The sequence below is a fragment of the Exiguobacterium sp. SL-9 genome, assembly GCF_004336985.1.
Classification (GTDB): domain Bacteria; phylum Bacillota; class Bacilli; order Exiguobacteriales; family Exiguobacteriaceae; genus Exiguobacterium.
In genome coordinates this window covers 169,935-285,277 of the sequence record NZ_SJUO01000002.1, presented here as the reverse complement: position 1 = coordinate 285,277, position 115,343 = coordinate 169,935, and the positions used below count along the sequence as shown (strand labels likewise).

118 protein-coding genes and 2 tRNA genes (2 of these 120 cut by a window edge) are annotated in these 115,343 nt (G+C 51.7%); 103 read left to right on the top strand and 17 right to left on the bottom strand.

The window, feature by feature from the left end; all coding sequences use genetic code 11:
* Together thrS and EVJ34_RS05965 are read left to right on the top strand one after the other, a co-directional pair.
* On the top strand, positions 1 to 296 hold the end of the coding sequence (gene thrS, locus EVJ34_RS05970; RefSeq protein ID WP_131484953.1) for a threonine--tRNA ligase. Its footprint begins 1,642 nt before the window's first position; the window shows 296 of its 1,938 coding nt (coding positions 1,643–1,938); its start codon lies off the left edge, out of view; the stop codon is at positions 294 to 296.
* 104 nt (positions 297 to 400) lie between these two features.
* Positions 401 to 1,273: a DUF1002 domain-containing protein gene (locus EVJ34_RS05965; protein ID WP_236636653.1), complete on the top strand. Its 873-nt coding sequence runs from the start codon at positions 401 to 403 to the stop codon at positions 1,271 to 1,273.
* A gap of 53 nt (positions 1,274 to 1,326) precedes the next feature.
* Here the strand turns inward: EVJ34_RS05965 and EVJ34_RS05960 are convergent, their stop codons facing one another.
* A complete protein-coding gene (locus EVJ34_RS05960; RefSeq protein WP_021065639.1) occupies positions 1,327 to 1,536 on the bottom strand; it encodes a hypothetical protein in 210 nt (69 codons plus the stop codon).
* A 338-nt stretch (positions 1,537 to 1,874) separates the two neighbouring features.
* On the opposite strand from EVJ34_RS05960, the gene infC reads away from it, so the two are divergent.
* From infC to pheT, 9 genes are all read left to right on the top strand, one after another.
* Entirely contained in the window at positions 1,875 to 2,405 is a 531-nt protein-coding gene (infC, locus tag EVJ34_RS05955) for a translation initiation factor IF-3 (protein ID WP_021065640.1), read from the top strand.
* Positions 2,406 to 2,435: 30 nt separating this feature from the next.
* The gene (gene rpmI, locus EVJ34_RS05950; RefSeq protein ID WP_021065641.1) at positions 2,436 to 2,630 is read left to right on the top strand and encodes a 50S ribosomal protein L35; all 195 of its coding nucleotides are present in this window, start codon (positions 2,436 to 2,438) and stop codon (positions 2,628 to 2,630) included.
* A gap of 28 nt (positions 2,631 to 2,658) precedes the next feature.
* A complete protein-coding gene (gene rplT / locus EVJ34_RS05945; protein ID WP_021065642.1) occupies positions 2,659 to 3,018 on the top strand; it encodes a 50S ribosomal protein L20 in 360 nt (119 codons plus the stop codon).
* Between the two features lie 86 nt (positions 3,019 to 3,104).
* Positions 3,105 to 3,359 (top strand): hypothetical protein, encoded by a 255-nt coding sequence (locus EVJ34_RS05940; RefSeq protein ID WP_034778195.1) that lies wholly within the window; start codon positions 3,105 to 3,107, stop codon positions 3,357 to 3,359.
* A 23-nt stretch (positions 3,360 to 3,382) separates the two neighbouring features.
* A complete protein-coding gene (locus tag EVJ34_RS05935) occupies positions 3,383 to 3,865 on the top strand; it encodes a dUTP diphosphatase (protein WP_029595195.1) in 483 nt (160 codons plus the stop codon).
* A 23-nt stretch (positions 3,866 to 3,888) separates the two neighbouring features.
* A complete protein-coding gene (locus EVJ34_RS05930; protein ID WP_131484952.1) occupies positions 3,889 to 4,968 on the top strand; it encodes a M42 family metallopeptidase in 1,080 nt (359 codons plus the stop codon).
* Between the two features lies 1 nt (position 4,969).
* Positions 4,970 to 5,716, top strand: a complete 747-nt coding sequence (locus EVJ34_RS05925) for a TrmH family RNA methyltransferase (protein ID WP_131437396.1) — start codon at positions 4,970 to 4,972, stop codon at positions 5,714 to 5,716.
* Between the two features lie 301 nt (positions 5,717 to 6,017).
* Entirely contained in the window at positions 6,018 to 7,040 is a 1,023-nt protein-coding gene (gene pheS / locus EVJ34_RS05920) for a phenylalanine--tRNA ligase subunit alpha (RefSeq protein ID WP_131437398.1), read from the top strand.
* Between the two features lie 12 nt (positions 7,041 to 7,052).
* Positions 7,053 to 9,428: a phenylalanine--tRNA ligase subunit beta gene (gene pheT / locus EVJ34_RS05915; RefSeq protein WP_131484951.1), complete on the top strand. Its 2,376-nt coding sequence runs from the start codon at positions 7,053 to 7,055 to the stop codon at positions 9,426 to 9,428.
* Between the two features lie 45 nt (positions 9,429 to 9,473).
* Here pheT and EVJ34_RS05910 read toward each other — a convergent pair whose 3' ends face one another.
* The 3 genes from EVJ34_RS05910 to rnhC all read right to left on the bottom strand — a co-directional run bounded on the left by EVJ34_RS05910 (position 9,474) and on the right by rnhC (position 12,621).
* On the bottom strand, positions 9,474 to 10,496 hold the full coding sequence (locus tag EVJ34_RS05910) for a PTS sugar transporter subunit IIC (RefSeq protein ID WP_131485295.1): 1,023 nt from the start codon (positions 10,494 to 10,496) through the stop codon (positions 9,474 to 9,476).
* A 328-nt stretch (positions 10,497 to 10,824) separates the two neighbouring features.
* Positions 10,825 to 11,637 (bottom strand): alpha/beta fold hydrolase, encoded by an 813-nt coding sequence (locus tag EVJ34_RS05905; RefSeq protein WP_131484950.1) that lies wholly within the window; start codon positions 11,635 to 11,637, stop codon positions 10,825 to 10,827.
* Between the two features lie 72 nt (positions 11,638 to 11,709).
* Positions 11,710 to 12,621 (bottom strand): ribonuclease HIII, encoded by a 912-nt coding sequence (gene rnhC, locus EVJ34_RS05900; RefSeq protein ID WP_131484949.1) that lies wholly within the window; start codon positions 12,619 to 12,621, stop codon positions 11,710 to 11,712.
* Between the two features lie 123 nt (positions 12,622 to 12,744).
* Between rnhC and EVJ34_RS05895 the strand changes: the two genes are divergently transcribed.
* From EVJ34_RS05895 to EVJ34_RS05865, 7 genes are all read left to right on the top strand, one after another.
* Entirely contained in the window at positions 12,745 to 13,146 is a 402-nt protein-coding gene (locus EVJ34_RS05895; protein ID WP_131437406.1) for a hypothetical protein, read from the top strand.
* Entirely contained in the window at positions 13,146 to 13,667 is a 522-nt protein-coding gene (locus tag EVJ34_RS05890) for an NfeD family protein (protein ID WP_131437408.1), read from the top strand. The genes EVJ34_RS05895 and EVJ34_RS05890 overlap by 1 nt, the downstream gene beginning before the upstream one ends.
* Before the next feature lie 3 nt (positions 13,668 to 13,670).
* Positions 13,671 to 15,185 carry a flotillin lipid rafts scaffold protein FloT gene (locus EVJ34_RS05885; RefSeq protein WP_131437410.1) on the top strand — a complete coding sequence of 505 codons (1,515 nt, stop codon included), beginning with the start codon at positions 13,671 to 13,673 and terminating at the stop codon, positions 15,183 to 15,185.
* 142 nt (positions 15,186 to 15,327) lie between these two features.
* The gene (locus EVJ34_RS05880) at positions 15,328 to 16,299 is read left to right on the top strand and encodes a BMP family lipoprotein (RefSeq protein ID WP_131437412.1); all 972 of its coding nucleotides are present in this window, start codon (positions 15,328 to 15,330) and stop codon (positions 16,297 to 16,299) included.
* The gene (locus EVJ34_RS05875; RefSeq protein ID WP_131484948.1) at positions 16,296 to 17,939 is read left to right on the top strand and encodes a methyl-accepting chemotaxis protein; all 1,644 of its coding nucleotides are present in this window, start codon (positions 16,296 to 16,298) and stop codon (positions 17,937 to 17,939) included. Before EVJ34_RS05880 ends, EVJ34_RS05875 begins: the two co-directional genes overlap by 4 nt.
* Before the next feature lie 156 nt (positions 17,940 to 18,095).
* Positions 18,096 to 18,665, top strand: coding sequence for a helix-hairpin-helix domain-containing protein (locus tag EVJ34_RS05870; protein WP_131437416.1), 570 nt, complete (start codon positions 18,096 to 18,098; stop codon positions 18,663 to 18,665).
* Between the two features lies 1 nt (position 18,666).
* On the top strand, positions 18,667 to 20,799 hold the full coding sequence (locus EVJ34_RS05865; protein WP_131484947.1) for a ComEC/Rec2 family competence protein: 2,133 nt from the start codon (positions 18,667 to 18,669) through the stop codon (positions 20,797 to 20,799).
* Positions 20,800 to 20,857: 58 nt separating this feature from the next.
* Here the strand turns inward: EVJ34_RS05865 and EVJ34_RS05860 are convergent, their stop codons facing one another.
* Positions 20,858 to 21,022: a YqzM family protein gene (locus EVJ34_RS05860; protein WP_016508105.1), complete on the bottom strand. Its 165-nt coding sequence runs from the start codon at positions 21,020 to 21,022 to the stop codon at positions 20,858 to 20,860.
* 90 nt (positions 21,023 to 21,112) lie between these two features.
* Between EVJ34_RS05860 and holA the strand changes: the two genes are divergently transcribed.
* Together holA and EVJ34_RS05850 are read left to right on the top strand one after the other, a co-directional pair.
* Positions 21,113 to 22,123, top strand: a complete 1,011-nt coding sequence (holA, locus tag EVJ34_RS05855) for a DNA polymerase III subunit delta (protein WP_236634615.1) — start codon at positions 21,113 to 21,115, stop codon at positions 22,121 to 22,123.
* 9 nt (positions 22,124 to 22,132) lie between these two features.
* The gene (locus EVJ34_RS05850) at positions 22,133 to 22,567 is read left to right on the top strand and encodes a GNAT family N-acetyltransferase (protein ID WP_131484946.1); all 435 of its coding nucleotides are present in this window, start codon (positions 22,133 to 22,135) and stop codon (positions 22,565 to 22,567) included.
* Positions 22,568 to 22,597: 30 nt separating this feature from the next.
* Here EVJ34_RS05850 and rpsT read toward each other — a convergent pair whose 3' ends face one another.
* Positions 22,598 to 22,858: a 30S ribosomal protein S20 gene (gene rpsT / locus EVJ34_RS05845; RefSeq protein ID WP_034778152.1), complete on the bottom strand. Its 261-nt coding sequence runs from the start codon at positions 22,856 to 22,858 to the stop codon at positions 22,598 to 22,600.
* A 219-nt stretch (positions 22,859 to 23,077) separates the two neighbouring features.
* Between rpsT and lepA the strand changes: the two genes are divergently transcribed.
* The 5 genes from lepA to hemW all read left to right on the top strand — a co-directional run bounded on the left by lepA (position 23,078) and on the right by hemW (position 29,660).
* Positions 23,078 to 24,901 (top strand): translation elongation factor 4, encoded by a 1,824-nt coding sequence (gene lepA, locus EVJ34_RS05840; RefSeq protein WP_131437423.1) that lies wholly within the window; start codon positions 23,078 to 23,080, stop codon positions 24,899 to 24,901.
* Positions 24,902 to 25,013: 112 nt separating this feature from the next.
* Positions 25,014 to 26,087, top strand: coding sequence for a 3-phosphoserine/phosphohydroxythreonine transaminase (gene serC / locus EVJ34_RS05835; protein WP_131484945.1), 1,074 nt, complete (start codon positions 25,014 to 25,016; stop codon positions 26,085 to 26,087).
* Positions 26,065 to 27,228 (top strand): 3-phosphoglycerate dehydrogenase family protein, encoded by a 1,164-nt coding sequence (locus EVJ34_RS05830; protein ID WP_131484944.1) that lies wholly within the window; start codon positions 26,065 to 26,067, stop codon positions 27,226 to 27,228. Before serC ends, EVJ34_RS05830 begins: the two co-directional genes overlap by 23 nt.
* A gap of 12 nt (positions 27,229 to 27,240) precedes the next feature.
* Positions 27,241 to 28,425: a DUF1015 family protein gene (locus tag EVJ34_RS05825; protein WP_131484943.1), complete on the top strand. Its 1,185-nt coding sequence runs from the start codon at positions 27,241 to 27,243 to the stop codon at positions 28,423 to 28,425.
* A gap of 65 nt (positions 28,426 to 28,490) precedes the next feature.
* A complete protein-coding gene (gene hemW / locus EVJ34_RS05820; RefSeq protein ID WP_131437428.1) occupies positions 28,491 to 29,660 on the top strand; it encodes a radical SAM family heme chaperone HemW in 1,170 nt (389 codons plus the stop codon).
* A gap of 40 nt (positions 29,661 to 29,700) precedes the next feature.
* Here the strand turns inward: hemW and EVJ34_RS05815 are convergent, their stop codons facing one another.
* Positions 29,701 to 30,306 carry a DUF1054 domain-containing protein gene (locus tag EVJ34_RS05815; protein ID WP_131437430.1) on the bottom strand — a complete coding sequence of 202 codons (606 nt, stop codon included), beginning with the start codon at positions 30,304 to 30,306 and terminating at the stop codon, positions 29,701 to 29,703.
* 191 nt (positions 30,307 to 30,497) lie between these two features.
* Here EVJ34_RS05815 and hrcA point away from each other — a divergent pair, with 191 nt between their 5' ends.
* The 6 genes from hrcA (at position 30,498) to EVJ34_RS05785 (ending at position 36,886) form a co-directional block, all read left to right on the top strand.
* Positions 30,498 to 31,520 (top strand): heat-inducible transcriptional repressor HrcA, encoded by a 1,023-nt coding sequence (gene hrcA / locus EVJ34_RS05810; protein WP_131437432.1) that lies wholly within the window; start codon positions 30,498 to 30,500, stop codon positions 31,518 to 31,520.
* 17 nt (positions 31,521 to 31,537) lie between these two features.
* Entirely contained in the window at positions 31,538 to 32,110 is a 573-nt protein-coding gene (grpE, locus tag EVJ34_RS05805) for a nucleotide exchange factor GrpE (RefSeq protein WP_131437434.1), read from the top strand.
* Between the two features lie 29 nt (positions 32,111 to 32,139).
* Positions 32,140 to 33,963, top strand: a complete 1,824-nt coding sequence (dnaK, locus tag EVJ34_RS05800) for a molecular chaperone DnaK (RefSeq protein WP_131437436.1) — start codon at positions 32,140 to 32,142, stop codon at positions 33,961 to 33,963.
* A 109-nt stretch (positions 33,964 to 34,072) separates the two neighbouring features.
* Positions 34,073 to 35,179 (top strand): molecular chaperone DnaJ, encoded by a 1,107-nt coding sequence (gene dnaJ / locus EVJ34_RS05795; RefSeq protein ID WP_131437438.1) that lies wholly within the window; start codon positions 34,073 to 34,075, stop codon positions 35,177 to 35,179.
* An 18-nt stretch (positions 35,180 to 35,197) separates the two neighbouring features.
* Positions 35,198 to 36,136: a 50S ribosomal protein L11 methyltransferase gene (gene prmA, locus EVJ34_RS05790; RefSeq protein WP_131437440.1), complete on the top strand. Its 939-nt coding sequence runs from the start codon at positions 35,198 to 35,200 to the stop codon at positions 36,134 to 36,136.
* 3 nt (positions 36,137 to 36,139) lie between these two features.
* Positions 36,140 to 36,886: a 16S rRNA (uracil(1498)-N(3))-methyltransferase gene (locus EVJ34_RS05785; RefSeq protein WP_131484942.1), complete on the top strand. Its 747-nt coding sequence runs from the start codon at positions 36,140 to 36,142 to the stop codon at positions 36,884 to 36,886.
* A gap of 88 nt (positions 36,887 to 36,974) precedes the next feature.
* On the opposite strand, the gene EVJ34_RS05780 is transcribed toward EVJ34_RS05785, so the two are convergent.
* The gene (locus EVJ34_RS05780; RefSeq protein WP_131484941.1) at positions 36,975 to 40,634 is read right to left on the bottom strand and encodes a S8 family serine peptidase; all 3,660 of its coding nucleotides are present in this window, start codon (positions 40,632 to 40,634) and stop codon (positions 36,975 to 36,977) included.
* Between the two features lie 328 nt (positions 40,635 to 40,962).
* On the opposite strand from EVJ34_RS05780, the gene EVJ34_RS05775 reads away from it, so the two are divergent.
* The 26 genes from EVJ34_RS05775 to EVJ34_RS05650 all read left to right on the top strand — a co-directional run bounded on the left by EVJ34_RS05775 (position 40,963) and on the right by EVJ34_RS05650 (position 64,586).
* Positions 40,963 to 41,607, top strand: a complete 645-nt coding sequence (locus EVJ34_RS05775; RefSeq protein ID WP_131484940.1) for a class I SAM-dependent methyltransferase — start codon at positions 40,963 to 40,965, stop codon at positions 41,605 to 41,607.
* Positions 41,604 to 42,071: an S-ribosylhomocysteine lyase gene (locus EVJ34_RS05770; protein ID WP_021065678.1), complete on the top strand. Its 468-nt coding sequence runs from the start codon at positions 41,604 to 41,606 to the stop codon at positions 42,069 to 42,071. Before EVJ34_RS05775 ends, EVJ34_RS05770 begins: the two co-directional genes overlap by 4 nt.
* On the top strand, positions 42,072 to 43,010 hold the full coding sequence (locus EVJ34_RS05765) for a PLP-dependent cysteine synthase family protein (protein ID WP_131484939.1): 939 nt from the start codon (positions 42,072 to 42,074) through the stop codon (positions 43,008 to 43,010). It begins immediately after the preceding gene.
* Positions 42,976 to 44,133 (top strand): bifunctional cystathionine gamma-lyase/homocysteine desulfhydrase, encoded by a 1,158-nt coding sequence (locus tag EVJ34_RS05760; RefSeq protein WP_131484938.1) that lies wholly within the window; start codon positions 42,976 to 42,978, stop codon positions 44,131 to 44,133. The genes EVJ34_RS05765 and EVJ34_RS05760 overlap by 35 nt, the downstream gene beginning before the upstream one ends.
* A gap of 133 nt (positions 44,134 to 44,266) precedes the next feature.
* The gene (rarD, locus tag EVJ34_RS05755; protein WP_131484937.1) at positions 44,267 to 45,145 is read left to right on the top strand and encodes an EamA family transporter RarD; all 879 of its coding nucleotides are present in this window, start codon (positions 44,267 to 44,269) and stop codon (positions 45,143 to 45,145) included.
* Positions 45,146 to 45,236: 91 nt separating this feature from the next.
* The gene (gene deoC / locus EVJ34_RS05750; RefSeq protein WP_021065682.1) at positions 45,237 to 45,902 is read left to right on the top strand and encodes a deoxyribose-phosphate aldolase; all 666 of its coding nucleotides are present in this window, start codon (positions 45,237 to 45,239) and stop codon (positions 45,900 to 45,902) included.
* A 77-nt stretch (positions 45,903 to 45,979) separates the two neighbouring features.
* The gene (gene rpsU, locus EVJ34_RS05745; RefSeq protein WP_029334745.1) at positions 45,980 to 46,174 is read left to right on the top strand and encodes a 30S ribosomal protein S21; all 195 of its coding nucleotides are present in this window, start codon (positions 45,980 to 45,982) and stop codon (positions 46,172 to 46,174) included.
* A 33-nt stretch (positions 46,175 to 46,207) separates the two neighbouring features.
* The gene (locus tag EVJ34_RS05740) at positions 46,208 to 46,657 is read left to right on the top strand and encodes a GatB/YqeY domain-containing protein (protein WP_021065683.1); all 450 of its coding nucleotides are present in this window, start codon (positions 46,208 to 46,210) and stop codon (positions 46,655 to 46,657) included.
* A gap of 136 nt (positions 46,658 to 46,793) precedes the next feature.
* A complete protein-coding gene (locus tag EVJ34_RS05735; RefSeq protein WP_131437454.1) occupies positions 46,794 to 47,306 on the top strand; it encodes an NfeD family protein in 513 nt (170 codons plus the stop codon).
* A complete protein-coding gene (gene floA / locus EVJ34_RS05730; protein WP_131437457.1) occupies positions 47,303 to 48,283 on the top strand; it encodes a flotillin-like protein FloA in 981 nt (326 codons plus the stop codon). Before EVJ34_RS05735 ends, floA begins: the two co-directional genes overlap by 4 nt.
* Before the next feature lie 5 nt (positions 48,284 to 48,288).
* Positions 48,289 to 48,729: a hypothetical protein gene (locus EVJ34_RS05725; RefSeq protein WP_131437459.1), complete on the top strand. Its 441-nt coding sequence runs from the start codon at positions 48,289 to 48,291 to the stop codon at positions 48,727 to 48,729.
* A 134-nt stretch (positions 48,730 to 48,863) separates the two neighbouring features.
* Positions 48,864 to 49,820: a PhoH family protein gene (locus tag EVJ34_RS05720; protein WP_131485294.1), complete on the top strand. Its 957-nt coding sequence runs from the start codon at positions 48,864 to 48,866 to the stop codon at positions 49,818 to 49,820.
* A gap of 18 nt (positions 49,821 to 49,838) precedes the next feature.
* Positions 49,839 to 51,920, top strand: coding sequence for an HD family phosphohydrolase (locus EVJ34_RS05715; protein ID WP_131437461.1), 2,082 nt, complete (start codon positions 49,839 to 49,841; stop codon positions 51,918 to 51,920).
* A complete protein-coding gene (gene ybeY / locus EVJ34_RS05710; RefSeq protein WP_131437463.1) occupies positions 51,898 to 52,374 on the top strand; it encodes an rRNA maturation RNase YbeY in 477 nt (158 codons plus the stop codon). The genes EVJ34_RS05715 and ybeY overlap by 23 nt, the downstream gene beginning before the upstream one ends.
* Entirely contained in the window at positions 52,371 to 52,721 is a 351-nt protein-coding gene (locus EVJ34_RS05705) for a diacylglycerol kinase family protein (RefSeq protein ID WP_131437465.1), read from the top strand. Before ybeY ends, EVJ34_RS05705 begins: the two co-directional genes overlap by 4 nt.
* A gap of 35 nt (positions 52,722 to 52,756) precedes the next feature.
* Positions 52,757 to 53,665, top strand: coding sequence for a GTPase Era (gene era / locus EVJ34_RS05700; RefSeq protein WP_131484936.1), 909 nt, complete (start codon positions 52,757 to 52,759; stop codon positions 53,663 to 53,665).
* A 3-nt stretch (positions 53,666 to 53,668) separates the two neighbouring features.
* Positions 53,669 to 54,418: a DNA repair protein RecO gene (gene recO, locus EVJ34_RS05695; RefSeq protein WP_131437469.1), complete on the top strand. Its 750-nt coding sequence runs from the start codon at positions 53,669 to 53,671 to the stop codon at positions 54,416 to 54,418.
* A 287-nt stretch (positions 54,419 to 54,705) separates the two neighbouring features.
* Positions 54,706 to 55,599: a glycine--tRNA ligase subunit alpha gene (gene glyQ, locus EVJ34_RS05690; RefSeq protein WP_370447070.1), complete on the top strand. Its 894-nt coding sequence runs from the start codon at positions 54,706 to 54,708 to the stop codon at positions 55,597 to 55,599.
* A complete protein-coding gene (gene glyS / locus EVJ34_RS05685) occupies positions 55,592 to 57,646 on the top strand; it encodes a glycine--tRNA ligase subunit beta (RefSeq protein ID WP_131484935.1) in 2,055 nt (684 codons plus the stop codon). Before glyQ ends, glyS begins: the two co-directional genes overlap by 8 nt.
* A 21-nt stretch (positions 57,647 to 57,667) precedes the next feature.
* Positions 57,668 to 58,297, top strand: a complete 630-nt coding sequence (ccpN, locus tag EVJ34_RS05680; RefSeq protein WP_034778102.1) for a transcriptional regulator CcpN — start codon at positions 57,668 to 57,670, stop codon at positions 58,295 to 58,297.
* Complete coding sequence (locus EVJ34_RS05675; RefSeq protein ID WP_131437473.1) at positions 58,284 to 59,132, top strand: pyruvate, water dikinase regulatory protein; 849 nt, start codon at positions 58,284 to 58,286, stop codon at positions 59,130 to 59,132. Before ccpN ends, EVJ34_RS05675 begins: the two co-directional genes overlap by 14 nt.
* A 107-nt stretch (positions 59,133 to 59,239) precedes the next feature.
* Positions 59,240 to 61,060, top strand: a complete 1,821-nt coding sequence (gene dnaG, locus EVJ34_RS05670) for a DNA primase (RefSeq protein ID WP_236636652.1) — start codon at positions 59,240 to 59,242, stop codon at positions 61,058 to 61,060.
* Positions 61,061 to 61,095: 35 nt separating this feature from the next.
* On the top strand, positions 61,096 to 62,190 hold the full coding sequence (gene rpoD / locus EVJ34_RS05665; RefSeq protein WP_114166127.1) for an RNA polymerase sigma factor RpoD: 1,095 nt from the start codon (positions 61,096 to 61,098) through the stop codon (positions 62,188 to 62,190).
* Positions 62,191 to 62,322: 132 nt separating this feature from the next.
* The gene (gene cccA, locus EVJ34_RS05660) at positions 62,323 to 62,661 is read left to right on the top strand and encodes a cytochrome c550 (RefSeq protein WP_131437476.1); all 339 of its coding nucleotides are present in this window, start codon (positions 62,323 to 62,325) and stop codon (positions 62,659 to 62,661) included.
* 96 nt (positions 62,662 to 62,757) lie between these two features.
* A complete protein-coding gene (locus EVJ34_RS05655) occupies positions 62,758 to 63,474 on the top strand; it encodes a tRNA (adenine(22)-N(1))-methyltransferase (RefSeq protein WP_131484933.1) in 717 nt (238 codons plus the stop codon).
* The gene (locus EVJ34_RS05650) at positions 63,474 to 64,586 is read left to right on the top strand and encodes a Nif3-like dinuclear metal center hexameric protein (RefSeq protein WP_131484932.1); all 1,113 of its coding nucleotides are present in this window, start codon (positions 63,474 to 63,476) and stop codon (positions 64,584 to 64,586) included. The genes EVJ34_RS05655 and EVJ34_RS05650 overlap by 1 nt, the downstream gene beginning before the upstream one ends.
* Before the next feature lie 45 nt (positions 64,587 to 64,631).
* On the opposite strand, the gene EVJ34_RS05645 is transcribed toward EVJ34_RS05650, so the two are convergent.
* A complete protein-coding gene (locus tag EVJ34_RS05645) occupies positions 64,632 to 65,585 on the bottom strand; it encodes a 4-hydroxy-3-methylbut-2-enyl diphosphate reductase (protein WP_131437481.1) in 954 nt (317 codons plus the stop codon).
* Positions 65,586 to 65,705: 120 nt separating this feature from the next.
* Here EVJ34_RS05645 and EVJ34_RS05640 point away from each other — a divergent pair, with 120 nt between their 5' ends.
* The 5 genes from EVJ34_RS05640 to EVJ34_RS05620 all read left to right on the top strand — a co-directional run bounded on the left by EVJ34_RS05640 (position 65,706) and on the right by EVJ34_RS05620 (position 71,358).
* Positions 65,706 to 67,469, top strand: coding sequence for a sensor histidine kinase (locus EVJ34_RS05640; RefSeq protein WP_131484931.1), 1,764 nt, complete (start codon positions 65,706 to 65,708; stop codon positions 67,467 to 67,469).
* Entirely contained in the window at positions 67,466 to 68,404 is a 939-nt protein-coding gene (locus tag EVJ34_RS05635) for a sugar ABC transporter substrate-binding protein (protein WP_131484930.1), read from the top strand. Before EVJ34_RS05640 ends, EVJ34_RS05635 begins: the two co-directional genes overlap by 4 nt.
* A gap of 52 nt (positions 68,405 to 68,456) precedes the next feature.
* Positions 68,457 to 69,809 carry a DEAD/DEAH box helicase gene (locus EVJ34_RS05630; RefSeq protein ID WP_330857571.1) on the top strand — a complete coding sequence of 451 codons (1,353 nt, stop codon included), beginning with the start codon at positions 68,457 to 68,459 and terminating at the stop codon, positions 69,807 to 69,809.
* An 81-nt stretch (positions 69,810 to 69,890) separates the two neighbouring features.
* A complete protein-coding gene (locus EVJ34_RS05625; protein ID WP_131484929.1) occupies positions 69,891 to 70,793 on the top strand; it encodes a deoxyribonuclease IV in 903 nt (300 codons plus the stop codon).
* Entirely contained in the window at positions 70,765 to 71,358 is a 594-nt protein-coding gene (locus EVJ34_RS05620; RefSeq protein ID WP_236636651.1) for a hypothetical protein, read from the top strand. The genes EVJ34_RS05625 and EVJ34_RS05620 overlap by 29 nt, the downstream gene beginning before the upstream one ends.
* A 34-nt stretch (positions 71,359 to 71,392) precedes the next feature.
* Here EVJ34_RS05620 and EVJ34_RS05615 read toward each other — a convergent pair whose 3' ends face one another.
* From EVJ34_RS05615 to EVJ34_RS05605, 3 genes are all read right to left on the bottom strand, one after another.
* Positions 71,393 to 71,563: a DUF1427 family protein gene (locus tag EVJ34_RS05615; protein WP_021065708.1), complete on the bottom strand. Its 171-nt coding sequence runs from the start codon at positions 71,561 to 71,563 to the stop codon at positions 71,393 to 71,395.
* 92 nt (positions 71,564 to 71,655) lie between these two features.
* Positions 71,656 to 73,821, bottom strand: a complete 2,166-nt coding sequence (locus tag EVJ34_RS05610; protein WP_131436687.1) for an RNA degradosome polyphosphate kinase — start codon at positions 73,819 to 73,821, stop codon at positions 71,656 to 71,658.
* Positions 73,818 to 75,350, bottom strand: coding sequence for a Ppx/GppA family phosphatase (locus EVJ34_RS05605; protein ID WP_131484928.1), 1,533 nt, complete (start codon positions 75,348 to 75,350; stop codon positions 73,818 to 73,820). Before EVJ34_RS05605 ends, EVJ34_RS05610 begins: the two co-directional genes overlap by 4 nt.
* Positions 75,351 to 75,539: 189 nt before the next feature.
* Between EVJ34_RS05605 and EVJ34_RS05600 the strand changes: the two genes are divergently transcribed.
* The 4 genes from EVJ34_RS05600 to EVJ34_RS05585 are packed head-to-tail and all read left to right on the top strand — an operon-like array spanning position 75,540 to position 79,008.
* Complete coding sequence (locus EVJ34_RS05600) at positions 75,540 to 76,298, top strand: metal ABC transporter ATP-binding protein (protein WP_131436683.1); 759 nt, start codon at positions 75,540 to 75,542, stop codon at positions 76,296 to 76,298.
* Entirely contained in the window at positions 76,295 to 77,158 is an 864-nt protein-coding gene (locus EVJ34_RS05595) for a metal ABC transporter permease (RefSeq protein WP_131484927.1), read from the top strand. The genes EVJ34_RS05600 and EVJ34_RS05595 overlap by 4 nt, the downstream gene beginning before the upstream one ends.
* Positions 77,145 to 77,555: a Fur family transcriptional regulator gene (locus EVJ34_RS05590; protein WP_131436679.1), complete on the top strand. Its 411-nt coding sequence runs from the start codon at positions 77,145 to 77,147 to the stop codon at positions 77,553 to 77,555. Before EVJ34_RS05595 ends, EVJ34_RS05590 begins: the two co-directional genes overlap by 14 nt.
* Positions 77,556 to 77,610: 55 nt before the next feature.
* Positions 77,611 to 79,008: an NAD(P)H-hydrate dehydratase gene (locus EVJ34_RS05585; protein ID WP_131484926.1), complete on the top strand. Its 1,398-nt coding sequence runs from the start codon at positions 77,611 to 77,613 to the stop codon at positions 79,006 to 79,008.
* A gap of 31 nt (positions 79,009 to 79,039) precedes the next feature.
* Here EVJ34_RS05585 and EVJ34_RS05580 read toward each other — a convergent pair whose 3' ends face one another.
* Both EVJ34_RS05580 and ispG read right to left on the bottom strand, forming a co-directional pair.
* Positions 79,040 to 79,621, bottom strand: a complete 582-nt coding sequence (locus tag EVJ34_RS05580; RefSeq protein WP_131436675.1) for a 5' nucleotidase, NT5C type — start codon at positions 79,619 to 79,621, stop codon at positions 79,040 to 79,042.
* 71 nt (positions 79,622 to 79,692) lie between these two features.
* Positions 79,693 to 80,814: a flavodoxin-dependent (E)-4-hydroxy-3-methylbut-2-enyl-diphosphate synthase gene (gene ispG / locus EVJ34_RS05575; RefSeq protein ID WP_021065716.1), complete on the bottom strand. Its 1,122-nt coding sequence runs from the start codon at positions 80,812 to 80,814 to the stop codon at positions 79,693 to 79,695.
* Positions 80,815 to 81,085: 271 nt separating this feature from the next.
* Here ispG and EVJ34_RS05570 point away from each other — a divergent pair, with 271 nt between their 5' ends.
* A complete protein-coding gene (locus EVJ34_RS05570) occupies positions 81,086 to 82,717 on the top strand; it encodes a methyl-accepting chemotaxis protein (protein ID WP_236634593.1) in 1,632 nt (543 codons plus the stop codon).
* 12 nt (positions 82,718 to 82,729) lie between these two features.
* Here the strand turns inward: EVJ34_RS05570 and EVJ34_RS05565 are convergent, their stop codons facing one another.
* Positions 82,730 to 83,206 (bottom strand): hypothetical protein, encoded by a 477-nt coding sequence (locus tag EVJ34_RS05565; protein ID WP_236634592.1) that lies wholly within the window; start codon positions 83,204 to 83,206, stop codon positions 82,730 to 82,732.
* A 182-nt stretch (positions 83,207 to 83,388) separates the two neighbouring features.
* Here EVJ34_RS05565 and EVJ34_RS05560 point away from each other — a divergent pair, with 182 nt between their 5' ends.
* The 22 genes from EVJ34_RS05560 (at position 83,389) to EVJ34_RS05455 (ending at position 105,866) form a co-directional block, all read left to right on the top strand.
* Positions 83,389 to 85,032, top strand: a complete 1,644-nt coding sequence (locus tag EVJ34_RS05560) for a Na/Pi cotransporter family protein (protein ID WP_131484925.1) — start codon at positions 83,389 to 83,391, stop codon at positions 85,030 to 85,032.
* Positions 85,033 to 85,140: 108 nt separating this feature from the next.
* Positions 85,141 to 85,217: transfer RNA gene (locus EVJ34_RS05555), tRNA-Met, on the top strand.
* 4 nt (positions 85,218 to 85,221) lie between these two features.
* Positions 85,222 to 85,295: transfer RNA gene (locus EVJ34_RS05550), tRNA-Ile, on the top strand.
* 125 nt (positions 85,296 to 85,420) lie between these two features.
* Positions 85,421 to 86,890 (top strand): alpha-amylase, encoded by a 1,470-nt coding sequence (locus tag EVJ34_RS05545; protein WP_131484924.1) that lies wholly within the window; start codon positions 85,421 to 85,423, stop codon positions 86,888 to 86,890.
* A gap of 84 nt (positions 86,891 to 86,974) precedes the next feature.
* Positions 86,975 to 87,583 carry a superoxide dismutase gene (locus tag EVJ34_RS05540; protein WP_128122266.1) on the top strand — a complete coding sequence of 203 codons (609 nt, stop codon included), beginning with the start codon at positions 86,975 to 86,977 and terminating at the stop codon, positions 87,581 to 87,583.
* A gap of 165 nt (positions 87,584 to 87,748) precedes the next feature.
* Positions 87,749 to 89,806 (top strand): peptidoglycan D,D-transpeptidase FtsI family protein, encoded by a 2,058-nt coding sequence (locus EVJ34_RS05535; RefSeq protein WP_201739921.1) that lies wholly within the window; start codon positions 87,749 to 87,751, stop codon positions 89,804 to 89,806.
* A gap of 153 nt (positions 89,807 to 89,959) precedes the next feature.
* A complete protein-coding gene (locus EVJ34_RS05530; protein WP_131436667.1) occupies positions 89,960 to 90,898 on the top strand; it encodes a PstS family phosphate ABC transporter substrate-binding protein in 939 nt (312 codons plus the stop codon).
* A gap of 84 nt (positions 90,899 to 90,982) precedes the next feature.
* Entirely contained in the window at positions 90,983 to 91,927 is a 945-nt protein-coding gene (gene pstC / locus EVJ34_RS05525) for a phosphate ABC transporter permease subunit PstC (protein WP_131436665.1), read from the top strand.
* Position 91,928: 1 nt separating this feature from the next.
* A complete protein-coding gene (gene pstA, locus EVJ34_RS05520) occupies positions 91,929 to 92,840 on the top strand; it encodes a phosphate ABC transporter permease PstA (protein ID WP_131436663.1) in 912 nt (303 codons plus the stop codon).
* Positions 92,841 to 92,943: 103 nt separating this feature from the next.
* Positions 92,944 to 93,705 (top strand): phosphate ABC transporter ATP-binding protein PstB, encoded by a 762-nt coding sequence (gene pstB / locus EVJ34_RS05515; RefSeq protein ID WP_236634595.1) that lies wholly within the window; start codon positions 92,944 to 92,946, stop codon positions 93,703 to 93,705.
* Between the two features lie 15 nt (positions 93,706 to 93,720).
* Positions 93,721 to 94,383 carry a phosphate signaling complex protein PhoU gene (gene phoU / locus EVJ34_RS05510; protein WP_131436659.1) on the top strand — a complete coding sequence of 221 codons (663 nt, stop codon included), beginning with the start codon at positions 93,721 to 93,723 and terminating at the stop codon, positions 94,381 to 94,383.
* Between the two features lie 117 nt (positions 94,384 to 94,500).
* Entirely contained in the window at positions 94,501 to 95,268 is a 768-nt protein-coding gene (locus tag EVJ34_RS05505; RefSeq protein ID WP_131484923.1) for a DUF4912 domain-containing protein, read from the top strand.
* 14 nt (positions 95,269 to 95,282) lie between these two features.
* Positions 95,283 to 97,484 (top strand): glycoside hydrolase family 57 protein, encoded by a 2,202-nt coding sequence (locus tag EVJ34_RS05500; RefSeq protein ID WP_131436655.1) that lies wholly within the window; start codon positions 95,283 to 95,285, stop codon positions 97,482 to 97,484.
* Positions 97,485 to 97,568: 84 nt separating this feature from the next.
* Positions 97,569 to 97,733 (top strand): 50S ribosomal protein L33, encoded by a 165-nt coding sequence (rpmG, locus tag EVJ34_RS05495; RefSeq protein ID WP_255313299.1) that lies wholly within the window; start codon positions 97,569 to 97,571, stop codon positions 97,731 to 97,733.
* Between the two features lie 55 nt (positions 97,734 to 97,788).
* Positions 97,789 to 98,343, top strand: coding sequence for a 5-formyltetrahydrofolate cyclo-ligase (locus EVJ34_RS05490; protein WP_161568880.1), 555 nt, complete (start codon positions 97,789 to 97,791; stop codon positions 98,341 to 98,343).
* Positions 98,322 to 99,092 carry a DUF92 domain-containing protein gene (locus EVJ34_RS05485; protein ID WP_131436651.1) on the top strand — a complete coding sequence of 257 codons (771 nt, stop codon included), beginning with the start codon at positions 98,322 to 98,324 and terminating at the stop codon, positions 99,090 to 99,092. The genes EVJ34_RS05490 and EVJ34_RS05485 overlap by 22 nt, the downstream gene beginning before the upstream one ends.
* Positions 99,093 to 99,261: 169 nt before the next feature.
* Entirely contained in the window at positions 99,262 to 100,218 is a 957-nt protein-coding gene (locus EVJ34_RS05480; protein ID WP_131436649.1) for an L-lactate dehydrogenase, read from the top strand.
* A gap of 152 nt (positions 100,219 to 100,370) precedes the next feature.
* Entirely contained in the window at positions 100,371 to 101,423 is a 1,053-nt protein-coding gene (locus tag EVJ34_RS05475) for a rhomboid family intramembrane serine protease (RefSeq protein WP_131436647.1), read from the top strand.
* A 15-nt stretch (positions 101,424 to 101,438) separates the two neighbouring features.
* Complete coding sequence (locus EVJ34_RS05470) at positions 101,439 to 102,461, top strand: M42 family metallopeptidase (protein ID WP_131436646.1); 1,023 nt, start codon at positions 101,439 to 101,441, stop codon at positions 102,459 to 102,461.
* Positions 102,458 to 102,652 carry a YqgQ family protein gene (locus tag EVJ34_RS05465; RefSeq protein WP_034778034.1) on the top strand — a complete coding sequence of 65 codons (195 nt, stop codon included), beginning with the start codon at positions 102,458 to 102,460 and terminating at the stop codon, positions 102,650 to 102,652. The genes EVJ34_RS05470 and EVJ34_RS05465 overlap by 4 nt, the downstream gene beginning before the upstream one ends.
* Before the next feature lie 93 nt (positions 102,653 to 102,745).
* Entirely contained in the window at positions 102,746 to 103,708 is a 963-nt protein-coding gene (locus tag EVJ34_RS05460) for an ROK family glucokinase (protein WP_131436644.1), read from the top strand.
* 241 nt (positions 103,709 to 103,949) lie between these two features.
* Entirely contained in the window at positions 103,950 to 105,866 is a 1,917-nt protein-coding gene (locus EVJ34_RS05455; protein ID WP_131484921.1) for an LTA synthase family protein, read from the top strand.
* Positions 105,867 to 105,951: 85 nt separating this feature from the next.
* On the opposite strand, the gene EVJ34_RS05450 is transcribed toward EVJ34_RS05455, so the two are convergent.
* On the bottom strand, positions 105,952 to 106,131 hold the full coding sequence (locus EVJ34_RS05450; RefSeq protein WP_131436640.1) for a DUF2759 domain-containing protein: 180 nt from the start codon (positions 106,129 to 106,131) through the stop codon (positions 105,952 to 105,954).
* A gap of 157 nt (positions 106,132 to 106,288) precedes the next feature.
* Here EVJ34_RS05450 and EVJ34_RS05445 point away from each other — a divergent pair, with 157 nt between their 5' ends.
* A complete protein-coding gene (locus tag EVJ34_RS05445; RefSeq protein WP_131484920.1) occupies positions 106,289 to 106,909 on the top strand; it encodes an MBL fold metallo-hydrolase in 621 nt (206 codons plus the stop codon).
* 36 nt (positions 106,910 to 106,945) lie between these two features.
* Here EVJ34_RS05445 and EVJ34_RS05440 read toward each other — a convergent pair whose 3' ends face one another.
* Entirely contained in the window at positions 106,946 to 107,209 is a 264-nt protein-coding gene (locus EVJ34_RS05440; protein ID WP_021067727.1) for a DUF2626 domain-containing protein, read from the bottom strand.
* A 249-nt stretch (positions 107,210 to 107,458) separates the two neighbouring features.
* Between EVJ34_RS05440 and EVJ34_RS05435 the strand changes: the two genes are divergently transcribed.
* The 13 genes from EVJ34_RS05435 to gcvPB form a co-directional block, all read left to right on the top strand.
* The gene (locus tag EVJ34_RS05435; protein ID WP_131436636.1) at positions 107,459 to 107,845 is read left to right on the top strand and encodes a Spx/MgsR family RNA polymerase-binding regulatory protein; all 387 of its coding nucleotides are present in this window, start codon (positions 107,459 to 107,461) and stop codon (positions 107,843 to 107,845) included.
* A gap of 58 nt (positions 107,846 to 107,903) precedes the next feature.
* Entirely contained in the window at positions 107,904 to 108,710 is an 807-nt protein-coding gene (locus EVJ34_RS05430; RefSeq protein ID WP_131436635.1) for an ATPase, T2SS/T4P/T4SS family, read from the top strand.
* The gene (locus tag EVJ34_RS05425) at positions 108,692 to 109,669 is read left to right on the top strand and encodes a type II secretion system F family protein (RefSeq protein WP_131484919.1); all 978 of its coding nucleotides are present in this window, start codon (positions 108,692 to 108,694) and stop codon (positions 109,667 to 109,669) included. The genes EVJ34_RS05430 and EVJ34_RS05425 overlap by 19 nt, the downstream gene beginning before the upstream one ends.
* A 17-nt stretch (positions 109,670 to 109,686) precedes the next feature.
* Positions 109,687 to 109,998 carry a prepilin-type N-terminal cleavage/methylation domain-containing protein gene (locus tag EVJ34_RS05420; protein ID WP_131436631.1) on the top strand — a complete coding sequence of 104 codons (312 nt, stop codon included), beginning with the start codon at positions 109,687 to 109,689 and terminating at the stop codon, positions 109,996 to 109,998.
* Complete coding sequence (locus EVJ34_RS05415; RefSeq protein ID WP_131484918.1) at positions 109,995 to 110,432, top strand: prepilin-type cleavage/methylation domain-containing protein; 438 nt, start codon at positions 109,995 to 109,997, stop codon at positions 110,430 to 110,432. Before EVJ34_RS05420 ends, EVJ34_RS05415 begins: the two co-directional genes overlap by 4 nt.
* Positions 110,419 to 110,655, top strand: a complete 237-nt coding sequence (locus tag EVJ34_RS05410) for a hypothetical protein (protein ID WP_131485291.1) — start codon at positions 110,419 to 110,421, stop codon at positions 110,653 to 110,655. The genes EVJ34_RS05415 and EVJ34_RS05410 overlap by 14 nt, the downstream gene beginning before the upstream one ends.
* Positions 110,591 to 111,073 carry a prepilin-type N-terminal cleavage/methylation domain-containing protein gene (locus EVJ34_RS05405; protein ID WP_161566926.1) on the top strand — a complete coding sequence of 161 codons (483 nt, stop codon included), beginning with the start codon at positions 110,591 to 110,593 and terminating at the stop codon, positions 111,071 to 111,073. The genes EVJ34_RS05410 and EVJ34_RS05405 overlap by 65 nt, the downstream gene beginning before the upstream one ends.
* Entirely contained in the window at positions 111,070 to 111,351 is a 282-nt protein-coding gene (locus EVJ34_RS05400; protein WP_131436625.1) for a hypothetical protein, read from the top strand. Before EVJ34_RS05405 ends, EVJ34_RS05400 begins: the two co-directional genes overlap by 4 nt.
* Positions 111,344 to 111,829, top strand: coding sequence for a shikimate kinase (locus EVJ34_RS05395; RefSeq protein WP_236636650.1), 486 nt, complete (start codon positions 111,344 to 111,346; stop codon positions 111,827 to 111,829). Before EVJ34_RS05400 ends, EVJ34_RS05395 begins: the two co-directional genes overlap by 8 nt.
* A complete protein-coding gene (locus tag EVJ34_RS05390; RefSeq protein WP_131484917.1) occupies positions 111,826 to 112,164 on the top strand; it encodes a hypothetical protein in 339 nt (112 codons plus the stop codon). Before EVJ34_RS05395 ends, EVJ34_RS05390 begins: the two co-directional genes overlap by 4 nt.
* Positions 112,165 to 112,311: 147 nt before the next feature.
* The gene (gcvT, locus tag EVJ34_RS05385; protein ID WP_131484916.1) at positions 112,312 to 113,385 is read left to right on the top strand and encodes a glycine cleavage system aminomethyltransferase GcvT; all 1,074 of its coding nucleotides are present in this window, start codon (positions 112,312 to 112,314) and stop codon (positions 113,383 to 113,385) included.
* Between the two features lie 25 nt (positions 113,386 to 113,410).
* The gene (gcvPA, locus tag EVJ34_RS05380) at positions 113,411 to 114,748 is read left to right on the top strand and encodes an aminomethyl-transferring glycine dehydrogenase subunit GcvPA (protein WP_131485289.1); all 1,338 of its coding nucleotides are present in this window, start codon (positions 113,411 to 113,413) and stop codon (positions 114,746 to 114,748) included.
* Positions 114,748 to 115,343, top strand: the start of a protein-coding gene (gcvPB, locus tag EVJ34_RS05375) for an aminomethyl-transferring glycine dehydrogenase subunit GcvPB (protein WP_131484915.1). It continues 880 nt past the right edge of the window; the window shows 596 of its 1,476 coding nt (coding positions 1–596); its start codon is at positions 114,748 to 114,750; the stop codon falls past the right edge of the window. Before gcvPA ends, gcvPB begins: the two co-directional genes overlap by 1 nt.

Sequence of the window (115,343 nt, the reverse complement as noted above, 5' to 3'; positions counted from 1 at the left end):
TCCAAGTCAAATTGATTCCTGTCTCGCACGTTCACGACGAATATGTCGCAGAAGTGAAGGCAGAGCTCGTCAAGCGCGGTGTCCGTGTCGAAACGGACCTCCGTGACGAGAAGCTTGGCTATAAGATCCGAGAAGCCCAGATGAAGAAAATCCCGATGACACTCGTCCTCGGTGATAAAGAGCGCGATGAGCGTGCGGTCAACATCCGCCGCTACGGACAGCAAGAACAAGTATCGGCCACACTCGATGCGTTCTTGGCATCCCTCACAGAAGAAATCGCGAACCGTTCACGTTAATATGTCGACCATCCTTCGCCGGAAGGGTGGTCGTTTTTTTCGGTCTCAAGACGGATGCGGAACGGATGATGGAAACGTAAGGTAGAAGAAAGGAGTGATTCATTATGAATTATATGAAACCATTAGTGGCGTTGACGATCGGTTCGGTCGTCGCGACAAGCATGATTCCAAAAGTAAACGCAGAAGCCATCGTCGATGATACGATTGTCACACTCGGCGAATCATTATCAGCCAGCCAACGGGATTGGGTGCTCGAACGAGTTGAGGCACCGGCTGGAATTGAACCGATCATCACGACTGCGGCCGATGAAGATAAGTACTTAGGGGATGCCGTCCCACAAGCACAGCGCGGCGGGGGTATGTATTCATCAGCCCGCATCAAATTGACTGACGGGACTGGACTCGATATCAAAACGGAAAACGTGACGTGGGTCACCGAAGATATGTATGCGAATGCGCTCGTGACCGCTGGTGTCACCGATGCCGACATATACATCACATCTCCGATTCGTGTCACCGGGACGTCGGCGTTGACGGGCATCATGAAAGCGTACGATCAGACAGCGGAAGAGACAGGCATCCAATTGTCCGAAGAGCGGAAAGACTTGGCGCAGGAAGAACTGGCTGTCACGTCTGAAATCGGGAAGACAGTCGGTCAAGAAGATGTGGCCGGTCTCATGAACGAGATCAAAGCCGAGATTGCGAACCAGGCACCTGAGACGAACATCGAGATTCGCGACATCGTCATCCAAGTGTTGAATCAAAACAACGTCCAATTGTCTGATTCGCAGTTGACGCAATTGACGACGCTGTTCGAGAACATGCAGCAGGCGAACCTGGACTGGGGAGCGATCAGCAACGGGCTACAAGGGGCCGGACAAGACGTCCAGGCGTTCCTCGAGACCGAGGAAGTCCAAGGCTTCTTCGCCCGCTTGTTCGAAGCACTCAGCAATTTCTTCAAGTCATTAACGAATTGATCGACGTTGACCACGTGACAAATGGTATTGAAAAAAGGGCGAGCGCCCTTTTTTCAATACCATCGTTTATGGATATAGTCGCGAGCGGACTCATGGTCGTCGACAATCTTCAATGTGATTCGGTTCATTTCTTCTAATAAGTCCGTCAAAATCGCTTCGAGCTTGGCATCACTCACCTCATGGTGGCGCATCGTCTCTTGAACGATGTGTTTGATTTGGTCGTGATAATCATGGTCGTCTTTCACTTGCTTTCTCCAAGACACGGTCCATCCCTCCTTTTTTATTTTATTCCCTTGGAAAAGGTATTGCGAAACAGCGAAATGACTGTTATCATCATAAAAGTGTGAGCTACCAATTATTCATGCGCGAATTCTTGACATCTTAATCCTATTGGTGTTAAGATGACATAGTGATTAAATACAACAAAGCAGAAGCGCCCGCTTCTCACCTCGTCCGAACAGATTCGGTCAGGTCCATCATGTACGTGAAGCAGTCGAGCCTTGGTCTCTGCTGTCTCCGAAATGATGTGTGGGCGGGAAACTGCCGACGCTTTTTTTATTGCCATGTTGTCTTATCAATCTAAAACTCGTGCAACCGCACGATGGAGGTGCTAACCATTAGCAAAGAGCTCTTTATCAACGAAAACATTCGTGCCCGTGAAGTTCGCTTAATTGGAGCGGACGGTGCACAACTCGGTGTGCAATCGCGTAATGAAGCATTACGTTTAGCAGAAGAGGCTGAACTCGATCTCGTCTTGGTCGCCGACAAAGCTAACCCACCGGTCGCTAAAATCATGGACTACGGGAAATACCGTTTCGAACTCCAGAAAAAGGAGAAAGAAGCGCGTAAAAACCAAAAAGTCATCCAATTGAAAGAAGTGCGCCTCAGCCCGACAATCGAGGAAAACGATTTCCAAACGAAATTGCGTAACGCTCGCAAATTCCTTGAAAATGGTAACAAAGTGAAAGCGTCGATCCGTTTCCGCGGACGCGCCATCACACACTCGGAAATCGGCCGACGCGTCATGGAAAAATTGGCGGCGGAATGTGCCGACTTGGCAACAGTTGAGCAAAAGCCGAAGATGGAAGGACGCAGCATGTTCTTAGTGCTGGCTCCGAAGAAAGAAGATTAATCATCGAGTCATAGTGGGGAGGAAATACTCATGCCGAAAATGAAATCGCACCGTGGTGCTTCTAAACGTTTCAAACGTACTGCATCAGGTAAACTCAAGCGTTCACACGCTTACACAAGTCACTTGTTTGGTAACAAATCGACTAAAGCGAAACGTAAGCTCCGTAAAGGTGCTATCGTCTCAGCTGGAGACTTCAAACGCATTCGCAACATGATCGCGAAGTAATACAGAAAGAATTTAGGAGGGAAACCATATGCCACGCGTAAAAGGCGGTTATACGACTCGTCAACGTCGTAAAAAGCAAATCAAGCTTGCCAAAGGTTATTTTGGCTCGAAACACATTCTATTTAAAGTAGCAAAACAACAAGTCATGAAGTCACTCATGTACGCTTACCGTGACCGTCGTCAAAAGAAACGTGATTTCCGTCGTCTTTGGATCACACGTATCAATGCGGCAGCACGCACAAACGGTCTTTCATACAGCCGTATGATGCACGGCCTCAAGCTCGCAGGGATCGACATCAACCGTAAGATGCTTGCTGAGCTTGCTGTGACAGATGCACAAGCATTCGCGTCACTTGCTGATACAGCTAAATCAAAATTGAACGCGTAATCGTTCAATCGACAGCGCCGAGACCTTATCTCGGCGCTTTCTTTTTTCTGATAAATTCCTTAGACTTAAGATAAGGAGGACGTCCCATGGATCAATCAGTCTTAGCCATTGTCGCGCTGGCACTCATCGTCTTGAACGTCTATACCTATTTGCAGGCGAAACGCTACACGCTCGGAGAAGGTGATTTCAACGTCTTGTATGCTTATGCCGGCGGTGCCATCGGTGCTTTGTTCGGGCTTCATTTGACGCGTAAAAAGGCGGTTCATGCCCCAAAACGTGTTCAAATACAAGTATTGATTTTGGCAGTCGGCTGGTCTTTAATGATTTTAGTACTGCTTTGAATGGAGAATAGGAGGAGCAACCGGTGAACTGGACAACATTGTTTGATCGGCAACGTGAATTAGATGAGCGGATCAAAGAAGAACATCAACTATCCGGGAACCAATTTGATGAGCGTTTGCTTGCTTTGCTCGTCGAGCTTGGTGAACTCGCCAATGAGACCCGTAGTTTTAAATTTTGGTCAACGAAGGGCCCGTCGCCTCAAGACGTGATCTTAGAAGAGTATGTCGACGGCATTCATTTCTTATTGTCGCTCGGTCTTGCCCTCGGGTATGAACGTGATTCGTTCCCGGCTGGTAGCTCGTATCTTGACGCGACTGACGCTTTTTTAGACGTGTTCCGCAAAGTGACGAACTTTGGTTTGTCGAAGACGGAACCGATGTACGAGACGCTGATGGCGGCTTATCTCGAACTTGGCTATACGCTCGGCATCAATGAAGAGTTGATGGTCATGGCGTATATGGCGAAAAATGAAAAGAACCATGAGCGACAAAATCAAGGTTACTAATCGAAGTGAAGGAGCGATGCCCCATGAACGAATCATTACATATGTTGAAACGCTTGACGGATGCCACAGGTGTCCCTGGAAATGAAGGAGAAGTCCGCTCACTCATGCGTGAGTATTTAGAACCACACGTCGAAGCGTTCGAACAAGACGGACTAGGCAGTCTGTTCGGACGAGTGACGGGCAAGGCAGACGGCCCACGTGTCATGATTGCTGGCCATATGGATGAAGTCGGCTTCATGGTGACACGAATCGAAGAAGGTGGCTTCTTACGTTTCCAAGCGCTCGGTGGCTGGTGGAACCAAGTATTGCTCGCGCAACGCATGGACGTCGTCACACGCTCAGGCGAAAAAATCCCTGGTGTCATCGGAGCGAAACCGCCGCACGTGCTTCCGCTCGAGGCGCGCAAGAAACCTGTCGAGATTAAAGATATGTTCCTCGATATTGGTGCGACGTCGAAAGATCAAGTCGCGGAGTGGGGCATTCGCCCGGGCGATACGGTCGTCCCGCACTGTGAATTCACAATCATGAAAAATGAAGATTTCTTGATGGCGAAAGCGTGGGATAACCGAATCGGTTGTGCCATAGCCATCGAAGCGGCAAAACGCTTGAAAGACGATGCCGCACCAGGAGTCGTCTTCACAGGTGCGACAGTTCAAGAGGAAGTCGGGTTACGCGGTGCCGTCACGGCCGCTAACTTGATCAAACCGGACGTCGCCATCGCCGTCGATACAGGTATTCCTGGAGATACACCAGGGATGACACCGGCAGAAGGATTGTCGAAACTCGGGGAAGGCGTTCAAGTCATCTTCTTCGATGCGACGACCATCACGAACCCACGCCTCATCGATTTAATCGTCGAAGTGGCGAAAGAGAACGACATCAAGTACCAATTGGATTTGACGCCGGGCGGCGGAACGGACGCAGGCCGCTTCCATTTGTCTGGAGTCGGGATGCCGGCCGTCGCACTCACGGTACCGGTCCGTTATTTGCATACGAATGTCTCAATCATTCACAAAGCAGATTATGAAGCAGCCGTCGATTTGGTCGTAGCGCTCACGAAACGACTTGACCATGAAACGGTTCAATGGTTGAAAGAGGGATAATATGACGAAAATCACGTCTACGAAAAGTGAGACGATCAAACGCTTAAAGCGATTGATGACGAAAAAAGGCAGACAAGAGTCCGGACAATTTTTAGTCGAAGGCGAGCATTTGGTCGATGAGGCGATTCGCGCCGGACGACTCGTTCAGCTGATTATGGGCGAATCGTATTCTCCGAAAGGTTCGTGGCGTCTCGATGAGATGCCTGTCCTCGAACTATCGGACCATGTGGCCGACCTGTTATCTGAAACGGAGAAGACGCAAGGTGTCTTCGCGGTCGTCAAGATGGCTCCCGTTGAACGGAAGATGAAGCATGTGCTTGTCCTCGACCGGATTCAAGACCCGGGTAACCTTGGAACGATGATTCGCACGGCGGACGCGGCCGGATTTGACACGGTCCTCCTCGGCAAAGGGACGGTCGACCCGTTCAATGCCAAAGTCGTCCGAGCGACACAAGGTTCGCTCTTCCACGTGAACGTGCGCGCGGTCGACTTGCTCGAGACGTTGCCGGAATTGAAGAGCGAAGGGTTCCATGTGTATGGAACCGCGCTCGCAAAAGCGACGTCATACGAACAAGTCGATTTTAAGGATAAAGTCGCGCTCGTCATCGGCAACGAGGCCCAAGGCGTCCACAACGACGTGCTCGACCTATGCGACACCCGTGTCCATATCCCGGTTCTCGGCGATGCTGAATCGTTGAACGCAGCTGTCGCGGCCGGCATCCTCATGTATCGGATCGCATTACAATAATCTTGTCAGCCCCGCTGAATCGTGATAGGTTTATAACATCGAACAACATATCGAATAGACGTTGAAAGAGCATAGTACGCGAACTACCGAACGAGTACAGGGAGCATGGGCCGAGACTGCGAGCCGATGCCTTGGTCGGCGCCGAATTCACTCTCGAGTCGTGTTGGAGACAACACCGGGGTAGCATCCCGATACCGATGCTCTCAAGTGGGCCGATTTCGGCCAAGTAGGGTGGTACCGCGATTATTCGTCCCTTCAGTCATCGACTGGAGGGACTTTTTTTGTAGAGGAGGAAATAAGGATGAAAGAACAGTTAGAACAATTACAGCAAGAGGCGCTGCAGGAGATTCAAGCGGCGTCGTCACAAAAAGAGTTGAACGATGTCCGCATCAAATATTTAGGGAAAAAGGGGCCGATGACCGAGGTGCTTCGTGGGATGGGGAAACTGTCTCCTGAAGAACGACCAGTCGTGGGTGAACTCGTCAACACGGTCCGGACGACAATCCAAGACACGTTAGAGGCACGGATCGAGGAAGTGAAGGCAGTCGAGCTCGAAGCGAAGCTCGCGGCTGAGACGATTGATGTCACGCTCCCAGGTCGGACGTCACTGCCAGGTCATACCCACTTGCTCCAACAAATCGTCGATGAGATGGAAGATTTGTTCGTCGGTCTAGGCTATACGATTGCTGAAGGTCCGGAAGTCGAGACAGACCTCTACAATTTTGAGATGCTCAATTTACCGAAAGACCATCCGGCACGTGACATGCAAGACTCGTTCTATATCACAGACGAGACGCTTCTTCGGACACACACGTCGCCGGTTCAGGCGCGGACGATGCTCCAAGCAGACGGTAAGCCGATTCGTATCATCTGCCCGGGGAAAGTGTACCGCCGCGACGAGGATGACGCGACGCACTCGCATCAGTTCATGCAAATCGAAGGCCTCGTCGTCGATGAGCATATCTCGATGGCCGACTTGAAAGGTACGCTCGAAGTGTTCGTTAAACAATTGTTCGGTGAGACGCGCGAAATTCGTCTTCGTCCGAGTTTCTTCCCATTCACGGAACCATCCGTCGAAGTCGATATCTCTTGTTTCAAATGCGGCGGTAAAGGCTGCAACGTTTGTAAAGGGACGGGCTGGATTGAGATTCTCGGAGGCGGGATGGTCCATCCACGTGTTCTTGAGATGGCTGGCTATGATTCGACGAAAATGTCTGGTTTCGCGTTCGGGATTGGTGTCGAACGGATGGCGATGTTAAAACATGGGGTGGATGATATTCGCCACTTCTATACAAACGATCTACGTTTCATCGAGCAATTCTAAGGGGGATCACATATGTTATTATCGAAAAAATGGTTGAATCAATATATTGATGTATCGGATTTGAGCGGGCAAGTGCTCGGTGACTTGATTACGAAAAATGGAATCGAAGTCGAGAGCGTCGTCAGCCGCGCCGAAGGGATGTCGGGACTCGTCGTCGGCCATGTCCTCTCGTGCGAGAAACATCCGGAGGCAGACAAGTTAAACGTGACGACAGTCGATATTGGTGCCGAGAGTCCAGTCCAAATCGTTTGTGGCGCACCGAATGTCGCTGCCGGTCAACACGTCATCGTGGCGACGGTAGGTGCTCGTCTCCCCGGACTCAAAATCAAGAAAGCAAAACTTCGTGGTGTCGAGTCGCAAGGGATGATTTGTTCCCTCGAAGAACTTGGTTTCGAGAAGAAACAAATTCGTGAAGATGAACAGGACGGGATTCACACGTTCCGCGAATCGGTCGAGGTCGGTGCGGACGTCATCAGCTTACTCGATCTTGACGACGAAGTCATCGAGCTCGGATTGACGCCGAACCGCTCGGATTGCTTGAGCCTCTATGGAATCATCCATGAAGTCGCGGCGATTCTCGAGCGGCCGTATACGTTACCGACGGCAGATGTGACAACAGATGTACCGAACACGGTCAGCGTTCGTCTCGAGACAGACAACTGTCCATACTATGCGACACGGCGCATCGATAATGTGACGATTCAAGACTCGCCGCAATGGTTAAAGAACGTCTTGATTGCTGAAGGTGTACGTCCAATCAACAACGTCGTCGACGTGACGAACTACGTCATGCTCGAGCTCGGCCAGCCGCTCCACGCGTTTGATACGGTGAAACTCGGGACGACAATCGCCGTCCGTCAAGCACATGACGGCGAAGAGATTGTTACGCTCGACGATGCGACGCGTACGCTCGATACCTCGATGATGGTCATCACGGACGGCGAGCATCCTGTCGCCATCGCTGGCGTCATGGGTGGAGCGAACACCGAAGTCGATGCGACGACGTCGAGTATCATCCTCGAGTCGGCCTACTTCGCACCGGCATCGGTCCGTAAGACGAGCCGTACGCTCGGTTTACGCTCGGATTCGAGTGCCCGCTTTGAAAAAGGGGTCGACCCGGAACGGTTGCAATTGGCCCTCGACCGTGCCGCCGAACTCATCGTCGAAGTGAGCGGTGGCACAATTAGCGACATCGTCGTCGCTGGGGACAAAGAGTCAGCAGCCCGGACGATTGACGTCTCGGTCGCTTATATCAACCATCGACTCGGAATGGACCTCGAGCAAGAGACGATTGTCCGCATTTTAGAGCGTCTCGGTCTCGAGGTGACTGGAGACGAGGCATTGACGGTTCACGTACCGTCACGCCGTCCTGACTTGGAGTTACCAGCCGATATCACGGAAGAAGTGGCACGCCTCTATGGCTATGACAGTCTTCCTTCGAGCCTTCCAGCATCATATTCGAAAGGGTACCTCCCGAAAGAAAACGTGTTGCGCCGTCGTGTCCGTCGTGTCCTTCAAGGCGCAGGATTGTCGCAAGCGATCACGTATTCGCTCACGAGCGTCGGGAACGCCTCACGCTTCAGTGGAGAAGGTTCGGGTCGAGTCAACTTAGCGATGCCGATGAGCGAAGAGCGCTCAGTGCTCCGAACGTCACTTGTCCCAGGTCTCTTAGAAGCGGCACGATACAACACGTCCCGCCAACAAGCGAACGTGCGATTGTATGAGACAGGACGCGTCTATGTGGAGCAAGGAGAGACGTTGCCACGTGAAACAGAACGTGTCGCCGGCGTGTTGACGGGGCTTTGGTATGACCATCGTTCACAAGGCACACGTGTCCCGGTCGACTACTTCGTCGCCAAAGGAGCCGTTGAGACGCTCTTGTCTGCGCTACGTGTCGAAGCGACGTATGAGGCGGCGACGATTGCGGATATGCATCCGGGCCGGACTGCGAACGTCCTCGTGGACGGACGTGTCATCGGTTACGTCGGACAAGTCCATCCGGGCGTGTCAAAAGAAACGTACGGTTTGAAAGAAGTGTACGTATTCGAGCTCGACTTGGACGTGTTGCAACAGTCAGCCGAGCTTATCTATGAAGACGTGCCACGTTTCCCGTCGATTTCACGCGACTTGGCGCTCGTGTTGAAGCGGGGCATCCCGGCCGGTCAAGTCGAAGCGACGATCAAACAGGCGGCCGGACCGCTTTTGATCGATCTCGCCTTGTTCGATGTGTATGTCGGCGAAAACGTAGGAGACGATGAAAAGTCAATCGCCTTCTCGCTCAAGTATCAAGACCCGACCCGTACGCTTCAAGATGAAGAAGTGACGGCGTCCTATGAAGCGATTCTCACTGCCGTTCAAGCGGCGCACGGTGCGGAAGTTCGCGCATAACTTAAAAAGCGGTGTCCCTTTTACGTGGACACCGCTTTTTTGTGATTACTGGACTTCGAGTGCCAAGTCGCCGAACTTTGTCCAACCGACAAGGCAAGTCACTTTATACAAGACAAGCGTGATGACGGCCGGAAGGAGGACTCCTGTTCCGACGAAGATGAGGAACGCGTCCATTCCTTGCGCGGCAAGGATGTTGAGCGGCGCAATCAACGAGTTGAGCCCGAGTCCCGCAATCTCGTATGGGACTTCGAGAGAGAAGACGAGTGTTGCAATCGGTGCGCTAACCATCGCCGCGATGAACGGTGGCATAAGGACTCGAGGGTTTTTGACGACGTTCGGGAACTGCACTTTCGGTGTGACGAAGAACGAGGCGACCAAACCGCCCGGATCCGTTTGACGATACGCCATGAGTGTGAAGCCGACGAACTGGGCCGTACATCCGATCAATGCAGCGGCACTGGCGACCGGGTCGAGCTGAAGTGCGATGGCGAGTGCGGCCGATGAAGCCGGTGACATGAGCATGACGCTGAACACGAGGGCGATGACAAGTGATGTCGCAATCGGTGACGTATTGACCGAGGCGGTGATGCTCGCACTGATCGAGTTGATGAGCGGCGTCGTGACGGCGGCTGCGCCGACTCCGACGATGCCGCCGCCGAGAACGGCCGTGACCGGGACGACCATCATGTCAAATTTCGTCTTGCCGAGGACACGTTTGCCTAACCATACCGCAGCCGCAGCTGCAATCAAGGCGCTAATCGGTTGACCGGGTACGAGCACGAGTCCGCTCTCGGTCGCTTGGAGCGCCGCACCACCGACGGTTGCCGCAATCATCGAGCTGAACAAAATAAGCGTATTGCCGCCGAGCTGGTAAGCGACACCGGCACCGAGTGCCGGGGCGAGTAATGACTTCGCGACTTGCCCGATCAAGACGAGTGTCTCGATCCCGGCCATCTTCCCAATCGTTTCAATCAAGAGTCCGACCCCGAGCGTGACGAGGACGGCGCTTGCCATTCCTGCTGATATTTTGATCATTCGATCCATTGCGTACTGTTTCACTTCCATCATCTCCTCTATGTGTGTCAATCCAATAAAAAAACCTATCCAGATTGGATAGGCGCGTCGGTCAAATCATGAGCGCCTCGTCCGAAACCATCGAAACAAGGGCCCAAAAATTCGTCTCGGTTATCGAGTCGATTTTCAGTCCCTCAGTCGAATAATAATCAGTAGGCCGTGTTGTGCATGGGTTTTCATCAGTGCCAGCTCCTCCGCTTGTTAAGATTTGTCTAAGAGTAACACGATAATTTTCAATAATCAATATTTTCTGAAAATTCATTTGAAAAAAATTGAAAACCGGTAAAAAAAGAAAGACGGCCCGATAAAGGGACGTCTTCGATTAAGATGTGCTGGCCGCGAGCGAGCCGACTTGTTGATCGATGAACGCCATCGAGATCGAATTGAAGTGATCGGGTTGGTCGACATTGACGACGTGACCTGAGTCCGAGACGACCTGGACCCGAGCGGTCGGTTGATGTTTCGCGGTCCGTTCGACGGCTTCGAGGAACATGTAGTCCTCATCACCCATAATATAGAGGATCGGTACGTTCGTCTCAATTGACGAGAAGTGACGAAGCAACGGATTCATATTTTCGGTCATTTTGAACCAGCGGATAAACTCGCGCTGGCAAAGGTTGGCCGCGTCGCGGACGAACATCATACGTGATTTTTTATGACGCTTCTTCGGTAACAAAATCCATGCGAACAGCTGATATAGCCACATGTACGGCACGAAGCTTTGTACGAGACTACCGAGGCGAATCAACAACGTCGAGCGGACGTTGAATTTGACGATGGCTCCACCGAGAACGACGGAAGCGATTCGCTCCGGATGATGCTCGAACATCGCCTGAATGACGATCGTCCCGAGCGACAAGCCGACCATATGTCCTTTTTCGATGTTCAAGTGGTCCATGACCTCGACGACGTCTTCGACGACAACGTCGAGCGTATACGCGTTCAGCGGTTGGTTCAACGACTGTTCGGCGTCGTATGAGCCGCCGTGTCCGCGAAGGTCGAGCAAGAGCACGTTATATTTTTTTTTGAACGGCCGAATTTGACGATACCAATGCGACAGACTGCCACCTGCGCCATGGATGAAGATGACCCAAGGGTGGTCGTCGCTTAATGTGTACGTTTTATAATGCAACATGAACGCTATCCCCCAAAAATTTTTAAGTTCATTAAACCCTAAAAATAATATACCATATCTTCGAAGTGAGGACTATCGTTTCAGCTCACTCAACCGGATTGCTTTTTTCGTATTGGCGAAGTGCACTTTCGCCACCTCATTCAAACGTTCCTGACCATGGCGGATAATCAACTCAGCAGCGACTTGATCGACTTTGGCGCCGGCGCCTTTCGGTAACGTGACCCCGAGTGTTGCGCTTAACTTGTCCATTTCTTTTAAGAACAAGGCGCGAGCGAGAATCGAGGCGGCGGCCACGGCGACATGCAGTCCTTCCGCTTTCGTCGAGAAATAGACGTCGTCTTTGACGACCGCCTTTTCAGATCGTAAATGGTTATAATAGACGCTTTTTTCAGCGAATTGATCGATTAAAATCGCGTCCGGCGTCGCGTCAAGTTTTTGTAACAAGGCGGATAAGGCGGCGTTATGCGCAATCGCTGTCATTTTACCTTGGGTCATCGTCCGTTGCATCTTATTATACGCCGGATTGTGTAACGTTGCCTTCTGATACGTGATGGTGACGTGCAGATCTTTTGCGATGCGGACGATTTCTGTGTCCGATAACAATTTTGAGTCTTTCACCCCGAGCTCTTTGACGAGGGCGATTTTTTCTTTTGGTACATATGCGGCAACGACGACGAGCGGTCCGAAATAGTCCCCTTTTCCGACTTCATCGCTCCCGATGACGGACCAGTCCGAGAAACCGTCCGGTAACACGTTTTTTGGCGTGCTCGGTTCTTTTTTAATACTCGTTCCCCATTTGGCGGCCTCGCTTTCAGCATCGCGACCTTGGAACATGACTTTACCCGAATTATAGACCGTAATCACACACTGAGGTGTCTTGGCGCTAAACCGCGCGTGTGGCGGAGGATTGACCGCATGCGCCCGGTAACTCGCAATGAGTTGTTCTTGGGCCGCGGTCGACAATTTGATGACTTGATTGCCCAACGTGAGCACTTCCTTTCTAACTCTAGCAAATCCATCTTACATTTTTTTTAGATATTTTGAAACCAAAGTTTCGCTCTAAACGTATAGAGGAGTGAGTAAAGAAAGAAGTGAGGTGAGTCGGAGATGTGGTGGCGCGATGACACGGATGAAGATGAGGCGGAATCTCTCTATAAACATATTCTCGAGCTAGAGGCCAGGATTGCTAAGCTGATCGCCCATCAAGTCAGGGTGCGTCGCCTGCTGATGCAAGAATCGTCGGTCGCGGCGACCGAACAAATCATTGCGCTACAAGCGGAAGTCGATCATTATTTATCGCTATTGCGACAAGAACGTTCGGAAGCGGTCGATCGCTACGATCGCTTACGTCTCGAACAGACGTTAGGACGTGTGCGACAATCGGTCGAGCAACCGACCCGGCCTTTGTCAGAATGGGACACGATCGAGCAAGCACTCGCACTCGAAGTCGAACATTTGCGCCGTGTTCTTTCCTATGAACGACAGCGTCGCGCCGAGGAGGAGTGGTAATGGAATCGTTAGATCAGCTGTATTGGTGGGTACTCATCATTGCCGGTCTCGGTACATTTTTGTACATGTTATTTTCAGATGCATTCGATTTATTCGACGGGTGGTTCAATCCCGCCGTTATCCTGTCATTTTTAGCGCTTGGTGCGGGTATCGGTCTCATTTTGAACGCGCTCGCCCATGTATCCCCGATGATTGGACTCGCCGTCGCCCTTGTCGGTTCATTCGCACTCACGACGCTCCTGTATTTATTCGTCCTGTTGCCGTTATCGAACGCCGAAGAATCGATCGGCATGACCGATGAGTCGCTCGTCGGACTCGTCGGACGGTTGACCGTCCCGGTTCCTGAAGGCGGATACGGCGAAGTGCTCGTCGAATCGGTCATCGGTTCGATTTTAAAGACCGCTCAAAGTGTGGACGGCAAGGCGATCCCGAGTGATCGACGTGTCATCATCATCGAAGTCGAACGAAACATTGCGGTCGTCATGGAATATGACGAGCCGACAATCCGAAAGGGGTTTTAACTTATGAGCACAGCCATTTTAGCCAGTATTATCGTCGGGGTGATTTTACTCGCCTTGATTTTCGTGTTCGTCTTGAAATATCGTACGGTCGGCCCGGATGAGGCGCTCATCGTCACAGGTAGCTATTTGGGTAAAAAGAACGTCCATAGCGATGCATCAGGCAATCGCGTAAAAATCATTCGCGGGGGCGGGACGTTCGTCTTACCTGTATTCCAGCAAGCGGAACCGCTCAGTCTTCTCTCAAGCAAACTTGAAGTGACGACGCCGGAAGTGTATACGGAGCAAGGTGTACCGGTCATGGCAGACGGGACGGCCATCATCAAAATCGGTGGCTCAATCAGCGAGATCGCCACGGCGGCCGAGCAGTTCCTCGGTAAGCCGAAAATCGAACGCGAGAACGAGGCGAAGGAAGTACTCGAAGGTCACCTCCGTTCGATTCTCGGTTCGATGACGGTCGAAGAGATTTATAAGAACCGCGACAAGTTCTCACAAGAAGTCCAACGCGTCGCTTCGCAAGACTTGGCCAAGATGGGTCTCGTCATCGTGTCATTCACAATCAAAGACGTTCGCGACAAAAACGGCTACCTCGAATCGCTCGGGAAGCCGCGCATCGCGCAAGTGAAACGGGATGCTGATATCGCGACGGCTGAAGCGGACAAAGAAACACGGATCAAACAAGCGGAAGCGATGAAAGACGCGAAGAAAGCAGAACTCGAGCGGGCTTCAGAAATCGCAGAAGCCGAGAAAGAGAACCAGCTCCGCATCGCCGCTTATCGTCGCGAGCAAGACGTCGCCAAAGCCCGGGCCGACCAAGCGTATGAACTTGAAGAAGCCCGTGCCAAGCAAGAAGTCACCGAGCAACAGATGCAAGTCCAAATCATCGAGCGTCAAAAGCAAATCGAACTCGAAGAGAAAGAGATTATGCGTCGTGAGAAACAGTATGATTCTGAAGTGAAGAAGAAAGCCGACGCCGACCGTTATGCGATCGAGCAGTCAGCCGAAGCAGACAAGGCACGTCAAATCGCTTCAGCCGACGCTGAGAAGTACCGCATCGAAGCGGAAGCAAAAGCCGACGCCGAACGCGTCCGTCTCGCCGGTGTGGCCGAAGCCGACTCGGAACGAGCAAAAGGGGAAGCCGAAGCCGAGATTATCCGCTTAACGGGTCTCGCCGAAGCCGAAGCGAAACAAAAGATTGCCGAAGCGTTCGAGCAGTATGGTCAAGCCGCCATTCTCGACATGGTCGTCAAGATGCTTCCGGATTACGCGAAGCAGATAGCGGCACCGCTTGGCAATATCGACAAGATCACGGTCGTCGATACGGGTAGCGGCAAAGACGGTGGAGCCGGCAAAGTCACGGGTTACGCCACAGACTTGATGGCTTCACTCCAACAGACGCTCAAAGCGTCGTCAGGAATCGACATGAAAGACTTACTCGACAACTTTGCCGGAAAAGGCAATGCTCAGCCGAATACGAATCGCGAATTAAGCGAGTCGACGTTCGCTGCTACGGAAGAATAAGTTTGGAGCCGCAGACAATCGTCGTCTGTGGCTTTTTTTGTTTCTTACGGATTCCCCTAAATTTAAAATCAAAGACTTCAAACTCGAGTGATTTCTGACGATAAGGGAGATGTCAGACCATTAGAGAGAGGAAGTAGCTATTATGAAGAAATCACTCATCATCGGCTTGTTGGCCGCCTGTGTGACTTGGTTGCCGGGTTGTCAGTCTGTCATCGATCAACCGGAACAAACCGTTGAAGCACGCCAATCAATGGGCGTCGTCTTGTCCGATGTTGGTCTCGGGGACCAATCATTCAGCGACGCGGCAATGCGCGGTATGGGGCAACTACGTGAGACGGGGAAATGGTTCGTCGACTATCGTGAACTTGCAGAGACGGAGACATATAAAGAGGGGTTCGAACAGCTCGTTGCGGACGGACATGATGTCATCATCGGTCTCGGGTTCGCCTGTCAGACGGACTTGGAAGCGGTAGCGGCCGAACACCCGGAACAACAGTTCGCATTGATTGACGCAGTCTCGACGTTACCAAACGTTATGTCGGTGACGTTCCAAGAGGCGGAAGGCAGTGCGCTCGCCGGGGCAGTAGCGGGTCTTGAGACGGAATCGGACAAAATCGGTTTTATCGGGGGTGTCGACAACGAACTGATTCAAAAATTCGAGACCGGCTTCGAACTCGGAGCGAAGAGCGTAAATGAAGACGTGACGATGCTCGTCGATTACGCCAATGACTTCGCTTCACCTGAAATTGGACGCGAATTGGCGGAAAAGCAGATTGAAGCCGGAGCGGACGTCTTGTACGCGGCTGCAGGACTGACTGGTGTCGGTGTCTTAGAGACGGCTGAACGGAATGGGGTCAAGGCGATCGGTGTCGACAGCGACCAATCGATGATCGCGCCAGACGCCGTCATCACGTCGATGTTGAAACAAGTCGATTTGGCGATCGTCGAGATTGCGGACCGGGTCGAAGAAAAGGCGTTCAACGCCCACGTCGAACTCGGTATCGATCAAGGCGGTGTCGGATTAGCCGCTCTTCGTCGTGTCCAGTGGGATGACGAAGAGACGAATCGATTCGAGGCGTTTCAGAAACAGTTGATGGAGGGGACGCTGAAATGAGTTTACGGAAACGGTTTATCTTTTCGACCGTGTTCACGGTCTTGTTGATTGTCTTGATGATGAGTTATGTTTTATCGACGTTAAATCGTCTGCAGACATATAACGAGCAATACGGCACGCAAATGATCGAATTGTCTCAGCTCGAGACGTCGCTCTTGCAGGAACAGTCGCTTTGGACATCGCTCGGTGAGCAGATGAGCCAATCGACGCTCACACAGCTCGAGCGGATTCGGACGACGAATACGGAAACGTTCACGACATTGAAGCAAACATATCTCATCCCTGAGTTTGCCAATCATCTTGAGCGCGCGACGATGAAGTATGAGCGGATCGAAGCCGAGGTTGAGACGGCCGAGGCCGGCGGGATCGGCGCACGGATTCAAGCGGCGAAGCTTGAAGGGGTATTGAACGATGTGAACACGCTCCTCTTGAAAAATGGAACATTCTACGAGGCGCTACAAGCCGAGGCGGCGAGCGAGACGAATCGTCTTCTGCTCGTATCGGTACTGTTGACGGTCTTCGTCATCGTCGCACTCAGTATATACAATTTCTTCTTTGCCCGCTCGATTACCCATCCGCTCGAACGGAATGTCGAGGCGGCGGAAGCAATCGCAGCCGGACGATTGATCACGTTACCGGATTCGACGCGACGTGATGAAATCGGACGGTTAGAACGAGCGATGCGCGAGATGACGATGTCGCTGCAAACGGTCATCGGTTCAATTCGTGTCACGTCAATGAAAGTGAACGATATGACAGAGACGGCCGCCGCAGAGAACGAGGCCGTGGTCAGCACGACATCAAACATCACGAACGCGGTCGATGAGATGGCAAATGGGGCCCAGTCGATTGCGACCGAATTACAAGAGACGCTCGAATCGGTCGGCCTCATGGCGACCTCATTCGAAACGAGTTTGAACCAGACGAAACAGACGACCGAACAGACGTCTGAGATGACACGCGAAGTCGCGGCCGGCATCGAGACGTTGACGGACCAAGAAGCGATTTTAGCACGTTCGAGCGAGCGCAACGCATCGCTCGTCAACCGGATGGATGATTTCGCCCGCAAGACGGAAGAAATCGAAAAGATGGCGAAACTCGTAGAAGATGTCGCCGCCCAGACGAACTTGCTCGCCTTGAATGCTGCCATCGAGGCCGCACGGGCAGGGGAGGCTGGACGAGGTTTTGCAGTCGTCGCCAGTGAAGTGAAGAAATTGGCCGAGGAGAGTAACGTGGCGACACGCTCCATCTTTGGTGTCGTCCAGACGATTCGGGACGAGGTCGTCCGCTTGACGGACATGGTAGAAGAGTCGAGTCGAGAACAGACGGCACAGCTCGAGGCATTCGGAATGACGAAACAAGCGTTCAACCGGATCCATGACCGTACGGACCACGTCGCCTCGTTCGTCAGCACGATCGAACGTGAGATGGTCGCGTCCAGTTCGGAAGTGACGAACGTCTTGAAACGGGTCGAGGAAGTAAGCGGCGTGACCGAAGAACTTGCGGCGGGGAACGAAGAAGTCGCAGCCTCGATGAAAGAACAACAAGCGAGCTTCGATCAGATTTTCGCCTTGATGCAAGAGTTAGAAGGGCAAGCCGCGGCACTCGCGAGCCAAGTTCAACATTTTGAAGAGCACTGAGACAAGTTTCGGCTTGTCTCTTTTTTGTCGTCTTACTGTTTACCGGAAGCGCATGCCTTCGTCCGATAGGCGCGTGTATAATGACGTATTCGGCCTCGGGCACATGCGCCAACGTTTCTTCATACTATAGAAAAGACTCGCTCGAGGAGGGGACGTATGGAAAAGGGGAAACGGTATATCGTCGTGCTGCTGATCGGACTGTTTATTGGGGTGGGCTATATGTTTTATTCGAAAGAACCGGAGACGCCGATGGTCGATCAGTTCGTCGTGACGCCTGAAGCGGAAGTCGAACCAAACGTTGTGACGGAAATCGTCGTCTACGTGACCGGTGCGGTCGAGGTACCGGATATGTACACGATGCCGCAAGGGGCCCGTGTCGGAGACGTATTGTCACTCGCCGTCTTGACGGATGAGGCCGATCCTGAACAATTGAACTTGGCTCAATTGCTCGTCGACGGGACGAAAGTGACGGTCCCGAAAAAAGGCGAGACGCTCGTGAGTCAACCGGATGAGGACACGTCCAGTGGGACGAACGGAGTCCATGTCAACAGTGCGACGAAAGAAGAGCTGATGACCGTACCGGGGATTGGTCCGGCCAAAGCGGAAGCCATCCTCAATCACTTGAAACAGAACGGGCCATTCGAGTCATACGAAGCTATCGGTGACGTTAAAGGGTTCGGAGAGAAGACGTTAGAGAGCATGAAAGGTTATTTATTGGTCCCGTGACATGCCACTCTATCCATTGTTGCCCATCAGCCTTCTAATCGCATGGATGAACGGTGCAGTCGCCCTGTGCATCTTGATCGCCGTGGGGATTGCTTTGACATGGCGTGGTCAATCCGTCTATGCACATGTCGGTGTCCTCCTACTCGTCCTATGGGGATTCATGCATCCTGAAGCTGAACCGTTGCCGGCGGACGGACCATATACGTTCGCCATCGAGAGTCGGAGGGACAACGGCCAATCGGTACGGCTGTATGGACAAATCGACGAAAGGAAAGGTGTGTTGACCGGTCGTGACCTCGCGCTCGGTCGTCCCGGAGAGACGTGCCTCGTCACGTTCACGCATACCCCGTTCGCACCGCTGCGTAATACGGGCGGATTCAATGAGACGGCGTGGGCGCTAGGAGCCGGTCTGACCTTCAAAGGGAGTGACGTCGCCATCGAGGCGTGTCGTCCGAGTGACAACGTGAGCGGGCATATGCTCCGCTGGAAAGAACGGCAGCTTGCGAGAATCGAGGCAACATACAGAGCGGACGTCGCACTCTATATGGAGGCGCTCCTATTCGGGGAAAGCCGCTTGCTCGACGAGGAGACGTCATTCTCTTACCGGGTCACTGGTCTGCTCCATCTGCTCGTCATCTCCGGGTCACATATCGCGCTCCTCGTTTTGGCGTTCCGTTGGCTGATGCGCGGTTTGCCGTTTCGTCGGGAGACGAAGATACAACTCATCATCACCGCAATTACGCTGTTCGGCTGGATGACCGGGTTTTCGCCGCCGGTCGCACGAGCCGTACTCGTTGCCGATTTGTTGCTCGGATTGTTGCTGTTCGGAATTTACGTCCGTGACCCGATTCGATTACTTAGCTGGTGTGGCGCGATGTTGCTCGCGATGCAACCGTACTTGTTATGGAACTTGGGATTCCAATTGACGATCGTGATGACGTTGTTCTTGCTCGTGACCCGGTCGATTTGGAATGGACCGTTCGGATTGGCCGTTTATGCGCAATGGTTCGGTCTCATTTTCCTATGGCCTGTGCAATCGATTCTATCCATATGGGCACCAGTCTATAACGTGCTCGTCGGGCTGTTGATCGCCTGGGTCATCATCCCGCTCGCATTTCTCATATACATCGTTCCAGGTGCGGAACCGCTCATGCATCCGGTCCTTGATGGCTTGAATGGTACGTTCCAACTGCATCATGATTGGCAACCATGGTTCCCGTTGCACGAATTCACGTTATGGCACGCTGTGGCGCTCGCTATCGTATTATGGGGCGGATTAATTTTACTCGAATGGAAGCGGTGGACGGGGTGGGCGTTGGCGCTCGGCTCCCTTTTGCTTCTGCACATCGCGTTAGAATGGACCGAGCAGCCCCGTGTCACATTTTTAGATGTGGGACAAGGCGATGCCATCGTCGTCGAGTATGGCGAGGTGACCGGGGTCATCGATGTCGGTGGGGTGTACCAAGACCCGAATGAACAAAAACGTTCCACATACGACCCGGGAGCAGACGTCGTCGCCCCGTATATATGGAAGCGCGGGGAACGCCGTCTCGATTTTTTGCTGCTCACCCATGCCGACCATGATCATATTGGGGGACTGACCGGGTTACTCGAGGCGATGCCCGTCGAGGAAGTATGGCTCTCGGCGGAAGTGGCTGACCGTGACAAGCGGGACGAGTTGTTGGCCGTCCTGGACGAATTTGACGTACCGGTTCGTCTCTTGTCAGCCGGAGATCGGCCGTATCCATGGATGTGGGTCGTCGCACCGGACGAGTCGAGTGATGATGAGAATGCGAACTCGGTGTCGCTGTTCATGAACGTCGGGGCGCTATCGTATTTATTGACCGGAGATTTACCGGACACGAGGGAAGGAAGCATTCCGACTGTCGACGTCGATGTGTTTAAGCTCGGACATCACGGGGCGGAATCGTCTTCGAGTCGTGAGTTGATTGAGCGAGTCGATCCGGAATGGATTGTCGTCAGTGTCGGGGCGAACAATCGATACGGGCACCCCCACCCTGACACGCTAAATCGGATCGAGGGTAGACGGTTATTGCGGACGGACGAAGACGGGATGGTCGTTTGTGAAGGGAATCGCTGTCGTGGGATTGTAACGAAAGGGGTCACTCCATGAAATCTATGATAAACTAAAAAAGCGATTGCTCCCCCGGGGCAATCGCTTTCTGACTGACTTATAAGCTCAAGAACTTGATGAGGACACCGATCGCGAAGATGGTGAAGAAAAAGCCGAACGGGACGATGAAGCCGATTGCTGAATCGATGGCATCGTTACGTTTGCATTGCACGTCGTTCTCGAACGGGTTTTCGCTTTGTGGGCGAACAGAGTTAATATGCATAGTGAGTCCCTCCTTGAAATGGTTCCGTCCTAAGTATAGCGAATCACCGGAGGATAATCTATGTTTAGATAAGAATAAATTGTGAAAGTGGTGTGTGTTTTGAATGAACCGTGGCTGCATAACGGAAAGTTGTCAAACGTATATGTCCTATTCGGGACAGAAAAATATTTACTAGAGACGTGGGAACGGGCAATCATCAAAGCCGCCAACCCGTCTGGTGACCAATTTGATGTCATGCAGCTCGACTTGCACGAGACGTCACTCGACACGGCGCTTGATGAAGCGGAGACGGTACCGTTTTTCAGTGAGTATCGGACCGTCATCGTCAAACATGCCCAGTTCTTGACGGGGGCGAAAGAAAAGCAGAAACAAAATGTCGAGCGCTTGACGGATTATGCGTTACAACCGGCGCCTTACTCCGTGCTCGTCTTTGTCATCGAAGCGGAAAAACTCGATGAACGAAAAAAAGTCGTCAAACGACTGAAAGAACGGGCCATCGTGCTCGAAGCGAAAAAACCGAGCCAATCCGAACTGATGCGTTACGTCGGCGACGAATTGAATCGTCGCGGCCAAAAGATGGAGCGGGCGACCGTCGAGCGCCTGTTGTTCCTCTGTCAGGACGATTGGGGCAAACTCGTGCGAGAACTTGAGAAGTTACAACTTTATGCGAGTGACGGAGCCGACATCCCGATTGAAATCGTCAACGACTTGGTTCCACGCACGCTCGAGGATAACGTGTTCCAGCTGTCTGAATTTTTAGTTGCCCGACGTGCGGATGCTGCGCTTCGGTTGGTGCGGGATTTAGAGAAACAAGGGCAAGAATTAATTGGTTTATTGTCGCTCCTCGCGCGGCAGTATCGGAATATGTATCTGGCCAAGCAGTTGACCGAGAAAGGGTATGGCGAGAAGCAAATCGCTTCGAAAATCGGCGCACACCCATATACAGTGAAACTGGCCTCACAAGCGAGCCGGAATTTTTCGGAGGCCCAACTCGGTCGGGCGCTGACGTTGATCGCCGACGCTGATGAAGCGATGAAGACAGGACGGGGCGACAAGCAAATCGTTTTCGATACGCTCGTCTGCCAATTGACATTACTGTGAGGTGAAGACATGGGATTACAGGAAGTGAGGCTCGTTGACGTGATTTCGCTCCGGCATGAAGTGCTACGTCCGGGACAGGCGGTCGAGACATGTTATTTTGAAGGGGATGACGCCGAGACGACACGCCACTATGCATGGGTCGAAGACGGTCGTGTCGTGTCGATTGCGACCGTGATGGAAGTGGGACGTGACTTCGACGGTCAGACGGTGCCGTATCAGCTAAGAGGGATGGCAACGGACCCGGCATTTTCTGGCCGAGGAATTGGCTCGTCCTTTTTACAGGCGTTGCATGAAGCGGTCAATAATTCGTGGTGGTGCAACGCCAGAGCCATCGCTGTCCGATTTTATGAACGGAACGGCCTAGTGACGGTTGGTGACGCGTTCGACATTCCGGGGATTGGACCCCATTATGTGATGAGAACCAAAAAAACAGCCGGCTCCTAATGGAGGCGGCTGTTTCGTTTTAGTCTCTAATTAGAGAGCTGCGATGCGAGCTGCGAGACGTGATTTGTCACGACCTGCTTTGTTTTGGTGGATTAGACCTTTTGCTGCAGCCTTGTCGATTTTCTTCGTAGCGAGGACGAAAGCTTCTTGAGCAGCTTCTTTGTTACCTTCTACAACGAGAGTATCAACACGTTTTACTGCTGTACGCATTGCTGCTTTCTCTTGCGAGTTCGCTACGCGACGCTTTTCAGAAGTTTTTGCACGTTTGATTGCTGATTTGATATTTGCCATGTTATTTCACCTCCTGAAACAAGAAAGTGTATGTTCTCATTACTTCAAGTAATCATTCAACAGAACAAGCACAATTGTAGCAAACGGTTATTCGAAAAGCAACCACTTGATGATTATTCTGAAAACTATATGTGGTATTGTTGTAGTAGGTCGTACACATTAACTTAGGATTTTGATATAATGACACGGTATGCATGAGAAGGATAGGTGAACCCATATATGAACAAACAAGAATTAGAGAATCGTCAGAAGAGAATACGGAACTTTTCCATCATCGCCCACATCGACCATGGGAAGTCGACACTCGCTGATCGGATTCTTGAAAAGACCGGTGCGCTCACAGCGCGTGAAATGAAAGAACAGACGCTTGATGCGATGGATCTTGAACGGGAACGCGGGATCACAATCAAGTTGAATGCTGTTAAATTGAACTATACCGCAAAAGATGGCGAAGAGTACATCCTTCACTTGATCGATACACCGGGACACGTCGACTTCACGTACGAAGTGTCACGTTCGCTCGCAGCATGTGAAGGGGCCGTCCTCGTCGTCGATGCGGCTCAAGGGATTGAAGCCCAGACACTCGCGAACGTGTATCTCGCACTCGACAACGACCTCGAAATCATTCCGGTCATCAATAAGATCGATTTGCCATCGGCTGACGTCGAACGCGTTCGTCAAGAAATTGAGGACGTGATCGGGCTTGACGCGAGTGATGCTGTACCGGCTTCTGCCAAGGCAGGGATCGGGATTGAAGAGATCCTCGAGCAAGTCGTCGAACTCGTTCCACCGCCGACAGGTGACCCGTCGGCACCGCTTCAGGCACTGATCTTCGACTCGTATTATGACGCGTATCGCGGCGTCGTCGCCTCGATTCGAATCGTCAACGGTTCGGTCAAAGTCGGGGACAAGGTCCAAATGATGTCGACCGGCAAATCATTCGACGTGACGGACCTTGGCGTCTCGACACCGAAACCGGTCTCGGTCAAGGAGTTGAACGTCGGAGATGTCGGTACGCTATCAGCATCGATCAAGACAGTCGGTGACGTCCGTGTCGGTGATACGATCACGCTCGCGAAAAACCCGTCGACAGAACAGCTCCCGGGTTACCGGAAAATGAACCCGATGGTGTACTGTGGCCTGTACCCGATCGACGCCGCCAAATATAACGATTTGCGTGAAGCGCTCGAACGGCTCCAGTTATCGGATGCGGCCCTTGAATTCGAACCAGAGACGTCACAAGCACTCGGCTTTGGCTTCCGCAGTGGTTTCCTCGGTATGCTTCACATGGAAATCATTCAAGAGCGAATCGAGCGTGAGTTCGGGATCGACTTGATCACGACGGCGCCATCGGTCATCTATCACGTCACGACGACGGCAGGCGAGGTCGTCCATGTTGATAACCCGTCAAAAATGCCGGAACAACAAAAAGTCGAGTCGATTGAAGAGCCTTACGTCAAGGCGGCCATCATGACACCGAACGACTATGTCGGCGCCATCATGGAGCTCTGCCAGAAGAAGCGCGGCAGTTTCATCGATATGCAATATATTGATACGACGCGTGTCAAAATCACGTACGACATCCCGCTCAGTGAAATCGTCTACGACTTCTTCGATCAGTTGAAGTCGAGCACGAAAGGGTATGCATCACTTGATTATGATTTGATTGGGTATCGCCCGTCACGCCTCGTCAAGATGGACATTCTCCTCAACAACGAACTTGTCGATGCCTTGAGCTTCATCGTGCACCGAGATTTCGCTTACGAACGTGGGAAAGTCATCGTCGAGAAATTGAAGGCGCTCATTCCGCGGATGCAGTTCGAAGTGCCGATCCAAGCAGCGGTCGGGACGAAAATCGTGGCCCGCTCGACAATCAAGGCGCTCCGTAAAAATGTCCTCGCCAAGTGTTACGGTGGTGACATCTCACGGAAACGTAAATTACTCGAGAAACAAAAAGAAGGTAAAAAACGCATGAAGATGGTCGGTTCCGTCGAAGTGCCGCAAGAAGCGTTCATGTCCGTCTTGTCGATGGACGAAGAATAAACGGTCGCCCTTATCTCCGGATAAGGGCGATTTTTGTCATTTGGCAGGATTCGGCACGTCATGTACGGAATAGTACCCACTTACAGATAAACAGAGGAGGAGTGAAGTGGCGGTGCCGATTTATAATTTTTCAGCAGGACCGGGTGTCTTGCCGGAACCTGTCTTACGAGAAGTGCAAGCCGAGTTTCTGTCTTATAAACAAGGGGTGTCCATCGTTGAGATGAGTCACCGCTCCCATACGTTCGCGACAATCGTCGAGCAGCTCGAGACGAGACTGCGGCGATTGATGCATATTTCTGACGACTACGCTGTCCTGTTTCTGCAAGGGGGAGCGACGCTTCAATTTTCGATGATACCGATGAATCTTTGCGAATCGGGTCGCTTCGCCTATCTCGACAGCGGAACGTGGTCAAAAAAAGCGATTGCCGATGCGAAGCACTTCGGTGACGTCGTCGTCGCCGGCAGTTCGGCAGCGGTCAATTATCGTGAACTTCCCACATGGCCTGATACGATTTCAGACGTCGACTATCTTCATGTGACGTTGAATAACACGATTGAAGGGACGCGCTATACGGAGTTCCCAGACATGGACGTCCCGCTCGTCGCTGACATCTCGTCGAACATTTTGGCGGAAGCGATCGATGTCAAGCGCTATGGATTGCTTTACGCCGGTGCCCAAAAAAATATCGGACCGGCCGGATTGACGCTCGTCATCATCCGCCGCGATTTGATTGTCGACCGTGAGTTGCCGTCATACCTCGCCTACAGCAAGCACGTCGACACGCTCCTCAACACCCCATCGACGTTTAGCCTATACGTCGCCGAGCGTGTGCTCGCCTGGGTCGAGGCCGAAGGTGGGGTCGAGGAGATGGAAAGTCGTAACGAAATGAAGAGCAAGCTGTTATATGACGCATTGGATACGTCATCATTGTTTCATGCACTCGTTTCCGGAAAGGAGCGGTCGCTGACGAACATCCCGTTCACGTCCGGGAATGACACGACGGATGAAGCGTTCCGACAGTTCGCCGAGACGCGCGGGTTGATTGAACTCGGGGGACATCGATCGGTCGGAGGTCTTCGTGCGAGCCTTTATAACGCCATGCCACTCGAAGGCGTGAACCGTCTCATCGACATGATGCATGAGTTTGAACAGGAGGGACAAGATGTTTCATATAAAAACGTATAACCAAATTGCCAAGGACGGACTAAGACGTTTCGAACCAAGCGAATATGCCGTCAATGACGCGGAGCAAGCCGACGCCTGGGTCATTCGGAGTCATGACGTTCACGACGCGGACATCCCGCCTTACTTATTGGCCATCGCCCGGGCCGGCGCCGGCGTGAACAACATCCCGCTCGAACGACTGGCGCGTCAGGGGGTCGTCGTCTTCCATACGCCGGGCGCGAACGCTAACGCCGTCAAGGAACTCGTGCTCGCCAGCATGTTGCTATCGGTTCGACCGATTTTAGAAGGGGCGAACTGGGTCAATACTCATGTATTTTCCGATCAGGCGTCGCTCGAGCAGGCGATGGAAGACGAGAAACGGCGCTTCGTCGGTTCTGAGCTAAGGGGCAAACGAGTCGGGATTGTCGGTCTCGGTGCGATCGGCGCGTCGCTCGCGAACGATTTGCTCCACCTCGGCATCGATGTCATCGGCTATGACCCGCATTTATCGGTCGACGCCGCATGGAATATTTCGCAACAAGTGAAGCGGGCCAAGCAGTTGAGCGAATTGCTCGCCGACGTCGATCTCCTGTCGATTCATATGCCATTAACCGACGATACGCGCCACATGATTGACGCGACGTGGTTCAACCAAATGAAACCGGGCGTCACCATCTTGAATTTTGCCCGCGGTGAACTGGTGAACGATTCTGATTTGCTCGAGGCGCTCGATGAGAACGTCGCGACGTATATCACCGACTTCCCAAAGCAGGCGCTATTCGGTCATCCTCAAGTCGTCGCCTTCCCACATCTCGGAGCGTCGACGCACGAGTCTGAGGTGAACTGTGCGATTCAAGCCGTCGATACGCTCAAACTGTACTTAGAGACCGGTAACATTCGTAACTCGGCCAATTTCCCGAACACAGAACTCCCGTTTGTCGGGAAGCGACGTTTGGCGGTACTCCATTTGAACGTCCCGAACATGGTCGGTCAAATCGCGAGCCGGCTCGCCGAGAACGGCATCAATATCGATAATATGGTCAACCGGAGCCGTAACGATGTGGCCTATACATTGATTGACATCGATAATCATAAACATGAGACACTATCCGTGCACACCCTATATGACATCGAGGGCGTCATGCGCGTCCGCGAATTTTAAGGAGGAATGACCATGGTCGTATTCAAACCGTTTGCCCCATATATGCCAAAACACCCTGAGGCGGTCGCCGCCGACCCGTACGATATCGTCAGTGTCGAACAGGCACGTCAGGACGTCGAACAGCGTCCCGACTCGTTCCTTGCGGTCGATAAACCCGAACTGTTCACGGCGGATATGTCGCTCGAGGCGTGGGGACGCCGGGCCCGTCATGAGCTCGAACGGCTTTATGAGAGCGAGTTGACCGAGCGGACCCACGGATTTTACGTGTACCGTCTCACCGATCACGGACATGTTCAGACCGGACTCGTCGCGACGTTCTCAGTCGCCGATTATGAGGCAGGTCGGATCAAAATTCATGAACACACACGTGAGGTGAAAGAGCGTGAACGGGTCGAGCACGTATCGGCGACGAAAGCGCACACGGGTCCCATTTTGATGAGTCACGCCCCGGCCGAAGGGTTACGCCGCATTTTGCACGACGCGACGACAGGAGAGGCGTTGTTCGCCTTTAAGGACAGCCAAGGTGTGCTTCATGAAGGCTTTGCCGTTCCATCCAAGCATCAGGCGCGCGTCATCATGATCGGGGCCAGCATTCCGGCCATCTATATCGCCGACGGGCATCACCGGGCTAAAGCCGCTGCCGTCGTCGCCCGGAGTCCGATTCATGAAGGGGAATCGAAACAAGAGCGGGACCACTTTCTCGGCGTCTTGTTCCCGAGCGATGAGCTGACAATTTTGCCGTACCATCGCATCCTGAACGATGTGGCGCCAGAAGAAGTCAGAGCGTTGCTTGACGGTTTGACGTTCTCATATGAGATCGAATCGGTGCCTGCCTTACACGTCCCGAACGAGCGGGGCACGTTCGGTTTGTCTTACCGAGGCGAACACCACGTGCTCAAAAAACGGCAAGTGACAGCGGCGCTCGATGTCGCGACGTTGCAACGCGATGTGCTCGAGCCGTATTTCCATGTCAAAGACGTACGGACGGACAAACGAATCGATTTCATCGGCGGCAAGGATGCCCCGGCGCGCCTCGCCGACTTGGCTGAACGTGATGACGTCGTCGTGTTGACGTGCCACGCCACGGCGATGGAAGAACTGATGCGTGTCGCCGATGAGAGCGGTCAAATGCCGCCAAAATCGACATGGTTCGAACCGAAATTGAAGAGCGGTCTGTTCATTCATCGGTTCGATTGAACGTGCAGAGTGGCGTCACGGCGTGAAAAGCGTTATAAATGGAAGAGAAGAAAGGGGTGGCCGCCATGGCTAAAGCCGTATATCTTCACATTCCATTTTGTGAACATATTTGTTATTACTGCGATTTCAACAAGGTGTTCTTAAAGAACCAACCGGTTGATGACTATTTAGATGCACTTGAACGGGAAATCAAACTCTCGCTCGAACAATACCCGACCGATACGATCGAGACGATTTTTATCGGCGGCGGGACACCGACGGCGCTCAATGAGGCGCAGATGAAACGACTTATGGATATGGTCGCGCATCATCTGCTCCCGCTTGCGTCCCCGAATTTAGAATACTCGGTCGAGGCGAATCCGAACTTCGTCAGTGCGGAAAAACTCGACACGATGAAACAAGGAGGGGTCAACCGCGTCAGTTTCGGCGTCCAGACGTTCGATGACGGCGGACTCGAGCGCATCGGCCGGACACACCGAGCTGATGACGTGTTCGCGACCGTGACGGAGGCCGCGAAGCGATTCGACAACATCTCGATCGACTTGATGTTCGGCTTGCCGGAACAGACGCTCGAGCAAATCGAGCGCGACCTCGATTTGGCGTTCCAGCTTCCGATTCAACACGTGTCTTCCTATTCGCTCATTCTCGAGCCGCATACCGTGTTCGCGATTCAGGAGCGAAAAGGGAAGCTGCGCCTTCCGGGTGAAGACATCGAAGTCGCGATGTATTTAAAAGTGATGGAGACGCTCGAACGGCGTGGCTTGAAACAGTATGAGATTTCAAACTATAGCCTCGAAGGACGGGAGAGCCGTCACAACCAAGTGTACTGGCGCAATGAAGAGTATTATGGCTTCGGCGCCGGCGCGCACAGTTATTTGAACGGTGAACGTCGGGCGAATATCGCCCCGATTCCGCACTATATTAAAGCGGAAGGGTTGCCGGTGCGCAATACGACGACGCTAGAGACGTTCGAGAAGATGGAAGAGGAACTGTTCCTCGGACTCCGGATGCGTCAAGGTGTGTCGTTTGCGACGTTCGAGTCGAAGTATGGTGTGTCGATGCGTTCAGTATTCGGGCACGTCTTGTCGGAACTCGAAGCCAAACGGTTGATCGAGACGACGGAGACGCACGTCCGCTTGACCGAGTCAGGGCTACCGCTCGCCAACGAGGCGTTCGCCGCCTTCATCGGCGAGGCACGAGTGAGCGACTCATCCGAACAGGCATCGATGTCATAAACAGAAGGGCGGACCCGAGATGGGTCCGCCCTTGTTTTGGTTATAAGACTAAGTCGCGGTAAATCGGCATGAGCCGGCTGAACGTGTCCTCGACGAGCGCGAGGAACGCGGCTTCGTTTTGGAGGATTGACGCATCGGCCGGAAGTTGACGGCCAATCAAGAAGTCCGCTTTCTTCACGGTCGCGAATCGTTCCGTTATCGTCTCGATTGACTCACGCGACGTGTCCTCGATTAAGAATGCGTCTTTTTTCATATGGTCTCCGGCGACGTGGAAGTCGGGGAAGTCCGATTTGAAGTCGATTGTCATGAGTCGTTTGCCGATGGCTTCTTTGTTCGGCATCTCATAGATGAAGGCGAGCCAGATAAAGACGCGATCATCGAACAGGCCGACTTGAAAATGGGGATGTTTTTTATAGCCACGTTTATCATGGCAGATGGCCATCCACGTATCTTTCGGTGGATTGACCGTCCGACGTGCATGCTTGGCGACGTGCAGATAGAGCGGGACGCCGACATCGGCTTCAAGCTGAGGACCGACCTCGTCGTAGATGCGATGGAATAGCGGCTGGATCTCAGAGCGAATCCCTGTCATGCGGGCATCGAGTCCGTCTTGCGTGAATACGTTAAATTGTTGTGTTGTAAACATCTAATCACCTCAATTCGTATCATACCGAAACTTGAAGAAACATGCATACTGGAAGGCTCTATGTGACTGGAAAAAATGATGCGAATGAATTGACAAATATGGAGAACATGATAATATTTGAAGTGTGATTAGCACTCAGTAAATATGAGTGCTAATAAAGCGAGGCCAATCCTTCAGAGAGGAGTGATGTTGTGCTGACAGAGAGACAATTGCTCATTTTACGAGCGATCATTGATGATTATATCCAAACGGCCCAACCCGTCGGTTCTCGAACGTTATCGAAACGGGATGACTTGTCATTCAGTTCGGCGACGATTCGAAACGATATGGCCGATTTAGAAGATTTGGGTTTGATTGAGAAGCCGCATACGTCGGCCGGACGAATCCCGTCTGAAATCGGCTATCGTTATTATGTCGACCACCTCGTCGAGACGAAAATCATCGACGAGCGGGAGACGTATCACCTCGGCGAACGACTGCGTGCCTCGGCTCAAGAGTCGGAAGTGCTCATCCGTCAAGCCGCTGACCTACTCTCTGATTTGACCAATTATACGACGGTGGCACTCGGTCCGAACAGTCAAATGAATCGACTGGCCCGGATCGATTTGATGCCGCTTGACGAACGGCGAGGTGTCGTCTTGATCGTGACCGATCAAGGCCATGTCGAACATCGGACGGTCGTGTTCGAATCCCCGATGGCGCCGGACCTGGTCGAACAGACGATCCGCTTCTTGAATGACCGTCTGAAAGGAACTCCACTCGGTCAGCTGAAGTTCCGGATCGGAGAAGAAGTATCCAACCTTCGACTCGCGCATCAGGAACAATTTGAGTTCATGATGCAACTCATTCAATCGACCGTCGGCGTCCAACATCCTGCTTCGCTTTACCTAGGCGGGAAGAAGAATATCTTCAACCAACCTGAGTTTCAGACGCTTGATACGCTGCGTCCGTTCCTTGAATGGATTGATGAACAGGAGCGGTTGACCGACTGGCTCGAATCGTTGCCAAACCGCGAGATTTATGTGAGCATTGGAAGCGAGAATGGCATCGTCGCGCTTCAAAATTGTAGCGTCATCACGTCCGATTATACACTCGACGGTCAGACGTTCGGCACGATTGCGATGATCGGACCGACCCGGATGGATTATCGACACGGGGTTCAGATGATGGGACAAATCATTGAGGCGCTCAGGCGAACGAAATTAGAAGAGTGATGGAAAGGAGCCTCATTATGACAACTGACAAACAAAATGGGCCAGAGCCAGAAGAAGTGCTCGAAGAAAAAGATTTTGATCCGAAACAGACGGAGACTGTCGAAGCTGAAGAGGTTTCAAATGTTGAGTTTGTGGAAGAAACTTCTGAGGGGACGGATTTACAAAAAGAAATCGACGCGCTCAAAGCGAGCGAGCTTCGCATCCGTGCGGATTTTGACAACTTCCGACGCCGCACGAACGAAGAGAACGCGAAACGCGTGAAATTCGCTTCACAGACGGTCGTCGAGAAATTGATTCCACTCATCGATAACTTTGAGCGTGCGCTCCAAGTCGAAGCGACTTCGGACGACGCCAAACAGATTCAAGCCGGCGTTGACATGATTCACCGTCAGTTGCTCGACGTCTTGAACGGTGAGAATGTCGAAGTGATTGAAGCGGTCGGACAGCCGTTCGACCCGAACTATCATCAAGCGGTCATGCAAGAGCCGAGTGATGAGTTCGAATCGGGAATCGTGACGATGGAGCTTCAAAAAGGGTACACGATGCACGGACGTGTCATTCGTCCGAGCATGGTAAAAGTCTCAGAATAACATTACTTAATTAGATGGAGGAATAGACAATGGGTAAAATTATCGGAATTGACTTAGGTACAACGAACTCATGTGTGGCAGTGATGGAAGGTGGCGAAGCGGTCGTCATCTCGAACGCGGAAGGGAACCGTACGACACCATCTGTCGTCGCCTTCAAAGGGGAAGAACGTCAAGTTGGTGAAGTCGCGAAACGTCAAGCGATCACAAACCCGAACACAATCCAATCGATCAAACGTCACATGGGTACGGCTCATACTGTAGAAGTCGATGACAAGAAATTCACACCACAAGAGATTTCAGCGATCATCTTACAGAAATTGAAAAAAGATGCGGAAGACTACCTCGGCGAGTCAGTGACAGAAGCGGTCATCACCGTTCCTGCTTACTTTAACGACGCAGAGCGTCAAGCGACGAAAGACGCAGGGAAAATCGCTGGACTTGATGTCAAACGAATCATCAACGAGCCGACAGCGGCAGCACTCGCTTACGGTCTTGACAAAGGTGAAGACCACACCATCTTGATCTATGACCTTGGTGGCGGTACGTTCGACGTGTCGATCCTCGAACTTGGCGATGGTGTCTTCGAAGTTGTGGCAACTGCAGGGGACAACCGTCTCGGTGGTGACGACTTTGACCAAAAAGTCATCGACTACCTCGTATCTGAATTCAAAAAAGAGAACGGCATCGACCTCGGACAAGACAAGATGGCGCTCCAACGTCTAAAAGATGCAGCTGAAAAAGCGAAGAAAGACCTTTCAGGCGTGACAAGCGCACACATCAGCCTTCCGTTCATCACGGCCGGAGCTGCTGGTCCGCTTCACCTTGAAACGACACTCACGCGTGCAAAATTTGATGAATTGACAGCCGACCTTGTCGAGCGCACGATGGAGCCGACACGCCGCGCCTTGAAAGATTCTGGTCTTACACCATCTGACCTCGATAAAATCATTCTCGTCGGTGGTTCGACACGTATCCCTGCGGTCCAAAAAGCGATTCACGACTTCACGAAAAAAGAGCCGTTTAAAGGTGTCAACCCGGATGAAGTTGTTGCCCTCGGTGCAGCCATCCAAGGTGGCGTCCTTGCTGGTGACGTCAAAGACGTCGTCCTCCTCGACGTGACTCCGCTTTCACTCGGTATCGAGACGATGGGCGGTGTGATGACGAAGTTGATCGACCGCAACACGACGATCCCGACATCGAAATCACAAGTCTTCTCGACAGCAGCTGACAACCAGCCAGCCGTAGACATTCACGTCCTCCAAGGGGAGCGTCCAATGGCACCGGACAACAAGACGCTTGGCCGCTTCCAATTGACGGACATCCCGCCGGCACCACGCGGTGTGCCGCAAATCGAAGTCAAGTTCGATATCGATGCGAACGGTATCGTTCACGTATCGGCGAAAGACCTCGGCACGAACAAAGAGCAGTCGATCACGATCCAATCGTCTTCAGGTATCGATGAGTCTGAAATCGAGCGCATGGTAAAAGAAGCGGAAGCGAACGCAGAAGCGGACAAACAGCGTAAAGAAGAAGCCGAGCTCCGCAACGAGACGGACCAGCTCGTCTTCGCGACAGATAAAGCGATCAAAGACCTGGGCGACAAAGTCGACGCGGCGGACAAAGAGCGTGCTGAAGCGGCGAAAGAAAAAGCCAAATCAGCACTCGAAGGCACAGACCTCGAAGCAATCCGTACGGCGAAAGACGAATTGTCAAACGTCGTTCAAGAATTGACGCAAAAAGTATATGCGAACATGGCTGAAGAGCAAGGTGCTGAAGGTGCCGAGACACAGACGGAAGCGAAAGACGACAATGTCGTCGACGCGGAGTTTGAAGACCTCGACGATCGTAAATAAGGCAACCGATAGATGGGAGAGCGCCAAAGCAGGTTTCTGCTTTGGCTCTTTCCATGTTAAGGTAGATTCGGTAGAATCTTAGTTTAGACAGTGTAGAGGAGAGAGTAACGTGGCGAAACGAGATTATTATGAAGTGCTTGGCCTAGATAAATCGGCCTCGGCACAAGATATCAAGCGGGCATATCGGAAGCTCGCACGACAATATCACCCAGACATTAACCAAGAGCCGGATGCGGCCGATAAATTCAAAGAGCTCGGAGAAGCGTATGAAGTGCTGTCAGACGAGCAGAAACGGGCCCAGTATGACCGTTTCGGTTTTGAAGGAGCCAGCCAGTTCGGTGGCGGTGGCGACTTCCAAGGAGGCTTCGGTGACATCTTTGACATGTTCTTCGGTGGCGGCGGACGTCGTCAAGACCCGAACGCCCCACGTCGCGGTGAAGATTATCAATACGTCGTCGATCTCGATTTCATGGAGAGCGTGACCGGTAAGACGGAAACGATCGATCTCGAGATCGAAGTCGAATGTGACACGTGCATGGGCAACGGCGCCAAACCAGGCACGAAACCAGAGACGTGCGGCCGTTGTGGTGGCAGTGGTGTCGAGACGGTCGAACAGAACACGATTCTCGGGCGGATGGTCAATCAACGGACATGTAGCCAATGTCACGGTAGCGGCAAGACGATTAAAGAAAAATGTGAGACGTGCCATGGTTCTGGCCACGTCAAGAAACAGAAGCAAGTCGAAGTCAAGATTCCAGCCGGGATTGACAACGGCCAACAGATTCGTCTCTCCGGCAAAGGCGGCCCAGGTTATAACGGCGGGCCAGCTGGAGACCTATATATCGTCGTCCGCGTCCGGGCCCACGAGATCTTTGAGCGGGTCGACCAGCACATCACGATGGAGATGCCGGTCACGTACGCACAAGCCGCACTTGGTGCCGAGCTAGAGGTTCCGACCGTCCATGGCAAGGTGAGCTTGAAAGTACCGGCCGGCACACAGACCGGATCGAAATTCCGATTGCGCGGCAAAGGGATGCCGAGCGTACGCGGCGGCGGCAATGGCGACCAGTACGTCAATATCGTCGTCATGACACCGACGAACATGACCGACCGTCAAAAAGAGTTGCTCCGTGAGTTCGAGGAGATCAGCGGAGAAGCAGGCGTCGAAGAACAGCACGGCCTGTTCCAAAAGATGAAGAAGTTTTTTAGCCAGTAAAAGGAGCGTGTTCAAACGATGAAATGGTCTGAAATTTGTGTCCACACGACACAGCAGGCAGTCGAAGCCGTATCGAATTTATTACATGAAGTGGGGGCACAAGGGGTCGTCATCGAGGATGTTGAGGATTACGACCAGATGATGGCCGAAGACCATTTCGGAGAGATTTGGGACGTTTCCGGACGTGAATCGTATCCGACGTCAGGCGTCTACGTGAAAGCGTACGTCCCGGCGTCTGGTGATTTCCAAGACACCCTTGCCGCGTTCAAAAAAGAAGTGGAAGGGTTGCGTCATATGCTCGATATCGGCACCGGTGACGTGACTGTCGTCGAGATGGATGAAGAGGACTGGGCCCATTCGTGGAAACAGTACTACAAGCCCGTCAAAATCTCACAACATCTCACGATTGTCCCGCTCTGGGAAGATTATGAGCCGCAACCTGAGGAGAACGTCATCTTGCTCGATCCGGGCATGGCGTTCGGCACAGGGACGCATCCGACGACGATGCTCTGCATCCAAGCAATCGAGAACTATATTCAGCCGGGTGACCGGTTGATTGATGTCGGTACCGGGTCAGGTGTGCTCGCTATCGCTGCGGCGAAACTTGGGGCAAAACGCATCGAAGCGCTTGATTTAGATGCGGTCGCCGTCGAATCAGCACGTCAAAACGTCGAGACGAACGATGTCCAGGACGTCGTCGATGTGAAGACGGGAGATTTGTTGAAAGGGATGACGGGTGAGTACGATCTCGTCGTCGCCAACATTTTGGCCGACGTCATCATGCTCTTCATCGATGACGCTTACGCACGCGTCAAGCCAGGCGGGTACTTCATCACGTCGGGCATCATCGGACAGAAGCGGGCCGAAGTGACGGAAGCGCTCAAGGCGTCCGGGTTCGCGATTGAAGAGACAAGGGTCATGGAAGACTGGGTCGCGATCATCGCGAAGAAAGGGTAAGCCATGCAACGTTACTTTTTACCGCGTGAATCTTTTGTCAATGACACGGTAACGTTACCGGCCAACGTCGTCCATCATATCGGGACAGTGCTCCGGGAGACTCCAGGTTATCGCATGGTGCTCTTAGACGGGACCGGTCTTGAATATGAGGCCGAGGTCATGATGCTCGAGAAGAAGACGGGGACGGCTCGTGTTCTCGAACGTCGTCAAGCGACGACCGAACTGCCGATCGACGTGACGCTCGCCTATGCGCTCCCGAAAGGGGATAAAGTCGAACTCGTCGCCCAAAAAGGGACCGAGCTCGGCATGCATCACTTTTGGGTGTTCGAGTCGAAGCGTTCGGTCGCCAAATGGGACACCAAAAAAGCACTGAAAAAAATTGAACGACTCCAGAAAATCATGCAGGAAGCGGCTGAACAGTCTTACCGTGCCGTCGTTCCGATGTGTCAACATATCACACCTCGGGAACTGGCGGACCGGATCGATGCGTTCGATGCCGTCGTCATCGCGTATGAGGAAGAAGCGAAACAAGGGGAGAAGGCCGCGTTTGCGACCGTACTGCAAGCACTTCAACCCGGATCCAAATTACTCCTCATCGTCGGGCCAGAAGGCGGCTTTGATGATCAGGAAGTGAACGAGTGGACCGAACGGGGGGCCAAGCCTTGTGCGTTCGGACCACGCATCTTGCGTTCTGAGACGGCTCCACTCTATGCGCTCGCAGCCGTATCCTATGCGCTCGAATTGAATTAACACATCAAACGGCTCTCGCGGATGCGGGAGCCGTTTTTTTATCTAGCAAAAACAGGCTCGCGATTTGGGCGCGAGCCTGTCGGGTTCATTATTTGACGAGTGTGATCGTCTTCGTCGTCACGTTGCCGGCGAGGTCAGTCACCTCGAACGTGAACGTGTTCTCACCTGACGTCACAGGAAGCGTGACCGTCTGTGTTTTTGCGAATGAACGCATCTCATACGGTGCTTTCAGCGCTTGGCTGAATTTCAAATCACCGTTGACGACGAGCTTCACTTCGTCGAAGTTGTCTTTCACCGTCACAGCGACGTCGACCGACGTTTGTTTTTTACCGATCTTCTTCGGTAGTTTTCCGAGTTCAATCACGGCTGGTGTCGTATCTACGAAAATCGCACGTTGGAAGTTGGCGACGTTTCCGGCCGCATCCTCGGCGACAAACCGTAACTTATGGACACCGTCCGCGAACGTCCGCGTCGTGTTGAAGACGTGTTCTTTCTTCGCATCGTCCCATGTGAGTGGCACGTCAACACCGTCGACTTGGAACGATTGGATCGCCGAGGCGTCTTGAATCGTTCCAGCGACCGGGACGACCGATGTCGCGTATGGCGTCAAAGCGAGTGGGGCGTTCACGAACACGCCCGGCTTATCCGCGTCTGTCGAGTAAGCGACCGTCTTCGTCGTGCTGTTACCGGCGTGGTCTGTGACACGAACGCTGACTTGATCGGCGTCGCTGACGCCTGTGAATGTGTAGGCCTTGCCGTCCGCTTGCTTGGCGACGGATTTGCCGTTCAAGAAATATTCGACCGAATGGATTCCTGAGAATTCATCTTTCGCTTGGACCGCCAAGCTGTCCCCTTGCCATTTCGTCGTGAACGTCGGGTCCGTGTAATCGACTTTGACCGGGAAACGTAGCGTCTGGGCTTGTTTCTTCATGTAGTCGATACTTCCTTCAATCTCATAGAAGTACTTGCCGGCCGGGGCCGGTTTGCCGTTCAACTGGCCATCCCATGTGTAAGCAGCCGAGTAGTAGTAAGGGGTGTTGGCACCGCCGTCAAAGTAGTTTTTACGGAGCTCTTCGTCTTGGAACAGCGTCCGGACGACATTGCCCGACTCGTCGACGATGCGGTATTTGACGTCTTTGGCGTTACGGAGCAACGAGAACACCGGTACGGCGACATCTTTTGAGCCATCTTTGTCTGGTGAGAAGGCGATGGCATCGGCAGAGACTGATTGGTCGAGGTTCGAACCGAGATAATTCCCTGTCTGATCGACCATACCTGCCACTTCGTAGAATGAGCCATCTTCATAGATGGACGCATCGAAGATTGGCGCCTTGCCCCAGTCTCCTTCGAAACCGACGAACGGCACGACGAGTGACGGGTTGCCCTCAGGACCGTTGACGTCCGTCAAACGGACGAATCCGTCGACGAAGTATCCGTTCTCAAAGACGTCTTTCGCCGGCACAAGGCCGTCGAGCGTTTTTGGATTGAGCACTTTTGCTTTTGAGACGTCGAGGGCGACTTTAAGCTCTACTTTTGCGTTCGGTTTTACTTTGACCGTACGAACTTTCTTGCCGTTGACCGTCACTTTGGCATTCTCAAGCGCTTGTGCTTCCATCGCGTTCTGGACGAGGCCGGCCGTCTTTTCGATGGCGAGGTCGGTCTGGAGTGACGAGGACACGTTATACGACACGGCTTTATCCGACAAGTTCTCGACGACAAGCGTGAACGTCGCCTTGCTGCGGTTCAATTCCTTGAGCGCGACTTTCGCTTCTTTCGTCTTCTTCTCGTACGCGATCGCCGGTGTCGAGACGGCAGCATGCAATTGCATCAAACCAGCGCCTCCGCGGCGTGGCGTGTACGGCAAGTTCTGTTTCAACTGTTTGTTGAGCGGTCCGATATCCTTGACAGCTTTTGACGTGTTGATGAGCAAGTTTTTCGCCATCGTGACACGTGCTGTGCCCGTCAAATTGAAGTCGCGGTCAACGCGCTCGAGGACGAGGGCGGCTCCGCCGGCAACGTGTGGGGCGGCCATCGATGTACCGCTCATCAAGCCGTATTGGTTATCGTTCAACGTCGAGAAGATTTGACCGCCTGGTGCCGAGATTTCCGGCTTGAAGTCGAGGTTTGGCGTCATGCCCCACGATGTGAAGTTCGAAAGTTGACCGGCCGCGCCGTTGACGACGCTGAGGCGATCGCCGGCAAAGCCGATCGTCATCTGTTCACCAGCGAGGAGGCGTTGTTGCAACGTGTTCCCGTCTTTGATACTGAGCGAGGCCATCGGGATTTTCGGGTTCGACAGCGCCATGCTCACATAATCGCCGTGCCCGACGGCGCCGCGAATGATGACACCGGCCGCGCCATTCGCTTCGGCCGTCTGCTGGATGTTCGAGTAGAAGTAACTGCCGTCACGGACCGCGAGGACGATTTTTCCTTTGACGTCTTTACCGACGTATTGGCTCGGTTGGCCGTCGCCGACGTAAACGAGGTCATAGTTACCTTGTGTGAAGGCCGGACCGTCTTGTTTTTTCCAACCGATTTTGTCCGTAGCGTCACCTGACTTGATGGAGAACGCGTCCAATTGGATTTGATCGTTTTCAAGTGAAGCGACTGATGTCGACGCTGAGCTGACACTTGGGGCACCGACGACGCCTGTGTCCGGGTTATCGGCGTACGGAAGGTCATACCCGTTCCCGAAGTAAGCCGAGTTTCCAGCCGAGATTGACATGAAAACACCGTTATCGACGGCACGTTGGACGGCTTGTTGTTCCGGTGAGTCGGCATCGACAAATCCGGCCGTTGAGCCGAGACTCATGTTGATGACGTCCGCATCGAGCTTAATGGCGTCATCAATCGCTTTGATGTAGATATCCCCATATGTCGAAGCATAGTTTGGATCGTTACTGAATACTTTGAGGCCGAGCACTTGCGCCTCAGGGGCGACACCTTTCAAACCGCCGGCCGCTTCATCACCGTTGGCAGCGACCGTACCCGATACGTGCATGCCGTGCATCGAGGCACCAGGTGAATCGTCACGGATATCATCGTTCTCATCATAATAGTTATACGCGTATGGGACTTTTTCATTTATGTAAGCTCCAGGCATGCCGAACGTACTGACCGCCGTCTCGACTTCTGTTTGAGATAATTCGGCTTTTGAGTCATCTGTGAGACGGAAGTCGCGGTGATCGGCATCGACACCTGTATCGATGACAGCGACGATTGTTCCTTCACCTGTGAAACCGTAATCGCCCCACGTCTGTTGTGATTGAACCATGCCATTACTCGTCACCATGTCGGGTTTCACTTCTGGACGTTCGTATTCGTTGACGACATGAACACTTGCGACTTCAGGCAACGCCTCGACTTTTTTGACATCGTTCGCTGTGAGCATCGTACTGAAACCGTTGAAGACGGTCGTGAATTCTTCGAGCGTCACGGCCTTGACTCCCTTTTTCGAGATGGCAGCTTTTGCTTTCTTCTGTTCGGCCTTGACGAGTTTTTGAGCACCGTCTTTTTCGGTCTTCGTCAACTCATTGAACTTCTTACCTTTCTTTTTCGCTTGCTCGATTGCCGGGGCACCCACGAGTTCAACGACGACACGTAATTTCTCATGCTTGTCGGTCGAGCTCACGCTCTGTTTGACGGATGGCTTGGCCAAGACCGGTTCTGCACTGAGGCCGAGCAAGCCAGGGGTCAATGCGAGGCAAGTCGCGAGGGAGACGTTCAAATAAAATTTTGGTTGTGGCAATTTAGTATCCTCCAATCGTTTTTTAAAAAAATAAATCCATTTGTGGAAAATGATAGCGGATAAACGATGGAAATACCTTTTATTTTTTAAACGTAAGGGTAATGAATTTGCACAAATTAAAAGATTCTGACAATTACTTTGGACCTATATGCCTAGATTGGTGGATAGGTCTTTTTTCATTTTTACGATCTTGCAGGGCGAAAAAATAAATCAGGTAATTGAAGCGAACAATATACTTGAGATTTTTGCTAGAAGTTGATACAGTCTGTAGTAGATAAATCATATAAAACTTATCGATATAGTCGGAATAAAATGATGAGGTGACAGCATGGGATTACAATTCATGGACATATTTAAAGAATGGGCGTCGGATTATGACGCGACTGTGACCGGACACGATGAACAGTATCGCGAAGTGTTCGCCGGATATGAGACGATGCTCAGCGAGGTCGTCGACCAGTTAGAAGGCCGGGTCATGGAGTTCGGGAGTGGAACGGGAAACTTGAGTGCGAAAATTTTGGAGCGTCACGAATTGATTCCAGTCGAACCGTCTCCAGAAATGCGGGCCATCGCAGCCGAGAAATTACAGCTCGATATCGTCGATGGTGATTTCCTCAACTATCCGACGGATCAATCGATTGATACGATTGTGTCGTCCTATGCATTCCACCATTTAACGGATGATGAGAAACGAACGGCGATTCGAAGTTACGTCGAACGTCTCGACGCACCGCGGTTCGTCTTGCTTGATACGATGTTCGCCTCGCAATCGGCGAAACGGGACATCTTGGACTGGGCCGAAACGAACGGCTATACCGACTTACTAGAGGATTTGAATCGAGAGTTTTATCCATATACTCAAACGATTCAAGCGATGCTCGAAGCAAACGGCTATACCGTTACCCTTACACAAAAGAATAAATTCGTCTGGCTCGTCGTGGCCACAAAACAATCAGGAGGAACTCAATCATGAAAAGCTATAAAGTCGAAAGCTTTAATTTAGACCATACAAAAGTACAAGCGCCTTACGTCCGTTTAGCCGGAGTGAAGAAAGGGACAGCCGATACGATTTATAAATATGACATTCGCTTCATTCAACCGAACGAAGGGCTTATGCCGATGCGCGCCGTCCATTCGCTCGAGCACTTGATTGCCGAGAACAGCCGCAGCCACTCGAATCAAATCATCGACGTATCGCCGATGGGTTGCCAGACAGGCTTCTATTGGACGATGTTGAACGATGGAGATTACGAAGCGATGCTCGACCTCGTCGAAGCGACACTCCGTGACGCAGCAAACGCGACGGAATTGCCGGCACAAAACCCGATTCAGTGCGGAAGCGCGAACCATCATGATTTCGAGGGCGCGAAGAAGCTTGCGGCCGATATGCTTGCCAAGCGCGACGAATGGCACATCATCTTCAAGGACGAAGCGTAAATGATTGTCCAAAGCGTCTATGAATTGATTGGTGAGACGCCTCTGCTTGAGTTACGGACGTTGCCTGTACCTGCGGGCGTCAAAGTATACGGCAAGCTCGAGATGATGAATCCGGGCGGTAGCGTCAAAGATCGTCTCGGTTTGCAGTTGATTGAACGGGCGCTTGAACGCGGACAACTCGAACCAGGCGGAACGGTCGTCGAACCGACGGCCGGGAATACGGGAATCGGGCTCGCACTCGCCTGTCAACGTCATGGCATCAATTTGATGACCGTCACCCCGGAGAAGTTCAGTCAAGAGAAGCAAGCGCTTATGGCGCTTCTCGGGGCGACCGTCGTCAACACGCCGACCGAACTCGGGATGAAAGGCGCCATCGCACGGGCGAAAGAACTCGCCATCGAACATGACGCCTATGTGCCGGAACAGTTCTCGAACCCGGACAACCCTGACGCGTACGTCGACACGCTCGCTCTTGAGCTTCAAGCCGACCTTCCCCACATCGATGTGTTCGTCGCCGGGGCTGGATCAGGCGGCACGTTCACGGGTGTCGCGAGCAAATTGCGGCCGAACGGGACGAAGACGATCGTCGTCGAGCCGGAAGGATCGATTTTAAACGGGGGAGCTCCTGGTCCCCATAAGACAGAAGGAATTGGGGTCGAGGCGTGGCCGACATTCTTGCCGCACGACCTCGTCGACGGAATCTATACGATTACGGACGAAGAGGCGTTCTATTATGTCGCCCATCTCGCTAAACAAGAAGGCTTGCTCGTCGGAAGTTCATCCGGAGCGGCCATCGCGGCATGTGTTCAAGAAGCGGCGAAGATGACGGAAGGTGTCATCGTCACGATTTTACCGGACAGCGTCGAACGGTATTTAAGTCAAGGAATAGTCAAGGAGGCAGAATATGCGTACAAAAACAGCACTCATTCATGGCGGTAAAACGACGGATCCGTTAACGGGAGCCGTCACGCCACCGATTTATCAGACGAGCACGTACAAGCAAGACGGAATCGGTAATCTCCGGGAAGGGTATGAATATTCGCGGACGGCGAACCCTACTCGTACGGCACTCGAAACACTGATTGCCGATATCGAGGGCGGTGCTCGCGGATTTGCGTTCGGCTCTGGAATGGCAGCCATCTCAACGATCTTGATGTTAATGAAATCAGGGGACCACGTCATCGTCGGTTCTGATGTATATGGAGGAACGTACCGTGTATTCAATCGAGTATTTCAATCACTTGGCTTGGAGGCATCTTTTGTCGATACGGCCGATGCGCAAGCGGTCCGTGAAGCGCTCCAACCGAACACAAAAATGATTTACGTCGAGACACCGACGAACCCGCTCTTGAACGTCACAGACATGCGTCTCATCCGCGCTATCGCCGATGAAGCGAACGTCCTGTTCGTCGTCGACAACACGTTTATGACACCTTATTTCCAAAACCCGATTGAATTGGGAGCGGATTATGTACTGCATAGCGCCACGAAATATCTTGGCGGTCATAGCGATGTCGTCGCCGGTCTCGTCGTCGCGCGCACGGAAGAGCTTGGGGAGCGTTTGGCGTTCCTTCAAAACTCTGTCGGCGCGGTCCTTGGACCACAAGACAGTTTCCTTGTCGTCCGTGGGATCAAGACGCTCGCGGTCCGTATGGAAGAGATCGAGTCAAATGCGCTCGCGCTCGTCGACTACTTGACGAAGCACGAAGCCGTCAGCCGTGTCCTGCATCCGAGTGTCGGCAGCGAAGAAGCGAAGCGGGTCCACTTGTCGCAGGCGCGCGGTTTCGGCGGAATGATCGCCTTTGATGTCGGTTCAGCAGAGGCAGCCGAACTCGTCGTCGCGAAGACGAAGTTCTTCACGCTCGCCGAAAGTCTCGGTGCGGTGGAGAGCTTGATTAGTGTCCCAGCTCGAATGACCCATGCGTCAATCCCGGCTGAACGTCGTCTTGAGCTCGGCATCACGGACGGGCTCGTCCGTATCTCGGTCGGCCTCGAAGATGTACAGGATTTGATTGAAGATTTGGAACATGCGCTCGCTACTGTTGCGGCGATTCCGAACTAAGATTTCTATTCTTTAGAGGTGTGCTCCGTGAGCGCACCTCTTTTTGTCGTGTTTGAGGTGAAAGAATTCGCTTGAATGTGCGAATCGCATCGACTACACTGACGATAATTGATTACGAGAGCGGGTGAACGGAGTGAACAAAGGTGTCATGCCGACGGTCGGAGCCTACGTCATGTGGGGCGTCCTACCGATTTATTGGAAGTTTTTGCAGGAAATACCGAGCGGGCAAATCTTGGCCCATCGGATCGTCTGGTCGTTCTTCTTCATCTTACTTGTTTTGAAATGGACGAAACAGTGGACCGAGTTCAACTATGCGCTTCGGCACCGGGCGACACGGAACGCTTTTATGTTGAACGGCTTCATCGTCAGTGCCAACTGGTTCGTGTACATATGGGCGGTCAATCACGGCTATATCATCGAAGCGTCACTCGGTTATTACATCAACCCACTCGTGAGCATGGTGTTAGGTGTGCTTGTTTTTCGGGAATCATTAAATCGAGTACAATGGCTCGCGGTGACCGTGGCGGCGATTGGCGTGCTCGTTTTGACGTTCGGGTACGGATCGTTCCCGTGGATCGCGTTCATCTTGGCTAGTACGTTTGGATTTTATGGGATGGTCAAAAAGCGCCGTCCGCTCGCCTCGACGGTCAGCCTCGGCATCGAGACGCTCGCGGTCGTGCCGGTCGCTATCCTATTCTTGGGCTGGCAGACGGCGCAAGGCGGATTGACGATGACGACCGAGCCGGTCATCTGGGTCGCGTTGGTCGGGACGGGTGTGATGACAGCGTTACCGCTTCTCCTATTTGGATACGGGGCACAACACATCCCGTTCACGCTCGTCGGGTTTCTTCAGTTCATTGCACCGACACTCAGTCTCGCAATCGGGGTCGTTTTGTATAACGAACCGTTCACGGGCTATCACATCTTTGCGTTCACGTGTATATGGGTTGCCATTTTCTTCTTTAGTTGGAATAGTTGGATCCAGACACGAAAACGGCGTCAACTCGCCTAAAGTGAAAGCTGTTACATTTCAAAAAAACATGATAATATGTTAGATGTCAGACCTATATGTCAGACCGATACATCAAAGGAGGAATTTTAAGATGGAATTAGCACGCTATATCGACCACACAGCTTTAAAAGCAGAAACAACAAAAGACCAAGTTACAAAACTTTGTGCCGAGGCGCTCGAGTATAAATTCGCAAGCGTCTGTGTCAACCCGACTTGGGTGAAATACGCGGCGGAACAACTCAAATCAGATGACGACGTCAAAGTATGTACGGTCATCGGCTTCCCGCTCGGAGCCAACACGCCAGAAGTAAAGGCGTTTGAAACAAAAGACGCGATTGCGAACGGTGCAGGCGAAATCGATATGGTGATCAACATCGGCGCCATGAAAGACGGCGACTTCGACCTCGTCGAACGCGACATCCGCGCTGTCGTCGAAGCGGCAAACGGGACACTCGTCAAAGTCATCTTTGAGACATGCCTGCTCACAAAAGAAGAAATCAAAAAAGCGGCTGAGCTTTCAGTCAAAGCAGGCGCAGACTTCGTGAAAACGTCGACGGGCTTCTCAACAGGCGGCGCGACAGTAGAAGATATCCGCCTCATGCGTGAGACGGTCGGACCAGATCTTGGCGTCAAAGCTTCAGGTGGCGTACGTGATTTCGAAGGCGCACAAGCGATGATTGATGCCGGCGCGACGCGCATCGGCGCATCAGCTGGAATCGCCATCGTCACTGGCGGACGCTCAGATAGCGACTATTAATAACTAGTAGTTGACCGCACGACTTACTTTCACTATAATATGTTATGACGTGTGAAACACGTTTCCTTAGTCGTGTAATTCGGAGGGAGGGAAAACTAGTGGAAACTCGTGTCCGTAAAAACGAATCGCTTGAAGACGCTCTTCGTCGTTTCAAACGCGGTGTTTCGAAAGATGGCACTCTTGCCGAAGTTCGCAAACGTCGTCACTACGAAAAGCCAAGCGTAAAACGCAAATTGAAATCAGAAGCTGCGCGTAAGCGTAAGAAATTCTAATTTCAGTTTCATTTGTAGAGAGGGTGTTAGCTCATGAGTCTTCAAGAACGCTTGACGGACGACATGAAGCAAGCCATGCGCGCAAAACAGAAAGATCGTCTCACGACGATCCGAATGGTCAAAGCGTCGCTCCAAAATGAGGCCATCAAATTTGGTCGACAAGATCTTACTGAGGAAGAGGAACTCACGGTGCTCAACCGAGAGATGAAACAGCGCAGAGACTCCCTCCGAGAATTCGAAAGCGCTGGTCGTGAAGACCTTGCATCTAAAGTAGCTGACGAGATTGTCGTACTAGAGGCCTATATGCCTGAACAACTTTCTGAAGATGAAGTCACGGCGATCGTGAAAGCAGCTATTGCTCAAACGAATGCCACAGGCCCGTCAGATATGGGTAAGGTGATGGGCGTCGTCATGCCTCAAGTTAAAGGCAAGGCAGACGGTGGTCTTGTGAACCGCATTGTCAAACAACAATTGACGAATTAATGAAAGAGACAGGAGCTTTTGGGTCAAACCAAAAGTTTCTGTCTTTTTTTGCGTATTCTGAAACCACAAGCAAACTTGTTTCGTATACACTAGAGATAAGAGGTAGCTTGTGAACTCGGAAGGGGGTTGCAATACGATGACATTTGGTCTCGGAGTGATTCTGACAGTATTTTTTGTCGGGATCGTCCTTCTAGGAATTGAAGTGTTCGTTGCCGGTTTCGGATTGTTCGGCGTGCTAGGGATTGGGGCGGTCGTCGCCAGCTTAATCATGGCGGGTGCCACGATCGGGCAACTATGGTTGTCACTCGGCTTAGCTACGGCCATCGTCGCTGGACTCGGATTTTGGGCATATCGTCGCCTACAGTCCAATCGTTCGCTCATGTATAAAGGGTTGATTTTGACCGATTCGACGTCCACAGACAAAGGGTATTTGTCTCACGATGACCGCAAACAGTTACTCGGGAAAGTCGGGGTCACGTTGACGCCGCTTCGCCCAGCGGGTACCGCTGAGATTGATGGAGAACGGATTGATGTCGTGACAGAAGGTAGCTATCTCGATTCACAAACGAAAATTCAGGTGTATAAAGTCGATTCGGGGCGCGTTGTCGTCCGTAGCTTTATAGAGCCGAAGGAGGATGTAACAGAATGACACCAGAACTATTGACCACGTTACTCATCTCGGGTGGAGGATTGATTGCACTCGCCGTATTCTTCACATTCGTACCGGTCGGGCTGTGGATCAGCTCGTTCGCAGCTGGCGTCCACGTCTCGATTTTCACATTGGTCGGGATGCGACTCCGTCGCGTCGTCCCGTCTAAAATCGTGAACCCGCTCATCAAAGCGGTCAAAGCCGGCATCGGCTTGAACACGAACCAACTCGAAAGTCACTTTTTGGCCGGCGGTAATGTCGACCGTGTCGTCAACGCCTTGATTGCGGCGCATCGTGCAGATATCGAGTTGTCATTCGAACGGGCTGCAGCGATTGATCTCGCGGGCCGTAACGTGTTAGAGGCTGTGCAAATGTCCGTCAACCCGAAAGTTATCGAAACACCGTTCATCGCAGGTGTGGCCATGGACGGGATTGAAGTGAAAGCGAAAGCCCGGATCACGGTCCGTGCCAACATCGACCGCCTCGTCGGGGGTGCTGGGGAAGAGACGATTATCGCCCGTGTCGGTGAAGGGGTCGTCTCGACGATCGGTTCGCAGCACAACCATAAGCACGTCTTGGAGAACCCGGATATGATTTCACGTACCGTATTGACGAAAGGTCTCGATTCAGGAACGGCGTTCGAGATTCTCTCGATCGATATCGCAGACATCGATATCGGTAAAAACATCGGGGCGGTCCTTCAGACCGACCAAGCCGAGGCTGATAAGAAAATCGCACAAGCGAAAGCGGAAGAACGCCGCGCGATGGCGATTGCCCGTGAGCAAGAGATGAAATCATCGGTCGAAGAGATGCGCGCGAAAGTTGTCGCGGCCGAGGCGGAAGTCCCGCTCGCGATGGCCGATGCCCTTCGACACGGTAAGCTCGGGGTCATGGACTACGTCAACTACTTGAACGTCCAAGCCGATACAGAAATGCGCAAAGCGATCGGTCACCCAGTCGAATCTGACAAAGAGTGACCGGGATGGATGGACTTTGGGTACTACTCCTTGCCGCTTTTGGGATCGCTTCGGCGGTCATGAAGCGGATGGAGAAATCATCATCTACTGGAGAACGGCCGCCGAGCACAGATTTGAAGCGCTATCTCGATACGGTCGGTGACATGATGAAAGAAGTCGAAGCGACGTTTGATGAGCCGCGAGACGGCAAGGAAAAACCGGCACCGCAAAAACTGCGTCGCCGGGTCGCCGCCCCGGCTGAATCAAGGGAATCCCAGCCGTCGCGCCGACGTGAAGAGTTGCCGCATGTGAGCGCGCAGTTCGAACAGACGGTTAAAATCCCACCGATTTCGGAGGCGGCCGAGTCGCGGCCGCAATCACAACCACGCATGTCGATGAAGCAAGTTCGACAAGCGGTCGTGTGGAGTGAAATTTTACAACCGCCGGTATCGAAACGCCGACGCTAAGTTTGAAGCAGTGACATCGAGTCACTGCTTCTTTTTGTGGTCGAAACGGACGGTCTTTCTTTCACGAACGGCTTGATAGTGCTAAAGTAAAGAAGGAACAATCTACTGATGGGGAGGAGAAACTACCATTGATAATGACTGATAAGATTCCGTTCGTCATGGAACATGCGAACGAAGCGCAGGAGCTCCTCGGACCGAAGGACGAAGTGTTTCACGCCATCGAAGCAGAACTCGCGGTCGCACTCACTCCTCGTGGAGAAGAATTGATCATTCAGGCCGATACCGCCGACACACTCGAACTGACAAAGACCGTCATCAAGACGTTACAGCAGCTCGTCAAGAAAGGGGCACGCTTGAACGAGAGCGATGCCATCAGCGTGATTCAACATATCAAGGTCGGCAAAGGCGATGAATTGCTTGAACACTATGAACGAGTCGTCTTCACGACGAACAAAGGGAAACCGATTCGGGCGAAAACGGTCGGACAGAGCCGCTATGTCCGTGCCATCGAAAAACGCGATCTCGTCTTCGGAATCGGACCGGCCGGGACCGGGAAGACATATTTGGCCGTCGTCTTGGCGGCGCGAGCGTTGAAGGAAGGACAAGTCAAACGCATCATCTTGACACGTCCGGCCGTTGAAGCTGGGGAGAACCTGGGTTTCTTGCCAGGGGACTTGAAAGAGAAAGTCGACCCGTACTTACGTCCGCTCTACGACGCCTTGTTCGACGTCTATGGCGTTGAACAGACGAATCGCTTGCTCGAACGAGGCACAATCGAAGTGGCCCCGCTTGCCTACATGCGAGGACGCACGCTCGAAGATGCGTTCGTCATCTTAGACGAGGCGCAAAACACGACGAAAGAGCAGATGAAGATGTTTCTGACGCGACTCGGCTTCGGCTCGAAAATGGTCGTCACCGGCGATTTGACCCAAGTCGATTTACCGAAAGGAAAGGCGTCAGGGCTTCAAGAGGCGTTACATTTACTCGAACGAGTCGATGGGATTCATTTCGAACACTTCACGTCGTCGGATGTCGTTCGACATCCGCTCGTTAAGAAAATCATCAACGCCTATAGTACTGAACTCACATAACAAAAAGGGGGGGCACTGATGCAGCAAGCACGTCATTGGACGGTCGCGACGATCTCCGTCCTCTTTTTTCTCATTCTAGGCGCGATTCTCTATTTTACAGTGCGCCCATCGATTATTAGCGTCGAACCGCTCGGGATTGCCGAACAGGATATTCGCTCGCCCATCACGATCGAGGACCGGACGGCGACGGAACGATTGCAGCAAGATGCCGTCAATGGCGTCGGAAGTCAATTTTCACTCCGGCGCGAGTTCGCCGATCAACAGATCGCCAAAGTCGAGCAACTGTTCGCGGCGTTCGAAGTGACAGAAGAGGATACTGAGCTCGCGGATATAAAGAACCGATTGAACTCGACCGAGGTGAACGGATTTCTTGGTGACGATGAGTTGAACTTGCTTCTCGAGGCGTCTGAGAACACGCGTCGGACGGTCGAAGATGTCACCGTGACGGCTCTCCAAGAAGTGATGGGCAATCGAATCGAGACGAGCTCACAGTCGATCTCGGAAGCGAGAGACCGGGCCGAGACGCTCGTTGATCAATCACCACTCTCGCTTGAGTTTCGTGCTATCGCCAATAGTCTGAGCGATCAATTGATTGTCCCGAACTACGTGTTCGACTCAGAGGCGACGCGTGAAAAAGAACAGGAAGCGCTCGACGCAGTCGAACCGGTCATCATCCAAGAAGGGCAATTGCTCGTCAATCAAGGGGAAGTCGTGACGCGTGAAATTTATCGTAAGCTCGAGTTGACCGGTGCGATTGACCCGAACCGTTCGTTCGCGCCGTTGTTCGGGGCCTACTTACTGAGTGGACTGTTGACGGTCGGATTCCTCTTCATGCTCATCCGGTCAAAAATTCAACAGATATTGCTTCGTCCCAAAATATTGATTACCGTGTACGGGTTGTTATTGCTTCAGCTAGGCATCTTTTTCGGTGTCGGTTATATCGGCATCGAGTTCACGACGTACGCCTACGTCCTCGCACCGACAGCGTTCGTCGTCCTGTTGCTCCGCATCCTCGTCGATGAACGGGTCGCGCTCGCCTCAGCCCTCATCACGATGGTCGCCGGATCGATCGTGGCGAGCTTTGGCCAAAACACAAGCTTTATGACGGTCGTTTATTTTGCGACGGGTAGTTTCTTGGCCGTCTTCCTCGTCGAACCGAAGATTCAGCGAAAACGGCTGTTCTTATCGGGGATCCTGCTTGGAATCATTAATATCATCATGGTGCTCGCGCTCTTGTTCTTGCGCAACACGCTAGTGACGTGGGAGATGGTCGCGTATTTGTCAGGTTTCGCGATCACGAGCGCCCTGCTCTCGATCGTGCTCACGTTCGGCTTCCTGCCGTTTCTTGAGCCTTGGTTCGGCGTCTTGTCTTCGGGTCGCCTGATTGAACTGATGAGCCCGACGCATCCACTTCTGCGCAAGTTGTTGATGGAGGCGCCTGGGACGTATCATCACAGCATGATGGTCGCCAACCTGGCCGAGTCGGCGTGTGAGGCGATCGGGGCCGATGGACTGCTCGCTCGGGTCGCGAGTTATTATCACGACCTCGGCAAGACCGAGCGCCCGCTCCATTTCATCGAGAACCAACAGACCGGGATCAACCCGCACGACCGGCTCACACCGGAAGAATCGGCCGACATCATCATGGCGCACCCGTATGACGGCGCCGACTTGTTGCGCCGCTACAAGTTACCGAAAGAGATTATCGATATCGCTGAACAACATCACGGAACATCGCTCCTGAAGTTCTTTTACGTGAAAGCGAAGGAGTCGCGGGACGTCACCGAGTCGCGTTTCCGCTACCCGGGACCGAAACCGCAGACGCGCGAGGCTGCAGTCGTCATGATTGTCGATTCAATCGAAGCGGCGGTGCGGTCGCAGAAACAGCCGACGCCGGAACGAATCCGTCAGCTCGTCAGTGCGATCATCCGCGACAAGTTGCAAGATGGACAATTCGAAGATTGTGATTTGACGACGAAAGAAGTATGGCGCGTCGGGGAGAGTGCGTGTGAGACGTTGACCGGACTGTTCCATGAACGCATTGAGTACCCAGAATTGAAGAAAGAAGGCGAATTACATGCAAATCATTTCGAACGATGAGCAAGGATTGTTGACAGATGCTCAAGTCGAACTCGTCGAATCTATTTTAGTGCATGCGGCGCTCGAAGAAGACGTTGAAGAACCGAGCGAGCTATCGGTCACATTTTTGACAAACGATGAGATTCAAGAAATCAACCGAGAATGGCGCGGAAAAGACGCCCCGACCGATGTGATCAGTTTTGCCTTCGATGAGATGGGCGAAGAAGAGATGGACTTTATGCTCGATGAAGATGAGCCGCGTCTCCTCGGCGATTTGCTGATTTCCGTCGAACGTTGCCGTGAACAGGCGGCAGACTACGGTCACTCGTTCGAACGGGAACTTGGCTTTTTGGCCATCCATGGCTTTTTGCACCTCCTCGGCTACGACCATATGACGCCTGAGGAAGAGGCGGAAATGACGGCACGTCAAGAGCAAGTGCTCGCTCATTTCGAGCTGAAGCGAGGCGAAGTGTGAAACCGTTCTGGTTCGCCGTGCACGGCATCGTGCACGCCGTCCGAACCGAACGCAACATGCTGATTCATCTCATGTCGACGTTACTCGTCGTCGTGTTTGCTTGGTGGCTCCCGACGACGAAACTCGAGAACTTGATTCTGTTCGGCTGGGTCGTGCTCGTCATCGCGCTCGAGTTGATGAACACAGCTGTCGAACGCACGGTCGACCTCGTCACGACAGACACTCACCCGCTCGCGAAGCAAGCGAAAGACGTCGCGGCCGGGTCGGTCCTCGTCGCAGCGATCGGGGCCGCCATCACGGCACTATTCATTTTTGGCCCTTATATAATCGACAAATTCGTTATATGATTGAACGTATTGTAAATTTAGAAAGCAGGTGCACTATGTATCAAGAAGATTTTAAATCAGGTTTTGTGTCCATCATCGGTCGTCCGAACGTCGGGAAATCGACGTTCTTGAATCGTGTCATCGGACAAAAGATTGCCATCATGTCAGACAAGCCGCAGACGACGCGCAACAAGGTCCAAGGTGTGTATACGACTGATGATTCACAAATCATCTTTATCGACACGCCGGGGATTCATAAGCCGAAACACCGTCTCGGCGATTTCATGATGAAAGTCGCGACGAATGCACTCCGCGAAGTTGACGCGATCCTCTTCATGGTTAACGTTACGGAACCCCGCGGTGCCGGCGATGAGTTCATCATCGAGAAGTTGAAAGGGCTCGATACGCCAATCATTCTCGTCATGAACAAAATCGACTTGATTCATCCGGACGAGATTCCGGCTGTGATCGAACAGTACACGAACCAACTCGATTTCGCGGCATACGTCCCGATTTCGGCACTTCAAGGCAATAATGTCGAGCCACTCCTTAAAGAAATTAAACAATTGCTTCCGGAAGGACCGATGTACTATCCGGCCGATCAAGTGACCGATCACCCGGAACGTTTCATCATCTCTGAATTGATTCGGGAGAAAGTGCTTCATAAGACGCGCGATGAAGTGCCACACTCGATCGCCGTCGCCATCGAGTCAATCAAGAAACGAGAGAACTCGGAAATGATTGATGTTGAGGCCGTGATCATGGTCGAACGTGATTCACAAAAAGGGATTGTGATCGGCAAGAAAGGTGCGATGCTCCGCGAGATTGGGACCGAGGCACGTCATGATATCGAGGCGCTCCTCGGGACGAAAGTGTATTTGAACCTATGGGTGAAAGTGCAAAAAGACTGGCGGAACAAGATGGGTCAACTTCGTGACCTCGGTTTCCGCGACGACGAGTATTAAGCCATGTTGCAGAAGGTCACGGGAATCGTCATTCGGACGGTCAATTACGGGGAGTCGAACAAAGTCGTCACGTTGTTCACCGAAGAACTCGGAAAAGTCGCCGTCATGGCGCGTGGGGCGAAAAAGCCGGGCAGCCGCCTACATGCTTCGAGCCAGCCGTTCGTCGAGGCGGTCTATATTTTCCCGGCGAGCCGTGGCCTCGGTCAACTGAAGTCGTCGGATGTGATTACGTCCTATCCTGAAATTCGGAAAGACGTCGAACGCATGGCGTATGCCATGTATTGGCTCGAACTCGTTGACCGCACCGTCGAGGATCGCATGCCGAACCGGCCGCTCTATCGGATTTTAAATGATGCCTTACAGGCGCTCAACGCAGGAATGGACCCCGATGTGATCACACACTACTTTGAACTGCGGATTTTACATCTGCTCGGTGTCGCTCCCGTCTTGACGGGGTGCATCCGTTGCAACGACGTGACCGACCCGATGTACTTTTCGGTGTCGGCCGGCGGCTTCCTGTGCTCGCGTCACCATGAAGAAGGGTCGGCCCGTATGAGCGAACGTCTGGCGAAACTGCTCTATTTGATGAGCCGGCACGAACTGTCCGAATTTAGTAACGTCCCGCTCACGAAAGAGACGCGCATATTGCTCAGACAGGTGTTCGATGCTTATATGGAATCGTACAGCGGCTTGCGGCTAAAGACGAAACGTGTCCTCGACCAAATGCAGCGACTTTACTTGAACGAGGATTGACTTTTTCGACAAGATTCGATACCATAATCTACGATTAGACAAATGAAATAGCGTGCGCAATGAAGGAAACGAGTAACTTTTACGCCATGGGTACAGCGAGTTCGGGAAGGTGGAAGCCGAACGCCAGGGGAAAGTGAATGGCAATTCCGGAGCGCCCACAATCCAAAGAGTGGCCTCATCTCGAGGCAAGTAGGGTGGAACCGCGGGTAATCCCGTCCCTATGTGCATGGCACATAGGGGCGTTTTTTGTCGTTTCAATACTTTTGGAGGTGTCACATATGAAGCACATGACCGTGCAAGAAATTATTTTGACGTTGCAAAACTTTTGGGCGTCGAAAGGCTGCTTGACGATGCAAGCGTATGACGTGGAGAAAGGGGCCGGTACGATGAACCCGATGACGTTCTTACGGAGTCTCGGACCAGAGCCATGGAACGTCTGTTACACAGAGCCGTCACGTCGTCCGGCGGATGGCCGGTACGGTGAAAACCCGAACCGTCTCTATCAGCATCACCAGTTCCAAGTCATCATGAAGCCATCACCGAGCAATATCCAAGAGCTTTACTTAGAAAGTTTAGAGTTGATCGGGATCAACCCGCTCGAACACGACATCCGTTTCGTCGAAGACAACTGGGAAAACCCGACGTTCGGTGCGGCAGGTCTTGGCTGGGAAGTATGGTTGAACGGGATGGAAATCACCCAGTTCACGTATTTCCAACAAGTCGGCGGGATCGAGTGTGACCCGATCGCCGTCGAGATCACGTACGGTCTCGAACGTCTCGCCTCATACATCCAAGAAGTCGAGAGCGTGTTCGACCTCGTCTGGACTGACGGATTCAAGTATGGCGATATCTTCTATCAGCCGGAATTCGAACATTCTAAATATACGTTCGAGCTCTCGGACGTCGACATGCTGTTCACGTTGTTCGATACGTATGAAAAAGAAGCGAAGCGTGCCCTCGACGAAAACCTCGTCTTCCCGGCGTATGACTATATCCTTAAATGTTCGCATACGTTCAACCTTCTCGATGCGAAAGGCGCCATCTCGGTGACGGAACGGACTGGTTTCATTCAACGCGTTCGCAACATGTCCCGTGCGTGTGCTGCCAAATTTATCGAAGAGCGGGAACGTCTCGGTTTCCCACTTTTGAACCAACAGAAAGCAGGTGCCCTTGATGCGTGATCTTTTACTAGAAATCGGACTTGAAGAATTACCAGCGCAATACGTCCTTCGTTCAGAGAAACAATTGGCAGAGCGTGTGACCGCCTTCTTGACGGACGCCCGTGTCCAGTTCGGGACAGTGACCGTCTACTCAACACCGCGCCGTCTCGCCGTTCTTGTCAAAGATGTCGAAGAGAAGCAACAAGACTTGACGGAGACGCTTCGCGGACCGGCGAAAAAAATCGCTCAAGACGCTGAAGGAAACTGGTCGAAAGCAGCCGCCGGCTTTGCCCGTGGCCGCGGCCTCTCGGTCGACGACTTGTACTTCGCGGAAGAAAAAGGTGTCGAGTACGTGTTCGCAGACCGTCATGAATCAGGTCAACCGACGAGTACGTTGCTCCCAGCACTTGAAGATGTCGTCCGCGGGATGACATTCCCGAAAAACATGAAGTGGGGCACGAGCAGCCTGCGTTACATGCGTCCGATTCGCTGGCTCGTCGCGTTGTTCGGTTCAGAGCAAGTCGACTTCGAAATCGAAGGCGTGAAGACGGGGAATGTGACACGTGGTCACCGTTTCTTGAGTAAGGGTGACGTCGTCATCACAGAAGCAACCACCTACGCCGAGACGCTCGAACGCGAATTTGTCGTCGCCTCGTACGAAGACCGGAAAGGGCGCATCGAACATCAAATCGCGGAATTGGCTTCGGAACAAGGCTGGACGGTCCCGCTCGACGCCTCGTTGCTCGAAGAAGTGACGAACCTCGTCGAATGGCCGACAGCACTGTTCGGGGAATTCGAGGCGAGCTATCTCGACCTTCCAGAAGAAGTGTTGATCACGACGATGAAAGAGCATCAGCGTTATTTCCCGGTCTATATCGGTGAAACGCTTAAAAACTATTTCGTGACGGTACGTAACGGGAATGCCGAACACCTTCAAAACGTGGCCAAAGGGAACGAAAAGGTCATCCGGGCCCGCTTGGCAGACGCTGTCTTCTTTTATGAGGAAGATCAAAAGACAAAGATTGACGACCAGCTCGTCCGGCTCGATCGCATCGTGTTCCACGAGAAGTTAGGAACAACCGGGGATAAGGTCCGTCGCGTCGAACAGCTCGCGGGTACGCTTGCGCCATTGTTCAATGCGGATGCAGCCAAAGTGGCGCGTGCCGGTGCCATCCATAAGTTCGACCTCGTCAGTCAAATGGTGTACGAGTTCACAGAACTTCAAGGCGTAATGGGTGAGAAGTATGCGCTCCAACAAGGTGAAGACAAGGAAGTCGCTGCGGCGATCCGTGAGCACTATATGCCGCGCTTTGCTGGTGACGCCTCGCCGGCGACGCCGACGGGTGCGGTGCTCGCACTCGCTGATAAGTTGGATTCGATTGCTGCGTTCTTCGGAATCGGCATGATTCCGAGCGGTTCACAAGACCCGTTTGCGCTTCGTCGTCAAGCCCAAGGAGTCGTCCAAATTCTTGCAGACTGGAAGATTGTGCTCCCGCTCGACAACTTACTGTCACAAGTTGTCGATTCGCAACTTCAGGCAGGACTTTATGATGCCGATAAAGAACAAGTCAAAGCGCAACTGAAAGACTTCTTCATGCTTCGCCTGAAGTATCGTCTTCAAGAGCGACAAGTCCGTTATGACGTCATCGACGCCGTGTTGACGACGGAACTCGCCATCGATCGGCTCGATGCTCGGGCGGATGCGGTTCAAGCGATGCTCACGAATGATGCGAAACTACTCATCGAGCAGTTGACGCGTGTCGTCAATATCGCCAAGAAAGGCGAGGCCGGAGCTGTTGATTCGACTTTGTTCGAAAACACAGAAGAGAAAGAGCTCCATGCCGCCATCGAAACGACGTTGCCGGAGACGGAGCGAGCGGTTGAGTCAGGGGATTACCATCAAGCGATCGCGTCATTACGTGTACTTGAACAACCGATTAGCTCCTATTTTGAAAATACAATGGTCATGAGCGACGTTGAAGCGATTCGCGAGAACCGTCTGCGCGAGATGAAACGACTTGCCACGACAATCGAGAGCGTCGCTGACTTTAGCGCGCTCGTACTCTGACCAAACTTGAGGGGGTTGGCTATGCAGCTGAATGAACGCCAACAGAAAATCGTTGAGATCGTCAGGGTCAACGGACCGATTACGGGTGAGCAGATTGCGCAAGAACTGTCGCTCACTCGTGCCACGCTCCGCCCGGACCTTGCCATCTTGACAATGACTGGAATACTAGAAGCCCGGCCACGTGTCGGCTATACGTTCGTCGGCAAACGAAACTCATCCTTACTTCGGGAAAAACTGGATTCATTGACGGTCGGTGACTTCATGTCATCCGCGAAAGTCGTCAGTGATGAGATGACGGTGTATGATGCCGTCGTGACCTTGTTTTTAGAAGATGTCGGTTCGCTTTTCGTCGTCGGCAAGGATAACGAACTCGTCGGTGTCTTGTCCCGTAAGGATTTACTTCGCGCCGCCATCGGCAATCAAGACCTTGATCAATTGCCGGTCAACGTCATCATGACGCGAATGCCGAACATCACGGTGTGCGAAAAGAGTGAGACGTTGATTCGAGCTGGTATGAAGTTGATCGAGAAACAAATCGATGCTATGCCGGTCGTCGAAGAGAAAGACGGCAAGCTGATTGTACTCGGTCGCATGACGAAGACGAACATGACAAAAGTATTGATCGCACTCGCCAACGATGAGTCGTTCTGAGGAGGAATCTGGTTTGACACTGACACAAAAACAACTCGTATTTGTCGTGAGCGATTCGGTCGGTGAGACGTGTGAGCTCGTCGTCCGGGCTGCGAGCATCCAATTCCACGAAAATGCGATCGATACGCTTAGAATCCCGTTCGTGGAAGATGAGCAGACGATTCACGATGTCGTGACGCAAGCCCGTGCTCAAGGTGCCGTCATCGCCTTTACGTTGGTCAACGAAGAGCATCGGGCCCTCCTCGTCCAGCTTGGACGGGAGCAAGGTGTGAAGACGGTCGATTTACTCGGCGATTTACTCGATGTCCTCGCCGGTCAACTCGGAGAGAGTCCGCGCGAGAAACCGGGACTCATCTATCGTCTGGATGAAGATTATTTCCGAAAAATCGAAGCGATGGAGTTCGCGGTCAAGTATGATGACGGACGTGACCCGCGTGGTTTGAAAAAAGCTGACATCGTCCTCGTCGGTGTATCACGGACGTCGAAGACACCACTCTCTCAATATTTGGCGTTGAAGCGTTACAAAGTCGCCAACGTCCCGCTCGTGCCGGAATCACGCCCACCGGAAGAACTGTTCGATTTGCCGCCTGACAAGTGCGTCGGATTGATTATCTCGCCGGATAAGTTGATTTCGATTCGGATGGAGCGGTTAAAGTCACTCGGATTGAAGCCTGAGGCCGACTACGCTCAACTCGAACGCATCAACCGCGAACTCGAATATGCCCGTGGGATCTACGAACGAATCGGTTGCGAGGTCATCGACGTCACGAACAAGGCTGTCGAAGAGACGGCGGGTATCATTTTACGGATGCTCGAGCAATCAAAAGACGACTGAGTACTCGGATTAGTAATCGCCTTGCGTTAACGGTATAATAGAGTACTGACATTACAGTGAAACGGAACGTGGTGAGCGTTCCGTTTCGTTGCGAGTTTGGATAGGGAGTGGTCGAGTTGCCGCGGATACCGGATGAAGTCATTGCGGAAGTGAAACAAGCCACAGATATCGTTGATTTAATCAGTGAACGAGTTGAATTGAAGAAGCAAGGCCATCGCCTCGTCGGTCTCTGTCCGTTCCACTCGGAGAACAGCCCATCGTTCTCCGTGTCCCCAGAAAAAGGGATGTACCATTGTTTTGGATGCGGAGCCGGCGGGAACGTATTTACGTTCGTCATGGAGACGGAAGGTTTGTCGTTCCCTGAGACGATTGAGCGTCTCGCCACACGGGCGAACATCGCCATCGAGGGTGGTGTGTCTGGCGACGAGGAGTTGTCACGGGACCAAGTCATTCGTAAACAGATGCGCGACGCCCACCGTGTCGTGGCGGACTTGTACCATGAAGTATTGATGAAGACCGAAGCGGGCGAAGTCGGATTGACGTATTTGCAAGCGCGCGGTTTACAGGAGACGACAATCGGTCACTATAAGATCGGTTATGCGCCCGACCATCGTCGGTTTACCGTTGATTCCTTGGAACGAAGAGGGTTCGACCTCGAAGTCATGGTGGAGGCGGGATTGATTTCTAAGTCGAGAGCCGGTGAATATTTTGACCGGTTTGAAGGCAGAGTCGTCTTTCCGATTGCGGATCGAGACGGCACCATCGTCGGATTTAGCGGACGGGCGATTGATGAGCGACAGCCAAAGTACGTCAATACAGCGGATACACCCTTGTTTAATAAGAGCGAGCTCTTGTTCGGTTTTTCACAGGCACGGGCCACGATGCGAAAGCAGAAACGGGTCGTGCTCGTGGAAGGGAACGTCGATGTTCTACAAGTCGCCCAGGCCGGGACGAAGGAAGTCGTCGCCTCGCTAGGGACGGCGTTTTCGACGCAACATGCCCGTGCATTGGCACGCATGGTCGAAGAAGTCATCATCTGTTATGACGGGGATACGGCCGGGCAGGAAGCGACGATGAAAGTCGTCCGCTTGCTCGAAGGCTACCCGCTCGATGTCCAAGTGCTGATGTTACCTGAGAAAACCGACCCGGACGATTATATTCGGACGAACGGGGCGGAACAGTGGCAGAAACTCATCGAATCGGAACGTTTATCCGTCCTTGATTTCATGAACCGGACGCTACGGCGCGGGAAAAACATGAATCGAGAAGGAGAACGGATTCGATTTATTGAATCTATGCTTGTGGAAATCAGTAAAACGGACAATTCGATTCGCCGTGATTTATATGTGAAGAAGCTGGCCGATGAATTTGAAATCCCTGTCGAGACGTTGTTGTCACGGATGCCCTCGACAGGACCGAAAGTAGTCACAGCTCAACGAGTGCCGGAAGCTGAACCGGTTCGGCGGCGTTCTTCGAAGGCCAATGAACCGCGTTACGTCAAGGCCGAAAAACTATTGTTAAGAGCTATGCTGAGCGGTCCGGAGCGGGTGCGGTTCGTCCGGGATCGGCTCGGTTTGGCCTATCAGGACGAAGTGCATCGTATGTTAGCGACGGCGCTCTATGAGATTGTCTCCGAGGACATGACGCAAGAGGAGTTCGAACAAGTCGCCCCACCGTTCATGGAACGTTACTGTGACCAACGTCCGGACTATGCGAATCGGTATGCCGAGATTCGACTCATGTCCGCACCGGACGAACTGACCGAAGAGGTTTTAGATGAGTATATTAAGGTCATAAACAGTTATGAGGAACAGCGTCAAATCGAACGGGCGAAAAGGGAAATCGGACAAGATGCCGAAAGTATAATAGACCAGGCATCCAAGTTACAAGAATTGATTACCCGGAGTCGTCGTCTTCGTGAACGATGAACGTGAAGGAAGTTTGGAAGGAGTTGAACTGCTAGATGGCAGAGAAGAAAAAAGAGGATTTATTTAACGCCATAGACGAACTTGAGAAATTAGGTAAGAAAAAAGGCGTCGTATCCATGCAAGCGATTCAAGACCGCCTCAGCCATTTCGAGGTAGACTCAGACTTTATTGATAACTTTATTGAGGATTTAGAAGGTAAAGATATCCGTGTCACAGAGGATGCGGCCGATGCCGAAGAGACACCAACTAAAAAAGAGGACGAAGAAGTCGATTTGAACGACTTGTCCGTCCCACCAGGTATTAAAATCAACGACCCGGTCCGGATGTACTTGAAAGAGATTGGCCGTGTCGATCTTCTCAGTGCAAAAGACGAGACCGAGCTCGCGAAACGGATTGAGCAAGGGGACGAAGAGGCGAAAAAACGTCTTGCTGAAGCCAACCTCCGTCTCGTCGTCTCGATCGCGAAACGTTATGTCGGCCGTGGTATGCTTTTCCTTGACTTGATTCAGGAAGGAAACATGGGACTGATCAAAGCAGTCGAGAAGTTCGACTACATGAAAGGGTTCAAGTTCTCGACGTACGCCACGTGGTGGATTCGTCAAGCAATCACCCGCGCCATCGCCGACCAAGCCCGGACGATTCGGATTCCGGTCCATATGGTCGAGACCATCAACAAGTTGATTCGTGTCCAACGTCAATTGTTGCAAGACCTCGGGCGCGAACCGTCGCCCGAAGAGATTGCCAAAGAGATGGAACTCACGCCTGAGAAAGTACGTGAAATCTTGAAAATCGCCCAAGAACCGGTGTCGCTTGAGACACCAATCGGGGAAGAGGATGATTCACACCTCGGCGATTTCATCGAAGATCAAGATGCGATGGCACCACAAGATGCTGCCGCTTACGAGCTCCTCAAAGAACAGCTCGAAGACGTACTCGACACACTCACTGATCGTGAAGAGAACGTGCTCCGTCTTCGTTTCGGTCTCGATGACGGACGGACGCGCACACTCGAAGAGGTTGGGAAAGTATTCGGTGTTACCCGTGAACGGATTCGTCAAATCGAGGCGAAAGCGCTTCGGAAACTCCGTCACCCGAGCCGTTCGAAACGCTTGAAAGACTTCCTTGATTGATTGTGTTTTTGAATAAAATGTGAAGTTTTAGAAGAAAGGAAGGAAAATGAGTGATTTTCCTTCCTTCTTTATTATTTTTTGAGTAAAATAGTGATGGGTAGAAATTTGGAATGAACATGAGGGGGAAATACAATGCGTAATCCATTGTTACCGTTTGCAGCGATCGCAATCGTCGCAATCATTGCCATGGTCTCATTATCGTATTTTGGCGTGAACCAAGCGCAACAGGCTGCTGAAGGTCCGGCGGTCACCGAGATGAACCCGGAAGACTTGTACGCGGCGAAAGGCTGCACAGGTTGCCACGGTGGAAATCTTGAAGGCGGCGTTGGTCCTGCATTGACAGGCGTCGGCGAACGTTTATCGGCGGAAGAGATCACAAACATCATCGTCAACGGTAAAGGTTCAATGCCAGCCGGTCTCGCGACTGCCGAAGAAGCAGACGTACTCGCGACTTGGTTGCTCGAACAATAAGGGTGAAACGTACTCCTTCTGGGGTACGTTTTTTATTGTCCTGGCTATAAATATTCGTTACCCTAATAGTGAAGAAGTAGAAAAGGAGTTGTCCCTATGCAAGAACAAGTGACGTTAGACCGCCGACTGAAACAAGTCGTTGATTTCATCCCGAAAGGTAGCGTAGTCGCAGACATCGGATCCGATCACGCTTATGTGCCGTGCTATCTCGTACAACAAGGCATCGTCAATCGGGCCATCGCCGGCGAAGTGAACCGTGGACCGATGGAAGCGGCCAAGGCTCAAGTCGAGCTGATTGGGGCGACCGAAAACATCGATGTCCGTCTTGGTGATGGGCTCGCCGTTCTCGAAGAAGATGAGGCGACGTGCATTTCAATCTGTGGGATGGGCGGAAGTTTGATTCGTTCCATCTTAGAGAGCGGACGTAACAAATTAGGGGCAGTCGAGCGGCTCGTGCTCCAGCCGAACGTGGATGGTCAGCATGTCCGCGAATGGTTGCTCGACGCAGGGTTCGTCCTAGTCGCTGAATCGATTGTCGAGGAGAACGATAAAGTATATGAGATTCTCGTCGGAGAGCGTGGTACGGAAACCTGCTACAGCATGGATGAGCCAGAACGAGTATGGCAGCTCATGTTCGGACCGTATTTGCTCAAGACGCGTCCAGAGGCGTTCAAGTTGAAATGGGGCCGAGAAGCGGACAAGCTCGATTACGTGCTCGGTCAGATGGCCGCCGGTGCCCAAACCGAGGCGCTCATCCGCAAACAGGAGGAGTTCAAGACGTTGCGCGACAAAATGAGAGAGGTGAGCAACTAATGGCGAACGGAAACCATGTCATTCAATTGTTTGAAGAGTTTGCCCCGAAACATCTTGCGGTCGAAGGCGATAAGATCGGTCTTCAGATCGGGACGTTGAACAAACCGGTACATCGGGTCATGGTGACGCTCGACGTGCTCGAATCGGTCGTCGACGAGGCGATCGAGCGGGACGTCGATTTGATCATCGCCCACCACCCTCCCATCTTTAACGCGCTCGCGCAAGTGAACGACCGCAGTGCCGCTGGCCGAATCGTCATGAAATGTATCCGGCATGACATCGCCGTCTATGTCGCCCATACGAACCTTGACGTCTGTCAGGGCGGGGTCAACGATTGGATGAGTCAGGCGCTTGGGTTAGTCGACCCGACAGTGCTCATCCCGACGTATGAAGAGCCGGTGTATAAACTGTCCGTCGTCGTCCCGACGACCCATCGGACCGTCGTCTCGGAAGCACTCGGCCGGGCCGGCGCCGGACGGCTCGGGGATTATGGGGATTGTCAGTTCACCGTCTCAGGAGAAGGGCAATTCACGCCGCTTGCCGGGTCTGACCCATACCTCGGTCAGCACGGTAAGACGGAACGGGTCGAGGAAGTGAAAATCGAGACGATCGTCATGGAGAGCCAAAAGAAACGCGTGCTCAAGGCGATGACGGACGCCCATCCATACGAAGAAGTCGCCTACGATTTGATTCGTGACGACATCGAGGGACGAGTGTTCGGTCTCGGTCGCATCGGCCGTCTCGAGGTGCCACTCACACTCGCGGCGTTCTCAGAACACGTCAAGGCAAGCTTTGCCGTCGAGGCCGTCCGGGTCGTCGGCGATCCGAACCGAATGATTGAGAAGGTGGCCGTCCTCGGCGGGGACGGGAATAAATATGTATCAGCTGCCCACTTCAAGGGCGCCGATGTCTATGTGACGGGCGACTTGTATTTCCATGTGGCCCACGACGCGATGGCGCTCGGACTTTCTGTCATCGACCCAGGTCACCACGTGGAGAGCGTGATGAAGCAAGGCGTCGTCGATGTGATGCGTGAGAAGTGTGACCGGGCGAAGCTTGATGTCGAATTGTTCGTGTCGGAAGCTGACACGAACCCATTCCGTTTCTATTGATTAAACGAAAACCCCCGCCTTCATGAGAGAGGACGGGGGTTCATGTCATTTACGGAGCGCCTTCACTTTCGGCAGAATGCTGCGAAGCTCAAGATATGGCGTCTTATCGTGCGTGCTCAAATCGAGCGGGTCATATTGTGTCAAGAAGTCGATGACTTTCTTTGTGATTGGCGTTGGCGTTGACGCACCGGACGTGACGGCGACCGTTTCAACGTCTTTAAGCCAAGCGAGATCGAGCTCACTCAAGTCACCGATGCGATAGGCGTTCGTCCCGGCAATCTCTTTAGAGACTTGGGCCAAACGGTTCGAGTTGTTTGACTTTGGGTCACCTACAACGATCAATAGTTCACAGTCACCAGCTTGTTCAGCGACAGCTTCTTGCCGAACTTGGGTCGCGTTACAGATTTCATTGTGCACTTCGACGTGAGGATAACGCTCTTGAATCATTTCAATCAAGGCAGAGACGTCCCATTGGCTCATCGTCGTTTGGTTCGTGACGAGAATTTTTGTCTCATACAGATGGGCTGGGAGTGCTTCAAAATCACGCTCATATTGGACGAGATGGACTTTTCCAGGAGAGACACCCATCGCACCTTCCGGTTCTGGGTGACCGTGTTTCCCGATATAAATGACTTCATAACCGTCAGCCGTCTTTTCGCGAATCAAGTCGTGTGTGACCAAAACATCTGGGCACGAGGCGTCGACAATCGTCAAACCTTTCTCGATGGCGCGTTTACGCACGAGCGGTGAGATGCCGTGGGCGGTAAAGACGACCGTTCCACGATCGATTGTCTCGAGAGCTTTCATCCGATCCTCGCCGTCGACTGTCTTGACGCCGAGATCTTCAAACGCTTGCGTGACATGACGGTTATGAACGATCATGCCGAGTATATGGATAGGACGCGGTAAATCTGGGTTGGCCACGGCTTCATTGGCGAGCTTCATGGCATCGACGACGCCGTAGCAATATCCGCGCGGACTAATTTTTTTAACTTTCATTTTGTAAGAAACGCCCCTTTCGCGATGCTTTCATACGTATTAGTCTAACATTGTTTCGAAAATACGAAAAGAATTGCGTGTATTCATGCTATAATTTTAAGGTTAGAAAGGAGGGACACCGTGGATCGCCTCAGAACATTGCTTGAAGTTCGTAAATCGTACTTCTTTCAGATTACTTTCATTATCTTCATTATATTAGGACTTGTCATCTCTTCATTAGCCTTTTCTGCCGACCGCGTGACGGTGTCCCGTGCGGAAGATTTGGCGAAAGAACAATTCGACTACGCGATTGACGGGAGTATTGAAAACCTGGAGACGCGGCTCGGTAAATTATACGAAGACTTGGTCTACCTCGGTGCTTACGTCGGGAATGAGCCATATATCGAAGAGCGGATTCGCAGCGGGTATTTGAACCAGCGGACGAGCTTCACATCGATTTTTTACTATGATTTAGAAGATGATGGATTCACATGGTACTCACAGCGCCAAGTACCAGCAGCGACACTCAAGAGCGATCCAAAATTTAAAGAAGTGCTAACCGGTGGCAGGAGCGACTTGTTTATGAGTCATCCAATCTCGATCTCAGGTGATATCGGGACGTATTTATACGTGCCGGTGCTAGAAGACAACCGGATGATCGGGATGTTCGGCGGCAGTATCAGCGTGCTCAACTCAGATGTATATCGTCGGATGCTCGAATCGGCGAATGATGATATGATTCTTTACTTGTTGAATGAACGGGGCGATGTATTGTCGACATCGTTCAATCTCGTCACGGACGCAGAACGACGCTTGTCAAGGACTATTATCGAAGCGACGGACAACTACGATGTACGTACAGTGTTCAGTACGAAAGACGATGTCCTCATGTATGAACCGGATGCTCGTGTCAACGGATGGAGCGTCCTCGCGAAGCATAGTACCGATTCCGTCTACGAAGCCGTGTATGCGACGCGTTGGCAATATTTGATGATCACGCTCGTCACATTCTTTTTGAGTATACTAGTCGGCCTGCTGTTGTCGAAGACGCTGACTAGCCCGCTACTTGAACTCGTTCATAGCATTAAGCAACAACAGTCGCTTGAACCGATTCAACTCGAACGGACCGGTTCAAAAGAAGTCGAGACGTTGCTCGATACGTACAACGATTACTCGCGCCGTATGGAGACGGTCCGACGCGAACAGCTCAGTCAGCAGCAACTGTTGCTCCAACACGAGAAGCTCGCTTCGCTCGGACAGCTCGCTGCCGGGATTGCCCATGAGATTCGAAATCCGCTCACCCCGGTTCAAATCACGCTGCAGATGGTGAAAGAAGGCCATAGCAGCAGTGACATGCTCGATCTCGCGCTCTCAGAGCTCGACCGGGCCAATCATTTGATCACGACGATGCTCACGCTCGCGAAGCCCGACCAGGCGAAGTTACAAGAAGAGTGGCTCGACATGTCCGAGTTTGCGAAACGCCTCGAATTCCTGCTCGATGCCGAATGTTATAAGCGGGTCACGAACTGGGAATTGAATGTACCGAACGACATGCCGCCGTTTTATTGTTCGAACGACATGCTCGTCCAAATCATTTATAACTTGTTTAAAAACGCGGTCGAGGCCGTCGATGCGAAAGGTGTCGACGGGAGTGTGACCGTCACGATTCAATTTACGGAGCGAGACTATCGCTTCTTGATTGAAGACAATGGGGTTGGAATGACAGACGCCCAAGTCAAGTCGGTCGGATCCGCGTTTTATACAACGAAAGAGAACGGCAATGGCTTAGGGCTCTATATGATTCGGGAATATTTGAAAGCCGTGAACGGCCACATGGAAATTGAAAGTGTTGAAGGAGAAGGTACGGCCATGATGATTAAAATCCCAAGGCGGTCGCATCCATGACGAAAGGGTTCAAACATTACTGGCTTTGGCTGCCAATCGTCTGGGCGCTGTCGATTCTATTGATCACATCCATTCAATTACCGGAACGGACGAGAGATAACAATGAGGTCGGTTTCGTGTTCGTCAGTGAAAAACATGAGCATGCCAATAAACTGTTGGCCGCGTTCGTTCGGACAGCGAATCAAAAAGGATTCATCCCTGTCCCGACGTCGAGTGAGGATTCCCGTGTCCTCGAGAAAGAAAAATTGGATGCGTTGATTGACCGCGGGGTCGAAGCAATTTTCGTGACGACGCTTGATGAATCGTTTATCCGCTCATCACTCGAACGAGCCGAACGGGAAGGGATCCCGATCATCGCCATCGACCGGATGATCGACCATGAGAGCGTCGTGACATCGGTCATGTCCGATAACGTCGAGATCGGTCGGATGGCAGCGAACCATATCGCAGCCCAACACGCCGGCCTCGAACGGCCGATTCGTGTCGTCGAAGTGAGAGGGACCGCCAAAGTTCGCTCGACGATTGACCGGAGTCTCGGGTTGACGGAATATGATAAAGCCCATGACAACCTGCAAGTCGTCGCTTCGATTACCGGTAATTACGATACGTTCCAAGCCGAAATCGAGATGTCACGTTGGCTCGATGCGGAGATTCCGTTCGATGCCGTCTTTTCCCACAATGATGACAATACGTTCGGTGTCGTACGCGCCCTTGAAAGCCATGGTCTTAGCGACAAAACGCTCGTATCGGTCGATGGTGTGACAGGCATTTATCCGCTCATCCATAGTGGGAAAGTGGATGCGACCGTTGTCCAATCACCAAACGAGATGATCGAGGTCGGATTCAAGGCGCTCGAACATCATTTGAACGGCAAGAAAATTGCGTCACACTACTATTCATCGAGCTATTTGTACGAAGGGCTCACAAAAGATTAATTGACAAATGATTAGATTCCGCTATGCTAGGAAAAGTGGAAAGAAACAGGAGGTGTATCGATTGAACAGCTTCCAACAGTTCAAATTGTTACCGTTTATCGTCGATGCCTTGACAGAAAAGCGCATCACAGTACCGACGGACATTCAGGCCCGGATTATTCCGGCTGCGATGAATGGCCGCGATATCATTGGGAAATCACAAACCGGGACGGGGAAGACGCTTGCGTTCCTCTTACCTATTTTAGAAGCGATCGATCCGAAAGAAGAATCGGTCCAAGCCATCGTCGTCGCACCGACGCGCGAACTCGCTTGGCAGATTCACGAAGAGTTGAAAACACTCCTCGTCAAACAGCCGGACTACATTAAAACAAGTCTGATTGTCGGAGGAACTGACCGGGAACGACAAATCGACAAGATGAAAAACCCACCACAACTGATCATCGGGACACCGGGTCGTCTACTCGACTTGATGAAAGTCCAAGCGTTATTCCCGCACAAAGTCACACACTTCGTCGTCGACGAAGCCGACCAAATGCTCGACATGGGTTTCTTGCCTGAAGTCGACCGCATCGCACAGGCATTGCCAGAGAAACTTCAAACAATGGTCTTTTCAGCGACAATCCCTGAGAAGTTACAGCCGTTCTTGAAGAAATATTTGCATGACCCGCGCTACGCGGAAGCGAGTGAAGAGCACCGTGTCGTACCAAAAATCAAACACCACGTCATCCCAGTCCGTCACCGTGACCGTAAGGCATTGACGGTCGACATCGCAAAAGCGATCAACCCGTTCGTCTGTCTCGTGTTCACGAACACGAAACAAGATGCGGATGAGTTGGAGACGTCGTTCCGCGAGGCTGGACTTAACGTCGGCACGCTTCATGGCGACATGCAGGCCCGTCGTCGGAAGCAAGCGATTAAAGACATCAACGACGCGAAATATCAGTTCGTGATTGCCACCGACTTGGCGGCGCGCGGCATCGATATTAAAGGTGTGTCGCACATCATCAACTTCGGGATTCCGAAAGACCTCGACTTCTATACGCACCGTGTCGGCCGTACGGGCCGCGCTGGGGAGACTGGTGAAGCGTACACGTTGTATGAAGATCACGAGAACGGTCCAATCAATCGACTCGAAGAGCGTGGCTTCACGTTCAAGCATGTCGATTTGAAAAACGGATCGCTTCAAGAGATCAAGACACGCAAACGCCGCACAACCGACCGGAAGATGAAAGTTTCGCAAACGGCGCACAGCCGGATGGCGGGCGAAATCAAGAAGGCGAAGAAAAAAGTCAAACCTGGTTATAAGAAGAAGTTCAAGTATAAATTGAAAGAGACGGCCTCACGTGAGCATATGCAGAGCCAACGTAAGGAACGTCGCGAAGTTCGTAAAAAGAACCGACGCTAAATAAAAGAAGAATCGACTTCGTGGAGTCGATTCTTCTTTTTGTGTACACTAAGGACAGATGAGAATGAAGGAGAAATGACTATGTTAAAAATTGGTTCCCACGTTTCTGTATCCGGTAAGAAGATGTTGCTCGCAGGCAGTGAAGAAGCTGTCTCATACGGCGCCAACACGATGATGGTGTATACGGGTGCGCCTCAAAACACGCGGCGCAAACCGATCGAGGATTTGAACATTGAGGCGGCGCTTGTCCACATGGCAGCGCACGACATCGACGAGATCGTCGTCCATGCCCCGTATATCATCAACTTAGGGAACACGACGAAACCGGAGACGTTCGAACTCGCCGTCTCGTTTTTGGCCGCCGAGATTAAACGGGCCGAGGCGCTGCAAGTCGCACGTCACGTCGTCCTTCATCCCGGCGCGCATGTCGGAGCAGGTGAAGACGTTGGACTCGCTCGCATCATCGAAGGCTTAAATGAAGTGCTCACGGGGGACGAAACCGTCAAAATCGCACTCGAGACGATGGCCGGAAAAGGCAGCGAACTCGGAAAGACGTTCGAAGAACTCGCAACCATTATCGACGGGGTGACACATAATGACAGGTTGTCGGTCTGCTTCGACACGTGTCACGTCCATGACGCAGGCTACGACCTCGTCGGCGATTTGGATGGTGTCATCGAGCAGTTCGACCAAATCGTCGGACTGGACCGTCTCGGTGTCATCCACGTCAACGACTCGAAGAACGTGCGCGGTGCGAAGAAAGACCGTCACGAGAATATCGGCTACGGGGAGATCGGCTTCGACACGTTGAACCGGATCATCCACCATGAGGCGTTCACCCACTTGCCGAAGATTTTAGAGACGCCATATATCCCGATCAGTGAGAAGACAAAAGTCGCACCGTACAAGCAAGAGATCGAGATGTTCCGGGCGAACCGATTCGATGCCGAATGGCGTGAACAGTTCATGCTCGCGCACCAGTGACATGAGCATCATCCGAATCGATCCGAACGACTACGACGTCTGGTCCGCGCTTCCGACATATTATCAAGAAATGAGCCCTTTTTACGTGGAAGGTCGGCACGATGAGGGGACAGCTTGGATAGAAATCACTGGATACGGGATCGTGGCCGAAGTCGAAGTGATGCTCGTTGAGATGACCGAGCGCCCGGCTGACCGTTATTGGCGAACGGAAGCGGGACTAGTGGTGAAGGCGTATAGCCTCGTCGATGTGATCGGCCTTGATTTCCATCATCCGTTGCTTCAATCAGGTATGTATGAGGAAGATACGGACGCCGTCATCCGTACCAAATGGGAGCAAGGTTACCGGGTGCCCTCGCGTAAATGGACGAGAGAAACGTTTGCGACCCATCTCGCCGAAGAGCAAGCGACGAATCGGCTTGCCCCGACGACTGTCTGTATGGATTGTCGAGATGATTTAAGCCGCTACGGTCAAATCGGGGTTCGTCTGATGGAGTATCATCTCGAGGCAGGGAGCGGTACGTGGCTCTGCCCGACGTGTCATAAAGCGAGACATTACAATCTATAGAAAAAAAGAAGCCCGAGGGCTTCTTTTTTTTGAATTAAAATGGCCAGTTCGCAAGTGCGAATTGGTATACTTTCATTCCAAGAAACACGCCGAAGATGCCGATGACGCCCGGTAGAACCGGCGGGGCAGGGAGCGGCAACTTCAAGGCCGTGAAAATCATGCCACAAATGAGACCAGCGAGCAATGACAATAAGATTTCTTGCATGAATGATTCCTCCATAATCGAGATGAAAACGCTTTACTAACAGGTAACCGAACTCATTATACAATGTTCGTTCTCATTTGAGAAGTCTAACATCAGTCATCTGTCATTTTCTCGTTTTCAGCCCGTAAGCGAAGAACTTCTCGTTCGGCCCAGTTCGACGGTTCACGCTCAAACACGCTCGGGATATTGTTCCAACGGCCGCCCGTATATTGATGGATGATAATTTGCGATTGAATCCGTTCTTGTCCGGCCTCTTGTTTCAAATAGACGTAGCTGCCGTCGGCGCGCTGGATTCTAGCCTTCACGTTATCGACGAGTTGAAGCGCGAGCATGTCTTTGATATACGATTTATGTGCCGCGTCAAGGATCGGGAACAAAATTTCGATTCGTTTGCGCATGTTACGCGTCATCCAGTCAGCTGAAGAGCAATACAAGTCTTCTTTTCCGTTTTGATAAAAGTAGAAGATGCGCGAATGCTCCAAGTACCGGTCGATGATGGAGACGACACGGATGTTGTCTGAGATACCTTTAATGCCCGGACGCAGACAACAGATGCCACGGATGATCAAGTCGATTTTGACCCCGGCCTGCGAGGCGTCATACAGTTTCGTAATAATCGGTTTGTCGGTGAGCGAGTTCATCTTGGCGACAATCCGGCCGTTCCCGTATTTCTCGTGCAATTTAATCTCTTCGTCAATCTTTTGAAGGAAGAAATCATGCATGTCGTCCGGTGACGTCTCGAACTTGTGCCACGATGGCCGTTCGCCGTAGCCCGAGAGCCAGTTAAAGAAATTGGTCGCGTCCTCGGCGAGCTCTTCATTTGTCGTCAACAAGCCGATATCCGTGTACAGTTTTGCGGTCGAGTCGTTATAGTTACCGGTACCGAGATGGAGAAACCGTTGCAACACTCCACCTTCTAAAATACGGACGACGAGCGTGATTTTCGAATGGGTCTTCAACTCTTTATAGCCATAAATGACGTGGGCGCCGGCCTTCTCGAGTTGTTTCGCCCATTGGATGTTCTTCTCCTCGTCGAACCGGGCCTTCAATTCGACGAGGACGGTCACTTGTTTCCCACTCTCGGCGGCATCGGTCAACGCCTTGATAATTGGAGAATCGCCTGAGACACGATAGAGCGTCTGCTTGATTGCGAGCACGTTCGGATCTTTGGCGGCTTGAGCGATAAAACGGACGACCGGATCGAACGAATGGAACGGGTGGTGGAGCAAGTAGTCTTGTTTGAGTAATGCTTGGAACAAGTCTTTCCCTGGCTCGAGTCCTTCCGGGACGAACGGGATGAGCGTCTCGTTGATCATGTCGTCATACTCGATGCCGATTTTATTGTAAACTCCGAATAAGAACGTCAAGTCGATCGGACCGTCGACGAGGAAGATGTCACGGTCGTGCAAATCAAGCACGTCCTGGAGCATGAACAATAGCTCCTTACTGAGCGACCGTTGCTGTACCTCAAGGCGAATCGCGACACCATAGCGCCGCTTCTTCAACTCTTTTTCAATTTGTTTAAGCACGTCACGGCTTCCTTCCTCGTGGAAGGGCATATCGGCGTTACGGGTGATTCGGAACGGCATCGTCGATTCGACTTCAAAACCTTTGAACAACGAGTCGATGAACTGGATGATGACGTCCTCGAGCAACATCAAATCCGTATGTTCCTCATCCTCGGTCGGAAGCTCGAGATAACGCGGCAATACGGCCGGTACTTGGACGAGGGCGAGTCGTTTCTTGCCTTCATCGGTCGAGGAGATCTCAACGGCGATATTGAGTGATTTAGACAACAGCATCGGGAATGGACGGTAGGCGTCGACGGCGATTGGTGTCAAGACCGGGAAGACGTGAGTCCGGAAATATAGCTTGACGAAGTCGAGTTGCTCTTTGTTCAAATGTTTTGGCCGTAAAAAGCGTACATTCTCCGAAGCGAGCTGTTTGATGATTTTTTTATACGTCGCGTATTGAACTTCGACGAGTTCTTGCGCTTTAATCGAAATCGCTTTAATCTGCTGTTTTGGTGTCAAACCGGCTTTGTCTTCCGGGCGATTGAACCCGGCGAGTACCTCGTCTTTCAATCCGCCAAAACGGACCATATAAAACTCATCAAGGTTCGAACTAAAGATTCCAAGGAACTTTAACCGTTCCATGAGCGGGTTGCGTTCGTCCATCGCTTCTTGTAGGACACGTTCGTTGAAGCTCAGCCAGCTGAGTTCACGGTTATTGAAGTGTTCGGGTAAATAGACGGTCATAAATCTCTCTCCTCTACACGTAACTCGATGGATTGGTCAATGGCACGTTCAAGATGTTTTTTATGGCGAATGCCACGCTGCAGTTCAAATCGTGGCGACGTGTTCGTATGAAGCGTGAAGACGAGCCCGTCGTCTGTCGCGTCGACGTCGATGTTTTCGACGACTTGTCGTTCGGTCAAGTCGAATGCGTCGACGAGCTTGACGATCGAGCCGAGCAACTCTAAGCTCTTCAGCATTTTTGAATCGAACCATTCGGGGAAGCCCTCAATATGTTGTTCGAGCAGGCGCCGCGATTTATATGATGTCACTAAGGCGAGTGCGAGTCGGTCCTCGTTGTTCATCCCTTTGAAGTCATTCGTCGTGATCAAGTGGAACGTATGGTCACTTTTATTGTTGTGGTCGATATATTCCCCGACATAGGCGAGGCGACAGGCCCCTTCTAACAGGCCGGGTTCGAACGGTTTCGGTTTGATCGTTTTCGTCTCGATTAGACCTGTATAGATTTGGCGGGCCAAATGAATTAAATGTTTGTGCCGGATCGGATCGACGTCATACTGTTTCTCGAAGTGACGGAAACTTTCTTCTTTGACGTCGCCGAAGCGGACACGATTGTTTTCTTTTAAGTAATATTCGTAGAATAAGCCCTCACGCAACCCGTTGTTGCTCATCATGAACTCAGGTACTTTCAAATACTTCGCCAGTTCATCGATGGCGGTCACGGCCGGGGCGATGATATCGATGCGGTCTTTCGACAACCCGTCGAGTCGACCGAGTTGTTTACTCGACATTTGAATGAGTTCATCGACGACATCATGCAGACGGTCGGTTCCAATCGTATATTGATGGATGCCTTCAAGCGGAAACATAGATAATGATTGCTCGATTCGGACGAGGTTTCGAGCGGTTCCACCAACTCCGACAAGTGGGATGCCGTGTGGTACGAGCCAGTCCACATCTTTGAACGATTTCTTTAAAAATGAGATGAGGTGCTTGCGTTCGTCTTTCGTGAGTGCGTCGCCTTCCATAAAATCCTCGGTCAATGTGACCGCTCCGAATGGAAAGCTGTGATAGAAGACGAGTTCACGGTCTTTGAAGTATGTCACTTCCATCGAACCACCACCGATGTCGACCGAATATCCATCTTCGATATACGTCGAATTGATGATAGCCGAATAGCCATAAAACGCTTCTTCATAGTCACTCAACAGGCGAATCTCCATGCCCGTTGCGCGTCGTACTTCTTCTAAAATGGCGTCGGAATTGTTGGCATTACGAATGGCGGCCGTCGCGACGGGCAGCACTTCTTTCACTTCATGATGTTCGTTCAAACGGTTGAAATGATCGAGCGTCTCGATGAGCGCCTCGATGCCGACATCGGACAGTTCGTTGTCTTCGGTAATGTGGCTCGATAACCGGGCCACTTCTTTTACGTTCAGCCGCTCGAAATACTGGCCGTATCCGTTTACTTCAAAGATGACGTTCCGAATCGAGTTCGATCCGATATCGATGACTGCTAGCTTTTTCTCCACGGAAAAACCCCCTCTGCGTTATCTCTAGTGTACAACGAAGATCTTAAAAAGACATATTGATTTCATAAAGATGGCCCTTCGGCTTCCTCCCATCGCCACATACTTGAAGCGTCGACTAATATTCTGTATAATACAGACGCCAAGCAAGTAGAAATGATTACGATTTATCATATGAGAGAAGGGTAGCTTATGACGACATCTGTCGTAAAACTAGATCATGTTTCCTATCATTACGATGGGACCGCCGCGCTACAGGACGTTTCCATCGACATACACCAAGGCGACTTCGTTGCCGTCGTCGGGGAGAACGGTTCCGGTAAATCAACATTGATCCGGACCATCCTCGGCCTATTAGCGCCACAAACCGGTTCGGTCGAGCTGTTCGGCCGCCCTCAAGGCCAGTTTAAAGACAAGTCCCGTATCAGTTACGTTTCCCAAAAAGCCGCGTCGTTTAACTCGGGGTTTCCAGTGACAGTCGAGGAAGTCGTAGCCATGGGGCGCTATGGACGGCTCGGGTTGTTCAAACGGTTGAACGTCGAAGACAAAGCCGCCATTCAGAACGCACTTGAGACGGTCAATATGTGGCAGTTTCGGCATCGGAAGATCGGCAGTCTGTCAGGTGGGCAACAACAGCGCGTCTTTATCGCCCGGGCCATGGTCAATCAGCCAGATTTGCTCATTTTGGATGAACCGACGGTCGGAGTCGACCAAAAACATTTGCGCGACTTCTACGAAGTGCTCCATTTGTTGCGTGAACATACGACGTGCACATTCATTCTCGTGACGCACGACTTGAACGTCGTCACGGACCTCGTCACAAAAGTCGTCCATCTCGACCGTGGGCGGATGGCATGCAATTGCGGGTTGAAAGAGTATAGTGAGCTCGGGGAGTGGACCGCGATTAAGCCATATCCGGTCAAAGTGCTCGTCCACGAAGGTACGTCATGATCACCGATCTCTTCACGTACAGCTTTTTACGTTATGCGTTCATCGCAGCCGTCGTCATCGGATTCACCGCACCGCTCATCGGCTCGTTCGTCGTCGTCAGACGAATGAGTTTGATTGCCGACGCGCTCTCACACATGACGCTTGCCGGAATATCGTTCAGTCTGTTTCTCGGACAATACATCTTATTGTTCAGCGACTTGAACCCGCTTTATCTCGGAACACTCGTATCCGTGCTCGCCGCGCTCGGCCTCAATTGGCTCCGCGGAAAGTATGTGCACTTCCAAGAACTATCGATTCCGATCATGATGTCTGCTGGAATGGGACTCAGTGCCATCTTTATCTCGCTGTCGCGCGGGTTTTCCATCGATTTGTCGACATTGTTGTTCGGTTCCATCTCGGCTGTCAGTCTATCGGATATTTGGTTGATTTTATCGGTGGCCGGGATTACGTTACTCGTCATCATCGTGTTTTATAAACAGCTCTTATTTTTATCGTTCGACGAAGAGCAGGCGAAAGTGTCAGGCCTGCCTAGTACGATGCTCCATGTGTTGTTTATGTTCGTCGTCGCACTCGTCATCGCTGTCAGCATGCGCATCGTCGGTACGCTTCTCGTCTCGAGTCTAATCACGCTACCGGTCGCGGCCGCACTCCGGTTCACGAACAGCTTTAAACAGACGATTGTTTGGTCGATTGTGTTCGGTGAGGTCGCGACGATTGGTGGGCTCGTGCTCGCCTACGAGCTCGATGTTGCCCCGGGTGGTGTCATCGTTTTGCTCGCCGTCATGATTTTAGCGATTGTCATGTTGGCCGAACGGATTGGACTCGCTCGAAAAAAGGAGGTTCGTTATGAAGGAAACTGAACAGTTGACCCGTCTGCAATCGTCGTCGCTTAAAGTGACACCGAAACGAATCGAGATGTTTGCCTTTCTCGCGGCGGAAGAGCGTTACGTCAGTGCCAAGGATGTCCTCGACTATATGCGCTCGAAACATCCGACGATGAGTTTTGACACGGTGTACCGCAACTTGAAGTCGTTCGCTGAAGAAGGTTTGCTTGAAGCGACCGAGTTGAACGGAGAGAAGGCGTTCCGCGTCACGTGCGGCGCTAATCATCACCATCACCATCTCATTTGTCGCGGTTGCGGCAAAACGAAGTTACTCGAGCTCTGTCCGATGCGCTACGTCGAGACGCTCGATCCTGATTTTGAAGTCGTCGATCATAAATTTGAGATTTATGGGTATTGTAAACAATGTAAGTGACAAAGGGATTGTGTCGACAATCCCTTTTTTGTCGAATCAGGAGAGGGGAGTCGAGATGATTTACACAGCAACCGAGATTAAGCAGGCCGATGAGGCGGCGCTCCGGAAAGGGATGCCGGCGGATGTCTTGATGGAACGGGCAGCGTCAGCTGTAGCGGCGCGTCTGATCTTCCCGCCACAATCGTCCGTCCTCGTCGTCTGTGGTGCTGGTAATAACGGAGGAGACGGTTGGGTCATAGCACGGGAATTGGCGCAGAGAGGTTATACGGTCTCCGTTTATGCCCCGTTCGGCAATCCAAAGTCGGACGAGGCGAAACAGCACGCGACGTACGCGCGAGGGTTCGTTACGGTCACTCATGAGCCGCATGATGCCGATCACGTCATCGATGCCTTATTCGGGGTAGGCTTTCATGGGCCAGTCACTGGAACGCCAAGAGAGGTCATCTCATGGATGCGTGAGCAACAAGCGCCTATCGTGGCCGTTGATGTCCCGTCCGGTGTTCCGAGTGACGACGCAATCAACTTTGACGGACACGCGGTTGAGGCGAACATGACGTTTTCGCTCCACGGCCATAAACGGAGCGCTTTTTTAAAACGGACCGCTTCCTATTACGGTACGGTCGAGGTCGTCGATATCGGGCTGCCACACACGTCAACATGGCGCGTGTTGACGGCTTCAGATTTTGATCGCGTCCTGCTCGAGCGGGATTTGTACAGTCATAAAAATACGTATGGACACGGTCGTTTAATTGGTGGGAGTCGCCATTTGATCGGTGCCCCGTTCTTGGCGGCTCGATCGGCGCTTCGGACCGGGCTAGGTTTACTTGATTTGGCCATCCCGCCGGAAGCGAATATCATGGCCTCGAGCTTACCGGAGGCGATGTATTATGGCATGGATGAAGTACCAGACAAGGAATATTCGGCCACAGCGATTGGGCCAGGCCTCGTCGATGATGAACGATTGGACCGACTATGGCAAACCGTCCACCGTCAATCAAAGCCGCTCATCGTCGATGCAGGCGCCTTGACGACGAGCCACCTCGAGGCAAGTGGACCGCTCACGTTGACGCCGCATCCGGGGGAGTTCGCTCGTTTGACGGGGCGATCTGTCGCCGAGATTGAAGCAGATCGGTTCCGTATCGCGTCAGACTTCGCACGCCAACACGGGATTCATCTTATCCTGAAAGGGACGCATACGCTTATTGTGAAACCAGACGGGACGGGAGCGGTCAATACGGTCGAGGCCGCGGCCCTCTCAAAAGGTGGGAGCGGCGATGTGCTGACTGGGATGTTGCTCGCACTTTGGGCAAGGACAGACCGAATCAAAACCGAAACCTGCCCGAACGAACAAGCGGTGCTTTGGCATGCGCTCGCGGCACGTGAGGCGAGCCAACAGATGCATCCCGCGAGCGTGCTTGCGACTGATGTCATCGAAGCAATCGGACGCATTTAAAAAAGAGGAATCCACTCGGGATTCCTCTTTTTTAAATGGTGATTGAATTCGTCGTCGCCAAGTGGCGCACCATATGCTGGGCCTCGTTCCAAGACGAGATTCGCTTGACACCGGTCGGTAGCGGTTTCCGATTATAGGGGGCATCGAACAACAGCACCGGGATCGACGTCTGCTCGTGGATGGAAATCGCATTCTCGTAGCGGTCTTCCATGAACAGATCGAGATCGAGTTGTTTGACGACACCGACCTTGTCATGGCTCCCTGTCATGATGAGGGAGTCGAGTGGGAGCTCATGCTGTCGAATCCACTCCTCGGTAACGGCGCGTACGGCCTCGCTCCGGGCCGTGACGTAATGAATGCGATGGTCCTGACGCATGCTCCATAAGACGGCGTTCACTTCAGAATGCGGAAGTGAGCGACGATAAATCGCTTCCTCGTGCCCTTGTTCGATCATGAAACGCCAAAACGCTTCTTGTGTCATATCTGTATACGTATGCAACTCGTATTCGGTCGCCTGGTGAAAGTCGATCGCGTATCCGAGTGCCTCATTCATATAATGAAAACAACTTTGCGGATCCGTGACGGTTCCGTCGAGGTCAATTCCAATGTGCATCTTCGTCCCTCCTTGCTCATAACCCCTATTGTACCAAAAGCCCGCTCGGTTGCAACCGAGCGGGCGAAGGATTAGTTGGATTGGTTGGCGAGCTCTTGCTCTTCAAGTTCACGAGCCGCCAATTTTTCGGCTACGATAGCGTCGATTTCTTTTTTCAACTCTTCGACCATCGTAGCTTCCGGCACTTTACGGATGATTTTCCCGTGACGGAAGAGTAAGCCTTCGTTACGGGCACCGGCGATGCCGATATCGGCTTCGCGTGCTTCACCCGGTCCGTTGACCGCACAGCCAAGGACAGCGACTTTGATGTTGACGTTAATGTTTTGGATATACTCTTCGACTTCTTTCGCGATCGAAATCAAATCGATTTCGATGCGGCCGCATGTCGGGCACGAGATGAGCGTCGCCGCATTGGCCGCGAGACCGAACGATTTGAGCACTTCTTTGGCGACTTTGATTTCCTCGACCGGGTCGTCAGATAGCGAGACGCGAACGGTCGAACCGATTCCGAGCGAAAGGATTGCCCCGAGACCGGCCGCTGACTTGAGTGACCCTGAGAAGAGCGGGCCTGATTCAGTGATCCCGACGTGGAGCGGGTAGTCGAACGTCTTGGCCGCGAGCGTGTATGCTTCGAGGGCTAAGTTTACGTCAGACGCCTTGAGCGAGATAATCGTATTATAGAAGCCGAGGTCTTCTAAGATTTTAACGTGATGCATGGCACTCTCGACCATTCCTTGGGCTGTCGGATAACCATACTTCTCAAGGAATTGCTTTTCGAGTGAGCCGGCGTTGACACCGATGCGAATCGGGATGCCTTTCGCCTTAGCGGCGTTGACGACCGCTTCGACTTTCTCACGACGACCGATGTTACCCGGGTTGATGCGAATCTTATCGACACCGCTCTCGATGGCTTTAAGCGCTAGTTTATAGTCGAAGTGAATATCGACGACGAGCGGGATGTTGATGCGGCTCTTAATCTCAGCGAGGGCGTCAGCCGCGCGCTCATCCGGACAAGCGACGCGGACGACTTGGCAGCCCGCTTCTTCAAGGCGCAAAATCTCAGCGACAGTCGCTTCAACGTCATGGGTTTTCGTTGTCGTCATCGACTGGATGACGACTTCGTTGGATCCACCGATGATGAGGTTGCCGACACGGATCGGACGGGTTAATGAACGATGCAAAATTTCTGACATATACGTAATCTCCTTCTTTTGGAAAGGTTCCAATCGATTTAAGATGAGTGGTTTCCTTATTATCATAACGAAATGTTTGTAAAAAAGCACCCGGCAAGCGCTTGATCGGTGTGCTCTTACAAAACGCTAACGTTATCTTAACAGATGCTTTATAATTTTCCACCGTCTGAAGACCGATATATTCAGAGAAATGACGTCTGAAAAGGTGGAATGTATAATGTTTGAACGATTGAAACGAATATGGAGTAGGAATCAACAGAAGGAGAGGACGATGAGCCGTCGCTTGCTGTGGACGTTGATGCCGGTCATGCTCGCCCTTTTTTTAACTGTGTTCGGATGGTTCGCTTTGAAAGCGGAGCAGTTGTTGACGAGCGAAGTTGAGAAACGGCTACATCGTGAAGCAACCGTCGTCCGAGAGACGGTCAAGACGACATATGGAGCGTACGTCGCGAATGAAAAAGTGTTGAACCGGGCGTTGAAGTCGATGTATATGCAACAGGCTTCTATTTTATCAGGGGATGGTCTAGAAGCCAGTCAATATTTATTGCGCGACACAGAAATCGAGCAATTGAGCGGTCGACAAGTCGAGGATCGGTTCATGAATCGTATCGACGACATCATATCGAACGATGTGAGTGTGAGCGAACAAAAAGACGTGTTTATCGTAACGGCACCGATTCCCGAGTTGAAAGCCCATTATGCGATTGTCGTCACCAAACAATCGGTGCTCGGCACGATGTGGAATTTGAGAGAACTCGTCCTCGTCGCCATCTCCATCATGCTCGTCATGATGATCGGTTTATTCTCGTTCATGATCCGACGAGAGCTCAAACCGTTGACGGCATTTGTAGTACGGCTTCGCGAGTCAGTCGCCACGCGTTCGTTCTCAGAGGTCGAACTTCACGCAAAATCATTTGAGATGAGAAGTTTGGAACGAGAATACAATACGTTTATCGGGCTATGGAAACGTTCGTTGATGACAATGCTCGAGACGTCGACCGCTTTTGAATCGAGCCTTCCTGTATTTATGCGACAACTGGAAGCAAATCAACAGCAAGTGACTGGATTCAAACAAGTTGCCGCAACGGTCGCGTCGACGAGTCAGTCATATCAGTCATTCACGAACGAATCGACGCATCGCTTTACAGATTTGGCAGAACACGTCCGTTCGCTCGAACAAGAGATTAGTTCGGTTGATCAGCGGGCCGAGGCGTTGAAACAGACGATCAGGACAGAGATTGAATCATTCTCGACCGTCAAAGGTGCAAGCGAGCGATTCGCAAGAAAAGCGAGTGCGGTTCAAAACCGGTTATTAGAAAGTGAAGCAACGTCTGAACAGGCGGATGACGCACTTCAGAAGATTTTGTCCGTTGCGGCGGCGACGAAGATGTTGGCACTCAATGCCTCGATTGAAGCGGCGCGAGCTGGGGAACATGGGAAAGGATTTGCCGTCGTCGCCCATGAGGTCGGACAGTTGGCGAAAATCACGAATGAGTCGACACTATCAGCCGTAGCTGCGATTGAAGCCATTCGCTTGGAGCGTGCCGAGATATTTAATGAGATGAAGCACTTCGAAGAGGATATCGTTTATTTGGGTGAGACGTTGCACCGTGTTGAAGGCGGGATTGAAACAATCGATTATGAAGTGAGAAGGCAAATGACGCAGTTCCAATCCATCACCGAGCAAACGACCGCCACGGGACATCAATTACTACATATGGCGGAAGCAAATGAGCAATTAAAAGAAGTCGGTGTGGCACTCGAACGTAAATTAGACGAATTATATGAGGGCGTCGAGGGTTGGTCGGACGTGCAACAGACGTTACAAGGCGCAGGGGTCGACTTAGGCAACCAAAGTCAACGGCTTCAAACCGTATTATCTGATTTGGCCCCGACCCTATAAGAAAAAGCCGGTTCAACGCATGCGCGCGTGATCCGGCTTTTTTGATGACTTCAATTTGATGGGGATGTGACGCAACGGAACAATCAAGTAAACGAATGACAAGAGAACACCGAGCCAAGTCAATGGAGGAGCAGCATGGTACAAGATGACGAGGAAGAGGACTGGGATCATCGTCATCGCGACCGCATACGGCCAAGCCTGTCGATACGGCCATTTGTTCTTCGTGCGCCATTTTGTGAAGAGTTGGACGAGAAGGGCACTGAGCGCGACGAACACCATATAGAAGAAGAAGATGGCGAAGCCATGTAAAAACATCCACATCGGCCAAAAGAAATCGGGCTGTAATACGATGTAATCGAGCAACGTGACCACAACCGTCAAGACGAGACTTGCCAACATATAGGCGTGGAGCGGGGCAAGGCGAAGGCGTAACGCTTGCTTGGTCGGGTACAGGGTGTGGCGTAGAAACTGTGACGTCGTTTGGAACATAAAATCAAACCCCTATCTGTTATAGTACAAAAATCGAAAAACACACATAATTCATACAGTGGTTTAATAAAACCTTAACATTAAACCTGTTTACATCGAATGGGGGATGCGGGCATAATGAGTAGGGCAATAAAAAACCAAGCAAACACAACTAATTCACAATCAAAAGGAGTACAAAAATCGTGGAATACAATTTGCAAGAAATGTTATTCATGTTTTTTGGAGGATTAGGGATCTTCCTCTTCGGTATCAAGTCGATGGGAGACGGCCTTCAAAAGTCAGCAGGTAACCGCCTGCGCGACATCCTTGATAAGTATACATCGAATCCGTTCCTCGGAGTACTAGCCGGGATCATTGTAACGGTCTTGATTCAATCATCCTCAGGTACAACGGTCATCACGGTCGGTCTCGTCAGCGCCGGCTTCATGACGCTCCGTCAAGCAATCGGGGTCATCATGGGGGCGAACATCGGGACGACAGTAACCGCGTTTATCATTGGTTTCGATGTCGGCGCCTACGCGTTGCCGATTATCGCTATCGGTGCGGTTCTCCTTTTCTTCTTCAAAAAAGAGAAGTTGCAACATTTAGGTCAAATCTTCTTCGGTTTCGGGATGCTGTTCTACGGTCTTGAACTCATGGGAAGTGGTATGAAGCCGCTTCGCTCGAGCGAATACTTCATCGATTTGACGCAATCGATGAGTGACAACCCGTTCCTAGGTGTTATCGTCGGTACGGTGTTCACGGTCATCGTCCAATCGTCTTCTGCGACGATCGGGATTTTGCAAGAATTATATGCAGGTGGATCAATCCAACTCGACGCGGCACTCCCGGTCTTGTTCGGGGATAATATCGGTACGACGATCACGGCGATCCTTGCTTCGATTGGTGCCTCGGTCGCGGCCCGTCGTGCGGCAGCAGCCCACGTCATCTTTAACTTGATTGGGACAGCGATTTTCTTGATCTTGTTGATTCCGTTCACGCAATACATTTACTGGATCACAAATCTCTTAGCAATCGAAGACAAGATGCAGATCGCCTTCGCCCACGGGACGTTTAACGTCGTCAACACGTTCATCCAGTTCTGGTTCATCGGAACGATCGCATGGATCGTGACGAAGTTCGTACCAGGTGAAGATTCAATTGTCGACACGAAAGCACAACACTTGGATCCGATCTTTATTCAACAGTCACCATCGATTGCCGTCGAGCAAGCGAAGTTTGAAGTGATCCGTATGGGTGATTTCGCAAAACTTGGACTTGATGAGGCGCGTAATTACATGACGACGGGCGATAAGAAACATGCCGAGAAGTCGGCGCACATTGAAGACGCGCTCAACTCATTGAATGCTAAAATTACAGACTATCTCGTGAAACTTGCCGCTGTCGATTTGACAGAACAAGAATCACAAGAACACAAGACACTCATGCATGCCATCAACGATATCGAACGAATCGGTGATCACGTTGAAAATATCATCGAGTTGATTGACTATAAGACAGCAACGCGCATCACACTCTCGGCCGGAGCGCAAAAAGAGTTGACAGAGATGTACGATTTGACACGTGCCACGCTCGAGAAATCGCTTCAGACGCTCGCGAGCGGAGATATGGTCGAAGCACGTCAAGTCATCGAGATGGAAGCGAAACTCGATATGCTTGAACGTCAATTCCGTAAAAACCACGTCGTCCGCTTGAATACAGGCGAGTGTGACGGTCAAGCGGGGATGTTCTTCGTCGATATGCTTTCAAACTTGGAGCGGATCGGTGACCACGCTATGAACATCACAGAAATCACGCTTGAAGATGCAAACGAAGGAATCGTGTAATCGAACGGTCCCTCTGGTTCACACGAGCCAGAGGGACTTTTTGGTTAGATGTGACTTTTGATTGACAGTGACGCCTGCATTCAGTATATTATTACTGTATAACAACGTGGCGGTGTAGCTCAGCTGGCTAGAGCGTACGGTTCATACCCGTGAGGTCGTGGGTTCGACTCCCTCCGCCGCTACCAATTAGGACCCTTAGCTCAGCTGGTTAGAGCAGACGGCTCATAACCGTCCGGTCGTAGGTTCAAGTCCTACAGGGTCCATTTGTGAACAGCTTTCAGATGAAAGCTGTTTTTTTGTTTTCATTTTTAGTTTTCAAATCCGAAGTCATGGGTAAATATCCGTTAGCATTTTGTTTTTTGAAAAATATGAAATGAGGCGAAGCGAGATGGAACGAAATCATACGATGATGCAATTTTTTGAATGGCATGTCCCGGCTGACCAAAAGCATTGGAAGCGATTGAAAGAACGTGCTTCTGAATTGAAAGAAGCAGGAATCACCGCACTTTGGTTGCCACCGGTCACAAAAGGTCAAAGTGATGAGGATACGGGATATGGTGTCTATGATTTGTATGATTTAGGCGAGTTTGACCAAAAAGGAACGGTCGCCACCAAATATGGAACGAAGCAAGAATTGCTCGAAGCGACGAAACACGCCCAAGAGCTTGGGATGCAAGTCTATATGGATGTCGTTTTAAACCATAAAGCAGGCGCCGATGCGACCGAGAAGTTCGACGTGTTAGAAGTCGACCCGGAAGACCGGACGAACGTATTGTCGGAAGAACCGTTTGAAATCAAAGGCTGGACGAAGTTTGATTATAAAGAACGAAATGATAAATATTCATCGTTCAAATGGAACTTCCATCATTTCAACGGGACGGATTATGACGCCGCGAACGACAAGAGCGGCATCTTCTTCATCTTAGGTGAGAATAAAAAGTGGAACGATAACGTCGACGATGAGTTTGGCGTCTATGACTATTTAATGTTCGCCAATATCGACTATCATCACCCGGAAGTGCGAGAAGAAGTGCTCAGCTGGGGCAAATGGTTCATCGAGGAGACGAAGTGTGACGGCTTCCGTCTCGATGCGATCAAACACATCAACTATGATTTCGTCAAAGAATTCAGTCAGACAATGAAAGCCGAAAAAGGCGAGAACTTCTACTTGGTCGGTGAGTTTTGGAAGTCTGAACTCGAATCATGTCGCGAGTTTTTAGACAACATTGACTACCACGTCGATTTGTTCGACGTACCGCTCCACTACAACTTGCAACGGGCTTCGATTGAAGGGGCGTCGTTCGATTTGCGGACAATTTTCGATGACACACTCGTCCAGTCCCACCCGCTTCACTCAGTCACGTTTGTTGATAACCATGACTCACAACCTGCCGAGGCGCTTGAGTCATGGGTCGAAGATTGGTTCAAACAGAGTGCTTACGGCTTAATCTTGCTCCGCCAAGACGGTTATCCATGTGTCTTCTATGGGGATTACTACGGCATCAACGGTCCACACCCGGCCGAAGGGAAAAAGCCGGCCATCGACCCGCTTCTTTACGCCCGACGTGAAAAAGCGTACGGTCAACAAGACGACTACTTCGATAACGAGCACGTCATCGGCTGGGTCCGACACGGCAGCGAGGAGATCGAGCGTTCAGGTTGTGCCGTCATTATCTCGAATAACGACGAAGCGGAGAAACAGATGTTCGTCGGTGAACATCGAGCCGGTGAGAAATGGGTCGATTTGACGCAGACCGTCGATGAGGTCGTCGAGATTGATAAAGACGGAAAAGGGGTATTTAAAGTGGCGGCAGGGTCGATTTCGGTATGGGCGTTGCCAGAACAAGACGTCGAGTGAAGCATTACAATTGAGTCAGCCGTCACAAATCTGTTACATTTAGAACGAACGTTGTTCAAACCAATTTTAAGGGGGATTTTAGTTATGGCTAAATTTGAATTACCACAACTTGATTACGCATACGATGCACTTGAACCACACATTGACGCACGCACGATGGAAATCCACCACACGAAACACCACAACACTTACGTCACGAACGTGAACAATGCACTCGAAGGAAAAGACGTGAACTACTCTTCACTCGAAGAGTTGCTTCAAAATCTCGATTCACTTCCTGCTGACATTCAAACAGCGGTCCGCAACAACGGTGGCGGTCATTGGAACCACTCATTCTTCTGGAAATTGTTGAAGAAAAATGAGAACGGCGCACCGACAGGCGAACTCGCTTCTGCCATCGACGAAGCGTTCGGCAGCTTCGATGCCTTCAAAGACGAGTTCACGAAAGCGGCAACGACTCGCTTCGGCTCTGGTTGGGCTTGGCTCGTCGTGAAAAATGGTAAGCTCGAAGTCACATCGACACCAAACCAAGATTCACCGATCATGGAAGGCGTTCAGCCAATCCTTGGTCTTGACGTTTGGGAGCATGCGTACTACTTGAACTACCAAAACCGTCGTCCGGATTATATCCAAGCGTTCTTCCATGTCATCGACTGGGATTACGTCGCGAAGCTCTACGCCGACGCAAAATAATGACACTGTCCCGGGATTCTCATGAATCTCGGGATTTTTTCTACATTTCATTAATTTGTAAACAAATTATGATATAGTGAAAATCGAGTCTAAAAATAGAAAGATCATCGACATATATGTCACCTATACTTATAGAAGAAACGAATCAGGAAGGAGACAACTGAATTGGCCAGACACCGTGTGAAAGTGCCGAAGAAACGGCGCAACCACTTGCCTTTACGATTGAACTTACTGTTCTTTATCGTCTTCATTTTATTTGCGACGCTCATTTTTCGTTTAGGTGTCGTTCAAATCGTCAACGGAGAGTTGATTGCCCGGGAAGTGCAGAAGACGGAATCGAGTAAAATAAAATATGAGGTGCCGCGCGGCAAGATTTACGACCGGAACGGCCAAGTGCTCGCCGACACGATTTCAAACTACTCGGTCATGTATCGTCGCTCTCAAGTGACGAAGACGGAAGAGCGACTCGATGTCGCCATCAAACTCGCTGACATCGTCGACGTTCCAGAGAAGGATCGAAAAGTGACGGAACGTGACCGTAAGGATTATTGGATTGCCATCGATCCTGAACGCTCACAAGAACGCGTCCAGAAACTGTTGGCCGATCTCCCGGAAGAAGAACGGGCCGCTCTATCCAACCAAGACGTCGATCAATTGTTGCTTGATTCGATTACGGAAGCAGAGATCACGTTCGATGATGCGACCGAAGAAATCATCGCGATCAAGCATAATATGGAGTCGGGCTACGCGCTCGATCCGCAAGTCATAAAAATCGGAGCATCTCCGAAAGAGATGGCATTGATCGAAGAAAATTTGGAATTGCTCCCTGGCGTCAGCGTCGAACCTTATTACCAGCGGGACTACCCGTTCGGAGAGACGTTCCAGAGCTTCCTTGGAAGTTATCGTCAAATCCCGGCCGAACAACGTGCCTCGTATCAAGCAAAAGGGTACGGCTTGAACGACAGGGTCGGCACGTCTTATCTCGAACAACAATATGAAGAAATCCTTCGCGGTACCCCGGCTTATGACGTGTTCACGACATATAAAGGAGAGCCGGTCGGAGAACCGACTCGAGTCAGCGGTAATCCAGGGAAAGATATCATTTTGTCGACGGACATCGAATTCCAAAAAGAAGTGGATGAGATTTTGAAGAAGGCGATTCGTGCCGGTCGTTCGGGCAGCCCGCACTTCGACCGTGCCTTCGTCGTCGTCATGAATCCGAAGACGGGAGAACTGCTCGCCCTCTCGGGACAAGAACTCGATTTGAAGACAAACGAATTTAAGGATGTATCAACCGGTACGGTGCTTCGTGCGAGCCAAATCGGTTCGACAATCAAAGGGGCGACGGTGGCGTTTGGCCTGGAAGAGGAAGTCATCCAACCAGGTGAATATATTTACGACACGCCGATCCGTATCGGATCGTCGCTCAAATCGTCGTACCGGAATATGGGGAATATCAACGACCTTGATGCGCTTGCCTTGTCCTCGAACATTTACATGTTCCAAATCGCCCTTCGGCTCGCTGATTATTATTCGACCGGGCAAATCGTCGGGGATAACGTGACCGAGGCGTTCAATACGATGGAGCATTATTACAAACAGTTCGGACTCGGCATCGAGACGGGGATTGATCTTCCATACGAGTCGATTGGTTTCCGCAGTGTCCCGGACCGTGTCACACTCCTCATGGACATGTCGATCGGCCAGTATATTTCGTATACGCCGATTCAACTCGCTCAGTACACATCAACACTTGCGAATGGTGGTTATCGGATTCAACCACATTTATTAAAAGAAATAATCGAACCGGGATCACTCGATCAAGCGAACAAACAAGTCGTCAGCACGTTCCAGCCGAATGCACTGAACAAAGTCGACATCCGCGATGAATATATTCAACGCGCTCGTCAAGGGTTCCGTCAAGGGGTCGAGGACGGGACGTCGCGCATCTTGCAACAGACGGGAATGACGGCGGCGGGTAAGACAGGGACGGCCCAAGCCATCGCGGAAGGACCGGACGGCCAGGCAAAACGCAATGCGAACGGGGAACCGATTAAGACACTCAACTCGAACCACGTCGGCTGGGCGCCGTATGATGACCCGGAGATCGCTTGGGCCATCATCATGCCAGGCCTCGAGGCAGAAGGCGTCAATACCCGTGTCGCCCACGATATCATGAAAGTGTATTTTGATTTAGAAGATGTAGAAGCACAGCTCCAGTAAAGAAGTCACTTCGGTGACTTCTTTTTTTCGTCTTTACAATTCTTTTACGTTCCGTTTATTTCTCGTTAATAGTAGTTTATTAGGATGTTAATTGTAGGACAGAACAAGCAAGCTACAACACAAATCAAAGCAAACTCAAGGAGGACGTCAGAAATGTCTTGGATGAAAAAATCAGCTTTAGTCGCTTCAATCACTTCGGTGGCCATCATCGGTGCCGCGTGTGGAAACAATGAAGAAGGAAACGGCGCAGCCGAAGGGGACGCACTTTCAGGTAAAGTCGTCATGGACGGTTCGTCTACCGTATTCCCAATCATGGAAGCCGTGGCTGAAGAGTATTCAGCTGAACAGCCAGACGTTGAAGTCACAGTCGGTGTTTCAGGAACGGGCGGCGGATTCAAACGCTTCGTAACTGGTGAAACAGACTTCTCGAACGCATCGCGTGAAATTAAAGAAGAAGAAGCGGCTGAGGCCGAGAAGAACGGCGTTGAGTACACACAACTTGCAGTAGCACTTGATGGCCTCTCACTCGTCGTCAACCCAGAGAACGACTGGGCACAAGACATCACGATCGATGAGCTCAACAAAATGTGGACGGATTCAAACGTGAAAACGTGGAAAGATGTACGTTCAGACTGGCCGGATGAAGAGATTTCATTCTTCTCACCTGGTAAAGACTCAGGAACGTATGACTTCTTCAACGAAGCGGTCCTTGACGACACAGACATTCGTGAAGATGCACAGTTATCAGAAGACGACAACGTCCTCGTAACAGGAGTTGCCGGCACGAAAGGTGCAATCGGATTCTTCGGTTTCGCGTACTATATTGAAAACAAAGATACGCTCCGCGCCTTGAACGTCGAAGGCATCGAGCCAACGACAGATACAATCAACGACCTTTCATACCCGCTCTCACGTGAGATTTACACATACGTGAACAACGCGTCGTTGAAAGATAAGCCGCAAGTCGCTGACTACACACGCTTCTTGAATGAAAATGCAGCAGCCCTTTCAGAAGAAGTCGGTTATGTCGGAATGGAACAAGCACGATACGATGAGAACGCTGACGTGATCGACGAGATCGCTGGCGAGTAAATAGCGCAGGAGGCAGAAGGTGAGAGTCGCTCTCGCCTTCTCGCCGTGCTTTCTAGTATGAAGAGGTAGGGAGCGATACACGAGATGAACCAACCAAACAATGGGCCTTCAATTCGAGAGATGATTGAAGCCAATAAGAAAAAGAAATACAGTACGACGAACGTGTTTGATAAAGTCATGCCGTTCTTATTATTCTTGAGCGCATTCGTTTCGGTCGTCACGACGGTCGGAATCGCGTTCACACTCGGTTTTGAACTGTTCAAGTTTTTCGAGCGCGTGCCGGTCGCCGAATTTTTAGGCTCGACCGAATGGTACCCGCTTAGTGCCGATCAACGTTTCGGCGTCTGGGCACTCGTCATGGGGACACTTCAAATTACTGTGATTGCCATGATTGTTGCCGTCCCGCTCGGATTGGCATCGGCGATTTACTTGAGCGAGTATGCGTCTGAACGCGCTCGTACAATTTTGAAGCCGATCCTTGAAGTGCTTGCGGGCGTTCCGACGATCGTCTTTGGATTCTTCGCCTTGTCATTCGTTACACCGATTTTGCAAGCGTTGATTCCGGGTCTTCAAATCTACAACGCCCTTAGCCCAGGAATCGTAGTCGGGATTATGATTATCCCGATGATCGCCTCCATTTCGGAAGACTCAATGAGCGCCGTGCCGAAGAAAATTCGTGACGGAGCACTGGGTCTTGGTGCGACACGTCTAGAAGTTGCCATCAAAGTCGTTATGCCGGCTGCGCTCTCAGGGATTATCGCGTCGATCGTCCTCGGGATGAGCCGAGCCATTGGTGAGACGATGATTGTGACAATCGCCGGTGGGTCACAGCCGAACTTCGAGTTCAACCCGCTCAACGCGATTCAGACGATGACGGCGTATATTGTCCAAATCGCCAAAGGCGACGCCGGATACGGGACAATCGAATATTACAGTATCTATGCGGTCGGTGCGCTATTGTTCGTATTCACTCTCGTGATGAACCTATTCGCCAACTGGGTGACGCGCCGCTTCAGAGAGGAGTACTAATATGGCATTACCGAACAGTGAGTTCAAGAATACGAAGAACTTGATGGATCGTGATTCGGTTTCACAACGAATCAAACGCCGTCTTCAATTGAATGAGATTTTCAAATACATCTTTTTGGCGGGGCTCGTCTTCGCCCTACTCGTCTTATCGACATTGATTTATGATGTCATTTCCAAAGGTGGAGGTTGGGTCAATCTCGACTTCTTGCGTAACTTCCCGTCGCGTCGTCCTGAACAGGCCGGGTTGTATCCTGCCTTAGTTGGTACGTTTTGGTTGATGCTACTCATCGTCCCGATGGTGTTCATCGTCGGTGTCGGTGCCGCCATCTATTTGGAAGAGTATGCTCCAAAAAACCGTGTCACTTCATTTATCGAAGTGAACATCTCAAACTTGGCGGGCGTCCCATCCATCGTATTCGGATTGCTCGGATTGACAATTTTTGTACGGGTCATGGAACTCGGGAATTCAATCATGGCGGGTGCTCTGACGCTCGGACTGATGAGTTTGCCAATCGTCATCGTCGCGTCGCAAGAAGCACTCCGGTCTGTCAAGATGGAGTTGCGCCATGCATCACTCGCGCTCGGTGCCTCGAAGTGGCAGACGACGTTCAACGTCGTCTTGCCATCAGCCATTCCAGGGATTATTACAGGGATTATTTTGGCCGTATCACGTGCCATCGGTGAGACGGCTCCGCTGATCATGGTCGGTGCCGCGACGTTTATTTCAACGACGCCGAGCAGTGTGTTCTCAGACTTCACGGCGCTCCCGATTCAAATTTATAACTGGACGAGCCGTCCACAAGCAGAATTCCAAAACCTGGCCGCAGCCGGCATCATCGTCTTGATGACGATGTTGATTATTATGAACTCGGCTGCCATCTATATCCGCAATAAATATACAAATCGACATTAAGTCGTAGCAGTAAACGAGGAGGACTCTCGAGATGATGAAACAAAAAGAACTCAAAGGAGATCATGAAGTGAATACAACGACGACCCAACCGAACGAGACCGTGATGCAAAAAGACAGTGCCTATGTCGTGAACAACTTGAACTTATGGTATGGCGACGATCAGGCATTGATCGACGTCAACCTCGACATCAAGCAAAACGAAGTGACGGCCATCATCGGTCCGTCCGGGTGCGGGAAGTCGACGTTCATCAAGACGTTGAACCGGATGGTCGAGCTCGTGCCATCGGTTCGTACGAATGGTGAAATCTTGTATCATGGACGCAACATCTTCAACCGTGACTATAGAGTCGAAGATCTCCGTACGTCAGTCGGCATGGTGTTCCAACAGCCGAACCCGTTCCCGAAATCGGTATATGATAATGTCGCTTACGGACCGCGGACACACGGCATCAAAAACAAGAAAGTGCTCGATGAAATTGTCGAACGCTCGTTACGTGGCGCTGCCATCTGGGACGAAGTGAAAGATCGCTTGAACGAGAACGCGTATGGCCTCTCGGGTGGTCAACAGCAACGACTTTGTATTGCCCGAACGCTCGCCATCGAGCCAGACGTCATCCTCATGGATGAACCGACGTCAGCGCTCGATCCAATCTCGACTCTCAAAGTCGAGGAGCTCGTCCAGGAGTTGAAAGAGCAGTACTCGATCATTATCGTCACACACAACATGCAACAAGCGGCTCGTGTATCGGATAAAACAGCGTTCTTCTTGAACGGAGAAGTTGTCGAGTTCGATGCGACCGATAAGATCTTCTCGAATCCAACGGACAAACGGACTGAAGATTATATTTCTGGCCGGTTCGGTTAAGAAGGGGAGACAATCATGGCACAAAATCGCACATTCTTTGATATGAAGTTAAACGAACTAGAAGATAAAGTCGTTCGCCTGGCGAACTTGACGATGCGCCAGACGGCTACCGCTATCGAGGTGCTTGAGAAGCGTGACCTCGAGTTAGCCCAAATGGTTATCGACAACGATAACGAACTGGATGACTTAGAACTCGAAATTAACGATGAGGCGATTATACTCATTGCGAAACAGCAACCGGTTGCGACCGATCTTCGTCGCTTGATTGTAACAATGAAGTCAGCAACAGACCTAGAGCGCATTGCAGACTATGCGACAAACATTGCCAAAGCAGTCGGTCGTATCGAGCATGTCCCATACGTCCTCGATATCAAACCGCTCAAGCAGATGGCCGAGCAGTTGATCGACATGCTCGAGCTCGCCACACGTGCATACCGAAAAGGTGAGGTCAGCCGAGTACGTGAATTGAACGAGATGGACAGAGTCATCGATGAGTTGAACTTGCAGACAATCAAACAATATATGAGCTCTGTGCCAACGATGACTGTTGGAACGAACGACGTTTATGAGTTTTCGAACATTGCCCGCTATTTAGAACGGATGGGCGATCACGTGACTAATTTCGGTGAACACCTCATTTTCCTTGAAAAAGGGAAACATTATGATTTAAATCAGTAAGAAGAGTGGTAAAGAACAACAGACCAGTTGTTCTTTACTTTTTTTGTGCAGGAATTCACGGATTAGAGGCGAATAATAGAACACATGGATTTTTTTTAGAAGGGAGCCACATATAAAATGGAAGAGAAAATCGTTTCCTTGAAACAACAAGGACTAACGCTAAAACAGATTGCAGAACAATTAGATATGCCAATCGGGAAAGTCCAATACGCTTGGCGCAAATGGCGATCCCAACACGGGGAGCCGGCGAAGCCGGTAGCTGCACCAAAACGAAAGACCGAAGGGAAGAAAGCAATGACATCTAACTTGAAGCAAGTACCCGCCTCATCTGTGAAGCAGGTCGCTTCGACACTGCAACATGAGGACCCAATCCAATCACCGCTTCTTGACAAAGGTCCAGAAGGGTTCTGGAAGCTCCCAGACCGCTATGATCAAGACTTGATGCATGCGGTCGTCCAATCGCCGAACGCCGTCTACGTCTTCTGGGAAGTGTCGGACAGTGTCAAAGAGACGCTGTCGATGCAATTCATGCGTCCTTGGGAAGACTTACCAAAAGCGTTTCGTATCCTTGACATCACGCTGCTCGATTACGCGAGCGGACATGCGAACCGGTCATATACGTTCGAATTGCCAGAGATGACGAACAGTTGGTTCGTCCGACCGCTCGATCCGAACACGACATATGTATTCGAGTTCGGGATTCGGACGATGGAAGGGGAGTTTCTGCCGTTACTCGCATCCTCACCAATCGATACACCACGTGCGGAGCCGGCTGGACACGGTCGTTTCGCCGAACCGGTGCGGCGTTGGCAATACGGAGAAGTCGAGTCTCCTGAACTTCTCGACACATTACCTAAATATTCCGCATACCGATTCGTGCGCTGAGGAGGATTTTTTAAATGAAACCTGGTTATTTTTCACTCGTCCTTCATGCCCACCTTCCGTACGTGAGACATGAAGAGAAGCACCGCTTAGAAGAGAGATGGGTGTATGAAGCCATCTCCGAGACATATATCCCGATTCTATGGCAAGTCGACCGTCTGCAAAAGCCGCTCCATTGGACGGTCAGCATCTCACCACCCGTCGTCGAGATGCTCGCCGACCCGCTCGTGCAAGATCGCTATGTCGAACACTTGGATGAGATGCTCGAATTGATTGACATCGAGCTCGCCGAAGGTCGGAGCGAGCCAGAAGTCGATGCGCTTCATTTTTATCGTCAGCGCTACCTCGACTTGAAAAACACGTTCCTCCATTGGGAAAAGAATTTGAACCACGCCTTCCGTACATATCGGGAGCAAGGGTTCATCGATATGATCACGTGTACGGCGACGCACGGCTTCAACCCGCACTTGTACACTGATCAGGCCGCCCGCGCGGAAATTCGGACAGGACTGAACTGTTTCGAGCGTCATTACGGGTTCCGCCCGACCGGCATTTGGTTGCCGGAGTGCGCCTACACGCCAGGTGTCGACCGCATCTTGTACGAGGAAGGCGTTCGTTATACGTTCGTCGATGAGCACGCCTTGCTCGACGCCGATCCAACACCGGATAAAGGCATCGGCGCCCCAGTCTATTCGCCGCATGGCGTCGCCTTGTTCCCGCGTGACCAAATTATCTCCGGGAAAATTTGGAGCTCGATGATTGGCTATCCGGGTCATCCGGACTATCGCGAATTCTATCGCGACCTTGCCTACGATCGGGACTGGGAATACATCCAGGCGTTCATGCACCCGGAAGGAATTCGCTTCGATACGGGTTTGAAGATGCACCGCATCACGGGTGACACGGACGAAAAAGATTTCTACGTGCGTGCCTGGGCCGAGCATCAAATTGACAACCACGCTCTCGATTTCGCGCAAACGCTCGAAGGGCACCTCGAGGCACACGGTGGACAAATGTTCCCGCCGTTTCTCGTCACGGCGCCGTTCGATGCCGAGTTGTTCGGGCACTGGTGGTTTGAAGGTCCTGAGTTCCTCGGAAAAGTCGCCGAGCGACTCGAAGAGTTTGGAATCGAGACGATCACGCCTGCGTTGTTCCTCGAGCGCCACTTCCAGGACCTTGAGACGGTTCACGTATCCATGAACACCTGGGGACGTAAAGGTTATGGCGACGTTTGGATCAACGAGCGCAACGAATGGATGTTACGTCATTTACACATGATGGAGACGCAACTCGTTAAAGACGTGGCCGACTATCGTCATAAGTCGCCTCTCGTCGACCGTGCGCTCATCCAACTCGTTCGCCATTACGTGCTCGCTGTGTCAAGTGACTGGGCGTTCATCCTCGATGGCCAGACGACGGCCCAATATGCAGCGGAACGCTTCCGTGAGCATACGCGCCTGTTTGCTGAATTGGAGACGGCGCTTTACCAAGACAAGCTATCAGACGAGTTGCTCGCTGATCATTATCGCGCGTATCCGTTCCTGGATGACGTGGACATTGACATCGACACGTTCCTGTCACCTCACGATTTTTATGTGACCGAAGAGCGTGGTCAAGTGGATGAAGCAATTCTCGTCTTGACGCCAGAATTTACAGGCAACGTCGTCGGTGACCTGGGTCGCCGTGTCATCGACGAAGTCGAGGCACGAGCCGCGGAAGGGGAGACCGTCTACGTCTTGACACCGTTCAAGGAAGGTCTTCCCGAGTATGAACGTCATAACCACGTGCACGTGTATCGTGTGCGCCTTACAAGCCCGTTCTTGGAGCACGTAATGAACCAAGTCGCGGCCCAAAACGTGGCTTATGTCAAACTCGTACATGAACTTGGCTCGAAAGTCGTGTTCAAAGCGATCCATCAATTTGATTGGATGACGATTACAGCGGCACGTTCACTTGCGAAAGCACTACAAGTTCCGTTATACTCAACTATGTTGTCATTTGAAACGACCCGCAATCCGCATGGACACGGCGGACTGTTCGACGCAATCCATCGAATCGAGAGCAGCATCCTCGCTGAAGCCGATACGGTCTTTATTTGCGAACAACTGTCGACCGAGGAAGTCGGAATGCGCTATCCGATTGGCGATAACGTAAAAACCTGCCTGCCGCTCGATGCTTCGCCATACGGGCAGAAACGTTTGAAAAAGAACACGAAATAACCTTGCTTTTTCAAATAAAACTTGGTAGGATAATTGAGTATGCTTAGACTGTAAAGCAAAAGCACTTGATACAACATCAGTAAGATGGGAGTGAAAGAAATGCGCGTTAAAATCACACTAGCTTGCACAGAAACAGGCGATCGCACGTACATCACGAAGAAAAACAAACGTAACAACCCAGAGCGCCTCGAATTGCGCAAATACAACCCACGTCTCCGTCGTCACACGCTTTACCGCGAAGTGAAATAATGAGACTGGCCGTCACTCATGTGGCGGCCTTTTTTTTGAACAAGGGGGAATTCCATTGATTGAAAAACAACAGCTCCGTCAAAGCGTTCATCAAAAAATTCTTGGGCTCGGCGATCGGGCGGATCGGGATCGTGCCATCATACATACATTGACCGGACTAGAAGTCTGGCGAGAGGCAAACACCGTGGCCGTCACGCTCGCTCTCGATTTGGAAATCGATACCGTCCCGCTCATCCGTTCAGCATGGAAAGCAGGAAAATCGGTGTTCGTGCCGAAAGTTACGAAACAGGGACTCACGTTCCATGAAATTCATTCGTTCGAAGACCTTGAGCCGGGTGTCATGGGTATTTTAGAACCGACGACGTCCGCGACGACGCGGGCAATCGATGTATGTATTGTCCCGGGACGCGTCTTTGAACGGTCCGGGTATCGGATTGGTTGGGGTGGTGGCTATTACGATCGTTTTTTAGCGTCGTACGAAGGCGTCACCATCTCGTTGGCCTATGATGTCCAACTGCTCGATGAGGTTCCGATCGAGCCACACGACATTCCTGTCGAATTTATCGTGACGGAAAGGGAAACGATTCTATGCTCGCAATCTTCCTTGTAACTTGCCTGGTAGCTTTTGCCGGCTATCGTCTGCGTTCCTTGACCCGCTCCGGTGCCGTCTTGACGGTCGTGACAGGTACGGTCATCGGGTACGGCTTTGGTTGGTTCGGGCTCTATTTACTCGGTGTCTTCTTTTCAACATCATCGCTCGCCTCGAAATACCGTTCTCGCGACAAAGAACCGGTCGATGAGATTGTTGAGAAATCTGGCCCTCGTGACTTTGTGCAAGTTCTCGCCAACGGTGGCGTCGGAATGGCGACAGCGCTCGGTATGATTCTTGTTCCGAGCGATGCCTGGCTGTTCGCGTATATCGCTTCGATTGCGGCAGCGACGAGCGATACGTGGGGCTCTGAGTTTGGAGTCCTCGCCAAACAAAAACCACGCTCCGTCTTGACGTTCCGTGAAGTCGAGCCGGGAACGAGCGGTGGGGTGTCTTTGTTTGGGACGTTCATGTCGATTGCCGGGGCGACGTTGATCATCGGCGCGTCGCTACCGTTCATCGATATCAGCTTGGCGTTCGCCGGATTGTTGATTGCACTCGGCCTGACAGGGAGCGTCGTCGATACACTCCTTGGCGCGACGGTCCAACGCAAGTTTCGATGCCAAGTGTGTGGCAAGCTGACCGAGAAGAAAGTCCATCATCACGAGCCGACGTCATACGTGTCAGGCTGGCGCTTTCTTGGCAATGATGCCGTCAATATATTGGCGATTGCCTCGGCCGCGGCGATTAGTTTCCTCTTGCTGCGATGAGGGTAGTACAGTCAGTGAAGATGTTTCAAATGAATGTGAATATTGTCACAATATTGCCAAAGTGAAAACGGTTTCCTTAGTAGTGAGTGTTTGTGAATGATGTTACAATCTTTATGTAACAGACAAAACAAAAACATGAAACAGATTGTTCGAAGGGTGGAGAATCAATATGGAAACATTAAATCATGCAAAAGTAACACGCGTCGCGCTTGTCGGGGCCGGAGCGGTCGGTGCTAGCTTTGCGTACCAGTTGACGACAGCTAGTCTTTGTGAGGAACTCGTCATTATCGATATCAACAAAGCAAAAGCCGAAGGGGAAGCAATGGATTTGAATCATGGGGTCTCATTCGCCTCATCACCGATGCGGGTATGGGCAGGGGAGTACACGGACTGTGGTGCAGCAGATATCGTCGTCATCACTGCTGGAGCTCCGCAAAAACCAGGTGAAACACGGCTTGATCTCGTCGAGAAGAACGCGAAAATCATGAAATCGATGATCGGGGACATCATGGCGTCTGGTTTCGACGGCATCATCATCATCGCATCGAACCCGGTCGACATCATGACACACTTGGCTTGGAAATACTCAGGTCTACCGAAACATCGTGTCTTCGGTTCAGGAACGGTGCTTGATACGTCACGTCTTCGTTATATGCTCGGAGATTACTTTAACGTCGATCCACGTAACTGCCATGCCTACATCATGGGTGAGCATGGTGACACCGAGTTCGCGGCCTGGAGCAACGCCCGTATTTACGGGAAATCGGTTGAACAATTGCTTGAAGAGAACGACGAGTACACATGGGAAGACCTCGAAGATATTTACGTCAACGTCCGTGACGCGGCTTACCATATCATCGAGCGTAAAGGCGCGACATACTACGCCATCGGTCTCGGTCTGCTCCGTCTCGTTAAAGCCGTGCTCCGTAACGAGAACACATTGTTGACGGTCGGCGCACACTTAGATGGTGAATACGGCTTGAACGACATCCACATCGGTGTACCGGCGATTATCAACCGTCAAGGTGTCCGTCAAGTCGTGGAGATCGAGTTGTCAGAAGAAGAGAAACAGAAGATGCATCATTCAGCAGAAGTGTTGTTGAAAACGATGCAACCTGTCTTATAAGAACGACTTGTCGTTCGCTCATGACCGTAGCCGGCTCTTGCCGCTACGGTTTTTTGGTCATCCCGCTTTTCTTGACACGTTAGATAGAGGCTCTCTTTTGTCGGCAACGGTATATTGCTTTAAAATGAAAATAAAGAAGGAGGTGACCATTGATGACTGAACCGGCTTGTTTTTGGGAGGATGTGTATCGTGAAGTCGAAGCAGGAGGCCGAATTGAGGGCGTCTTAGAACCTTCGCGCGCACTTTTATTGTTCGACACGAAAGCGGGGGACGTCTATCACCTCTATATTCGGACGGATCAGGCGTGGGCGAACCATGTCGCCATAGACATCGAGGCGGCCATGAACTCGTTTCGTTTGGCCCGCATCGGTCGTGAGAAGCTGAACGTCCACATATACGGCGACCCGCTCGTCGATGAAGAGCGGCTATCGTCGCTCAAGTTCCCGATTGCAGCGAAAGTGAAACTCGAGATGAGGCCATGCGCAGAAGCAGAAATATCGTATCGACCACGTGCCGTCGCCCTCGACCAACAGCGGAAGAACGAACTGAAGCAACGGTTCGCCTTTGGGAAACCACAGTTCGTCTATGGCCTTATGCTCGTGACGTTCTTAGTCATGTGGTTTGCCGAATCGATTGGTTCGACGCTCGATCCGAATACGCTCATTCGCTTTGGGGCGAAAGTCAATCCGCTCATCGACGCAGGGGAGTGGTGGCGCCTGGTCACACCAATGTTTCTTCATATTGGGTGGTTCCATTTCGCGATCAATATGTTCGCGCTCTGGTCGCTCGGTCCACTCGTCGAACGGATGTACGGATCGCCCCGCTTCGTCACGATATATTTGTTAGCAGGTGTAATCGCTACGGTCGCCTCCTACGCGTTCAGTGAAGCCATCTCGGCCGGCGCATCGGGGGCACTGTTCGGCCTCGTCGGGGCACTCCTGTATTTCGGTCTCCGAGACCGTTCGTTATTTATGAAGACGCTCGGCCCGCCGCTGTTTATTATGTTAGGATTAAACGTAGGACTCGCTTTCGTCCTTGGTGCAAGCTTGGACCATTCCGCACATGCGGGGGGGCTTGTCGGTGGGTTTCTGATGGCGGGAGTGGTCGGATTGCCGGATGAACATGTGAAAAAACGCCGCCTGTTGTTTACATTGGTCGTGCTCGTGGCATCTGGAGCGTTATTTTGGTTCGGCTATAATCAATGACAAAGGAGTAAGGATATGATTAAAACGTTGCAGCAACTGGTTGAAATTCCAAGTCCATCCGGCATGACGGATGAGGCGATCGGCTTCGTGAAGCAAGAACTCACGAATCTTGGCGTCGCTACAAAACGCTTGAATAAAGGGGCGCTCCTTGCGACGTTTGACGGGAAGTCTGATCAGGCGCGTCTATTGACGGCTCATGTCGACACGCTCGGGGCGATGGTGAAAGAGATTTTGCCGAGTGGTCGATTACGTTTGACACAAGTTGGGGGCTACGCCTGGACCGCGATCGAAGGGGAAAACTGCTTAGTTCATGCAGAGGCGGTCGAGCCGATTGAAGGAACGATTCTGATTCATCAATCAAGCGTCCATGTGTATAAGGACACGAATAGCGCCGAACGAACGGCATCGAATATCGAGGTTCGATTGGATGCTGATGTGCACTCGGCTGAAGAAGTGCGTGCCCTTGGCATCGAGGTCGGTGACTTTGTCTCTTTCGATCCACGCTTCCGTCAAACGGACACGGGCTATATCAAATCACGTCATCTCGACGACAAAGCATCGGTCGCCATCTTGCTCGATTTGGCGAAAGACCTTGTCGAGGCGGAACTACCACATCCCGTTCATTTCTTAATCTCGAACTATGAAGAAGTCGGTTTTGGAGGGAACGCCGGAATTCCGGAGGCTGTGATTGAATATATCGCAGTCGATATGGGGGCGCTTGGTGACGGACAGCACTCGGACGAATATACGGTTTCAATCTGTGCAAAAGATTCGTCTGGTCCTTATGATCTTGGGTTACGTCGCCAGTTTATCACGCTCTGTCGTGAACACGAAATCGCTTATAAAGTTGATATTTATCCATATTATGGATCCGACGCCTCGGCAGCAATCAGTGCCGGCTTCGATGTACGCCACGCACTCGTTGGACCAGGTATTGAGTCGAGCCATAGCTATGAGCGTACGCATATAAAATCGCTCGAGGCGACACGGGAGCTGCTCTATCGTTATGTGCTCACGACGATGGAGGACGGACGATGAGAAATTTTTATGATGTTCAACAATTCTTGAAATCATTCGGAACGATTATTTATATCGGCGAACGCGACGCTGAAATTGGGCTCATGATGATGGAACTCGACGAATTGCATGCCGGCGGGATGATTGAACAACGGGAGTATGATACAGCCAAAATCATTTTGACGCATGAACTGAAAAATTCAATAGATTGACAGAAAAACCCCTAGTGCAAAGGTTTGCACTAGGGGTTTAATAGTGTAAACTATGGGATGAAAGCGATTTAATCGAGATGAGGAGTGGAACATATGAAGTGGTTATTAGGCATCGACATTGGTGGAACGACAGTGAAAATGGCCGTTCTCGATATGAACGGGATCATTTCCGACAAGTGGGAGATTACGACGGACATACGTGATAACGGGGTACATATTCCAACTGATATCGCTGCTTCATTCGAAGCTTATCTAGAAAAATCGGGTAAAGCGAAAGATGACTTTGCGGGGGCAGGAATCGGGGCGCCAGGATTCATCAACTTCTCAGAAGGAGTCGTCGAATATTCGCCGAACATCGGTTGGAAAAACTTCTCGCTCGTCAGTGAGTTCGAGAAAGCGGTCGGGTTGCCGGCCGTCTTAGAGAACGATGCGAACGCTGCCGCACTCGGTGAGATGTGGAAGGGCGCTGGTGAAGGTGCATCCGAGTTGCTCGCCATCACGCTCGGCACAGGTGTCGGTGGAGGTGTCATCACGAATGGCAATATCGTCCATGGTGCGTCAGGAATGGCTGGAGAGATTGGTCATATCACTGTGGAACGAGACGAGTCGAAAGCCGTCATGTGCGGTTGCGGACGTAAAGGTTGTATCGAGACGATCGCCTCGGCGACAGGCATCGCTCGATTGGCGCTCCAAAAGCGTAAAAATCGGACGACATCGTTGAACGAGTTGAAAGAAGTGACGGCACGCGACGTATTTGAAGCCTTCAAGTCGAACGATCCCGTCGCGACTGAAGTCGTCAAGGAGATGACCGAATATCTCGGCTTGACAATCTCAAATATTGCTAACACGTTGAACCCGAAAATGATCGTCATCGGTGGTGGTGTTTCGAAAGCACGCGAAGCGCTGCTCGAGCCGCTCGATGAGCAGTTCAAGCGGTTCGCCCTCGAACGCGTCTACACCTCGACCACTTTCAAAATTGCGGAGCTCGAGAACGATGCCGGTGTCATCGGGTGTGCGTGGCTAGCCCGTAAGCATTTCTTGCCGACCCGTGTATAAGGATTATCCTGGCACGCCTGCGTTTTGACGCAGGCGTGTTTTTCATATGGAACGGGTATGGGATAATGTAAAATTTGTAATGGTACAGTTGATTTTTTGTTAAAAAAGGGGTAAGATTTGGACTTGATACTGGACTGTTATCGTACGTGAAATGGATAACAAGCCATTTGGACTTATAAAAAAATAGGGACACCGAGTCCGTTGAACTCGTCACCCGTTGAACAGAGGAGGAGGCCGTCCGATGAAGTCATCTCAGGGGTTTTCGAAGCTTACTATGCGACTGAATGACACGGTCCGTGCTTCGTTTCAAGAATATCGGTTATTTTGGATTTTTACGCTATTACTTTGGACGAAGACGTACGTAGTTTACCAATTTTTCTTTAATATTCCGATTGATAACACCGCACAAGCATTTATTTTGTTGATCAGCCCGATCAGCTCCACTTTATTCCTATTCGCTTTCAGTTTCTTCTTTAAAGGAAATAAGCAGAAATGGGTACTGTACATGCTGTATGCTGCGGCATCGTTTATCTTGTTCGCAGATGCTGTCTATTATCGCGAATTCACCGACTACTTGACGATGCCTGTCATCTTGCAACCGTCGAACATGGAGACGTTATCAACGTCGTTCACGTCGTTGTTGGAATGGAAAGATTTGATCATCCTTGGGGACGTGTTCGTTTTACCATTCATCCTCTGGCGCATCAACGCGACTGCGACGGTTGCCTCTCACCGGAGAGCGCTCGTGACGTTCGCGACGGCGGTCGTCGTGTTCTTGTTCAATTTGTCGCTTGCTGAAACCGAACGTCCTGAACTGTTGACACGTTCATTCGACCGGGAGCTGCTGGTCAAAAATATCGGAACGTTCAACTTCCACGTCTATGATGCGATGCTTCAAACGAAGACATCGGCTCAAAAAGCGATGGCTGATGAGTCGGAACTCGCAAAGATTGAACAGTATACCCGCCAACACTACGCAGCACCGAACCCGGATTACTTTGGGAAATATAAAGGTAAAAATGTGATTGTCGTCTCCTTCGAGTCGGCCCAGAACTTTACACACAATATGAAAGCCTCGAACGGTGAGTACATCACACCGAACTTGAACAAACTGATTGAAGAATCTCACTACTGGCCGAACTATTACCATACGGTCGGACAAGGGAAGACGTCGGACGCCGAGTTCGCCCTTGATAACTCGCTTTACGGTCTTCCGCGCGGCGCCGTCTACTTCACGAACGCCGACAACGAGTACCAGGCGCTACCTGAACTGATTAAGGAAGATAACTATTACTCGGCCGTGTTCCACGCCAACAACAAATCGTTCTGGAACCGGGACTTGATGTATAAGAATATCGGTGTCGATCAGTTCTTCGATGAGAAGAGTTATGACCTCGGTAATCCTGAGGACATGACGGAATGGGGACTTCTCGATGATAGCTTCTTCGAACAGTCGATTCCGATGCTCGAAGAGTTGCCGGAACCGTTCTATGCGAAGTTCATCACACTGACGAACCACTTCCCGTACACGATGCCGAGCGAAGACTATGAGCTCGTCCCGAAATTTGAGACGAGTTCGACGACGCTCAACAATTTCCCGCAGGCGCTCGCGTACCAAGATTATGCCCTCGGCTTGTTCATCGACGAGTTGAAGGCGAACGGGATGTGGGATGACACGATTTTCGTCGTCTATGGTGACCATTACGGCATCTCAACGAACCATAACGATGCGATGGCCGACCTGCTTGGAAAAGACGAGTTGACGCCGTTTGATGTGGCTAAGCTACAGCAAGTACCGTTTGCGGTTCACTTACCAGGTCAAACATCGGGCAAAGTCCATGAGACGATTGGAAGTCATGTCGATATGAAACCGACGATCCTTCATTTGCTCGGGATCGATACGTCGGATACAATCGGCTTCGGAAGCGACTTGTTATCGGAAGACCGGACGAGCCGCGCCATCTTCCGTGACGGTACCGTTATCACTGAGGAGTACGTCTGGACACAATCGACATGCTATGACGCATCAAGTGGAGAAGCCGTCGAGGACGCCTCGCTCTGTGGGCCGGATAGTCAAGAAGCAGAAAAGATTCTCCAACTGAATGATGATTTAATCTATTCGGATTTGCTCCGCTTTAAAGAGCAGACCGAAGAGTAAGCGGCAGCGCCGTCCCGATTAGCCGGGACGGCGCTGTTTGTTATACAAAAAAAGACGACCGAGGTCGTCTTCACGCTACATGTCATTAGCTTGGGATTCCACCGTAAATCAATGTCGCGACGCCGAAGAATCCAAATACGAGTACAGTAATCGCGGCGAAAGCAAGTGGAAAGAATTGGCGCTTCTTAAACGAACGGGCCATTCCCCAGATTGCAACGAGTGCAACGATGAGCGAGATCCATCCAAATGGTTCATACAAATGCATGACGAGTTCCCCCTTTATTATACGTCATGAAATTCATAAAAATTTCACTGAAATATCATTATTATTTTATCCGATAATGTAGACGCTGTCGAGCAAAGAAAGCCTCCGCTACAATTTTGCCACAATATCGATTAGAATGAGTGTGGAGGTGTTCTAAATGAATATAGTAAGAATCACATCGGGCTTGGCCCAGGAAAATGGATACGTGCTCGAGAAAGACGGAACGGTGCTCATCATCGACCCGGGTACGGACGATCCAAAATTCTTTGAAGCGGTCGAACGCTTCGGTAGCTTGAACGCCATTTTATTGACACACGCCCACTTTGACCACATCGGTGGCATTGATGCCCTGCGTGATCGTTATCCCGTGCCGGTATTCGTCCATGAAGCGGAACGGACGTGGTTGATGGACGACGAGAAGAACGGGGCGGCAAAATTTCACCTCCCGAGTTCATCGATGCGCCCGGCTGAACGGGTTTATCAAGGGAAAACGCTTGAAATCGGCGCGTTCACAATCGAGTTACACCACACGCCAGGCCATTCGCCTGGGAGCGTCACGCTCTACTTCCCAGCCGAACGTGTCGCCTTCTGCGGGGACTTGATTTTCAAACAGTCGGTCGGCCGTACCGACTTGTTCGGTGGCGACCAAGCCACGTTACTCGGGTCGATCGATCGGATGCGTCAGCTGTTACCGGGCGAGACCGTCCTCTATTCTGGACATGGTCCGAAGACGACGCTCGAGGCCGAGATTCGAACGAATCCCTTTTTCGAGCGATGAATAAAAAAAGATTGTCCCGCGAGGAGACAATCTTTTTTACATTTGGAAGTTACTCCAATACGTGAAGACGACGAAGAAGACAGTCAAATATGCGCCGAATACGTATACATACGTTTTTTCAGTGAGCTTCAAGTAGCCTAGTGCGACGAAGAAAATAGTTTGAGCTAAAAAGACCAGACCCATTACGACGAAGTCACCACTATGTTCGCTACTGCTTTGATCTCCACCGAGTGCGCCCACGAAAGCAAGCGCCGCGATCAACCCAGTCCAAAAGCCTAGGACACGGAACATTCTCGCCATGTTAATCCCCCCATACGTGCATTATTCCATTCTCATTCACTATTTTACCAACACATTCAGAAAAATGCTATGAAAACGTGTGAATTGAGCAAAATAATCGTGAAAAATATGTGAAATAATCACGTTGAACAAAGTTGTACAAAAAAATAAAAAAACTTGTACAAACTATGTACAAAACGGGTATAAGGTTGTATAATCAACTTACACACTACGAACGACTTGTTTCTCAACTCTAAAGGAGGTATTGAAATGGCAAATGAATTGATGTTCTATACGTACCCGAGCTGTACCTCATGCCGTAAGACGAAAGCGTTTTTACAAGAGCAACACCTCGAGGTGAACGAGCGCCATATTTTCCGGAATGCCCCGACGGTAGACGAATTGATGACGCTCTTGGCACTCAGTGAGAACGGTGTCGACTCGCTGCTCGCGACGAGAAGTCAGGCGTTCAAACAGTTGGACATCGACGTCGAAGACTTGAAATTAAGTGAATTGCTCAAACTGATGAGCGATAATCCGAAACTATTGAAACGCCCAATCTTAACTGATGGCAACGAAGTCATTGTCGGCTATGATAAAGCCACAATCGAAGCGTATGCCCGCCGTTTCGAATCAACAACTGCAAACGTATCCTGACACAAGTCCACTTTCCAATGAGTGGGCTTTTTTTTATGCTCTTATTGAGGTGGTGGAGATGAAACGAGTGATCGAGCGTGTCGTGGGAGCGGCGCGGAATTTCAATGCGAGCGATGTACATTTTATGCCGTACGGAGACGAAGTGATGGTTCAAGTTCGTCACGGGACGTTCTTGCATCGGCTAGAGTCGATGACACGGGTTGACTATGAACGCTTGACATTACATATGAAATATTGGTGCTCGTTAACGGAGACGGATCATCGCGTGCCCCAGTCTGGCATGTACGTCGGGACAGAGGACGCGATTCGGGTCACGTTTTTACCTTCGTTCGACCATACGCTCATGTCGTGGCGACTCCCGAACGCCTCGTTTCAGTTATCGGAATTGTTAGACGACAAGGATGTGAACCGCTTGTTGGGACTGGCTTCGCTCCGGCAAGGGCTGTTGTTGATTGGCGGTGCGACGGGTGCGGGGAAGACGACGGTGCTCTATGCTTTTTTGCAATGTTTGACCGGACGTCGGATTGTGACAATCGAGAATCCGCCGGAAAAGCAAGTGCCGGGAGTGATTCAGCTTGAGGTCAACCCGAAAGCGGGACTTGACCACGGCAACCTATTGAAAGAAACGCTTCGTGCCGACCCCGATGTCATCGTCATCGGTGAAATCCGGACGAGTGAGGAGTTGCGGGTGGCTCACGACGCGGCGCTCAGTGGGCATTTGACGATTGCGACGTTTCATACGGCGAGTGTCGAGGACGGCGAACATCGGCTCGAACAGCTCGTTGGAAAGATGGAGGTCGCCCGTCATTGGTGCATTCTGCACCGGGAAGAGGAGGTGAGTTGCTCATGGTCCGAGACCAGGTGAGTAAAGACTTGTTTACGATTCGCCGCTTTCTGAGGCTACAGGAACGCGGCGTCGGTTTGAAAAAGACGTTCGAAACACTCGAACTCCATGAACGGGGGAGAGCGAAACAAGTGATTCGCGACATGCGGCTTCGACTCGAGCAAGGTCGTCCGCTTGCCGAAGTGTTCTCACAACTCGTCATTGACCCGAGAATGCGCGAAATGCTAGTCACAGCGGAGCGGGGGCATCACTTTTTAGAAGGACTCGAGCAAGTGCTCGTCTTATCGACGATGCGCCGAAATTTGCAGCAAGAGCTCAAGCAGTTGGCTCGGTATCCGCTCGTGATTTTAACGATGTTGCTTGGGCTTGGGGCAATCTATGCACTTTATATTTTCCCGAAACTGTTGTCGATGGTGGACGTCGAGACGCTCGATGGGGTCAACGCGATTCTGTTGTCCCGTTGGTTTTTCCCGGGACTATTCGTTTGCTTGCTCATGACCGGGGTGGGCCTCTACTGGAACGGGAGACGAGGTCGGCTCGTACCGTTACGTATCGTCGAACGCGGTAGACGGTTGTACATCACGTATTTGTTCGTCAGTGAGCTATCGCTCTTAAGCGAAGGACAAGGTTCGGTCCGCCATGTCATCGAACGTTTGTCTCGGGGTGAAGGGGAAGTCGCTGCCATTGCGAGACGAATCCATGAGCGCATGTCGGACGGTCTTGAACTCGAAGAGGCGGCCCGGCAGGAACGCTTGCTCGAGCATGAGGTCGTCAGTTTGTTCGGCGTCGGTACGGTGAGCGGTGAGCTCGGATCGATTATGACGATGCATCGTGACCTTGTATTTGAAGAGATGGAGTTGTATTGGAAACAATTGATTACCAAGGCCGAGCCGGTATTATACGGATTTTTGACGGTGATGGTGACGATGATGTTCTACACGATTTATTTGCCGGTCAAACTGATCATGGCCCAACTATAACAAGGAGGAACAACAACATGACACGATTCAAATCAGAACAAGGGTTCACGCTCGTCGAAATGGCTGCCGTCTTACTCATCATCTCGGTGTTACTGTTGCTGCTCGTCCCCTCGATGTCAGACGGGAAATCCCGGGCGGACAGTGTCAGTTGTGAAGGGAGCGTCCGCATCGTCGAGTCAGAGATTAACTTGTACTACGCAGAACACAAGGCTTATCCGGAGACGTTAGCGGTGCTTGAACGTGCCTCGACGGAGAGTCCGCTCGAGTATAGCTGCCAATCAATCGTCTACACGTACGCCCCGACGACAGGTACGTTGACGAAACAATGAGGCGAGACGGATATACGTGCGTCGAGATAGCATCTGTCCTCGTCATCTTGTCGCTCCTGCTTTTGATGACGACCCCGATTGTCCGCTCGATGGATCGATTGGCCTTGTTTGATTTTACCGATGCGCTTGTGAACGATATTAACGAGGTTGGTCAATATCCATACGTCGCCGCCGATGAATCGTGTGTGCCGCGTCTACGATGGTATATAAAAGAGCGGCGCTATCAAATCTCTTGTGGGATGACGCCGATCGCATCGCGCGTCGTGCCGGATGGTGTCGAGATGAGTCTCCCGGCTACGAGTGAAATCGTCTTCTCACGTACAGCGGCGACGTATGCAGGGCAGTGGAAGTTTTATACGGGAGCGACGATGGTGACGTTGAAGTTTAGAATGGGGACGTATGAACCGGAGGTGCTTCGCGTTGACGGACAATGAGCAAGGTGTCACGTTTTGGGAAATCTGTCTCAGTCTGGCGCTCCTCTTGGCGTGGGTCGGTGTCGTTGCACCATTTGTCGAGGCCGCGACGGAACGGGTCGACCGTCTTGAAACGACCGTTCGGCGCTACGAACGGTTACAAGGGGAGGTGTTGCGCGATGCAATCGAACCGAGCGGGCGCCAAGAAATATGTGACAAAGACCTGTGTCTCCCGACGCTTTGAGCGGGGATTCACGTTACTTGAGGTGAGCTTCACGTTGCTTTTGATTCCATTATTCGTCGGGTTGACGGTTCATTTTTTGGCGCTCGGACAAGCGTTTTACGAGCAACCGCGTGAAGCGGTGGCGACGACACCTCAACTGATTGTCCGAAGGCTTTTCGATAGCCGGGATTGCGACGTCGTGTCGGGACGTCTCGCTGGCACGTATGTACGACCGGACGACACGACGTGGTCCTGGACGCTCAAGCAGATCAATCAAAACTTGGTCATGGTCGGAGACGAAGGAGGGAATTTACTATTTTTGAGAGGAATCGAGACGTATCGGGTCGAACCGATAGGAGAGGGGTTCCGCATCCAATGGACCGACGCGACAGGTCCTCGCGAGAAGAGCGTGATGTGCATGCGGGCGGATACTTTGTGATGTCGACGCTAATCGTTTTGACGTGGTTACTCGGTGGGGCGATGTTTTGGTATACTGATATGGAACGGAGTACCGAACGGCTCGGACTCGATATTTTGGCGATCCGCTTCGAATCGCACGTCATGGTCGCTAAACGGTCCTGCGGACAGACCGCCGTCACGGTGACGAAACCGACCGGGACGATTAACTGTCGACCGCTCGGCAGTGGGGTGGTCGCGGTCGATATTCGCCTTGAGACCGGAGAACGACACAAAGAGGTGATTTATTTCGATGACTAAACCGTTTTATATCATCGGGTTTATGGGTACAGGTAAATCAAGCTTGAAACGATATCTTGAAAAATCGAATCACGTCGTCGATTTGGACGAACTGTTCGAAACGCAGGCACAGATGGACATCCCGACGTATTTTGAGCGTCACGGGGAAGAGGCGTTTCGCCTGCAAGAACGTAAGCTTTTGCAACAAGCGGACGCCGCGTATGTCGTAACCGGCGGCGGCATCGTCGAACGGGACGAAAATCTCGATTGGATGCGAGAACACGGCGTCGTCATCGCGCTCGATTTACCGTACGAGATGTGTTGGGACCGAATCAAGGACTCGGACCGGCCTCTCGTCCGGCACGGAAAAGTGGCCGTTGAAGCGTTATATGAACGACGTCGGCCGCTTTATGCGCGTGCCGATTACGTGCTCGACGCCTCGCTTAGTACTGAAGCGATTGCGCATACGTTATATCGATTGAAGGAGGGAAATACATGATTTGGATCAATCTCGGCATCATCGTGCTCGCGCTAGTCGGGCTCGGCTTGTATGGTTTTTTATTGTACCGTAACAAAATGAAAACAGATTTGCGGCGTCTCACTCGTTTGACGGAGCGCTTCCAGATTCGTGCGAACGTCATCCAAGGTCTCGTCAATGAGATCAAGCAACACGTTGATACGGTCAACGCATCGGTGAAGCAGATGAAGGCGTATTCCGTTAAAGTAAAAGACGAGACGATGGAACTGAAACAGGCGACCGTCGGACTGACGAAAGAAATCAAACGGACGGCGGGAATCGAAAGCCCAGACGTTTCCACTGAGAGCAAAATATGAAATAATGAGGATGAAAACGTTTTCGTTTTCAATCCTCTTTATTTTTGCCCAATTTAGCTAGGCATAGCCATGGAAAATTGATAAAGTGGAATAGAAAACGAAATATTTCGCGTAATACATTATTTACGTTCGGGATTGGGGGATAATATGGAGAAAGTATCGTTAAAACGTACGCCTTTGTATGATTTGATTTCCGTAAAGGCGAAGATGGTGGATTTTGCGGGGTTCGAGATGCCAATCATGTTCTCGTCGATTAAAGAAGAGCATCAAGCGGTGCGGAACGAGGTCGGTATGTTCGATGTATCGCATATGGGGGAGATTCGCATCGAAGGACCAGATGCGCTCGAGAACGTGCAACGTCTCGTCACCAATGATGTATCGAAATTACAGATTGGCCAGGCGCAGTACAACTTGTTCTGCTTGCCGGACGGTGGTGTCGTCGATGACCTGCTCGTCTATCGACTCGATGAAGATGCGTTTTGGCTCGTCGTCAACGCCTCAAACATTGAAAAAGACGTTGCGCACGTCCGCCAATATGTGGTTGGTGACGTCACAGTGAGTGATGAGTCTGACGCTTATGGTCAAATCGCGGTTCAAGGACCTATGGCGGAGCAAGTGCTCGGCCGATTGACGGACTTGCCGCTATCTGACATCAAATTTTTCCGTTTCATGACTGGTGACGTCGCCGGCGTGTCGACGATCGTCTCACGCAGTGGCTATACGGGTGAGGACGGATTTGAACTCTACGCCCGAGCCGAAGACGTGGCTGCGATCTGGTCGGCGTTAGAGCGAGAAGGTGTGACGCCGTGTGGGCTCGGCGCCCGCGACACGCTTCGTTTTGAGGCGTGTCTCCCGCTTTACGGTCACGAGCTCGATGAGACGGTCACCCCGTTCGAGGCGAACTTGAACTTTGCCGTCAAACTCGACACCGATTTCATTGGCAAAGATGCACTCGTGAATCAGAAAGAAGACATCCCACGCCGCTTGATCGGCCTGCGTCTGCTAGGCCGTGGAATCGCTCGTCAAGGCGCGACGGTTGAAGTCGACGGAGAGACGATTGGCGTCGTCACGACCGGTACGATGCCACCGACCGTGAATGAATCGATCGCTTGGGCCCGCGTTGATCGACGTTTCGCGGACGCATCACACTTTATCGTTGAGGTTCGGGGTAAAAAAATAGAAGCCGAACGTGTGCCAACACCGTTCTATAAACGTAAATGATACAGGGGGATTCAGAATGAACAGAATGGAATTTCGCTATTTACCGATGACTGAGCAAGACGAGCGTGACATGTTGCAGACGATCGGTGTCGAGTCGATCGAGAACTTACTCGAGGATATTCCGGCATCGCTCCGTGAGACTGCCTCTTTGGCTGCAATCGGGGCCCCACTTCCAGAAGTCGATCTCGTCCGTCACATGACGAAACTTGCCGAGATGAACATGCATACGAAATCGAACCCGAGTTTCCTCGGAGCGGGCATGTATGATCACCTGTCACCGAGCGTCATGAACCACATGCTTCTCCGTTCCGAGTTTTATACAGCCTATACGCCGTATCAACCGGAAATCTCGCAAGGCGAGCTTCAAGCGATGTTTGAATTCCAAACGATGATTTGTGAGCTGACAGGGATGGACGTTGCGAACTCGTCGATGTACGACGGCATTACCGCTCTTGCCGAAGCGACATATCTGGCAAGTGCCCATACGAAGAAAAAACGTGTCATCGTCTCGGGCGCAGTCCATCCGGAAGCGAAAGACGTCATCCGAACATATGCTGGTGGTCCGGGACTCACGGTCGAATACACAGACGTGAGCGACGGGGTGACCGACATGTTGGGCATGGATTTAACAGACGCATCGTGTCTTGTCGTCCAATATCCGAACTTCTATGGACGTGTTGAAGATTTGACGGCCCTTGCGAAAGCGGCCCATGATGCGGGTGCCCTGTTCGTTGTGTCGAGCAACCCGCTCGCGCTCGGAGTCTTGGAGTCGCCAGGCGCACTCGGTGCCGACATCACGGTCGGTGACGCCCAACCGTTCGGGATTCCGCAAAGCTTCGGCGGCCCATCATGCGGTTACTTTGCCGTTAAAAAAGCGCTCATGCGCAAACTTCCGGGACGTCTCGTCGGACAGACGGTCGATGAGGACGGCAAGCGCGGCTTCGTCCTGACACTTCAAGCCCGGGAACAACATATCCGTCGTGACAAAGCGACGTCGAACATTTGCTCGAACCAGGCGCTCAATGCGCTCGCGGCATCGATTACGATGTCCGCCCTCGGGAAATATGGGATTCGTGACATGGCGGTACGCAACATTCAAACGGCCCATTATATGAAAGAAGCGCTCAAGACTGCCGGCTATTCGGTTGTCGATGAAGGACCGATGTTCAACGAGTTCGTCGTCGACTTCGGGGTCGATGCGGAGCACGTGTCGCGTCATCTGCTCGAGGCAGGCATCATCGGCGGTTTGCCGCTCGGCTCGTATGAAACAGAGCGCCAAACGCAAATGTTGCTCTGTGCGACGGAGCTTCGGACGAAAGAAGAAATCGATCAATTTGTTGAAGTGGTTGGGGGGATGAAGTGATGCAACACGAACAAACATTAATTTTCGAAGTGTCACGTGCAGGACGAACAGGTTACAACTTGCCGACGCCGACTGTGCCGGAAGTCGATTTGGAGTCGCTCTTGCCGGCATCAATGATCCGTCAAGAAGCGGCGGAACTGCCGGAAGTGTCGGAACTCGATGTCGTGCGTCATTATACGTCGCTATCGACTCGGAACCATGGGGTCGATTCCGGGTTTTATCCGCTCGGGTCATGCACGATGAAATACAACCCAAAAGTGAATGAGGATATGGCCCGTCTGCCTGGATTTGCGCATATCCACCCGTTGCAACCGGTTGAATCGATTCAAGGGGCGCTCGAACTTATGGTCGACCTGCAAGAACAACTTGCTGAGATCACCGGCATGGATGAAGTGACGCTGCAACCGGCAGCCGGTGCCCATGGGGAATGGACCGGGCTCATGCTCATCAAGGCGTTCCATCATCATAACGGGGACATGAACCGGACGAAAGTGCTCGTTCCGGATTCGGCACACGGGACGAATCCGGCCTCGGCCGTCGTCGCCGGTTTCGATACGGTGACGGTGAAGTCGGATGCGCGTGGCCTTGTCTATCT

Coding starts and splice junctions, on each gene's coding strand:
- pheS (WP_131437398.1), top strand. CDS start 6,018: ATGAAAGAACAGTTAGAACAATTACAGCAAGAGGCGCTGCAGGAGATT.
- EVJ34_RS05830 (WP_131484944.1), top strand. CDS start 26,065: ATGTTTCATATAAAAACGTATAACCAAATTGCCAAGGACGGACTAAGA.
- EVJ34_RS05460 (WP_131436644.1), top strand. CDS start 102,746: ATGAAGTGGTTATTAGGCATCGACATTGGTGGAACGACAGTGAAAATG.
- EVJ34_RS05445 (WP_131484920.1), top strand. CDS start 106,289: ATGAATATAGTAAGAATCACATCGGGCTTGGCCCAGGAAAATGGATAC.
- EVJ34_RS05580 (WP_131436675.1), bottom strand. CDS start 79,621: ATGCACATTGGAATTGACCTCGACGGAACCGTCACGGATCCGCAAAGT.
- EVJ34_RS05675 (WP_131437473.1), top strand. CDS start 58,284: ATGAGTCGTTCTGAGGAGGAATCTGGTTTGACACTGACACAAAAACAA.
- rpsT (WP_034778152.1), bottom strand. CDS start 22,858: ATGGCAAATATCAAATCAGCAATCAAACGTGCAAAAACTTCTGAAAAG.
- gcvPA (WP_131485289.1), top strand. CDS start 113,411: ATGGAATTTCGCTATTTACCGATGACTGAGCAAGACGAGCGTGACATG.
- EVJ34_RS05930 (WP_131484952.1), top strand. CDS start 3,889: ATGAACGAATCATTACATATGTTGAAACGCTTGACGGATGCCACAGGT.
- EVJ34_RS05655 (WP_131484933.1), top strand. CDS start 62,758: ATGCAAGAACAAGTGACGTTAGACCGCCGACTGAAACAAGTCGTTGAT.
- EVJ34_RS05885 (WP_131437410.1), top strand. CDS start 13,671: ATGAGCACAGCCATTTTAGCCAGTATTATCGTCGGGGTGATTTTACTC.
- EVJ34_RS05500 (WP_131436655.1), top strand. CDS start 95,283: ATGAAACCTGGTTATTTTTCACTCGTCCTTCATGCCCACCTTCCGTAC.
- EVJ34_RS05420 (WP_131436631.1), top strand. CDS start 109,687: ATGACACGATTCAAATCAGAACAAGGGTTCACGCTCGTCGAAATGGCT.
- EVJ34_RS05470 (WP_131436646.1), top strand. CDS start 101,439: ATGATTAAAACGTTGCAGCAACTGGTTGAAATTCCAAGTCCATCCGGC.
- EVJ34_RS05765 (WP_131484939.1), top strand. CDS start 42,072: ATGATTGTCCAAAGCGTCTATGAATTGATTGGTGAGACGCCTCTGCTT.
- rpmI (WP_021065641.1), top strand. CDS start 2,436: ATGCCGAAAATGAAATCGCACCGTGGTGCTTCTAAACGTTTCAAACGT.
- EVJ34_RS05585 (WP_131484926.1), top strand. CDS start 77,611: ATGATTTACACAGCAACCGAGATTAAGCAGGCCGATGAGGCGGCGCTC.
- rpmG (WP_255313299.1), top strand. CDS start 97,569: ATGGGAGTGAAAGAAATGCGCGTTAAAATCACACTAGCTTGCACAGAA.
- EVJ34_RS05925 (WP_131437396.1), top strand. CDS start 4,970: ATGACGAAAATCACGTCTACGAAAAGTGAGACGATCAAACGCTTAAAG.
- EVJ34_RS05435 (WP_131436636.1), top strand. CDS start 107,459: ATGGCAAATGAATTGATGTTCTATACGTACCCGAGCTGTACCTCATGC.
- EVJ34_RS05715 (WP_131437461.1), top strand. CDS start 49,839: ATGCAGCAAGCACGTCATTGGACGGTCGCGACGATCTCCGTCCTCTTT.
- EVJ34_RS05940 (WP_034778195.1), top strand. CDS start 3,105: ATGGATCAATCAGTCTTAGCCATTGTCGCGCTGGCACTCATCGTCTTG.
- rplT (WP_021065642.1), top strand. CDS start 2,659: ATGCCACGCGTAAAAGGCGGTTATACGACTCGTCAACGTCGTAAAAAG.
- ispG (WP_021065716.1), bottom strand. CDS start 80,814: ATGTCAGAAATTTTGCATCGTTCATTAACCCGTCCGATCCGTGTCGGC.
- EVJ34_RS05770 (WP_021065678.1), top strand. CDS start 41,604: ATGAAAAGCTATAAAGTCGAAAGCTTTAATTTAGACCATACAAAAGTA.
- EVJ34_RS05880 (WP_131437412.1), top strand. CDS start 15,328: ATGAAGAAATCACTCATCATCGGCTTGTTGGCCGCCTGTGTGACTTGG.
- ccpN (WP_034778102.1), top strand. CDS start 57,668: ATGCAGCTGAATGAACGCCAACAGAAAATCGTTGAGATCGTCAGGGTC.
- EVJ34_RS05760 (WP_131484938.1), top strand. CDS start 42,976: ATGCGTACAAAAACAGCACTCATTCATGGCGGTAAAACGACGGATCCG.
- EVJ34_RS05785 (WP_131484942.1), top strand. CDS start 36,140: ATGCAACGTTACTTTTTACCGCGTGAATCTTTTGTCAATGACACGGTA.
- cccA (WP_131437476.1), top strand. CDS start 62,323: ATGCGTAATCCATTGTTACCGTTTGCAGCGATCGCAATCGTCGCAATC.
- EVJ34_RS05395 (WP_236636650.1), top strand. CDS start 111,344: ATGACTAAACCGTTTTATATCATCGGGTTTATGGGTACAGGTAAATCA.
- deoC (WP_021065682.1), top strand. CDS start 45,237: ATGGAATTAGCACGCTATATCGACCACACAGCTTTAAAAGCAGAAACA.
- EVJ34_RS05485 (WP_131436651.1), top strand. CDS start 98,322: ATGCTCGCAATCTTCCTTGTAACTTGCCTGGTAGCTTTTGCCGGCTAT.
- phoU (WP_131436659.1), top strand. CDS start 93,721: ATGGCACAAAATCGCACATTCTTTGATATGAAGTTAAACGAACTAGAA.
- pstB (WP_236634595.1), top strand. CDS start 92,944: ATGCAAAAAGACAGTGCCTATGTCGTGAACAACTTGAACTTATGGTAT.
- EVJ34_RS05405 (WP_161566926.1), top strand. CDS start 110,591: ATGCAATCGAACCGAGCGGGCGCCAAGAAATATGTGACAAAGACCTGT.
- infC (WP_021065640.1), top strand. CDS start 1,875: ATGGAGGTGCTAACCATTAGCAAAGAGCTCTTTATCAACGAAAACATT.
- glyS (WP_131484935.1), top strand. CDS start 55,592: ATGCGTGATCTTTTACTAGAAATCGGACTTGAAGAATTACCAGCGCAA.
- EVJ34_RS05570 (WP_236634593.1), top strand. CDS start 81,086: ATGAGCCGTCGCTTGCTGTGGACGTTGATGCCGGTCATGCTCGCCCTT.
- hemW (WP_131437428.1), top strand. CDS start 28,491: ATGGCTAAAGCCGTATATCTTCACATTCCATTTTGTGAACATATTTGT.
- ybeY (WP_131437463.1), top strand. CDS start 51,898: ATGCAAATCATTTCGAACGATGAGCAAGGATTGTTGACAGATGCTCAA.
- EVJ34_RS05450 (WP_131436640.1), bottom strand. CDS start 106,131: ATGCATTTGTATGAACCATTTGGATGGATCTCGCTCATCGTTGCACTC.
- EVJ34_RS05455 (WP_131484921.1), top strand. CDS start 103,950: ATGAAGTCATCTCAGGGGTTTTCGAAGCTTACTATGCGACTGAATGAC.
- EVJ34_RS05625 (WP_131484929.1), top strand. CDS start 69,891: ATGTTAAAAATTGGTTCCCACGTTTCTGTATCCGGTAAGAAGATGTTG.
- EVJ34_RS05720 (WP_131485294.1), top strand. CDS start 48,864: ATGACTGATAAGATTCCGTTCGTCATGGAACATGCGAACGAAGCGCAG.
- EVJ34_RS05635 (WP_131484930.1), top strand. CDS start 67,466: ATGACGAAAGGGTTCAAACATTACTGGCTTTGGCTGCCAATCGTCTGG.
- EVJ34_RS05645 (WP_131437481.1), bottom strand. CDS start 65,585: ATGAAAGTTAAAAAAATTAGTCCGCGCGGATATTGCTACGGCGTCGTC.
- EVJ34_RS05725 (WP_131437459.1), top strand. CDS start 48,289: ATGGATGGACTTTGGGTACTACTCCTTGCCGCTTTTGGGATCGCTTCG.
- EVJ34_RS05415 (WP_131484918.1), top strand. CDS start 109,995: ATGAGGCGAGACGGATATACGTGCGTCGAGATAGCATCTGTCCTCGTC.
- prmA (WP_131437440.1), top strand. CDS start 35,198: ATGAAATGGTCTGAAATTTGTGTCCACACGACACAGCAGGCAGTCGAA.
- EVJ34_RS05425 (WP_131484919.1), top strand. CDS start 108,692: ATGGTCCGAGACCAGGTGAGTAAAGACTTGTTTACGATTCGCCGCTTT.
- EVJ34_RS05905 (WP_131484950.1), bottom strand. CDS start 11,637: ATGTTGCATTATAAAACGTACACATTAAGCGACGACCACCCTTGGGTC.
- lepA (WP_131437423.1), top strand. CDS start 23,078: ATGAACAAACAAGAATTAGAGAATCGTCAGAAGAGAATACGGAACTTT.
- rpoD (WP_114166127.1), top strand. CDS start 61,096: ATGGCAGAGAAGAAAAAAGAGGATTTATTTAACGCCATAGACGAACTT.
- EVJ34_RS05865 (WP_131484947.1), top strand. CDS start 18,667: ATGCCACTCTATCCATTGTTGCCCATCAGCCTTCTAATCGCATGGATG.
- glyQ (WP_370447070.1), top strand. CDS start 54,706: ATGACCGTGCAAGAAATTATTTTGACGTTGCAAAACTTTTGGGCGTCG.
- EVJ34_RS05480 (WP_131436649.1), top strand. CDS start 99,262: ATGGAAACATTAAATCATGCAAAAGTAACACGCGTCGCGCTTGTCGGG.
- grpE (WP_131437434.1), top strand. CDS start 31,538: ATGACAACTGACAAACAAAATGGGCCAGAGCCAGAAGAAGTGCTCGAA.
- EVJ34_RS05505 (WP_131484923.1), top strand. CDS start 94,501: ATGGAAGAGAAAATCGTTTCCTTGAAACAACAAGGACTAACGCTAAAA.
- EVJ34_RS05590 (WP_131436679.1), top strand. CDS start 77,145: ATGAAGGAAACTGAACAGTTGACCCGTCTGCAATCGTCGTCGCTTAAA.
- EVJ34_RS05595 (WP_131484927.1), top strand. CDS start 76,295: ATGATCACCGATCTCTTCACGTACAGCTTTTTACGTTATGCGTTCATC.
- EVJ34_RS05890 (WP_131437408.1), top strand. CDS start 13,146: ATGGAATCGTTAGATCAGCTGTATTGGTGGGTACTCATCATTGCCGGT.
- EVJ34_RS05430 (WP_131436635.1), top strand. CDS start 107,904: ATGAAACGAGTGATCGAGCGTGTCGTGGGAGCGGCGCGGAATTTCAAT.
- EVJ34_RS05600 (WP_131436683.1), top strand. CDS start 75,540: ATGACGACATCTGTCGTAAAACTAGATCATGTTTCCTATCATTACGAT.
- EVJ34_RS05735 (WP_131437454.1), top strand. CDS start 46,794: ATGACATTTGGTCTCGGAGTGATTCTGACAGTATTTTTTGTCGGGATC.
- EVJ34_RS05775 (WP_131484940.1), top strand. CDS start 40,963: ATGGGATTACAATTCATGGACATATTTAAAGAATGGGCGTCGGATTAT.
- EVJ34_RS05540 (WP_128122266.1), top strand. CDS start 86,975: ATGGCTAAATTTGAATTACCACAACTTGATTACGCATACGATGCACTT.
- EVJ34_RS05965 (WP_236636653.1), top strand. CDS start 401: ATGAATTATATGAAACCATTAGTGGCGTTGACGATCGGTTCGGTCGTC.
- pstC (WP_131436665.1), top strand. CDS start 90,983: ATGAACCAACCAAACAATGGGCCTTCAATTCGAGAGATGATTGAAGCC.
- pheT (WP_131484951.1), top strand. CDS start 7,053: ATGTTATTATCGAAAAAATGGTTGAATCAATATATTGATGTATCGGAT.
- EVJ34_RS05740 (WP_021065683.1), top strand. CDS start 46,208: ATGAGTCTTCAAGAACGCTTGACGGACGACATGAAGCAAGCCATGCGC.
- EVJ34_RS05565 (WP_236634592.1), bottom strand. CDS start 83,206: ATGTTCCAAACGACGTCACAGTTTCTACGCCACACCCTGTACCCGACC.
- EVJ34_RS05475 (WP_131436647.1), top strand. CDS start 100,371: ATGACTGAACCGGCTTGTTTTTGGGAGGATGTGTATCGTGAAGTCGAA.
- EVJ34_RS05910 (WP_131485295.1), bottom strand. CDS start 10,496: ATGATGGAAGTGAAACAGTACGCAATGGATCGAATGATCAAAATATCA.
- EVJ34_RS05440 (WP_021067727.1), bottom strand. CDS start 107,209: ATGGCGAGAATGTTCCGTGTCCTAGGCTTTTGGACTGGGTTGATCGCG.
- recO (WP_131437469.1), top strand. CDS start 53,669: ATGTTGCAGAAGGTCACGGGAATCGTCATTCGGACGGTCAATTACGGG.
- EVJ34_RS05895 (WP_131437406.1), top strand. CDS start 12,745: ATGTGGTGGCGCGATGACACGGATGAAGATGAGGCGGAATCTCTCTAT.
- floA (WP_131437457.1), top strand. CDS start 47,303: ATGACACCAGAACTATTGACCACGTTACTCATCTCGGGTGGAGGATTG.
- EVJ34_RS05610 (WP_131436687.1), bottom strand. CDS start 73,821: ATGACCGTCTATTTACCCGAACACTTCAATAACCGTGAACTCAGCTGG.
- EVJ34_RS05545 (WP_131484924.1), top strand. CDS start 85,421: ATGGAACGAAATCATACGATGATGCAATTTTTTGAATGGCATGTCCCG.
- EVJ34_RS05815 (WP_131437430.1), bottom strand. CDS start 30,306: ATGTTTACAACACAACAATTTAACGTATTCACGCAAGACGGACTCGAT.
- EVJ34_RS05650 (WP_131484932.1), top strand. CDS start 63,474: ATGGCGAACGGAAACCATGTCATTCAATTGTTTGAAGAGTTTGCCCCG.
- EVJ34_RS05530 (WP_131436667.1), top strand. CDS start 89,960: ATGTCTTGGATGAAAAAATCAGCTTTAGTCGCTTCAATCACTTCGGTG.
- EVJ34_RS05850 (WP_131484946.1), top strand. CDS start 22,133: ATGGGATTACAGGAAGTGAGGCTCGTTGACGTGATTTCGCTCCGGCAT.
- pstA (WP_131436663.1), top strand. CDS start 91,929: ATGGCATTACCGAACAGTGAGTTCAAGAATACGAAGAACTTGATGGAT.
- dnaK (WP_131437436.1), top strand. CDS start 32,140: ATGGGTAAAATTATCGGAATTGACTTAGGTACAACGAACTCATGTGTG.
- EVJ34_RS05870 (WP_131437416.1), top strand. CDS start 18,096: ATGGAAAAGGGGAAACGGTATATCGTCGTGCTGCTGATCGGACTGTTT.
- EVJ34_RS05860 (WP_016508105.1), bottom strand. CDS start 21,022: ATGCATATTAACTCTGTTCGCCCACAAAGCGAAAACCCGTTCGAGAAC.
- gcvT (WP_131484916.1), top strand. CDS start 112,312: ATGGAGAAAGTATCGTTAAAACGTACGCCTTTGTATGATTTGATTTCC.
- EVJ34_RS05615 (WP_021065708.1), bottom strand. CDS start 71,563: ATGCAAGAAATCTTATTGTCATTGCTCGCTGGTCTCATTTGTGGCATG.
- EVJ34_RS05390 (WP_131484917.1), top strand. CDS start 111,826: ATGATTTGGATCAATCTCGGCATCATCGTGCTCGCGCTAGTCGGGCTC.
- EVJ34_RS05465 (WP_034778034.1), top strand. CDS start 102,458: ATGAGAAATTTTTATGATGTTCAACAATTCTTGAAATCATTCGGAACG.
- EVJ34_RS05825 (WP_131484943.1), top strand. CDS start 27,241: ATGGTCGTATTCAAACCGTTTGCCCCATATATGCCAAAACACCCTGAG.
- era (WP_131484936.1), top strand. CDS start 52,757: ATGTATCAAGAAGATTTTAAATCAGGTTTTGTGTCCATCATCGGTCGT.
- EVJ34_RS05875 (WP_131484948.1), top strand. CDS start 16,296: ATGAGTTTACGGAAACGGTTTATCTTTTCGACCGTGTTCACGGTCTTG.